General features: G+C 60.2%; 108 protein-coding genes, 1 tRNA gene, 1 other RNA gene, 1 pseudogene, 1 riboswitch and 1 other annotated feature (2 of these 113 running past the window's edge). Of the genes and pseudogenes, 49 read left to right on the top strand and 62 right to left on the bottom strand.

What is annotated here, in order from left to right; translation table 11 throughout:
• Nucleotides 1-14, bottom strand: a riboswitch (cobalamin riboswitch); it reaches 110 nt to the left of the window's first position.
• 54 nt (nucleotides 15-68) lie between these two features.
• Nucleotides 69-626 carry a histidine phosphatase family protein gene (locus HGP14_RS19910; RefSeq protein ID WP_168831606.1) on the top strand — a complete coding sequence of 186 codons (558 nt, stop codon included), beginning with the start codon at nucleotides 69-71 and terminating at the stop codon, nucleotides 624-626.
• A gap of 308 nt (nucleotides 627-934) precedes the next feature.
• On the opposite strand, the gene HGP14_RS19905 is transcribed toward HGP14_RS19910, so the two are convergent.
• Entirely contained in the window at nucleotides 935-1,261 is a 327-nt protein-coding gene (locus HGP14_RS19905) for a hypothetical protein (protein ID WP_168831605.1), read from the bottom strand.
• Nucleotides 1,262-1,691: 430 nt separating this feature from the next.
• The gene (locus HGP14_RS19900; RefSeq protein WP_168831604.1) at nucleotides 1,692-3,227 is read right to left on the bottom strand and encodes an oligosaccharide flippase family protein; all 1,536 of its coding nucleotides are present in this window, start codon (nucleotides 3,225-3,227) and stop codon (nucleotides 1,692-1,694) included.
• Nucleotides 3,228-3,529: 302 nt separating this feature from the next.
• Nucleotides 3,530-3,583 (bottom strand) — a sequence feature (sul1 is cis-regulatory element that is thought to sense ions involved in sulfur or methionine metabolism; They are found in Alphaproteobacteria).
• Between the two features lie 469 nt (nucleotides 3,584-4,052).
• On the opposite strand from HGP14_RS19900, the gene HGP14_RS19895 reads away from it, so the two are divergent.
• A complete protein-coding gene (locus HGP14_RS19895) occupies nucleotides 4,053-5,078 on the top strand; it encodes an acyltransferase (RefSeq protein WP_168831603.1) in 1,026 nt (341 codons plus the stop codon).
• 4 nt (nucleotides 5,079-5,082) lie between these two features.
• A pseudogene (locus tag HGP14_RS19890) lies at nucleotides 5,083-5,166 on the top strand (2OG-Fe(II) oxygenase); the annotation flags it as partial.
• 58 nt (nucleotides 5,167-5,224) lie between these two features.
• On the opposite strand, the gene HGP14_RS19885 reads toward HGP14_RS19890, so the two are convergent.
• On the bottom strand, nucleotides 5,225-6,886 hold the full coding sequence (locus HGP14_RS19885; protein WP_168831602.1) for an alpha-amylase family protein: 1,662 nt from the start codon (nucleotides 6,884-6,886) through the stop codon (nucleotides 5,225-5,227).
• 711 nt (nucleotides 6,887-7,597) lie between these two features.
• On the opposite strand from HGP14_RS19885, the gene HGP14_RS19875 reads away from it, so the two are divergent.
• The gene (locus tag HGP14_RS19875; protein WP_168831601.1) at nucleotides 7,598-8,086 is read left to right on the top strand and encodes a GAF domain-containing protein; all 489 of its coding nucleotides are present in this window, start codon (nucleotides 7,598-7,600) and stop codon (nucleotides 8,084-8,086) included.
• A gap of 69 nt (nucleotides 8,087-8,155) precedes the next feature.
• Here the strand turns inward: HGP14_RS19875 and HGP14_RS19870 are convergent, their stop codons facing one another.
• Together HGP14_RS19870 and HGP14_RS19865 are read right to left on the bottom strand one after the other, a co-directional pair.
• Nucleotides 8,156-8,821 carry a hypothetical protein gene (locus HGP14_RS19870; RefSeq protein WP_168831600.1) on the bottom strand — a complete coding sequence of 222 codons (666 nt, stop codon included), beginning with the start codon at nucleotides 8,819-8,821 and terminating at the stop codon, nucleotides 8,156-8,158.
• A gap of 247 nt (nucleotides 8,822-9,068) precedes the next feature.
• Nucleotides 9,069-9,458 (bottom strand): hypothetical protein, encoded by a 390-nt coding sequence (locus HGP14_RS19865; RefSeq protein WP_168831599.1) that lies wholly within the window; start codon nucleotides 9,456-9,458, stop codon nucleotides 9,069-9,071.
• A 215-nt stretch (nucleotides 9,459-9,673) separates the two neighbouring features.
• On the opposite strand from HGP14_RS19865, the gene HGP14_RS19860 reads away from it, so the two are divergent.
• The gene (locus tag HGP14_RS19860; protein WP_168831598.1) at nucleotides 9,674-10,483 is read left to right on the top strand and encodes a DNA adenine methylase; all 810 of its coding nucleotides are present in this window, start codon (nucleotides 9,674-9,676) and stop codon (nucleotides 10,481-10,483) included.
• A gap of 884 nt (nucleotides 10,484-11,367) precedes the next feature.
• Here the strand turns inward: HGP14_RS19860 and HGP14_RS19855 are convergent.
• Nucleotides 11,368-11,667 carry a hypothetical protein gene (locus HGP14_RS19855; protein WP_168831597.1) on the bottom strand — a complete coding sequence of 100 codons (300 nt, stop codon included), beginning with the start codon at nucleotides 11,665-11,667 and terminating at the stop codon, nucleotides 11,368-11,370.
• 312 nt (nucleotides 11,668-11,979) lie between these two features.
• Between HGP14_RS19855 and HGP14_RS19850 the strand changes: the two genes are divergently transcribed.
• Entirely contained in the window at nucleotides 11,980-12,834 is an 855-nt protein-coding gene (locus HGP14_RS19850) for a Hint domain-containing protein (RefSeq protein WP_168831596.1), read from the top strand.
• 170 nt (nucleotides 12,835-13,004) lie between these two features.
• On the opposite strand, the gene HGP14_RS19845 is transcribed toward HGP14_RS19850, so the two are convergent.
• Nucleotides 13,005-13,081 (bottom strand) — tRNA-Met (locus tag HGP14_RS19845).
• Nucleotides 13,082-13,213: 132 nt separating this feature from the next.
• The gene (mnmA, locus tag HGP14_RS19840) at nucleotides 13,214-14,413 is read right to left on the bottom strand and encodes a tRNA 2-thiouridine(34) synthase MnmA (protein WP_168831595.1); all 1,200 of its coding nucleotides are present in this window, start codon (nucleotides 14,411-14,413) and stop codon (nucleotides 13,214-13,216) included.
• A 530-nt stretch (nucleotides 14,414-14,943) separates the two neighbouring features.
• Here mnmA and HGP14_RS19835 point away from each other — a divergent pair.
• Together HGP14_RS19835 and HGP14_RS19830 are read left to right on the top strand one after the other, a co-directional pair.
• Nucleotides 14,944-16,275 carry an erythromycin esterase family protein gene (locus HGP14_RS19835; RefSeq protein WP_168831594.1) on the top strand — a complete coding sequence of 444 codons (1,332 nt, stop codon included), beginning with the start codon at nucleotides 14,944-14,946 and terminating at the stop codon, nucleotides 16,273-16,275.
• Between the two features lie 2 nt (nucleotides 16,276-16,277).
• Nucleotides 16,278-16,946 (top strand): phosphoribosyltransferase, encoded by a 669-nt coding sequence (locus tag HGP14_RS19830; protein ID WP_168831593.1) that lies wholly within the window; start codon nucleotides 16,278-16,280, stop codon nucleotides 16,944-16,946.
• A gap of 6 nt (nucleotides 16,947-16,952) precedes the next feature.
• On the opposite strand, the gene HGP14_RS19825 is transcribed toward HGP14_RS19830, so the two are convergent.
• Entirely contained in the window at nucleotides 16,953-17,375 is a 423-nt protein-coding gene (locus HGP14_RS19825; protein WP_168831592.1) for a pyridoxamine 5'-phosphate oxidase family protein, read from the bottom strand.
• A gap of 51 nt (nucleotides 17,376-17,426) precedes the next feature.
• Nucleotides 17,427-17,849 (bottom strand): MerR family transcriptional regulator, encoded by a 423-nt coding sequence (locus HGP14_RS19820; protein WP_168831591.1) that lies wholly within the window; start codon nucleotides 17,847-17,849, stop codon nucleotides 17,427-17,429.
• Nucleotides 17,850-17,920: 71 nt separating this feature from the next.
• Here HGP14_RS19820 and HGP14_RS19815 point away from each other — a divergent pair, with 71 nt between their 5' ends.
• From HGP14_RS19815 to HGP14_RS19805, 3 genes are all read left to right on the top strand, one after another.
• Nucleotides 17,921-20,143 carry a heavy metal translocating P-type ATPase gene (locus tag HGP14_RS19815; RefSeq protein ID WP_168831590.1) on the top strand — a complete coding sequence of 741 codons (2,223 nt, stop codon included), beginning with the start codon at nucleotides 17,921-17,923 and terminating at the stop codon, nucleotides 20,141-20,143.
• Between the two features lie 90 nt (nucleotides 20,144-20,233).
• A complete protein-coding gene (locus tag HGP14_RS19810; RefSeq protein WP_168831589.1) occupies nucleotides 20,234-20,746 on the top strand; it encodes a YidB family protein in 513 nt (170 codons plus the stop codon).
• A gap of 233 nt (nucleotides 20,747-20,979) precedes the next feature.
• Nucleotides 20,980-21,684: a hypothetical protein gene (locus tag HGP14_RS19805; protein WP_168831588.1), complete on the top strand. Its 705-nt coding sequence runs from the start codon at nucleotides 20,980-20,982 to the stop codon at nucleotides 21,682-21,684.
• 85 nt (nucleotides 21,685-21,769) lie between these two features.
• Here HGP14_RS19805 and serA read toward each other — a convergent pair whose 3' ends face one another.
• The 9 genes from serA to HGP14_RS19760 all read right to left on the bottom strand — a co-directional run bounded on the left by serA (nucleotide 21,770) and on the right by HGP14_RS19760 (nucleotide 31,543).
• Nucleotides 21,770-23,365 (bottom strand): phosphoglycerate dehydrogenase, encoded by a 1,596-nt coding sequence (gene serA, locus HGP14_RS19800; RefSeq protein ID WP_168831587.1) that lies wholly within the window; start codon nucleotides 23,363-23,365, stop codon nucleotides 21,770-21,772.
• An 83-nt stretch (nucleotides 23,366-23,448) separates the two neighbouring features.
• Nucleotides 23,449-24,627 carry a phosphoserine transaminase gene (locus HGP14_RS19795; RefSeq protein ID WP_168831586.1) on the bottom strand — a complete coding sequence of 393 codons (1,179 nt, stop codon included), beginning with the start codon at nucleotides 24,625-24,627 and terminating at the stop codon, nucleotides 23,449-23,451.
• 189 nt (nucleotides 24,628-24,816) lie between these two features.
• Nucleotides 24,817-25,653 (bottom strand): outer membrane protein, encoded by an 837-nt coding sequence (locus HGP14_RS19790; RefSeq protein WP_168831585.1) that lies wholly within the window; start codon nucleotides 25,651-25,653, stop codon nucleotides 24,817-24,819.
• A 1,245-nt stretch (nucleotides 25,654-26,898) separates the two neighbouring features.
• The gene (locus HGP14_RS19785; protein ID WP_168831584.1) at nucleotides 26,899-27,231 is read right to left on the bottom strand and encodes a cytochrome C oxidase subunit IV family protein; all 333 of its coding nucleotides are present in this window, start codon (nucleotides 27,229-27,231) and stop codon (nucleotides 26,899-26,901) included.
• An 8-nt stretch (nucleotides 27,232-27,239) separates the two neighbouring features.
• Entirely contained in the window at nucleotides 27,240-27,962 is a 723-nt protein-coding gene (locus HGP14_RS19780; RefSeq protein WP_168831583.1) for a heme-copper oxidase subunit III family protein, read from the bottom strand.
• A gap of 10 nt (nucleotides 27,963-27,972) precedes the next feature.
• On the bottom strand, nucleotides 27,973-28,680 hold the full coding sequence (locus HGP14_RS19775; protein ID WP_168831582.1) for a cytochrome c oxidase subunit 3: 708 nt from the start codon (nucleotides 28,678-28,680) through the stop codon (nucleotides 27,973-27,975).
• Nucleotides 28,677-30,455, bottom strand: coding sequence for a cytochrome c oxidase subunit I (gene ctaD / locus HGP14_RS19770; protein WP_168831581.1), 1,779 nt, complete (start codon nucleotides 30,453-30,455; stop codon nucleotides 28,677-28,679). Before ctaD ends, HGP14_RS19775 begins: the two co-directional genes overlap by 4 nt.
• A gap of 31 nt (nucleotides 30,456-30,486) precedes the next feature.
• Nucleotides 30,487-31,311 (bottom strand): cytochrome c oxidase subunit II, encoded by an 825-nt coding sequence (gene coxB / locus HGP14_RS19765; RefSeq protein ID WP_168831580.1) that lies wholly within the window; start codon nucleotides 31,309-31,311, stop codon nucleotides 30,487-30,489.
• Between the two features lie 76 nt (nucleotides 31,312-31,387).
• Nucleotides 31,388-31,543, bottom strand: a complete 156-nt coding sequence (locus HGP14_RS19760) for a hypothetical protein (protein WP_168831579.1) — start codon at nucleotides 31,541-31,543, stop codon at nucleotides 31,388-31,390.
• 170 nt (nucleotides 31,544-31,713) lie between these two features.
• On the opposite strand from HGP14_RS19760, the gene HGP14_RS19755 reads away from it, so the two are divergent.
• Nucleotides 31,714-32,322, top strand: coding sequence for a class I SAM-dependent methyltransferase (locus tag HGP14_RS19755; protein WP_168831578.1), 609 nt, complete (start codon nucleotides 31,714-31,716; stop codon nucleotides 32,320-32,322).
• Nucleotides 32,323-32,370: 48 nt separating this feature from the next.
• On the opposite strand, the gene glmM is transcribed toward HGP14_RS19755, so the two are convergent.
• The 11 genes from glmM to ybgC form a co-directional block, all read right to left on the bottom strand.
• A complete protein-coding gene (glmM, locus tag HGP14_RS19750; protein WP_168831577.1) occupies nucleotides 32,371-33,723 on the bottom strand; it encodes a phosphoglucosamine mutase in 1,353 nt (450 codons plus the stop codon).
• Between the two features lie 241 nt (nucleotides 33,724-33,964).
• On the bottom strand, nucleotides 33,965-35,896 hold the full coding sequence (gene ftsH, locus HGP14_RS19745; RefSeq protein WP_168831576.1) for an ATP-dependent zinc metalloprotease FtsH: 1,932 nt from the start codon (nucleotides 35,894-35,896) through the stop codon (nucleotides 33,965-33,967).
• 98 nt (nucleotides 35,897-35,994) lie between these two features.
• Nucleotides 35,995-37,398, bottom strand: a complete 1,404-nt coding sequence (gene tilS, locus HGP14_RS19740; protein WP_168831575.1) for a tRNA lysidine(34) synthetase TilS — start codon at nucleotides 37,396-37,398, stop codon at nucleotides 35,995-35,997.
• Nucleotides 37,399-37,409: 11 nt separating this feature from the next.
• Entirely contained in the window at nucleotides 37,410-38,429 is a 1,020-nt protein-coding gene (gene ybgF, locus HGP14_RS19735) for a tol-pal system protein YbgF (RefSeq protein WP_168831574.1), read from the bottom strand.
• Nucleotides 38,430-38,591: 162 nt separating this feature from the next.
• Nucleotides 38,592-39,122, bottom strand: a complete 531-nt coding sequence (pal, locus tag HGP14_RS19730) for a peptidoglycan-associated lipoprotein Pal (protein ID WP_168831573.1) — start codon at nucleotides 39,120-39,122, stop codon at nucleotides 38,592-38,594.
• Nucleotides 39,123-39,279: 157 nt separating this feature from the next.
• Nucleotides 39,280-40,590 (bottom strand): Tol-Pal system beta propeller repeat protein TolB, encoded by a 1,311-nt coding sequence (gene tolB, locus HGP14_RS19725; protein ID WP_168831572.1) that lies wholly within the window; start codon nucleotides 40,588-40,590, stop codon nucleotides 39,280-39,282.
• Nucleotides 40,591-40,611: 21 nt separating this feature from the next.
• The gene (locus HGP14_RS19720) at nucleotides 40,612-41,745 is read right to left on the bottom strand and encodes a hypothetical protein (protein ID WP_168831571.1); all 1,134 of its coding nucleotides are present in this window, start codon (nucleotides 41,743-41,745) and stop codon (nucleotides 40,612-40,614) included.
• 8 nt (nucleotides 41,746-41,753) lie between these two features.
• Nucleotides 41,754-42,206: a protein TolR gene (gene tolR / locus HGP14_RS19715; protein ID WP_168831570.1), complete on the bottom strand. Its 453-nt coding sequence runs from the start codon at nucleotides 42,204-42,206 to the stop codon at nucleotides 41,754-41,756.
• A 17-nt stretch (nucleotides 42,207-42,223) separates the two neighbouring features.
• Nucleotides 42,224-42,943, bottom strand: coding sequence for a protein TolQ (gene tolQ, locus HGP14_RS19710; RefSeq protein WP_168831569.1), 720 nt, complete (start codon nucleotides 42,941-42,943; stop codon nucleotides 42,224-42,226).
• Nucleotides 42,944-43,352: 409 nt separating this feature from the next.
• Nucleotides 43,353-44,006, bottom strand: coding sequence for a flavin reductase family protein (locus tag HGP14_RS19705; protein ID WP_168831568.1), 654 nt, complete (start codon nucleotides 44,004-44,006; stop codon nucleotides 43,353-43,355).
• An 88-nt stretch (nucleotides 44,007-44,094) separates the two neighbouring features.
• Entirely contained in the window at nucleotides 44,095-44,556 is a 462-nt protein-coding gene (gene ybgC, locus HGP14_RS19700; RefSeq protein WP_168831567.1) for a tol-pal system-associated acyl-CoA thioesterase, read from the bottom strand.
• Between the two features lie 115 nt (nucleotides 44,557-44,671).
• Between ybgC and HGP14_RS19695 the strand changes: the two genes are divergently transcribed.
• From HGP14_RS19695 to HGP14_RS19670, 6 genes are all read left to right on the top strand, one after another.
• A complete protein-coding gene (locus HGP14_RS19695; protein WP_168831566.1) occupies nucleotides 44,672-45,892 on the top strand; it encodes an NAD-dependent epimerase/dehydratase family protein in 1,221 nt (406 codons plus the stop codon).
• 5 nt (nucleotides 45,893-45,897) lie between these two features.
• Nucleotides 45,898-46,716 carry a glycosyltransferase gene (locus HGP14_RS19690; protein ID WP_168831647.1) on the top strand — a complete coding sequence of 273 codons (819 nt, stop codon included), beginning with the start codon at nucleotides 45,898-45,900 and terminating at the stop codon, nucleotides 46,714-46,716.
• Entirely contained in the window at nucleotides 46,713-47,606 is an 894-nt protein-coding gene (locus tag HGP14_RS19685; RefSeq protein WP_168831565.1) for an NAD(P)-dependent oxidoreductase, read from the top strand. The genes HGP14_RS19690 and HGP14_RS19685 overlap by 4 nt, the downstream gene beginning before the upstream one ends.
• A 108-nt stretch (nucleotides 47,607-47,714) precedes the next feature.
• Nucleotides 47,715-48,311 carry a 5-formyltetrahydrofolate cyclo-ligase gene (locus HGP14_RS19680; RefSeq protein WP_168831564.1) on the top strand — a complete coding sequence of 199 codons (597 nt, stop codon included), beginning with the start codon at nucleotides 47,715-47,717 and terminating at the stop codon, nucleotides 48,309-48,311.
• A gap of 3 nt (nucleotides 48,312-48,314) precedes the next feature.
• Nucleotides 48,315-49,139, top strand: a complete 825-nt coding sequence (locus HGP14_RS19675) for a TIGR00282 family metallophosphoesterase (RefSeq protein ID WP_168831563.1) — start codon at nucleotides 48,315-48,317, stop codon at nucleotides 49,137-49,139.
• A gap of 269 nt (nucleotides 49,140-49,408) precedes the next feature.
• Nucleotides 49,409-50,248, top strand: coding sequence for an MBL fold metallo-hydrolase (locus HGP14_RS19670; protein ID WP_168831562.1), 840 nt, complete (start codon nucleotides 49,409-49,411; stop codon nucleotides 50,246-50,248).
• Nucleotides 50,249-50,415: 167 nt separating this feature from the next.
• On the opposite strand, the gene HGP14_RS19665 is transcribed toward HGP14_RS19670, so the two are convergent.
• Nucleotides 50,416-50,919, bottom strand: a complete 504-nt coding sequence (locus HGP14_RS19665) for a pyridoxamine 5'-phosphate oxidase family protein (RefSeq protein ID WP_168831561.1) — start codon at nucleotides 50,917-50,919, stop codon at nucleotides 50,416-50,418.
• A 176-nt stretch (nucleotides 50,920-51,095) separates the two neighbouring features.
• Between HGP14_RS19665 and HGP14_RS19660 the strand changes: the two genes are divergently transcribed.
• From HGP14_RS19660 to HGP14_RS19650, 3 genes are all read left to right on the top strand, one after another.
• The gene (locus HGP14_RS19660; RefSeq protein ID WP_168831560.1) at nucleotides 51,096-51,842 is read left to right on the top strand and encodes a YebC/PmpR family DNA-binding transcriptional regulator; all 747 of its coding nucleotides are present in this window, start codon (nucleotides 51,096-51,098) and stop codon (nucleotides 51,840-51,842) included.
• A gap of 310 nt (nucleotides 51,843-52,152) precedes the next feature.
• Complete coding sequence (locus HGP14_RS19655) at nucleotides 52,153-52,644, top strand: invasion associated locus B family protein (protein ID WP_168831559.1); 492 nt, start codon at nucleotides 52,153-52,155, stop codon at nucleotides 52,642-52,644.
• A 46-nt stretch (nucleotides 52,645-52,690) separates the two neighbouring features.
• Nucleotides 52,691-53,218, top strand: coding sequence for an SH3 domain-containing protein (locus tag HGP14_RS19650; RefSeq protein WP_246704511.1), 528 nt, complete (start codon nucleotides 52,691-52,693; stop codon nucleotides 53,216-53,218).
• A 45-nt stretch (nucleotides 53,219-53,263) separates the two neighbouring features.
• Here the strand turns inward: HGP14_RS19650 and HGP14_RS19645 are convergent, their stop codons facing one another.
• From HGP14_RS19645 to HGP14_RS19625, 5 genes are all read right to left on the bottom strand, one after another.
• On the bottom strand, nucleotides 53,264-54,643 hold the full coding sequence (locus HGP14_RS19645) for a virulence factor family protein (protein ID WP_168831558.1): 1,380 nt from the start codon (nucleotides 54,641-54,643) through the stop codon (nucleotides 53,264-53,266).
• A complete protein-coding gene (mprF, locus tag HGP14_RS19640) occupies nucleotides 54,640-57,243 on the bottom strand; it encodes a bifunctional lysylphosphatidylglycerol flippase/synthetase MprF (protein WP_168831557.1) in 2,604 nt (867 codons plus the stop codon). Before mprF ends, HGP14_RS19645 begins: the two co-directional genes overlap by 4 nt.
• A gap of 283 nt (nucleotides 57,244-57,526) precedes the next feature.
• Nucleotides 57,527-59,629: a mechanosensitive ion channel family protein gene (locus HGP14_RS19635; protein ID WP_168831556.1), complete on the bottom strand. Its 2,103-nt coding sequence runs from the start codon at nucleotides 59,627-59,629 to the stop codon at nucleotides 57,527-57,529.
• A 106-nt stretch (nucleotides 59,630-59,735) separates the two neighbouring features.
• Nucleotides 59,736-60,755 carry a phosphogluconate dehydrogenase (NAD(+)-dependent, decarboxylating) gene (gnd, locus tag HGP14_RS19630; RefSeq protein ID WP_168831555.1) on the bottom strand — a complete coding sequence of 340 codons (1,020 nt, stop codon included), beginning with the start codon at nucleotides 60,753-60,755 and terminating at the stop codon, nucleotides 59,736-59,738.
• 130 nt (nucleotides 60,756-60,885) lie between these two features.
• Entirely contained in the window at nucleotides 60,886-61,380 is a 495-nt protein-coding gene (locus tag HGP14_RS19625) for an SRPBCC domain-containing protein (RefSeq protein ID WP_168831554.1), read from the bottom strand.
• A 56-nt stretch (nucleotides 61,381-61,436) separates the two neighbouring features.
• On the opposite strand from HGP14_RS19625, the gene HGP14_RS19620 reads away from it, so the two are divergent.
• Nucleotides 61,437-61,763: a helix-turn-helix transcriptional regulator gene (locus tag HGP14_RS19620; protein ID WP_168831553.1), complete on the top strand. Its 327-nt coding sequence runs from the start codon at nucleotides 61,437-61,439 to the stop codon at nucleotides 61,761-61,763.
• Between the two features lie 41 nt (nucleotides 61,764-61,804).
• Here the strand turns inward: HGP14_RS19620 and HGP14_RS19615 are convergent, their stop codons facing one another.
• Nucleotides 61,805-63,001, bottom strand: coding sequence for an MFS transporter (locus tag HGP14_RS19615; RefSeq protein WP_168831552.1), 1,197 nt, complete (start codon nucleotides 62,999-63,001; stop codon nucleotides 61,805-61,807).
• Between the two features lie 275 nt (nucleotides 63,002-63,276).
• Here HGP14_RS19615 and HGP14_RS19610 point away from each other — a divergent pair, with 275 nt between their 5' ends.
• Nucleotides 63,277-63,678: a hypothetical protein gene (locus HGP14_RS19610; protein WP_168831645.1), complete on the top strand. Its 402-nt coding sequence runs from the start codon at nucleotides 63,277-63,279 to the stop codon at nucleotides 63,676-63,678.
• Nucleotides 63,679-63,749: 71 nt separating this feature from the next.
• Here HGP14_RS19610 and HGP14_RS19605 read toward each other — a convergent pair whose 3' ends face one another.
• Nucleotides 63,750-64,679 (bottom strand): LysR substrate-binding domain-containing protein, encoded by a 930-nt coding sequence (locus HGP14_RS19605; protein ID WP_168831551.1) that lies wholly within the window; start codon nucleotides 64,677-64,679, stop codon nucleotides 63,750-63,752.
• A gap of 11 nt (nucleotides 64,680-64,690) precedes the next feature.
• Here HGP14_RS19605 and HGP14_RS19600 point away from each other — a divergent pair, with 11 nt between their 5' ends.
• Nucleotides 64,691-64,933: a hypothetical protein gene (locus HGP14_RS19600; protein ID WP_168831550.1), complete on the top strand. Its 243-nt coding sequence runs from the start codon at nucleotides 64,691-64,693 to the stop codon at nucleotides 64,931-64,933.
• 1 nt (nucleotide 64,934) lies between these two features.
• Here HGP14_RS19600 and ssrS read toward each other — a convergent pair.
• The 3 genes from ssrS to HGP14_RS19585 form a co-directional block, all read right to left on the bottom strand.
• A non-coding RNA gene (gene ssrS, locus HGP14_RS19595) (6S RNA) lies at nucleotides 64,935-65,093 on the bottom strand.
• Between the two features lie 62 nt (nucleotides 65,094-65,155).
• Nucleotides 65,156-65,533 carry a cell division protein ZapA gene (locus HGP14_RS19590; RefSeq protein ID WP_168831549.1) on the bottom strand — a complete coding sequence of 126 codons (378 nt, stop codon included), beginning with the start codon at nucleotides 65,531-65,533 and terminating at the stop codon, nucleotides 65,156-65,158.
• Between the two features lie 15 nt (nucleotides 65,534-65,548).
• Nucleotides 65,549-65,824: a DUF4164 domain-containing protein gene (locus HGP14_RS19585; protein ID WP_086995076.1), complete on the bottom strand. Its 276-nt coding sequence runs from the start codon at nucleotides 65,822-65,824 to the stop codon at nucleotides 65,549-65,551.
• Between the two features lie 340 nt (nucleotides 65,825-66,164).
• On the opposite strand from HGP14_RS19585, the gene tkt reads away from it, so the two are divergent.
• The 7 genes from tkt (at nucleotide 66,165) to HGP14_RS19550 (ending at nucleotide 75,567) form a co-directional block, all read left to right on the top strand.
• A complete protein-coding gene (gene tkt / locus HGP14_RS19580) occupies nucleotides 66,165-68,138 on the top strand; it encodes a transketolase (protein WP_168831548.1) in 1,974 nt (657 codons plus the stop codon).
• 60 nt (nucleotides 68,139-68,198) lie between these two features.
• A complete protein-coding gene (gene gap, locus HGP14_RS19575; protein ID WP_168831547.1) occupies nucleotides 68,199-69,209 on the top strand; it encodes a type I glyceraldehyde-3-phosphate dehydrogenase in 1,011 nt (336 codons plus the stop codon).
• 139 nt (nucleotides 69,210-69,348) lie between these two features.
• Nucleotides 69,349-69,846, top strand: coding sequence for a GNAT family N-acetyltransferase (locus tag HGP14_RS19570; RefSeq protein ID WP_168831546.1), 498 nt, complete (start codon nucleotides 69,349-69,351; stop codon nucleotides 69,844-69,846).
• 289 nt (nucleotides 69,847-70,135) lie between these two features.
• Nucleotides 70,136-72,007 (top strand): potassium/proton antiporter, encoded by a 1,872-nt coding sequence (locus HGP14_RS19565; protein WP_168831545.1) that lies wholly within the window; start codon nucleotides 70,136-70,138, stop codon nucleotides 72,005-72,007.
• Nucleotides 72,008-72,078: 71 nt separating this feature from the next.
• A complete protein-coding gene (locus tag HGP14_RS19560) occupies nucleotides 72,079-73,278 on the top strand; it encodes a phosphoglycerate kinase (protein WP_168831544.1) in 1,200 nt (399 codons plus the stop codon).
• A 216-nt stretch (nucleotides 73,279-73,494) separates the two neighbouring features.
• Complete coding sequence (locus tag HGP14_RS19555; protein ID WP_168831543.1) at nucleotides 73,495-74,520, top strand: class I fructose-bisphosphate aldolase; 1,026 nt, start codon at nucleotides 73,495-73,497, stop codon at nucleotides 74,518-74,520.
• A gap of 129 nt (nucleotides 74,521-74,649) precedes the next feature.
• Nucleotides 74,650-75,567, top strand: coding sequence for a PhzF family phenazine biosynthesis protein (locus tag HGP14_RS19550; protein WP_168831542.1), 918 nt, complete (start codon nucleotides 74,650-74,652; stop codon nucleotides 75,565-75,567).
• On the opposite strand, the gene HGP14_RS19545 is transcribed toward HGP14_RS19550, so the two are convergent.
• Nucleotides 75,564-75,728 (bottom strand): hypothetical protein, encoded by a 165-nt coding sequence (locus HGP14_RS19545; RefSeq protein WP_168831541.1) that lies wholly within the window; start codon nucleotides 75,726-75,728, stop codon nucleotides 75,564-75,566. The two genes, HGP14_RS19550 and HGP14_RS19545, sit on opposite strands and share 4 nt — an antisense overlap.
• A 171-nt stretch (nucleotides 75,729-75,899) precedes the next feature.
• Between HGP14_RS19545 and HGP14_RS19540 the strand changes: the two genes are divergently transcribed.
• The 3 genes from HGP14_RS19540 to HGP14_RS19530 all read left to right on the top strand — a co-directional run bounded on the left by HGP14_RS19540 (nucleotide 75,900) and on the right by HGP14_RS19530 (nucleotide 78,285).
• A complete protein-coding gene (locus HGP14_RS19540) occupies nucleotides 75,900-77,180 on the top strand; it encodes an MFS transporter (protein ID WP_168831540.1) in 1,281 nt (426 codons plus the stop codon).
• A gap of 22 nt (nucleotides 77,181-77,202) precedes the next feature.
• Nucleotides 77,203-77,394 (top strand): DUF1192 domain-containing protein, encoded by a 192-nt coding sequence (locus HGP14_RS19535; RefSeq protein ID WP_168831539.1) that lies wholly within the window; start codon nucleotides 77,203-77,205, stop codon nucleotides 77,392-77,394.
• A gap of 375 nt (nucleotides 77,395-77,769) precedes the next feature.
• Complete coding sequence (locus HGP14_RS19530) at nucleotides 77,770-78,285, top strand: DUF1465 family protein (protein WP_168831538.1); 516 nt, start codon at nucleotides 77,770-77,772, stop codon at nucleotides 78,283-78,285.
• Nucleotides 78,286-78,431: 146 nt separating this feature from the next.
• Here the strand turns inward: HGP14_RS19530 and rpmE are convergent, their stop codons facing one another.
• Nucleotides 78,432-78,653 carry a 50S ribosomal protein L31 gene (rpmE, locus tag HGP14_RS19525; protein WP_168831537.1) on the bottom strand — a complete coding sequence of 74 codons (222 nt, stop codon included), beginning with the start codon at nucleotides 78,651-78,653 and terminating at the stop codon, nucleotides 78,432-78,434.
• Nucleotides 78,654-78,844: 191 nt separating this feature from the next.
• Here rpmE and HGP14_RS19520 point away from each other — a divergent pair, with 191 nt between their 5' ends.
• Nucleotides 78,845-80,647 carry an ABC transporter transmembrane domain-containing protein gene (locus tag HGP14_RS19520; protein ID WP_168831536.1) on the top strand — a complete coding sequence of 601 codons (1,803 nt, stop codon included), beginning with the start codon at nucleotides 78,845-78,847 and terminating at the stop codon, nucleotides 80,645-80,647.
• Nucleotides 80,648-80,651: 4 nt separating this feature from the next.
• On the opposite strand, the gene HGP14_RS19515 is transcribed toward HGP14_RS19520, so the two are convergent.
• Complete coding sequence (locus tag HGP14_RS19515) at nucleotides 80,652-81,869, bottom strand: adenylate/guanylate cyclase domain-containing protein (RefSeq protein WP_168831535.1); 1,218 nt, start codon at nucleotides 81,867-81,869, stop codon at nucleotides 80,652-80,654.
• A gap of 214 nt (nucleotides 81,870-82,083) precedes the next feature.
• Here HGP14_RS19515 and HGP14_RS19510 point away from each other — a divergent pair, with 214 nt between their 5' ends.
• Together HGP14_RS19510 and HGP14_RS19505 are read left to right on the top strand one after the other, a co-directional pair.
• On the top strand, nucleotides 82,084-83,073 hold the full coding sequence (locus HGP14_RS19510; RefSeq protein WP_168831534.1) for a Bug family tripartite tricarboxylate transporter substrate binding protein: 990 nt from the start codon (nucleotides 82,084-82,086) through the stop codon (nucleotides 83,071-83,073).
• 64 nt (nucleotides 83,074-83,137) lie between these two features.
• Entirely contained in the window at nucleotides 83,138-83,326 is a 189-nt protein-coding gene (locus HGP14_RS19505) for a YegP family protein (protein WP_168831533.1), read from the top strand.
• Nucleotides 83,327-83,371: 45 nt separating this feature from the next.
• Here HGP14_RS19505 and HGP14_RS19500 read toward each other — a convergent pair whose 3' ends face one another.
• The 13 genes from HGP14_RS19500 to HGP14_RS19440 form a co-directional block, all read right to left on the bottom strand.
• Nucleotides 83,372-84,403 (bottom strand): peptidoglycan -binding protein, encoded by a 1,032-nt coding sequence (locus HGP14_RS19500; protein ID WP_168831532.1) that lies wholly within the window; start codon nucleotides 84,401-84,403, stop codon nucleotides 83,372-83,374.
• Nucleotides 84,404-84,406: 3 nt separating this feature from the next.
• Nucleotides 84,407-85,498 (bottom strand): flagellar motor protein MotA, encoded by a 1,092-nt coding sequence (locus tag HGP14_RS19495; protein ID WP_168831531.1) that lies wholly within the window; start codon nucleotides 85,496-85,498, stop codon nucleotides 84,407-84,409.
• A gap of 112 nt (nucleotides 85,499-85,610) precedes the next feature.
• Complete coding sequence (locus HGP14_RS19490) at nucleotides 85,611-86,411, bottom strand: inositol monophosphatase family protein (protein ID WP_168831530.1); 801 nt, start codon at nucleotides 86,409-86,411, stop codon at nucleotides 85,611-85,613.
• Between the two features lie 209 nt (nucleotides 86,412-86,620).
• A complete protein-coding gene (locus HGP14_RS19485) occupies nucleotides 86,621-87,718 on the bottom strand; it encodes a chemotaxis response regulator protein-glutamate methylesterase (RefSeq protein ID WP_168831529.1) in 1,098 nt (365 codons plus the stop codon).
• A gap of 12 nt (nucleotides 87,719-87,730) precedes the next feature.
• Nucleotides 87,731-88,576, bottom strand: coding sequence for a CheR family methyltransferase (locus HGP14_RS19480; RefSeq protein ID WP_168831528.1), 846 nt, complete (start codon nucleotides 88,574-88,576; stop codon nucleotides 87,731-87,733).
• A gap of 22 nt (nucleotides 88,577-88,598) precedes the next feature.
• Nucleotides 88,599-89,075 carry a chemotaxis protein CheW gene (locus tag HGP14_RS19475; protein ID WP_168831527.1) on the bottom strand — a complete coding sequence of 159 codons (477 nt, stop codon included), beginning with the start codon at nucleotides 89,073-89,075 and terminating at the stop codon, nucleotides 88,599-88,601.
• 2 nt (nucleotides 89,076-89,077) lie between these two features.
• Entirely contained in the window at nucleotides 89,078-91,003 is a 1,926-nt protein-coding gene (locus HGP14_RS19470; protein ID WP_168831526.1) for a methyl-accepting chemotaxis protein, read from the bottom strand.
• Between the two features lie 365 nt (nucleotides 91,004-91,368).
• A complete protein-coding gene (locus HGP14_RS19465) occupies nucleotides 91,369-93,192 on the bottom strand; it encodes a methyl-accepting chemotaxis protein (protein ID WP_168831525.1) in 1,824 nt (607 codons plus the stop codon).
• A gap of 203 nt (nucleotides 93,193-93,395) precedes the next feature.
• Entirely contained in the window at nucleotides 93,396-95,099 is a 1,704-nt protein-coding gene (locus HGP14_RS19460) for a methyl-accepting chemotaxis protein (protein WP_168831524.1), read from the bottom strand.
• Nucleotides 95,100-95,129: 30 nt separating this feature from the next.
• Nucleotides 95,130-95,633, bottom strand: a complete 504-nt coding sequence (locus HGP14_RS19455) for a chemotaxis protein CheW (protein WP_168831523.1) — start codon at nucleotides 95,631-95,633, stop codon at nucleotides 95,130-95,132.
• Nucleotides 95,630-97,684 carry a chemotaxis protein CheA gene (locus tag HGP14_RS19450; RefSeq protein ID WP_168831522.1) on the bottom strand — a complete coding sequence of 685 codons (2,055 nt, stop codon included), beginning with the start codon at nucleotides 97,682-97,684 and terminating at the stop codon, nucleotides 95,630-95,632. Before HGP14_RS19450 ends, HGP14_RS19455 begins: the two co-directional genes overlap by 4 nt.
• Nucleotides 97,681-98,049, bottom strand: a complete 369-nt coding sequence (locus HGP14_RS19445) for a response regulator (protein ID WP_168831521.1) — start codon at nucleotides 98,047-98,049, stop codon at nucleotides 97,681-97,683. Before HGP14_RS19445 ends, HGP14_RS19450 begins: the two co-directional genes overlap by 4 nt.
• Nucleotides 98,046-98,375 (bottom strand): STAS domain-containing protein, encoded by a 330-nt coding sequence (locus tag HGP14_RS19440; RefSeq protein ID WP_168831520.1) that lies wholly within the window; start codon nucleotides 98,373-98,375, stop codon nucleotides 98,046-98,048. Before HGP14_RS19440 ends, HGP14_RS19445 begins: the two co-directional genes overlap by 4 nt.
• A gap of 343 nt (nucleotides 98,376-98,718) precedes the next feature.
• On the opposite strand from HGP14_RS19440, the gene HGP14_RS19435 reads away from it, so the two are divergent.
• Nucleotides 98,719-100,467: a chemotaxis protein gene (locus HGP14_RS19435; RefSeq protein ID WP_168831519.1), complete on the top strand. Its 1,749-nt coding sequence runs from the start codon at nucleotides 98,719-98,721 to the stop codon at nucleotides 100,465-100,467.
• A gap of 3 nt (nucleotides 100,468-100,470) precedes the next feature.
• On the opposite strand, the gene HGP14_RS19430 is transcribed toward HGP14_RS19435, so the two are convergent.
• Both HGP14_RS19430 and HGP14_RS19425 read right to left on the bottom strand, forming a co-directional pair.
• Entirely contained in the window at nucleotides 100,471-101,550 is a 1,080-nt protein-coding gene (locus HGP14_RS19430; protein WP_168831518.1) for a tetratricopeptide repeat protein, read from the bottom strand.
• A 9-nt stretch (nucleotides 101,551-101,559) separates the two neighbouring features.
• Nucleotides 101,560-102,213: a thiamine phosphate synthase gene (locus tag HGP14_RS19425; RefSeq protein ID WP_168831517.1), complete on the bottom strand. Its 654-nt coding sequence runs from the start codon at nucleotides 102,211-102,213 to the stop codon at nucleotides 101,560-101,562.
• 107 nt (nucleotides 102,214-102,320) lie between these two features.
• On the opposite strand from HGP14_RS19425, the gene HGP14_RS19420 reads away from it, so the two are divergent.
• Both HGP14_RS19420 and HGP14_RS19415 read left to right on the top strand, forming a co-directional pair.
• A complete protein-coding gene (locus HGP14_RS19420; RefSeq protein ID WP_168831644.1) occupies nucleotides 102,321-103,085 on the top strand; it encodes a sulfite exporter TauE/SafE family protein in 765 nt (254 codons plus the stop codon).
• A gap of 67 nt (nucleotides 103,086-103,152) precedes the next feature.
• Entirely contained in the window at nucleotides 103,153-103,413 is a 261-nt protein-coding gene (locus HGP14_RS19415; RefSeq protein ID WP_168831516.1) for a helix-turn-helix transcriptional regulator, read from the top strand.
• A gap of 173 nt (nucleotides 103,414-103,586) precedes the next feature.
• Here HGP14_RS19415 and HGP14_RS19410 read toward each other — a convergent pair whose 3' ends face one another.
• Nucleotides 103,587-103,760: a YdcH family protein gene (locus tag HGP14_RS19410; RefSeq protein ID WP_168831515.1), complete on the bottom strand. Its 174-nt coding sequence runs from the start codon at nucleotides 103,758-103,760 to the stop codon at nucleotides 103,587-103,589.
• A 228-nt stretch (nucleotides 103,761-103,988) separates the two neighbouring features.
• On the opposite strand from HGP14_RS19410, the gene HGP14_RS19405 reads away from it, so the two are divergent.
• From HGP14_RS19405 to ggt, 7 genes are all read left to right on the top strand, one after another.
• Nucleotides 103,989-104,192, top strand: coding sequence for a YdcH family protein (locus HGP14_RS19405; RefSeq protein ID WP_168831514.1), 204 nt, complete (start codon nucleotides 103,989-103,991; stop codon nucleotides 104,190-104,192).
• Nucleotides 104,193-104,211: 19 nt separating this feature from the next.
• Nucleotides 104,212-104,706 (top strand): 5-(carboxyamino)imidazole ribonucleotide mutase, encoded by a 495-nt coding sequence (gene purE, locus HGP14_RS19400; RefSeq protein WP_168831643.1) that lies wholly within the window; start codon nucleotides 104,212-104,214, stop codon nucleotides 104,704-104,706.
• Entirely contained in the window at nucleotides 104,703-105,767 is a 1,065-nt protein-coding gene (locus HGP14_RS19395) for a 5-(carboxyamino)imidazole ribonucleotide synthase (RefSeq protein WP_168831513.1), read from the top strand. The genes purE and HGP14_RS19395 overlap by 4 nt, the downstream gene beginning before the upstream one ends.
• Nucleotides 105,768-105,921: 154 nt before the next feature.
• Nucleotides 105,922-106,047 (top strand): type B 50S ribosomal protein L36, encoded by a 126-nt coding sequence (gene ykgO, locus HGP14_RS19390; RefSeq protein ID WP_003582204.1) that lies wholly within the window; start codon nucleotides 105,922-105,924, stop codon nucleotides 106,045-106,047.
• A 109-nt stretch (nucleotides 106,048-106,156) separates the two neighbouring features.
• Entirely contained in the window at nucleotides 106,157-106,771 is a 615-nt protein-coding gene (locus tag HGP14_RS19385; protein WP_168831512.1) for a hypothetical protein, read from the top strand.
• A gap of 64 nt (nucleotides 106,772-106,835) precedes the next feature.
• Nucleotides 106,836-107,846 carry an alpha/beta fold hydrolase gene (locus HGP14_RS19380; RefSeq protein WP_168831511.1) on the top strand — a complete coding sequence of 337 codons (1,011 nt, stop codon included), beginning with the start codon at nucleotides 106,836-106,838 and terminating at the stop codon, nucleotides 107,844-107,846.
• 66 nt (nucleotides 107,847-107,912) lie between these two features.
• The gene (gene ggt / locus HGP14_RS19375) at nucleotides 107,913-109,658 is read left to right on the top strand and encodes a gamma-glutamyltransferase (protein ID WP_168831510.1); all 1,746 of its coding nucleotides are present in this window, start codon (nucleotides 107,913-107,915) and stop codon (nucleotides 109,656-109,658) included.
• Between the two features lie 11 nt (nucleotides 109,659-109,669).
• Here the strand turns inward: ggt and HGP14_RS19370 are convergent, their stop codons facing one another.
• Nucleotides 109,670-110,377 (bottom strand): hypothetical protein, encoded by a 708-nt coding sequence (locus HGP14_RS19370; RefSeq protein WP_168831509.1) that lies wholly within the window; start codon nucleotides 110,375-110,377, stop codon nucleotides 109,670-109,672.
• A 157-nt stretch (nucleotides 110,378-110,534) separates the two neighbouring features.
• Here HGP14_RS19370 and HGP14_RS19365 point away from each other — a divergent pair, with 157 nt between their 5' ends.
• Together HGP14_RS19365 and HGP14_RS19360 are read left to right on the top strand one after the other, a co-directional pair.
• Nucleotides 110,535-111,599: a helix-turn-helix domain-containing protein gene (locus HGP14_RS19365; protein ID WP_168831508.1), complete on the top strand. Its 1,065-nt coding sequence runs from the start codon at nucleotides 110,535-110,537 to the stop codon at nucleotides 111,597-111,599.
• Nucleotides 111,600-111,669: 70 nt separating this feature from the next.
• Nucleotides 111,670-112,644, top strand: coding sequence for a threonine/serine dehydratase (locus tag HGP14_RS19360; protein ID WP_168831507.1), 975 nt, complete (start codon nucleotides 111,670-111,672; stop codon nucleotides 112,642-112,644).
• A 9-nt stretch (nucleotides 112,645-112,653) separates the two neighbouring features.
• Here the strand turns inward: HGP14_RS19360 and HGP14_RS19355 are convergent, their stop codons facing one another.
• On the bottom strand, nucleotides 112,654-112,906 hold the final stretch of the coding sequence (locus HGP14_RS19355; protein ID WP_168831642.1) for a LysR substrate-binding domain-containing protein. It continues 665 nt past the right edge of the window; only the last 253 of its 918 coding nucleotides appear in the window; its start codon lies beyond the right edge, outside the window — the gene reads right to left on this strand; its stop codon occupies nucleotides 112,654-112,656.

The following is a 112,906-nucleotide window of genomic DNA, read 5'->3' as shown; positions in this document are numbered from 1 at the left end:
TATCTGCGCGTGGAAAACTGTCAACGAAACTTCATCCGCCTCCCCATCGGAATTCCGGAGAACCAGGAATGCACACCCGCCTCACCTGGATCTGCCACGGGCTGACGAGCGCCAACCGCTCTGGCCGTTTTCCCCTCGACGAACCGCTTGAGGAAAAAGCCATCGCAGAGACGCGCGCAATGGCAGAGCGGCTGCAACGCGCCGATCGCGTCCTGGCCAGCCCGGCACTCCGCGCACGCCAGACAGCCGAAGCGCTCTCGCTCTCTGCTCTTCCCGATCCGCTGCTTGCCGATTGCAATTACGGCCGGTGGAGCGGGATGACCATCGCCGATCTGCAAATGCAGGAACCCGAAAACCTGCTTGCCTGGATGAGCAATCCTGAATCAGCGCCCCACGGCGGCGAAGATCTCAAACAGCTCGCAGCGCGAGCCGCCGCGTGGATGGAACCGCAATCAGCGCTCGGCGGCCACGTCGTCGCGATAAGTCACGCGACGCTGATACGCACCGCGATCCTCAATGTGCTGCAGGCACCACTATCCTCTTTCTGGCTGACGGATGTCGAGCCGCTGTCCGTCGTGCGCATGACCCACAACGGCAGCCGCTGGGCGCTACGGTTTGGCGACTGAAGCTGCGAATTCCCTAATTATTACAGTGATAATTTAGATCAGCCTTACGCAAGCAAGTTGTGCCATACCTATTGAACCCGGCGGACCGGGCTCTAACTCCCAATCCCGAGGAGACCGGCTATGACTTATGATTGGAGTGGGGAGCGTACACGGCGCCTCCGTATCTTGCGGATCGCGAGCGCCGTTGTTCTCGTTTGCCTTGCCGTCGGCATTCCCCTGCTGATGACATATCGCTAAAAAGGCGAGCAGCCGGCGGCTGCTCGCCTTTTCTTTCACTGCCGCCCAATCCGGGCGGCGATTTGCGCCTTCTAGTGCTTTGAAATAGAAGGGTTCGTTACCGAGACCGGATCGCTGGCCGGAAACGTTTCCTCAAGCCCTTCATCCAATTCCTCCTCGAGCACCGATCGATCAGAAGGCGAGCGAGCGCTCGTTGCCCCACCCTCGGGAGTATCGGAGGATGAGATCCGGCTCATCAGCTCCTTTGCCTTGTCTATCGCATTTTGCCGGTTGAGCGAGCGCTGATCATCGTTCGGCAGCTGTACCGAGACGATTTCGCCTCCGTCGCAAACGAACTCGACCGTGAAGCCGGCCTTCCCGCCACCAGCAGGTATGACCTGTGTTCCAACGATGCGCATAGTGCCTTCCTTTCGTTAAGGTTCAGGACCGAAACGGACATGCTTGCCGCTTGGTTCCAGCATGTCGCTCGCTACGATTGCTGGTCCTCGTTCCATGAGATTGCGACTAAAGCCCGGGCGTGTCCATGCCCGGTGGCGCCTCTCTCTTCAAATGTGCGCTTGTTTCCACCTGCGGGCTTGCGCCGAGCCCGCGCCTAAGCCGATACCTGTACCAAAGCGACAGCAGCGGCTTTGCCGGCACCACCGTCGACCTGAGAATAACCCAGGGTCGCCATGAGGTCATTGCCGTTACCCGTGTTCACGTTGAATAGCCGCTGGTCCTGACTTCGTCATTGCTGTTTCCGGCATCGACGGTCATGTACGAATTTTCATAGACACAGTCTTTATCTGCGCCGGAACTCACAACGCTGTTCTCAACGCAACTTGCCCCTCACGCCCTGAAAATTCTTCTGATTGCGTAGGTTTCCGCGCCTTCTGGCCGGCCCGCGAGCCCCCAAAGGGCTGCCGTCAGCCCGCCGTAACACGCGATCATCAAGGCGCATGCGGCGGAGGCTCGCCATAGGTGGGCGAAAATATCCTGTCCCTCAAACTGAAACGGCGAGGCATATCTGAAAAGCGCAAAGGTGAGCGCGAGGCTGGTTAGCGGCCGTATGAACGCGGCCACCTGGGCGATCACGCTTGCGCCCGTCATCTCGCGAACGCTCCAAAGCACGATCGCCAGAACGGCAAGAGCCGCGGCGGTCTGAGCCACGAGAGCTCCGTTCACTCCATAGAGGGCGATGCAGACGAGTGTCAGCGGGATCCTGACCGCCATCTCTGCCGCCATCCGGATTGTGAGGAAATGCATCTGGTTAAGCCTGAGCGCGAGCGGCACCAGGGGCAGAAGCGGTATGGCGATAATGTTGATGATCGCCAGCCAGGTCAGGATCGGCGCTGCGGACAGCCATTGAGGACCGAAGACGATAGCGATCAACGGCTCCGCAAGAGCACCCATGATCATGAAGGCCAGCCCTAGGAAAAGCACGTAGCCTCCGACCACCTGGCAGTAGATGATGCCAAGCTCCTTCTTATCCTCAAAGCGTGCAAAGGTCGCGACCAACGGCTTCACCAACGGCTGGACGACTGCCTGATGGGGAATTGCGCTGATGTCCGTCGCGACAGTGAACTGGCCGAAGGGAGCGACGGGGATAAAGCGGGGGAGCATAAGGCGCTCGAGCTGCCAGTTCAGCGCCGAGATGAATTGCGTAAGCGTATTCCATCCGAAGATGCTCGAGAAGAAACGCCACTCAACAAGGGTAAGCCTTGGCGCGACGGGGACGAAGGTGAACGACAGGATGAGACCGGCAAGCGGCGTCGCGATGATCGCGGCAACGATGGCCCAGTGGCTGTGAAAGACGATGGCGACGGTGACCGCGGCGAGAAAGGCGCAACTCTTCGATGCGACGTCGATGGCGCAATCGCGTCTTAAATCGAAATGCTGCGCGAAGACGATCATCCTTGGGTTCGCCATCCCCCGCATTGCGGGTGCCAAGCTGAGGATTCCGATGACAGCGGCGAGCTCGGGGTACCCGTAGAACTGCGACAAGGGCCAGGCCAGGATTCCAAGTATCAGGCCGATGACGAGACCACGGATCACGCCAAGCGTGAACGCAGTATCGAACATATCGTCGGTGGGGTTCTGGGTCCGCAGAAGCGCCGCGGCGATTGGAAGGTCGAGAATGGCCTCGATGATGAGGACGGCCGTCATGGCCATCGCGATCAGACCCATGTCCGCGGGCGTCAGGTAGCGGGCCAGAATGACCAGTGTTCCGAGATCGATCAGCTTGGCGCCGAGCTTGCCGGCGATGGCCCATGCCCCCGCAGACGTTGCACGGCTCGACAGCGGCTTCCTTGACCCGCCGACTGGTTTACCGACCTCCTCCAACCGGTCCGCATCGGCGTGCCCGCTATAATGATTGACGCTCATAAACACGATTACCAAGCATGATGTGTATTTCCTGACATCATCGGCCGCCCTCCCGGCGCGCCAACGGACGCTTTTCGCCGAAAAATTTCGGCACCAAAACGCAATAGCAATACACGCAAAACGCGCATACGCTTCTGCACTTAAAAGTCAAACCATAAGCAATACTGCAACCATTCAGCGTGCATAATCGATGCAAATCGCTTGGCGACAGTAAGGGAAGATAAACTTACGGGGTGAAGAACATAGTCGCACTCCAACCTGGGCTATCCACCGAAATGATACGCGCGGTGTGCTTGCTTAGAGGTTGCCCAGCGGATCGGCGGCTGGGATAGCCACCCACGAGTGTGGGATCCATGTTCACGGTAATTAATGGCATACTTCTCCATTACTCGCAATACATAATAAGTATTCTTTCGAATTTTCTTAGAAACGCTTGGCTTTAAGACGTTTCTTGTCTTCGCCATTGGCTTCTTGTCAGAGTGGCGCTGAGGGCAGCTTCGAGATCGACCTAATATTTGACTTCCAAGTTCTAATTTTTTTCTTCGGGCTTGCATGCTGTTTTTTGGGTTGAAATTTTCGAAGATCCGTGAAAGCCTTTCCTGCAGTTCCTGGTTGCGTATGAGGATGGAGTGATGGATTCGCATGCCAAAATTGCTTGTCTACCAGCCTGCAACGCTCGCCTCGAATTTGGCGCGCCGAGATGACCTGCATTGAGCGCGGGGACGGGGGCAAACGGGCAATCTTCCTTGCCTTCATGAGACGACCGGAAGTTACCGCGTCGTCGCCGGAGACCACCATTGATCCCGAGCAGCGTAGGGGAAAACGATGTCATCGGACCACGATAACACGATCGCATTGACGGGCCTTCAGGCCCTAGCTCCCATCATGATCTTCACCTCGCATTGGACGGAGGGGCTATTCAAAGACCCGTTCACGCAGGGCCAGTTGAGCATCGATTTCTTTTTCGCCATCGAAGGTTATTTCTGCGGACGGCTGATGGCGGAGGGAGGACGGACCGCCACCTTCCAGAGCCTGATCTGGGGCCGGCTTTCCAGGATATATCCTCTCTACCTTCTCGGAATTCTGATGAGCCTTTCCGTCGCGGCAATCCTTGCGGAGGTGGGATCGGTCGAATGGCCATGGCCGGTCGTTCAGCAGGCGGTCACGTTCAACCCGTTCTTCCTGCCGACCTTCGTAGATCCGGCCTACGTATTTCCACTCAACCCGCCGACCTGGGCGATCGCGCTTGAGGTCTATGCTTTCGCTATGCTGTGTCTCCTGCGGAAGTGGCTAAACCTTCATCTGCTCATTCCGCTGGTCTTGTCCGCGGGTCTGCTATGCCTCGCAGTTGCGTTCCTCGCCCGAAATCCGAACATGGGCTACCAACCACAGTCCTACTGGGGCGGGTATCCGAGATGCCTGTTCGGCTTCTTCTACGGCGCCTTGGCTTACCACCTTGTCCAGCGCTGGGGACATAAGCTGCCGCGTCTCAATCCGCTCCTGATGTGGTGCGCCTTCCTCGCCATGATGCTGCTGCCGTCGAAGTATGTCAGCCTTCCTCTGCTGGTCGTCGCGATGCCGATTGTCGTCCTGCTCTCGGCGACGGCGACCAACCCGTTGTGGCTCCGCGGCGTCGCGAGGCAGGCCGGGCGTCTTGCGTACGGCTTCTACATGCTGAGTTATCCGGTCCTGATCGCGCTCCGCCATGGGGTTGAAGCGATCGGTCGGCCGCAGTCCGCGCTCGGCTTTCTCTTCTTTTACATCGTCGTCCTCGGGTCGATTGCCGTTGTCTCTCATGTGGCTGTCGCCGCGCTGCGCTCCAAAGGCGAGGCCACGAAGGCCGCAGCATGACGACCGCGTGAACCTGCGCCACGGCCTAAGCCGTGTCCGCTCCGGCATGCGCCAGACCGTCGGGATCATCTTTCACGGCGCGAGATGATGACACGGCGAACGCCGCTCGATCCGATCGCCATCGGGAGGGCATCCCCATTGTCTTCTCAAAGCTCGGTGCGACGAAGCAGGTAATCGAGGCCTCCGACGCGGAACCATTTGTGGGCAAAGCCCTCGAGATAGAGGCAATGTTTGCCGCCCTCGCCCGCCTTGCTGTCGCTCCCATCCGCAATGTCGACCAGAAGGTCTCCGGTATCCTTGACGCCGGGATCGATCTCCACCTCCACAGGCTTCGAGTTGAGATTGTGAACAACGAGGACCGAATTGTCGCGCCAGTCGTAGCGAATTGCCAGGACACCCTTCTGGTCAACCTCGACGCACGTGTACGCGCCCCAGCCAATTTCAGGAGCTTCTTTGCGCATCCTGATCAGCCGCTCCATCCAGTTCAACATGGACTCCGGGCTCTTTCGCTGATCCGCCACGTTGATGTGCTCGTAGCCATAGGGTCCACCGGATATCACTGGCAGCACCGGCTTGCCGCTCTTCGTGAATCCTGCCTGGGGCTCGGTCGACCACTGCATCGGCGTGCGTGCGCAGTTGCGCTCCGGCAGCGATAAATCGTCGCCCATGCCGATCTCGTCGCCATAGCGTAGCACGGGGGTCCCGGGCAGCGAAAACATCAGGCTGTATGCCATGCGTATTCGGTCTTCGTCGCCGTCCATCATCGGCGCCAAACGCCTTCTGATCCCGCGATCATAGAGCTGCATATCTTTCTCGGGTCCAAACGCCGCAAACACTGCGTCGCGCTGCTTTTCGCTCAAGCGGCCGAGATCGAGCTCGTCGTGGTTTCTGAGGAAGAGACCCCATTGGGCGGTTTCGGGCCGCGTGCGCGTGGCCTCCAGAGCTTTCACGAGCGGCTGGCAATCAGCGTTCGCGAGTGCGTAGAACAGCGTCTGATTGACCTGGAAATTGAACATCATGTGCATCCGGTCGCCATCTTGCCCGAAATACTCCAAATCGGTCTTCGGTAGTACGTTTGCCTCGGCGAGGATGATGCAGTCGCCCTGTCGCCATTGCAGGAATTCGCGGAACGTCCGCAGCATATTGAATTGCTCTTGCGGCCGGGTGACGTCCGCGCCCTTCGTGCCGATCACGAACGGCACGGCATCCATCCGGAAGCCGGAGACGCCGAGCTGTATCCAAAATCCCATGATCTTCAGGATTTCCGCCTGGACATGCGGATTTGCCGTGTTGAGGTCGGGCTGGAACTCGTAGAAGCGATGAAAGTAATATTCCTTGGCTTTGTCGTCATAAGTCCAGGTCGTCTTCTGGACGCCGGGAAACACCATTCCCTCGTCAGCGTTCTTCGGCTTTTCTTTCGACCACACATACCAATCGCGATAGCGGGAGTTCTCGTCGCGCCGCGCCTCCTGAAACCAGGCGTGCTGATCCGAAGTGTGGTTGACCACAAGGTCGATCAGAACCCTGATGCCGCGTTGCTTGGCTCCATGCGTGAATTCAACGAAGTCACCAAGCGTGCCATAGCGGGGATCGACATTATAGTAGTCGGAGACATCGTAACCGTCATCCTTGCCCGGCGAAGTCTGGAACGGCATCAGCCAGATCGCCGTAACGCCCAGGCCCGCGAGATAGTCCAGGCGCCGCGCAAGCCCTTGAAAGTCGCCTACCCCGTCTCCGTTGGCGTCCATGAATGTCTCGACGGACAAGCAATAGACAATGGCGTTCTTGTACCAAAGGTCGTTGATCATAAGCGCCTCCAGTGTGTCGATCGAGGCGCAACAGCACGAGCTGGAGAATTGTTCCGAGAGAAATGGAACGCATGGGCGTCGCCCGGCTGGCCGAGTTTTGCGACGAGACATGCGCCTGCTATTCGACCGCCTCCAGCGCCGCCTTCAGCTCGTCCATGCCATGCGGTTTCGGCAGCGGCGCCGTCCCGGACGAGTCCTCCAGCTCCAGGCCCCGATCCGTGCCGGTGGAACACCTTTGCCGTGACGTCCTTCGACATGCCCGAGCCGGTGTCGGTCACAGCCAGCATGAGATACTGTCGCGCACCGACCCCCTCGCGCTGGCGAGAATGGCGTTGTCGACCTCGATCGTAAGCCTGCCGCTGCTGCCAGCCTAGTCCGGACGTGACGATCAGCATCTACCCCAAGGGATGCGTATGCCAATTGGTTCGGGCACCCGGTCAAGGGTCACGGCAGCGCCGCCAACCCGAGCCGCGTTGTCGCCAGCGAACTGCGCATCGAGGCGCACAGTTCCGGTAAACCGACGGCAGCCTACCTCGGCATTCGCCGTGCTAGTCGATGCGCTACGATACCGAAGTCGAAACTCTTAACACAACGACCACCGCAAAATGCCGGCAGGCGGTGGAGCGTCCGCATATCGCCCGCGCTTGGGCCATTGGCAAAGAAGAAGAGAGAGCCTACATCGGGCTAGGATATGAAGATAGGAGCGTGGCAATGTTCCAGACAGCGTTGATCGAGACCGCCGACAAGCCGGAGTTCTACCGTGTGCTGGCGCAGCAACTGCAGGCGTTCCTGGAAGGAGAAACCGACACGGTCGCCAATGCCGCCAATGCGTCGGCCCTGATGTTTCAGATGATGCCGGACCTCAATTGGGCGGGCTTCTATTTCCTGAAGGACGACGAACTGGTGCTCGGACCGTTCCAGGGCAAGCCGGCCTGCGTTCGCATTCCTGTCGGTCGCGGCGTTTGCGGGACCGCCGTCAACGAGCGGGCTTCCATCCTGGTGGAGGACGTTCACGCATTTCCAGGCCATATCGCCTGCGATGCGGCATCGCGCTCGGAACTGGTGGTGCCAATTCGACATGCGGACGAGATCATAGGCGTCATCGATCTCGATAGCCCGATTCCATCACGCTTCGATCAAGACGATCAGGCGGGGATCGAGCGGCTGGCCGAAGTCTTTGCCGCATCTTTCCGGCAATAGCTCCTACGCGCCGGCGCTGCGACGCGACCTCATCATGGCCTCGGAGCCAGTCCGCAACGCTTCTAGAGACTACATCAGTCCTTGACGACGCGCGTGTAGGACGTCGAGGACGGCGGCGGTCCAGTTACTGTAGGCCGCCTCCAGCTCTATTTTTGCTCTCTCGAGAGCCTCCTCTCCATACAGGGCGACGAAGCTTTCTTCGTAATAGCCATTCGTCGCCAGTTTCTCGTGGATTTCCCTTGGAAGGGCATGAGGGGATAGCCGGCTGATCTCCTGGAAGTTGTCCTTGCCAACCAGTTCCATAAGGTGAAGGCTCTGTTTCTTCCCTACAACTGCACTCACCACCGCCATCTCGCGGTCGACGTTCGGATAGTCGCCAGTCATGATATGGCATTCGACAGACAGTTCGTCAGGAATACCCTGCTGCCTGCCCTTGTCTGCCTCGGGACGGATCACAAAACTTATGATCTTGCCACTATCCGAGGCGGGGGCATGCCTGAGTGACAGCGTCTGCGGCTGGCTCGTGGCGTTCTCGCAGAGAAGCGCGTTCAGGCGAGCCAGCACGGCTTCCGTCGAACCGACGAGGGCCTGACCTCCAAGCATCGTCAGCCGGAGTTGCCCGTCCTTCGCCCGCGGTACGCTGAAGACGAAGTTCGGACCGTTAAGGTTCCTCTGCACGACTTTGAAGGCGATTTGGGCATCGATGAGATCGTGGAAGAGACTCGAAGGTATCATGGCATTTATCCTTTGATAGCTCTTTCGACTCCAAACGATAAAAGAGGGGCTGCGCGTGGGACGATGCGAACCGCCGAAAGGAAGGGAATCGCGATTCGAATCGCTGTTCACCAGCGTCGCTTCAATCGTCCACGATGTCAATTTTACCTAACGGAAGGCCAGCCAGCCTCTTGGCTGATAGGTTAGCGTTCCCTACCCAGTGTCCTCTCGGCCGGCTTTCTCGATAGGCGCCGGCCGCACTGATGCTTCACCGCTTCATTTCTGGGCACACAAAAGGGGCCTTGCCGGCAGTATACCGGTGTTCGATCAAATCCCTGCCTGCCTTTACCCGCAGCGTAAGCTGCGATTGCGAAACTGCCTGAACCTTCGCCGTGATCCGGGCGCCGTCCTCGTCCCACGAGATCTCGTCCTTCGAAGTACGGGTCCATTTCCGCAGCGCGTATGTTTCCCAGCACGAATCGATCAAAAGCGTGCCGTCGGCGAGGAAGACCAGCATGACGCCGGGAAGACCAGTCTGCGGTTTCGTTTCGACCCACGCCCGACCGACAAGCGGATCGGATGGCGATTGTGCCGCAAGGGCGGGCCAAGCCGCCGCGATGATCGCCATCACCAAGGCGAGTATTCTGAATTTCATCATGAAGGAAGGCTCCCGAGCCGTTGGAATCGCGCGCAAGGCAAATCGTCAGTTGCGGCGACATTGTGACCTCCTCTTTCTCAGCCTATGGAAAGGTGACGATCTGTCCCCGTTCGTCGGCGAAGGCTGACCGCGTGTCTGCTCGGCAGATTTGCACAACCGTCACGCCCGTACCCTGCAGGGCCGGGAATGCGTGACTGAGTCGTGAGATATTTGAAATGGTGAATAGCGATGAGTGGCGGGATGTCCCCAACACGCAACCTCCAGCCGCCTGGATCGGCGGCAAGCGGACGCTCGCGCCGCGACTGGTGAAGATGATCGCTGACGTACCGCATTCCATCTATGCCGAGCCGTTTGTCGGCATGGGCGGGGTGTTTTTCCGGCGCACCAGAGTGCCGCGTGGCGAGGTGATCAACGACCGCAATGGCGAGGTGGTCAACCTCTTCCGGATCCTGCAGCGGCACTATCCGCAGTTCATGGATACCCTGAAATTCCAGATCACAAGCCGCCGAGAATTCGAGCGTCTCAAAAGCTGCGATCCCGCCACTCTCACAGATCTCGAACGCGCTGCGCGTTTCATCTATCTGCAGAAGCTGGCCTTCGGCGGCAAGGTCACCAGGCAGAATTTCGGCGTGGATACGACGGGCAGCGCGCGGTTTAATCTCACGCGGCTGGCTCCCCTGCTCGAAGACGTCCATGAACGTCTTGCCGGCGTCGTCATCGAGAACCTTGACTGGCTGGCCTTCATCGACCGCTACCATCGGCCGGGTACGCTGTTCTATCTCGATCCGCCCTATTTCGGCAGTGAGGGCGATTATGGGAAGACGCTATTCGGCAGGGACCAGTTCGAAGTCATGGCCGAGCGCCTCAGCCGGATCAAAGGCAGCTTCATTCTGTCGATCAATGACGTTCCGCAGATCCGCGAGACCTTTAGCCGCTTTCAGTTCGCGGAGGCTGCTCTCACATATTCCGTTGCCGGGGGCGTCGAAGCGTCGGCCAAAGAGCCGATCATTGGGTCGGTCAGCTGAAAGCGGTACGACCAGGGATCGTCCAAAAGGTTCAAAGGAGGCGTGCTCTGTCGCATGCCACGGCAGCGGACAGTTTGGACCTGAGCGTTGCCGTGGCCGGGCGCTGTGGGTTGGCGCAGCAGCATCTAAATGAAGCTCCAGCCAAGCGTGCTCGTCAATGATTAATTAGGATTTAGGTAAGCCGTTATCTAGCGATCGAAGGGCCCGCCCTACGGAAAAGCGAGCCCTTGCCGCACCTCATGGATCCCCTAGGCATTCAGCGCGGGTTTGCCACGCGGCACCCGGATAGGAGTGTCATCCGGTTGAACAGGAAGAACTGCCACGCGGCCGAATTTGTGCTAACAAGGCTGGTTCGGTAATGTTCCAAAAAAACCCACCGAAGCGGGCAGGTTAGGGACATGGAGAACTCGCGGCGATGAGACCATCATCACAGGCTGAGGTAAGGAAGCCTACCGCGCGGTCTACCTCATCCACGATCAGCGTTAGTGATCGTTCCCGTTCGATACCGTACGGAGAAAACGAGACCGTGCGAACTGTGGAGATTGGTTGCGGGGGTGTAAGGCGTCCATAATCTCCATAGCGGTCGTCTCATCAAGGTGCTTGAGCGTCATGGCTTCAGCAATAACAGCGATCCTGCCAGTCCTCACGTCGACGATCGACCACGTCCCGTCTTCGTCGCGCCTTGCTTGATATTGCGTGTACATTGGCAAGGTCCCCATCGCTCATGTATCAAAAGAAGCCCCGCCGAACGGGGGCAATCTGATCCAGAGGATCGCGCGGTCTTCCAAAAAGGGCGCGGAAGGGTCAAAGCATTGAGTTGCTTCCACGCGATCCCAAACACACAACGATCAGATGCCGCTAATGTTCCCGTCCAAGGGCGTTACTCAATTCGGCCTAAGCTGCTCTTTGATGATGCTGCGTGCCAGCTCGGTCACGCCACCGTCGTCGGCTGGACCGGTGTCCAGCAGGGAGACCGCGAGCTGATAAATCATTTGGTGATCCTGGGTGGACAAGATGCCTTTCTGCTCAAGATACAGCATCAGAGCTGCAAAGAGTGCTGACGTGGAAAGGGAAACGGCCGATGAGCAGACGAGAGCAGGATCTAGGCTCACATCAGCATCGATATTTTGTGGTGAAAGCTGGCTTCGAGGCGTTGTCTGGAAGCGCCGTCTGAACTTTAACATGACACGTTCCTCCTGAAACGGACGCGCAGTGTCTGGCTTAGATATTAGAAACAGCTAAATCGTAGGCGAGTTCCGGTATACTACCGTACGATGGCCCCCTATTCGAAGAAGCTGAACAGCACAGCTATGGCGCATTAACATCCACGCCTATTCTGAACCCTCCTCAAAAGGCTCAGCAGCCTACTCCTTTGGTCGGATGATTATCGCAATGGCTGTGCTGAACAGCCAATGTGATACCTTTGTCAGATAGCGATTTAGCTAGAAGATAGCGGCAGAGATACTTCCACAAAATTAGCCCAAAAGGAGAAAGCTATGTCGACAAAACGACCATCACAGCTCGATCACGCGCGTCGCCATTTCCTCGGTCTCGCCGCTGCCACAGGTGCCAGAGTTGCGGCAATGGGTATCGCCGCATCGACGATATTACCTTCGTTCAGCGCTCAAGCTCATCAGGGCGGCAACGAGCAGGGTGAAAATCAGGGCGGCAACGAGCAGGGCGGCAATAGCCGTCACCCGTGCTTTCTCCGCGGCACCTCTATCTTGACACCGACAGGGGAGGTCCGCGTCGAGGATATTCAGATCGGCGATCTTGTCGGAACCGCACATGGGCGGGCCATGCCAGTTAAATGGATTGGTCGTACGCTCTATAAGCGAAGTGGTCGGTCCTGGAATTCCGACGTCGTCCCGATCCGCATTTCACGGCATGCGCTGGATGACCGGACCCCTCATAGGGATCTATATCTCTCCCCCGGCCATGCCCTGTTTATCGATGGTGACCTCATCCTCGCGAAATTCCTCGTCAATGGGATCTCCATTGTGCCGGCCCCGCCTGCGGACGGGGAGGCGATCGAATACTTCCACGTGATGCTCGAAAGCCATGAAGTGATCCTCGCCGAAGGAGCGCCCGCCGAGAGTTACCTTCCCGGCGGCGGCAATCACGAACACTTCACGAACTTCGCTGAATTCGCCCGCCTCTATCCCGACAGTCTTGCGATGAAGCCGTTTGCACCGGTCGTGGGTTTCGAGTCCGGCCGCGATCACCTGAAGGCTCTTCTACGCCTCGGGATGCATCCCTTCGAGCCAGTATCGGACCCGTACGAGCCAGTACATCGCGCCTACGAGAGAATTGCAGCACGCGCCGAGCAGCAAGTAGTCGCGGCAGGATGATGTGTTTTAAAAGCTGAAATGATGCAGCTCTGCCCCGCAAACGGCCCTTGAATGGATTTTGAAAATTCCGGAATTGCGTGTCAAAATTCCGGAATTTCGCGTCCGGCTACACCCGCGGCGGGCTACACCGTGCTCGTCGGAAGTAGAGCCGAAATACCGGGAGGGACGTATGGTAGCGGAGGAGGGATTTGAACCCCCGACACAAGGATTATGATTCCTCTGCTCTGACCTACTGAGCTACTCCGCCACTGGTCAACGATGCCGGTCGCGAAGCGTCGGCTCGTGGGATGTGCGGCTTATAAGGTGCGGTCCTGTCTGGTGTCAAGCAGGTGATTTCAAGAAAACCGCGACCTGGCCACTTGTCCTTTTCGTGCCCGGTTCAGGCGGCAACCGGGCTGGCAAGCAAGGCTTTCAACGAAGCTTCCGCCGCAGGCTCGCGCTCGGAACGCTCGACGAAACCGCCGCCGAAGACGCGGGCATCGTCGCCCGGTGCCGAATAGAGTGCGCAGGCCTGGCCGGGCGCGACGCCGGCCTCGCCGATCGTCAGGTCGACATAGATGCCGCCCGCATTAGCATGGAGAACGGCAGGTGCGGGCGCGCGCGTGGAGCGAACCTTCGCGTAGCAGGCAAAACCTTCGCCGGCCGCCGCCTGTTCGAGCGGCTCGTCGCCCAGCCAGTTGACGTCGCGGAGGTAGACGCGATGTGTCTCCAGCGCTTCCTTCGGGCCGACAATGACCCGGCGGGAGCGCGCATCGAGAAAAACGACATAGAGCGGCTCGCCGGTGGCAACGCCGATGCCACGACGTTGGCCGATCGTATAGTGCAGAATGCCCTCATGGCTGCCGAGCACGCGGCCGTCGAGATGCACGATCTCGCCCGCAAGAGCGGAATTCGGCTTAAGCTTGTTGATGACGTCCGAATACTTGCCCTGTGGCACGAAACAGATGTCCTGGCTGTCCGCCTTCTTGGCGACGACGAGGCCCATTTCCTCGGCAAGCCTGCGGGTCTCCGCCTTCGGCAGTCCGCCGAGCGGGAAACGCAGGTAATCAATCTGCTCCTGGGTGGTCGCAAAGAGGAAGTAGCTCTGATCGCGATCGGCATCGGCGGGGCGATAAAGCGCGCGACGGCCAAGGTTGCCCGGCGCCGGGTTCGGCCGCGAGCGGATGTAGTGGCCGGTCGCCAAAGCGTCTGCGCCGAGTTCCTTGGCGGTCGCCAGAAGATCGGCGAACTTGACGGTTTGATTGCAGGAGACGCAGGGGATCGGCGTCTCCCCGGCGACATAGCTCTCCATGAAAGGATTGATGACCGTGTCGCGGAAGCGCTTCTCGTAATCGAGTACGTAGTGGGGAATACCGAGCGTCTCGCAGACGCGGCGAGCATCGTCGATGTCCTGCCCGGCACAGCAGGAACCGGCGCGGTGAACGGCAGCGCCATGATCGTAGAGCTGTAGCGTGATGCCGAGCACATCGTAGCCCTCGCGCTTCAAAAGGCCCGCAACGACAGAACTGTCGACGCCGCCCGACATGGCGACGACAACGCGCGTATCTTCCGGCTTCTTGTCAAAATCCAGTGTATTCACGGGTGCTGCCAATTCAGTGCTTGTTTCGCTCCGCCGTTTGCCCTGCAAATGCGGCGAATTTTCCTGCGCTTCCGGCGGGCTCGTCTGCCGGGCTTCGTGGCCGTGGATATAGAAAGGATCACGGTGTCGCGCAAGAGGCGGGGACTTGGCTCTGTTAACGCGGCGGTTCACTGCTCGAGACTGGGGTCAGAGAAGAGCGCGCCGTAGATTGGCCCCTGCAAGCGTCTTCAGCGCGACAACAATCCGGATCGCCGAAAGCGCTGCGATCAGGACGACATCGAATAGGCCAAGCAGTGAGAATTGTGTCCGCCGACCGATCAGCAATGTCGCCGTGGCGTACCTGGACGTGTCGGTGGAGCTGCCTGCCAATTAAACTGTAATAGGCGCCTGCGCCTTGCCGCCCTGTTGCCTAGGAACAATCGCAGCCGGAATTTGTTTCTAGTACAAGGAAACGAACGATGGGCGGCACCGCTCGTCCTCCTCGCCGACGAGCCAACGATCAGCCAGTTACATTCCAAAAGGAGGCTCAAATGACTCTCCTGGAGCTTAAGCCCAACCAGGCGGACAGCGTCGCACATGCGATCCGCCATGCATGCGAGCCGCTGCCCGACCCAGCCTACATGATCGAGTTCGGCGCCTTCTTCGATCCTTATATCGGCGGTGCGAAGGTCGTGCTGCTTGGCGAGGCATCGCACGGCACGGCTGAGTTCTACCAGGCGCGCACCGCAATCACGCGCAACCTCATCGAAAATCACGGCTTCAACATTGTTGCCGTCGAGGCCGACTGGCCCGACGCCGCCCGCACTGACAGATATGCTCGCCATCGCAATGCGCGAGCATCTGATGCCGAAGCGTTTGTACGCTTTCCCGAATGGATGTGGCGGAACCGCGAGTTCGAGCAGTTCGTCTCGTGGCTCCGCAGTCACAACGAAACCCTGACGCCGGATCGGCGCATTGAGTTCCGCGGCCTGGATATCTACTCCCTGCACGGCTCTATCAAGGCTGTGCTCGACTATCTCCAGCGCATCGATCCGGATGCGGCAGCCGACGCACGCCGCCGTTACGCATGCCTGACGCCTTGGCAGGAGCGGCCGGCAGGCTATGCCCGCGCCATCCGTTCCGGCGTGCAGGAGGAATGCGAACCGGCTGTCGTTGCCCAGTTGCAGGAACTGCTCGCCCGCGAACTCGACTATGCCGCCGAGGATGCCGAGGGCTTCCTGGATGCCGCCCAAAACGCGCGCATCGTCGCGACCGCCGAGCACTATTACCGGGCGATGTACCGCCACGGCAATGATGCCTGGAACCTGCGTGACAAACACATGTTCGAAACGCTTCAGAAGCTGGTGGAACACCGGCCGGAGGCAAAGACAGTGATATGGGCCCATAATTCGCACATCGGCAACGCCGCTGCCACTGCCATGGGCTGGGACGGCCAGTTCAACATCGGGGAACTTGCGCGCATCGCCTATGGCGACGAAGCACTGCTTGTCGGTTTCGGTACGGACCGGGGTACGGTGGCGGCGGCCGACGACTGGGATCAACCGGTGCAGATCAAAGCCGTCACGCCGTCGCGTCCGGATTCCTATGAGCGTGTTTTCAGACAGACGGCCATAGCGAGATCGCTCACCGATCTGCGGGGCGGCCGGGACCGAACGGTGCGCGAGACACTGTCGGATCGGCGCCTTGAGCGGGCTATCGGCGTGGTCTACCGGCCGGACACCGAATTCTACAGTCACTATTTCGAAGCCGTGCTTCCCGAACAGTTCGACTGCTACATATGGTTTGAAGAAACGAAAGCCGTAACTCCGCTTTCGGCCGCTCGCCCGCAGGGCGTGCCCGAAACCTACCCCTTTGGGCTTTGACGATGCTGCACCCCTCACGCTTTCGCAATCGTGCCGACGCGGGCAGGAGGCTTGTGGAAGCCATCGGCCCCAGGAACGATGACCCGGTCGTCCTTGGTCTGCCCCGCGGCGGCGTACCGGTCGCCTTTGAGCTTGCCCGCGGTTTGCATGCGCCGCTCGATATCTTGCTGGTACGCAAAATCGGCGCACCGGGTTATCCGGAATTCGCCATCGGTGCCGTGGTCGATGGAAAAAATCCGCAGCGCGTGATCAACGAAGACACGCTTTCCTATTGCGGAGCTTCGCTGGACTATTTCGAACGGGAGGCGGCGAGACAGTTAGAGGAAATCGAAAGACGTCGAAAGACGTATCTCGGCAATCGCACGCCGATCGATCTTGCAGGCCGGAGCGTCATTCTCGTTGACGACGGTATTGCCACCGGCGCATCGGTGAAAGCCGGATTGAAAGGGCTGCGGCAGGCCGGTGCAGGTCATGTCACGCTTGCGATCCCTGTAGCGCCGCGAACGGTGATCGAGGAACTGAAGAAGGAAGTCGACGAAATCGTCTGCCTGTCCGCACCGGAAGATTTGCGGGCGGTCAGCCTTCACTACGAGGATTTCGACCAGACCAGCGACGAGGAGGTCACCGAGTTGCTCGCGAGAGCAGGACAAGGCGACCTCTCCAAAAGCTGAGGCGATTCACCGTTTCAGCTTCACTTCGCCGTCCTCCTCGCCATTCCAGTAATGAAGGCGATCGGCATGCACCTTGATCATCGCGACGCCTTTTGTGTCGATGCCGTCCGTGAACCAGTTGTCGAGGTCATCCGTCCAGTGCTTTTTGAAAGCCTTCTTGTCGCGGATTACTTCGGCCATGCCTTCTACGGCGAGGGAGAAAGCTTTCTTTCCCTGGAACGTCAGAGACACCTTGGGATCGCTCTCGATATCAGCGACCATGCGCGAAGCTTCCCATGTGAAATAGTAGGAGTCGCCGTCGTAATCGACGTCGCGATTATTGCTCATCGGCCGCCCGGCGATGGCACCGCCGTCAGTATGGGTGCACAACATCGCCATATCGATATCGCGCATCTTCTTGGAAATATCGGAAAGACTCATCTGTGGCATCGCTCTCTCCTCCTTGACTGGAAAGGAGAAACGATCAGCGGCGCTTTAAGTTCAGTGGTGCGCGTGCGTACACTGGCCGTGATCGGCAAGGACTTCGATGACCCGGCACTGATCGACCCGGCCGTGGCCGCAGCCTTCAACCATCATTTCCAGCTCGGCCTTCAAAGCCATGAGACTGCGAATACGCTGCTCGACCTCGATGAGCCGCGCCTTGGCGATCGCATCGGCCGAAGCGCAAGGTTGATCAGGCTCGTCCTGCAGCGTCAGCAGGGTTCGAATGGCATCGACTTCGAAACCGAGCTCGCGCGCATGACGAATGAAGGCAAGCCGGCGGACATCAGCGGGTTCATAGGAACGCTGGTTACCCTCGCTGCGGCTCGGAGCGGCAAGCAGGCCGATGCTCTCGTAATAGCGGATTGTCGGAACTTTAACGCCGCTCTGGCGCGCCGCATCGCCGATCGTGATCTTTTTCATGATTTTCTTCTTGCACCTCTAGTCGCTAGAGCATGTAGGTAGAGAGCTGCTGAAGAACAAGGAAATCCGAAATGGCGGAAGCGGCACAGGCAAAATACAGAGTCGGCGGCATGGACTGCGCATCCTGTGCGGCCAAGATCGATACGGCCGTTCGCCGCATTGCCGGGGTCGAGGACGTTTCGGTCTCCGTGACCAGCGGCACGATGACCATCAGGCATGACGGGACCAGTGATCTGAAGGCGATCGAGAAGAAAGTGACCGGTCTCGGTTACTCGGTTGTGCCAATGCACGGGAAGACGCCGAACCATGACCATACTTTGCACGCCCATGGCCACGATCATGCCGGTCATCATCATGACCATTCCGATCATGAGCACGCGCACCCTGAAAGGGAAGCCGCAGAGCTGCATGGCCATGACCATGGATCGCTGAGCGGCTCTTGGTGGCAAAGCAAGAAAGGCCGCCTGACGATCCTGTCCGGAATGGCCCTCGTTGCCGCCTACGTTGTTGGCCATCTCATGCCGGGAATCGCCCCCTACGCCTTCATTGCCGCGACGCTGATCGGTCTTGCGCCCATCGCGCGCCGGGCAGTCATGGCGGCACTGGCCGGAACGCCCTTTTCCATCGAGATGCTGATGACGATCGCAGCGACGGGCGCCATCATCATTCATGCCGCAGAGGAGGCTGCTGCCGTCGTCTTCCTGTTCCTGGTCGGTGAACTGCTTGAAGGCATCGCTGCCGGAAAGGCGCGGGCGAGCATCCAATCGCTGACGGCGCTCGTGCCGAAGAGTGCCCTGCTGGACGAAGCTGGCGAGACGCGAGAAGTGCCGGCGGAAAGCCTCGCCGTAGGCTCCATCATCCTCGTGCGCCCGGGCGACCGCATTTCCGCCGACGGCGTCATCGTCTCGGGTGAAAGCGCCATCGACGAGGCGCCTGTAACGGGGGAAAGCGTTCCGGTACGCAAGGCCGCCGATGACGCGGTCTTTGCCGGAACCGTGAACGGCGATGCCGCGCTCCGCATTCGCGTCACCGCCGCGGCCGCCGACAATACGATTGCCCGCGTCGTCAAACTCGTCGAGGAAGCACAGGAATCGAAGGCGCCGACCGAGCGCTTCATCGATCGTTTCTCGCGCTACTACACGCCGGGTGTCGTCGTGGTCGCGGCACTCGTCGCGATCCTGCCGCCGCTGCTTGCAGGCGGCGCGTGGGACGAATGGGTCTACAAGGGGCTCGCGATCCTGCTTATCGGCTGCCCCTGCGCGCTGGTGATCTCGACGCCCGCTGCAATTGCAGCTTCGCTGTCGGCAGGCGCACGGCGCGGATTGCTGATGAAGGGCGGTGCGGTATTGGAAACGCTCGGCAAGGTGACGGCCGTCGCGCTCGACAAGACGGGCACACTGACGGAAGGTAAGCCAAGGGTTACAGACATCGTGCCCTTCGAGCGGACGGAGGCACAGGTGCTTTCGCGTGCCGCCGTCCTGGAAAGAAGCTCCAGCCACCCGCTTGCGCTGGCAATCCTGGAGCGCGCGAAGAACGACAAGGTGCCCGTCCCACCGGCGTTCGAGGTGGAAGCCGTTCCCGGCAAAGGCATGACCGGTCGCGTGGGAGGCGAAGAACTCGCCCTTCTCTCTCCGGCGGCAGCCCGCCTGACGGGTGCGCTAACGGCCGAACAGGACGAGCAGATTGCTGCACTGAACGAGCAGGGCAAAACCGTTTCGGTCCTCCTCATCAACGGGAAAGTCGCCGGGTTGATCGCCATGCGCGACGAGCCACGCGAGGATGCAAGAACTGGGCTAAGGGCCTTGACCGATGCCGGCGTCCGGACCTTGATGCTAACCGGCGACAATGAACGTACGGCGAGAGCAATCGGCGAGCAGCTCGGTATCGACGTACGCGCCGAACTCATGCCTGAAGACAAGCAGCGCATCGTCGGCGAATTGAAGCGCGAAGGCTTTCTCGTGGCCAAGGTCGGCGACGGTATCAACGACGCCCCTGCCCTCGCGGCAGCCGATGTCGGCATCGCCATGGGCGGCGGGACGGATGTGGCGCTTGAGACTGCCGACGCGGCGGTGCTGCACGGCCGCGTCGGCGACGTAGCGGCGATGATCGCCCTTTCCAGGCGAACGATGCGAAACATCTTCGAAAACATCACCATCGCGCTCGGCCTCAAGGTGGTCTTCCTTGTCACGACCATCGTCGGCATTACCGGGTTGTGGCCTGCGATCCTCGCTGACACGGGAGCGACGGTGCTGGTGACGATCAATGCGCTACGCCTGTTGCAGCCCGTACGTTGAATTTTACGACGCAGGAACTAACTCACCTTCCGTGCATTCCCGCATTCCGGGGCATTGGTCGAATGCGGCCCAACTCAACGGGAGGACATCATGGATCGGAGAAATCTCACCGCATTGCTCGGCATACTCGCCGTGGCTGGCTACCAGAATCGCGATAAGATCGCCTCGGCATTGAGGGAGCTTACGCAGGGCGGCGCACAGCCGCAAACACCCGGTGCGCAGCCCGGAATACCATCCCAGTCATCGGACGGCGGTCTGGGCGGACTTCTGGGCGGACTTGCCGGCGGCGGTCTCGGTAACCTTATCAAAGGCGGCTCTGCCGGCGGCGTTTTGAGCGGCGGCCTTGGCGGTCTGCTCGATCAGTTCAGCAAGAATGGCTATGGCGATACGGCGGATTCCTGGGTATCGCCCGGCGAGAACAAGCCGATCGACGACCGCCAGCTCTCGCAGGCGATTGGCCCGGATGTTCTGGAGGAGATCTCCTCCAAGACGGGGCTCAGCGCGGACGAAATCCTGAGCCGCCTTTCAAAAGATCTTCCAAAGGCCGTCGATGACCTGACGCCGGAGGGTCACATTCCAAACAGCAGTCAATTTATGATCTGATTGTCAGGCAAAGATGCTGGCAAAAAGCCGGGCGCAGTCCCCTGTGCCCGGCTCCCGACCTGTTCAGCACGCAAGCCACACACAACGCTGCGCGACTATTGAATTCTCTACAAAAGGATATCCGTCTCGATCACCACATCGAGACGGACATTTCGATGCTGCGGACAGTTTCCCGTTCCGATTGCTTCTGCGGCTTGGCAGGCAAATCGATTTCCTAATTCAAAGAGGTTTCAATGGTTTCATTAGTTGATTCGACAAGACTTCTCTCATCGCAACTGGCGCTGCAGGTGCTGCACGGCGGGGAACCCTCTTCCGACGGGCTGGCCGGCTCCGACGATTCTTCCTTCGCCAACGGCGATTTCTCGAGCCTTCCCTCTCAGTCGCGCTCGGCGTTGACTGCTCTACTGAACGGCTTGCCCGCGAACCAGACCAGCGATACCGACGCTTCGGATTCGACGCTCGCAAGCACCGACATCACCACGTCATCCTTCATGGCGCTGCTGAAGCAGAACCTCACCGCCGCCGCCGAGGCCAAGGGTGGGAACAGCCAGGAAGCGGCGATGTTCGAAGCATTCGACAACGGCACGCTGCAGGTCACCGACCCGACAAAGGGCGTGACGATCAAGGCGTGGGACGTGGCCGACGAGGACCAAGACCTCGAAGGCAAGCCCGGCCGGACGACCGAGACGAGCGACTGGAACGACTTCCTGAGGAGCCATCTGGAGCGCGACAACCACGGCGCGCTCGTCAAAACCGACGACGGCAGCTTCGTCGAAAAGAACACCGGCAACCACGTCTATTTCGGGCAGGTCGGCAGCCAGTATTACTATCTGACCTGGCCGGCGGCGGCTGATCCAAAGCCGGCCGCCAACGCGCCGGCTTCGGATGCTCCGCCTGCGGACGCTCCGGAAACGAGCAAACCCGATACGGGCGCGTGATCTCCGCAGCATCGATCCATCAAAAATAAAAAAGCCGGGCGCAGTCCCCTGCGCCCGGCTTTCTCGTTCTTCCTTGGGAGGAAATCTACTCGACCGCAAAGACCAAGGGCTTCGCCTGGCGGATAGCCTGGTGGGCCGTCAGCTTGGTGAGGACGTCATCGCCGATCGGTCCGTCGACATAGAGGAGTGCGATCGCATCTCCGCCCTGCCTGTCGCGGCCGAGCTGGAAGTTGGCGATGTTGACGCCCGCCGCACCCAACGTCGTTCCGATGAAGCCGATCATGCCGGGAACGTCGGTGTTGGTGATGTAGACCATGTGCGAACCGACATCGGCGTCGAGGTTGATGCCCTTGATCTGGATGAAGCGCGGCTTGCCGTCGGAAAACACTGTGCCCGCGATGGAGCGAGTCTGGTTCGCCGTCGTCACCGTCAGCTTGATATAGCCGTCAAAGACGCCGGTCTTGTCGCGCTTGACCTCGGAAAGGATGATGCCCTTTTCCTTGATCATGATCGGCGCCGAAACCATGTTCACGTCCGCAACCTGCGGGCGGATAAGACCGGCCAGCACCGCGCTTGTCAGAGCCCTGGTGTTCATCCCGGCCGTCGAACCGTCATAAAGGATCTCGATCTCCTTGATGGCGCTTTCTGTCACCTGTCCTACGAAGGCGCCGAGCACGTCGGCAAGCTTGATAAAGGGCTTGAGGATCGGCGCTTCCTCGGCCGTGATCGACGGCATGTTGATCGCGTTGGAAACGGCACCCTTGATCAGGTAATCCGACATCTGCTCGGCAACCTGCAGCGCAACGTTTTCCTGAGCTTCCGTGGTCGATGCGCCGAGATGCGGTGTGCAAACGACGTTCGGCAAGCCGAAAAGTGGGCTTTCCTTGGCCGGCTCAACTTCGAAGACATCGAAGGCTGCACCGGCGACATGGCCGGACTTGATCGCTTCCGCAAGAGCCGCTTCGTCGACAAGGCCGCCACGGGCACAGTTGATGATGCGCACGCCGGGCTTGGTCTTCGCCAGTGCTTCCTTGTTGAGGATGCCGCGCGTCTTGTCTGTCATCGGCACATGCAGCGTGATGAAGTCAGCCTTGGCGAGCAGCTCATCGAGCTCGACCTTGGTGACGCCCATTTCCTCGGCGCGCTCCTTGGAGAGGAAGGGGTCATAGGCGAGAACGTGCATCTTGAGGCCGATGGCGCGGGCGCAGACGATCGAGCCGATATTGCCCGCGCCGATGACGCCCAGCGTCTTGCCGGTGATCTCGACACCCATGAACTTCGACTTTTCCCACTTGCCGGCCTGGGTCGAGGTGTCGGCTGCCGGAAGCTGGCGGGCAACGGCGAACATCAGCGCGATAGCGTGCTCGGCTGTGGTGATCGAGTTGCCGAAGGGCGTGTTCATGACGATGATACCGCGGCGCGAAGCGGCCGGAATCTCAACGTTGTCGACGCCGATGCCGGCGCGTCCGATGACCTTGAGATTGGTCGCGGCGGCGATCAGTTTTTCCGTCACCTTGGTAGCGGAGCGGATGGCGAGGCCGTCATAATTGCCGATGATTTCGGCGAGCTTGTCCTTGTCCTTGCCGAGTTGCGGCTGGAAATCGACTTCGACGCCGCGATCACGGAAGATCTGGACGGCGGTTTCCGACAGTTCGTCGGATACGAGAACGCGAGGTGCCATTTGGGGGGCTTCCTTCAAAAGTGTTCAGCGATGGATGAAAATCGGGAATGCTGGGCTCCGCTCAGCGAGCGGAGCCGATCACATCAGGCAGCAGCCTGGGAAAGCGCCGCCTTCTGCGTTTCGAAGGCCCAGGACAGCCAGGGCATCAGCTTCTGCATGTCGGCGGTCTCGATCGTGGCGCCCGCCCAGATGCGCAGACCCGACGGCGCGTCGCGATAATGGCCGATGTCGTAGGCGACACCTTCCTTCTCGAGCAGCGAGACGAGGCCCTTGGCGAAGTTCGCCTGCTCGTCGTCGGAAAGCGCCGTAATGTCCTTGTCGACGATCTTCAGGCAGATCGACGTGTTGGATGCCGTTTCCGGCTTGACGGCGAGATTGGCGATCCAGTCGTTGGCTGCGATGAAGTCGGCAATTACCTTGGCGTTCGCATCGGCGCGCGCCATCAGAGCCTTGAGGCCGCCGAGCTGCTTGGCCCAAAGGAGCGCATCGATATAGTCCTCGACGCAGAGCATCGAAGGCGTATTGATCGTCTCGCCGGTGAAGATGCCTTCGATCAACTTGCCGCCGGATGTCATGCGGAAGATCTTCGGCAGCGGCCAGGCCGGCACGTAGGTGACGAGGCGCTCGACGGCGCGCGGCGACAGGATGATGATGCCATGTGCGCCTTCGCCGCCCAGAACCTTCTGCCAGGAGAAAGTGACGACGTCGAGCTTGGCAAAATCGAGGTTCTGCGCGAAAGCGGCAGAAGTCGCATCGCAGATCGTCAGACCCTTGCGATTATCAGGAATGAAATCGCCGTTCGCAACGCGAACGCCGGAAGTGGTGCCGTTCCAGGTGAAGACCACGTCGCGGTCGAAATCCACGGTGGAAAGGTCGGGAAGCTCACCGTAGCCGGCTTCTAGCTTGCGCACGTCCTTGAGCTTCAGCTGCTTGACCACGTCGGTGACCCAGCCTGCGCCGAAGCTTTCCCAAGCGAGCATGTCGACGCCGCGCTCACCGAGCAGCGACCAGAGCGCCATCTCAACGGCGCCGGTATCCGATGCCGGAACGATGCCGATGCGGTAGTCCGCCGGCACTTCCAGAATTTCGCGGGTAAGATCGATGGCCTGCTTCAGTTTCGTCTTGCCGATCTTCGCGCGATGCGAACGCCCGAGAGGCGCGTCGGAAAGAGCATCAAGCGTCCAACCAGGGCGCTTCGAGCAGGGGCCAGAAGAAAAATGGGTATTTTGCGGACGTACGTCCGGCTTTGCGGTCTTCGCCATGTGCTATCCTTCCAGATAGATAGCTCCTCGTTGGGGAGGAGTGTCCCGCCGCCGTGGATATAGAGGGTCGCGACCGTAGTCAACTGGGGAAGTGTCGCAGCTGGAGGATTTTTTGCCGCAGGCACGATGAAACGAAAACGAAAAAGCCGCCCCGAAGGGCGGCTTTCAAATGGTTCGCGGAGATCGCTCTTACTTGTAGACCGGCTGCTGCAGCGGGATTTCCGGCGGCGGCTCGTAGGAGGCCTGCTGGCAACCGCCGAAAAGATAGCGAGCGCCGATGCGGGCTTCGTGCACATTGAAGCCCTTGTCACGACCGGGACCGCCATTTTCCGCAAAACCGAACATGTCGCCGCCGTTCACATGCAGGAAACGATAACCGACATCGGCCTTGACGTTGCAGGTGACATCGATCGAGGCGCCGGCCATGAGTCCGTAGCTGAACCGCCAGCCGCTGCGGCCATGATGGGTGACTTCGTCATCGCATCCCGAACCGTCGTCGGCGCAAGACGTGTTGTGGAGATCCTTCCACTTGACGTAGGTGCCGCCGATACCTGCGCCGACGTAGGGCGTGAAATAGCCATAGGTACCTAGATCGACATAGGCATTGGCCATCAGCGACCAAGCCGTGAGCGAGGATACGTCGCTCGAGGTGCAAGCAACAGGTGCAAAGCCGCACGTGCCTGTGGTCGAGCCATGGAAATCAGCCTCACCCAGATAGTCAAGCGTCAAATCCGTCCGGAAGTAGTTGTTTACCTGGTAACCAACACCACCGCCCGCCGTGAAGGCATCGCGCAGATCGGCGCTGGTGAAGTCGACCTCATTGCCGTTGCTACCCTGGAAGTAGCGCGCCCCACGCAGATCGGTCCAGCCATATCCGACGTCGCCACGAAGATACCACCCCGTGGCTTCGGTGACGGTGACTTCCGGCGGGATTTCCGGAACCGGCTCGACAGGAGCGAGATCGGCCGCGAACGCATTTGATGTGACAAGCAATGCGGCAAGGATGCCGGACAAGCTTCTTTTCATGATCCACTCCAAGATCCGGTTGCATCGGCAGAGTGGGCACCCCGCCAATGTGATACGCTTTTCATGGATAATGAATGGGAAATGTTAAAAGCCGCTTAACTGTAAACATTAACTATGAATTTTAGAAAGCGCGAAGATTTTCCGGCTTTTAGACTAGCGGAAATTCGTTGCGGCTGAAGAATTCACATCGGCTGAAGTTCAACTGCCCTGACTTTGGTCGGTCTCTAAGGAATAACTGCCGACTTCAGACTGATACTGGCAGCAGCGATCCTTGTCATCCCAGGGATGCAGGCGCTATTATATTAGATAGACAGAATATTAGGACATTCATTCAGTAAATTAGCACATCGGAGGATTGCGCAAATGTCGTGGGGCGACAGAATACCGTGTCCTGCTTGCAACCCCAAGGGCGCTCCTGTTCCGCCAGCGCAGCTACGTGTCTGTCAGCGGTGTAATGGCTCGGGATGGCTCGAAAAGTGGCCTGAGAAGCCTTACCCCTCTCAGGACGGCAAAGTGTGACAATTCAAGAGCTTGTCCCCTGGGCCCAGGTCGCCTCAACTCTCATCGCGGGAATTGGCATAGCCGTTTCCGTGGCGCTTGGCATTGCAACCCTAAATAATAGCCGAAAGGATAGGCTTTCCAAAATTGAGCCCAATCTCCTCTTCAATATTGGCGGCCAGCAAGTAAAGGCGATCATACACAACTTGACTGCAATCCCCGGGTTGTCCCAACAGGATCCGGACGTCGTCAACTTCTTGAAGTCGATCGAAGCTGGGCAAAAGGCTATCTATCTAGACGGTCGCTATGGCCAGCTGTTCAACCATGGCGCCGGACCGGCCCTGTCGGTATCGATATGGTTCAGGCCTGAGCGGATAACTGTGGACGACAAAGAGCGCCCGCTTGATCCAAGCGAGCTAAGCTCCCCGCCTTATACGAGAGAATGGAACATCGTTACCCCGACGCCCGCCAATCTACCCCCTGGTGCGGAGGCGTCTTTCGGAATCCTCCCCGTGTGCGTGTTCGCATCCGCTGCTGAAGCGCGGGCTATCGCGGGCATGATTTACATCGAGTGCCAAGACCAAACGGGACGGCCTTTCTATTGGTCACAGCCCGCTATGTTCTTTGTTGATCGGTCAGCGCCTAGCTTGACAGTCTCTTTTGGGCGGCGCCCCTCGTAAGCGCCGCTCGGCGAGAAAGCCCTCCACCGACTTTTCTTCGATGCATATCGCCCGCCAAGCGGAAACCCTAAAGGCCCGCACTGGAAAACGTTAGCCGCGTAAAGATCGTGTAGTGCGATTCCGAGACCATCATCGCGACGAAAACGAGCACGAGGACGGGCGGGACGAGAATTGCATAGACGAGTGCCAGCCGCTCCCAGGCCATGTGCATGAAGACGGCAACGATCAAACCGGCCTTCAGCATCATGAACAATATGATCAGGAACCACCGCGGATAACCCTGGATGCCGAAATAATCGACAAGGTAGGAAAAGGTGCTGAGAACGAAGAGCAGCCCCCAGACCAGGAGATAGAGCTTGACGGGGTGCTGCTGTCCAGAATGCGTTTGCGCCTGTGCCATGGCAATCCTCACCACAGATAGAAGAATGCGAAGATGAATACCCAGACGAGATCGACGAAGTGCCAATAGAGACCCATGATCTCAACGCTTTCGTAGTTTCCCTTGCGGCTGGTGAAAAAGCCACGCCGCTCCGTGTCGAAATCACCCCGCCAGACCTTGCGGGCAATGATGAGGAGGAAAATCACGCCTATTGTGACATGGGTGCCGTGAAATCCGGTGATCATGAAGAAGGAGGAGCCGAATTGCGCCGCGCCCCACGGATTCCCCCAGGGCCGCACACCCTCCGTAATCAGCTTCGTCCATTCGAACGCTTGCATGCCGACGAAAGTCGCGCCGAGGGCAGCCGTGAGCAGCATGAGGGCCGCGGTGCGGCCGCGCTCGCGGCGATACCCGAAATTGACGGCCATCGCCATGGTGCCGCTACTGCTGATGAGGACGAAGGTCATGATCGCAATCAGGATCAGCGGAACGTCCTGCCCTCCGATGTGAAGCGCGAAAACTTCGCTCGGATTGGGCCACGGAACCGGCGTCGACATGCGCGCGGTCATGTAAGCAAGCAGAAAGCAGCCGAAGACGAAGGTATCGCTGAGGAGGAAGATCCACATCATGGCCTTCCCCCAGGATACACGCTTGAACGCCCGCTGGTCCGAGGAGATATCCGCCACAACCCCACGCAACCCCTCGGGTTGTTCGAGCGTTTCTCCGGTTTCTACTTGCGTGAACTGAGCCATCTTTCATTCCTCACGAAATCAACTGGCGGCAAAGGTCGACGAAGTCATTCGCCCAGCCTTCAAAGAGTGCGAAGAGAACCAGCCAGACGAAGAGCATGAAGTGCCAGTAGATGGCGCACAGATCGAGGCTGAGGAGCAATCTTCGACGAGGGAAGCGACCGTCGAAGGCATGCGCCGTCGTGCGGCCGAGCACCGCCAGGCCGCCCAGGATGTGGAGCCCATGCAGGCCGGTGAGCATGTAGAAGAAACTGTTCGCCGGATTGTCGGCAAGCACGTAGCCTGCCGCCACAAGCTCCCGCCATGCCATGACTTGCCCGGTAATGAAGAGCACCGCCGTCGACAATCCCAGGAGAAGCGCAATCAGCATGACGTCGCTTCGTCCGCGCCGTGCCTCGAACTTGGCCCATTCGACTGACGCACTGCTGAGCGCGAGCGCAGCGGTGTTCACCCACAGCAGCCGGGGAACTGGCGTTGCCCACCAGTCGGCGGCCGTCATGCGCATGAAGTAGGCGCTGATGAGCAGCGCGAAGAGGGCTCCCACGACGCCAAGGAAAACCCCGAGGCCGACCCTGGCGGGCTCGATCGGCAACCGGCTTGCACCGCGCGCGTCGGGCAAGAGGCCCACTTCCAGCCACGGCTTGGATGCCAGCCGGTGATGTGCCGACCACCACAGCACAATGACGGCGATGATCGCCAGGAAGATGACGATGACGGTCATGAGGCTGCTCCGTGCGCCATCCTGCCGGTGCCCGGATCGTTCTGCGCAAGGAAATCCCGGCCGCTGCCCGGCACGCTGTAGTCATAGGCCCAGCGATAGACCACCGGCAGTTCCTTGCCCCAGTTGCCATGGACTGGAGGGGTTTGCGGTGTCTGCCACTCGAGCGTCGTCGCATGCCATGGATTGCCGCCGGCCTCCCGGCCCCTGAAAAGGCTCCAGACCAGGTTGAACAGGAAGACGATCTGCGCCGCCCCGACGATCAGCGCCATGACGGTGATGAAGATATTCAGCGTATGGGCGGATGGTGGAACGAAAGCCGTTTCGCCGAGCTCGTAATAGCGGCGAGGCACTCCGATCAGCCCGAGATAGTGCATCGGGAAGAAGATCGCATAGGTGCCGACGAACGTGGTCCAGAAATGAATCTGTCCGAGTGTCTCGTCCAGCATCCGTCCGGTCACCTTCGGATACCAATGATAGATCGCACCGAAGATGACGAGGATCGGCGCCACGCCCATGACCATGTGGAAATGCGCGACAACGAACATCGTGTCCGACAGCGGCACATCCACAACGACATTGCCGAGAAACAGCCCGGTCAGGCCGCCGTTGACGAAAGTCACGATGAAGGCGAGCGCAAAAAGCATCGGCAGCGTCAGGTGAATATCGCCCCGCCAGAGCGTCAGCACCCAGTTGTAGACTTTGATCGCGGTCGGCACTGCGATGATCAGCGTCGTCGTGGCGAAGAAGAAGCCGAAATTCGGGTTCATGCCGCTGACATACATGTGGTGCGCCCAGACGATGAAGCTCAGTCCACCGATGATCAGGATCGCCCACACCATCATGCGGTAGCCAAAGATGTTCTTTCGCGCATGCGTGCTGATGAGATCGGAAACAATCCCGAAGGCAGGAAGCGCCACGATATAGACCTCGGGGTGACCGAAGAACCAGAAGAGATGCTGGAACAGGATGGGGCTGCCGCCGGCATGCGGGAGCTGCTCGCCCATCTCCACGATGGCCGGCATGAAGAAGCTCGTTCCGAGCACCCGGTCGAACAGCATCATGACGGAAGCGACGAAAAGTGCTGGAAAGGCAAGGAGCGCCATCACCGTCGCGGTGAAAATCCCCCAGACCGTCAGCGGCATGCGCATCAGCGTCATGCCACGCGTGCGGCCCTGCAGCACGGTCACGACATAATTCAGGCCGCCCATCGTGAAGCCGATGATGAACAGGATCAGCGACGACAGCATCAGGATGATGCCCCAGTCCTGCCCGCCGGGCGTTCCGGAGAGAATGGCTTGCGGCGGATAGAGCGTCCAGCCGGCGCCGGTCGGTCCGCCCGGTGCGAAGAAGCTCGCGACCAGCACCAGCACGGCCAGCAGATAGACCCAGTAGCTCAGCATGTTGGCATAGGGGAACACCATGTCCCTAGCCCCGAGCATCAGAGGAATGAGGTAGTTGCCGAAGCCGCCGAGAAACAACGCAGTCAGGAGATAGATCACCATGATCATGCCATGCATGGTGATGAACTGGTAATAGTGCTCCGGATCGATGAATGCGAAGTAACCGGGAAAGGCGAGCTGGATGCGCATCAGCCAGGACAGCACGAGCGCGACAAATCCGATCGACATGGCCGTCACGGAATATTGGACCGCGATAACCTTGGCATCCTGGCTGAAGACATATTTCGTCCACCAGCTCCTCGGATGATAGAGTTCCACATCCTCGACTTCCGCAGGCGGGATGATCTCCCCGGCGCCCGATCGAATATCGACCATGATATCTATATCCTCCCTGTTCCTCCGGTAGCTATTGCCGCTGTTCGGCCGGCTGCGTCTCTCCCGATGCGAGCATCTGCGTGAAGGTCGGCTGCTGCTGCAGCCAAGCCTGATAGGCCGTCTCCTCATCGACCATGACCGTGCCGCGCATCTGCGGATGCCCGACACCACAGAGCTCGGCACAAAGAATCTCGAACGTCCCGGTCCGTGTCGGCGTGAACCAGAAGTAGGTCACCATACCGGGAATCATATCCATCTTGGCCCGGAACTCCGGCACGTAGAAGTCATGCAGGACGTCGGTCGAGCGAAGCAGGACCTTGACCGGTTTGCCGATGGGCAGATGCAGTTCACCTCCCTCGACGATCACGTCATCGAGACCCGAAGCGTCGCTCTTGGTCAGGCCAAGGGGATTGTCCGGGCTGATATCACGGGTATCGAACTTGCCCAGCTTTCCGTCTGCTCCGGGCAGGCGGAAACTCCACTGCCACTGCTGGCCGACCACCTCTATCTGCTGCGCATCGGCCGGCACGGTGATGAATTGCTTCCACACGAAGAGACCGGGAGCAAGCATTGCGGCAACGCCGACGGACGTTACCACCGCAAGCCATATTTCCAGCCGCCGGTTTTCCGGCTCGTACATCGCCCGGTTTCCCGGCCTGTGCCGGAACCGGAAGACGCAATAGGCCATGAACGACACCACCGCGACGAAGACGATGCCGGTGATGATGAAGGTGATGGTAAGCGTGCTGTCGATGTAGCTCCAGTTGGACGCGATCGGCGTCGACCACCACGGGCTAAGCAGATGGAACACGACGGATCCTACGACAATCAGAACCAGAACCAGCACGATAGCCATTGCCTGCTCCTTGAACCGCGATCCCGCCACCAATGAGCGAAATCCGCAATCCACCGCTGTATTTTTCAGCATTATCTCATGAACACGTCACGCCGACAATGACAACGGCGAAGCGATCCTGTGGGCGATCCCCTGCAGCATCCACCACATCCGTTCTGACCTTTTGGGAAAATTGCTTCAGATCGGAGAAACGATTGTTGATCTCGCTGTCGTCCTTCAGCCCCGCAAACATCATTTGCGATCAAGAAAAAGTTATGTTTCCCTTCCGATAAGTCAATTCATCCTATCAGGTGGTACGACTTTAGGGATTGGAGCGCCGCAACCCCTCCTTACGCCTTCGCTCGGACCGGTTCGTGATGTATTTGATCGGCGAACGTTCTCTTGAAGGGCTGGCCTGAATAAATGAGTGACCCGAATCCTGCCGAAAAAATCTCCGCGCTTTATGAGCGGCATGCTGCCGTGTGGGATGCGAGCCGTGGGAAAAACCTGTTCGAGCGCAGCTGGCTGGATCGATTTGCCAGCCTCCTGCCGCGGGGCGGCACGATCCTCGATATGGGCTGCGGCTCCGGCGAGCCTCTCGCAAGGCATTTCATCGAAAGCGGCTATGCCCTTACGGGAGTCGATAGTTCGCCCTCGCTGATCGCCCTGTGCAAGGAACGCTTTCCCACCCACACGTGGCACGTCGCCGACATGCGCGCCCTGTCGCTCGGAACGAGCTTCGACGGGCTGATTGCCTGGGACAGCTTCTTCCACCTGAGACCAGAGGATCAGCGGCGGATATTTGCCGTCTTCGCGGCGCATGCGGTAGATGGCGCGGCGCTGATGTTTACGAGCGGGTCTGCCTATGGCGAGGCGATGGGAACGTTCTGCGGTGAGCCGCTCTATCACAGCAGCCTTGACGGCGCGGAGTATCGCAGCCTGCTGTCGGAACACGGTTTCTCGGTTGTTGATCACATGGTCGAAGACCCGGCCTGCGGCGGCCACACCGTCTGGCTCGCTAGGCGGACATGAAAAAGCCGGCGACTGAGCGCCGGCTCTCACTCAACAATCGCAAACGATTCAAGCCGCGGTTCTGACGCCCGAGATCGTGCCGATCAGTTCGTTGACGATACGCTCGATCTGCGCCCTGTCGTCGCCTTCCGCCATCACGCGGATCAGCGGCTCGGTGCCCGAAGGGCGGATAACGAGGCGACCGTTCTTGGCAAGCTCGGCTTCCGCGTCAGCGATCGCCTGTTGGACGTGCAGGTCTTCCAGCGGCTTGCCGCCGGAAATGCGGACATTGCGGAGAAGCTGCGGCACCGGCTCGAAACGCCGGCAGACTTCGCTGACGGTCTTGCCGGTTCGCTTGACGGCAGCGAGGATCTGCAACGCGGCAACCAACCCGTCCCCGGTCGTGCCGTAGTCCGAAAGCACGATATGGCCAGATTGCTCGCCGCCAACGTTGAAATTGTTCTGGCGCATATGCTCGACGACATAGCGGTCGCCGACTTTGGTGCGGGCAAGGCCCATTCCCTTGCCTCTGAGGAAGCGCTCCAGGCCAAGGTTCGACATGACAGTGGCGACGATGCCGTTACCGCGAAGCTGCTGGCTTTCCGCCCAGGTTTCGGCGATCACCGCCATCAGCTGGTCGCCATCGACCAGCGCACCGTTTTCGTCCACGATGATAACCCGGTCGGCATCACCATCCAGAGCGATACCGATGTCCGCCCGCACCTCATCGACCTTCTTTTGCAGAGTGACGGGGCTGGTGGAACCGCAATTCAAATTGATGTTAACGCCATTCGGCTCGTTGCCGATGGTGACGACGTCGGCACCGAGTTCCCAGAGCACCGCCGGTGCGACCTTATAGGCGGCGCCATTGGCGCAGTCGATCGCAACCCTCAGCCCCTGCAGCGTCACATCACGCGGCAGCGTGCGCTTTGCATGCTCGATGTAACGGTCGTGCACGCCATCGACTCGCTTGGCGCGGCCGATGTAGTCAGACTTTGCGAGTTGGGTATAAAGGTCTTTCTCCAACAGTTCTTCGATCTGCGATTCGATATCGTCGGAGAGCTTGTATCCGTCGGGACCGAAGAGCTTGATGCCGTTGTCCTCGTAGGGGTTATGCGAAGCGGAGATCATTACGCCCACATCGGCGCGCAGCGAGCGGGTGAGCATGGCAACGGCGGGCGTTGGGATCGGGCCAAGCAGGAAGACGTCGAGGCCAGCGGCCGTGAATCCGGCAACCATGGCGTTTTCCAGCATGTAGCCGGAAAGGCGCGTATCCTTGCCGATCACGACCCGGTGGCGATGATTGCCGTTGCGGAAGATCGTGCCGACGGCAATGCCGACGCGCATCGCCAGATCCGGCGTCATCGGGAACACGTTCGATTGCCCGCGAATACCGTCGGTGCCGAAGTAACGTCTTTTCATATGTACCTCTATATTGTTTTTCAGCGAGCCATATAAGGCCGCGGAACCTCCCGCAAAATCAGCCGAGGACTATCAGTCCCAATACAAAGCGAAATTGCGGCTTCCCATGATAGCGGCATGCCATAAATCGTAGGCGCCATCACGTAAATTACAAAGAAAATTGATTATATCCCGTTACCAATAGAAAAAGGCCGGACCTCCTGCTGGAGAATCCGACCTTTGTCCATTCAAGTTACTTGCGTCAGTGCGGCTGGGGCTCGAGGCCACCTTCCGCCTCGTCGCCCTTGGACGCGGGGCGTGCACCGGCCTTCGGCACGGCCGAACCGCGGCTCGGAGGCGCATCGTCGCCGAGGTCGCGAGCGGGCTTTTCGCCACGCAGCAGCGCCTTGATTTCTTCGCCGGTCAGCGTCTCGTATTCGAGCAAGCCTTCGGCAAGCGCTACGAAATCGTCATGCTTTTCGGTGAGGATATCGCGGGCCTGCGTGTATGCCTCGTCAATCAGCCGACGGACTTCGTTATCGATCTTCTGGGCCGTTGCTTCGGAAACATTCTTCGTCTGCGAGACGGAATGTCCAAGGAAGACTTCCTGCTGGTTCTCGCCGTAGGACACCTGGCCGAGCTGATCGGAGAAGCCCCACTGCGTGACCATGGCGCGGGCAAGCTTGGTGGCCTGCTCGATATCCGAAGATGCGCCGGAGGTGATGTTCTCCTTGCCGAACGTCAATTCTTCGGCGACGCGGCCGCCCATCATAATGCAGAGGCGCGAGACCATCCACTTATAGCTCATCGAATAGCGGTCGCCCTCGGGGAGCTGCATGACCATGCCGAGAGCGCGGCCACGCGGAATGATCGTCGCCTTGTGCAGCGGATCGGCAACGGCAACGTTGAGCGCCGTGATGGCGTGACCGGCTTCGTGATACGCCGTGAGCTTCTTTTCCGCCTCGGTCATTGCCGAAGAGCGACGCTCGGCGCCCATCATGATCTTGTCCTTGGCGTCTTCGAACTCCTGCATGGTGACGACGCGCTTGTTGCGACGTGCGGCCATGAGGGCGGCTTCGTTGACGAGGTTCATGAGGTCTGCGCCGGAGAAACCGGGCGTGCCGCGGGCAAGAACCTTGAGATCGACATTCGGCGCCAGCGGAACGTTGCGGGCATGAACCTTGAGGATCCGCTCACGGCCGACGATATCCGGGTTCGGAACGACGACCTGACGGTCGAAGCGGCCCGGACGCAGCAGCGCCGGGTCGAGAACGTCGGGACGGTTGGTCGCGGCAATCAGGATGATGCCTTCGTTGGCCTCGAAGCCGTCCATCTCGACCAGCAACTGGTTGAGCGTCTGCTCACGTTCGTCGTTGCCACCGCCGAGACCGGCACCGCGGTGACGACCGACGGCATCGATTTCGTCGATGAAGATGATGCAGGGCGCATTCTTCTTGGCCTGCTCGAACATGTCGCGGACACGGCTTGCGCCGACACCGACGAACATTTCGACGAAGTCGGAACCGGAAATCGTGAAGAACGGAACGTTGGCTTCGCCGGCAACGGAGCGGGCGAGCAGCGTCTTACCCGTGCCCGGAGGGCCGACGAGCAGCACGCCGCGCGGAATCTTGCCGCCGAGACGCTGGAATTTCTGCGGATCGCGCAGGAATTCGACGATTTCTTCAAGGTCCTGCTTGGCTTCATCGACACCGGCGACGTCATCGAAGGTCACGCGGCCATGCGCTTCGGTCAGAAGCTTGGCCTTGGACTTGCCGAAGCCCATCGCGCCGCGCGAGCCGCCCTGCATCTGCCGCATGAAAAACAGCCAGACGCCCAGAATGAGCAGCATCGGCAGCAGCGTACCGAGATAGCTCAGGAAGCCGGACGAACCATCGGTTTCCGGACGGGCCGAAACGACCACGTTCTTCGACTGCAGGCGATCGAGAAGGCTGTCATCGACAACAGGAGAATAGGTCTGGAAGGTGGTGCCGTTTTCAACATAGCTTCCGGAGACACGGTTGCCGGTGACGACAACCTCCTTGACGCGGCCCGCATCGACCTCACGCATAAACTGCGAGTAAGGGATATCACGCGAGCTGGTTTGCGCCGGCGTCGTCTGGAACATGCTGAAAAGGGCAATCAGCAAAAGCGCTATGATTGCCCACAAGGCGAAATTTCGTAAGTTAGGGTTCATCGAACTCCCCAGCACTGGAACAGCAGCCTCATGGCAACCGTCTTATTTGGCCTCTAACATAGGGTTGCGCTGTGCCATTGCCAAGGCGATCCACTCTGTCAGTTGGTTTTTCCGTCAATAAGACCTAAAGGCGGGCTTGGATAGGGGCGCGTTCCAAAAGCCGCCGCGAGGCTTCCAGCAAAGATGAAGTCGAATCGTGTCAAAAAGCGGTCGAACGGTGCAAAATAAGGCGTCGCGCTCACATCCAGATGAAAATCAGCCGGCAGGTTTTCAGCGACCCGAACATATGGTTGCGCTGCCAGTGCTCGCTTGAGGGCAGCCTTGGGTAGGTGCGCGGCCTTCGCGCCCTCAAGCTCGCGCTCGCCCGAGAACTCCAGTGCACTAGATACAGGCAAAGGAAAAAGGCAGCCGTTGGCGCGATGACCTGCATCCAGCGCCGAATGCGTATCAATCTCCAGGCTGAACGGCGAGTTATTCTTGATGACGACCCGCCCGTCCCATATCCCACGCGCTCCCTGCGCAAGCACCAGTGGCAACATGCCGCGGTCCTCGCGGGTCAAGTAAAGGCCGTCTCGCCGGAGATCGAATACCACCCGGCCGACTGTCATCCGGCCGGGAACGCCGGCAGTCACGAAGCCGACGACGCGCGCTATCTGCGTGCGTCCGGGAGGAAACGGCTGCCCCCCGAAGACCGCGGCCAGGCGGCCGAGGGCGTAACTTATTACCGGCCCGGATGCCGAAAGACCGTCTCGGGCAACATGCCCCAAACCTTCGACAGGAAGTTTAAAATACTGGCCGGCCCAGGCCATCGCCTGGCTCGCAAGTGCCAAACGGGCATCTGCAGCCGCCGGCTCGTCTTGAACAGTCCCCTCGCCCGCCAATGCCGCGCGCGTCCGCACGCGCTCGTATTTCATATTTTCATTGCTCGGATCATCAAGCCACGTGGCACCGCGCGCCGTAAGATATGCCCGGATATCGGTACGCAGACAGGATAGAAGCGGCCGGACAATCCAGATCCGGCGATCAAACAGAACCGCATCGGCAATCCCGGTGGTGAGGCTGTCGCTTCGCGTGCTGCGCATCGCCAGGGTTTCCCGCTGGTCGTCCAGCGTATGCGCGGTCACGACCAGATCAGCCCTCAGTTCCGCCGCTGCATCGGCCAGCAGCGCGTAGCGCGCTTCGCGTGCGGCAGCCATGATGCCGGTCTTCGGTTTGGCACCGCGCCAGACGCGGGTCGCGTGCGGAATGTGGAGCGACGTGCAGAGGGCTGCAACTTGGCGCGCCTCATCTGCAGAACCTGCGCGCAGATCGTGATCGATTGTCGCGGCGCATAGGGAAATTTTCGGGTCGGGTTCGGCCTTCAATGCCTCGGAAAGGGCCAGAAGCAGGCCGGTCGAATCGCTGCCGCCAGAGATCGCGACGAGGATGCGCGTGGGGCTGGCAAGCGAATGGAGTAAGCGGCGAGCCGCTGCCTCGGGTGAAAGAACGGCTTCCGGAGACAAACCGGAAACCCTTAGCAGGCGAGGCGCTTCTGTTCGCTCGCAACCTTGCTTATGACGGCCCGCGAGGCTTTCGGATAGCGCTTGCTGACTTCTTTAAGCGTCGCGCAGGCGGTATCGACATTGTCGAGAGCTGCCAGCGACATGCCGAGCTTCAGCAACATTTCGGGCGCCTTCTCGGAGGAGCCGTATTTCTGGTGAGCGTTCAAAAAGGTCTTCGCGGCTTCGTTGTACTTGCCTTGGGAATAAAGCGCCTCACCGAGCCAGAAATTGGCATCAGCAGCCCGAGCGCTGCCCGGATACTGCGCGATATACTGGGTGAATTGCTGTTCAGCGACAGCATAATCGCCGGAGAGGACATGACCATAGGCCGCCTTGTACTGATCGGCCTCGCTGCCGAGAGAGGCAGTCTGTTGCTGCGAGGTAGGGGTGTTCACATCCGGCAGCGGAGCGGAGCCGACTTCCGCATTCTGGTTCACACTGCCGCCGATCGGGTTACCGCTCTGATCGAACTGGATCGAGCCCAGCTGCGGCGGCGGACGGCCGAGATCGCCGTTCGACGGAACGCCGTTGGAGGGAGCCGTTTCGGCTCCCTGCGGTGTCTCGATGATTGTCGCGACGTCATCGCTCTGGCGCTGTGGCCGTGCGTCGGCCTGGCCCGAAGCCGGAGCCTGTATATCAGCCTCGCTCTTCTTCGTGCTGCCCTTCGATCCGGCGGAGCCGCCGCTCTTTTCCAGGTCCTGGAACCGGAATTCGTTGTCCTCCTGCGTCTTGCGCAGCGATTCCTGCATCTGCAGGATCTGGTAGCTCATTTCCTCGATACGGCCGTTGAGCTGACGCAGTTGCTCTTCCAGCTGTTGCACGCGCATCTCGGTGCCGCTGCTCTGCACGTCGACGACAGGCGGCGTCTGCGCCTGGCTCTGCGCGGGCCTGCCGCCAAAGTTCAAGCCTAGAAACGAAGCGGAATAAGCCGCTCGCTCGGTTCCGGTTACGGCCGCGAGGCAGAGCAAGCCTGCCACGACAAGTTTCTTCATAGGTATCGTCCTGTCCCAGTGATTCTTCGCGCTCCAAGGCACGAACAGGAGATTTTGCTAATTGCTCTCAAAAAGCAACGGAGTCTGGCCAAAGTGTGTTCAAAAAGAAAAGGCGGCCCGCAAGCGGACCGCCTTTCCAAAAAGTAATGTAAAATCGGGTTATTACATGCCGGCGCCGCCGAGAACCGTAACTGCGCGGCGGTTCTGCGACCAGCAGGAAATATCATCGCAAACGGCGACCGGGCGTTCCTTGCCGTAGGAGATCGTCTTCATGCGCTGAGCCGGAACGCCGCGCGAAGCGAGGTAGTCCTTCGTTGCAGCGGCGCGGCGTGCACCCAGAGCCAGGTTGTATTCACGCGTGCCGCGCTCGTCGGCATGGCCTTCTACCGTGATCGCATAGTTCGGATAGCGGGCGAGCCACTGTGCCTGACGGTCGAGCGTCTGAGCAGCATCCGCACGGATCGAGGTGGAGTCAGTGTCGAAGAAGATGCGGTCGCCGACGTTGACGGTGAAGTCCTGAGCCGAACCCGGCGTTGCTGCACCGGCACCGAGGCCGAGATCGCCGGCGCTATTGGCCATGTTCTTCTTGTTGGCGCAGCCAGCAAGCGCCAAACCGGCGACGAGTGCGATCATGACTGGGTTGCGGGCGAAATTCTGCATGCGGCTCATTGCCGGGGTTTGAATTCGGCTCATGGCCGGTCTCCTTGCGATTTCATTAGGGTTGCCGGACTGTAACTGTTCTGGGTTAACCGGCACTCAAAAAGTATGGTTAACGAACTACTGATTTGTCCCCGTAATCGCCAAATTCCAACACTTTGCGGCGACAAGAAGGCGAAATCTGGCCCATCCACTACTCAAGCAGCGGCGACCAGGCGGGGTCGGATGCATATGACGGCGTCTTGATAAGCTGTTCGTTGTAGCCCGTCAGGTCTATCGAATAGAGTTGCGGGCCACCCGCACCGGCTGCCTGACGGAAGAACATCAAGACACGGCCGTTCGGTGCCCAGGTGGGGCCTTCGTTGTGGAAGCCCGTGGTCAGAATACGCTCTCCCGAACCGTCCGGCTTCATCACGCCGATCGAGAACTTGCCGCCCGACTGCTTGGTGAAGGCGATCAGGTCGCCGCGTGGCGACCAGACCGGCGTCGAGTAATTGCCGTCGCCGAAGGAGATGCGCGTCTGGCCGGAGCCGTCGGCATTCATGACGTAGATCTGCGGATGTCCGCCACGGTCGCTTTCGAAAGCGATCCTGCCGCCGTCCGGAGAGAAGGAGGGCGACGTGTCGATCGCCGCAGTGGAGGTCAGGCGCGTGGTGGTGCGGGAACGCAGATCCATCGTATAGATATTGGCGTTCCCCTCCTGCTGAAGACTCATGATGACCTTCTGGCCATCCGGCGAGAAGCGCGGCGAGAAGGTCATGCCCGGGAAGTTGCCGACGACCTCGCGCTGTCCGGTCTCAAGCTGCAGCAGATAGACGCGCGGCTGCTGGTTAGCGAAGGACATGTAGGTCACTTCCTGCCGGTTCGGCGAGAAGCGCGGCGTGAGCACGAGGTCGCTACCGTCGGTCAGCATGCGGACGTTGTAGCCGTCCTGGTCCATAATGGCGAGCTGACGTTTACGCTGCTGCTTCGGGCCGGATTCGGAAACGAAGACGACGCGCGTATCGAAGTAACCCTCTTCGCCGGTAATCTGCTTGTAGATCGCGTCGGCGATGATATGGGCGACGCGGCGCCAGTTTTCCGGTTGCGTATAGAACTGCTGGCCGGTCATCTGCTGGCCGGCGAAGGAATCCCAGAGGCGGAACTCGGCACGAAGGCGGCCGTCCGCTTCCTGCGTGACGCGGCCGGTGACGAGGGCCTGGGCATTGATCACCTTCCAGTCCTCGAAGCGCGGCGCCTGGTCCGGATTGGAGATCTTCTCGATGAAGGCATTCTTGTTGATCGGCGCAAACAGGCCGGAACGCTGCAGGTCGGCTGCGATCACCTGCGAAACCTGCGCACCCATGTCGCCCTGCAGGAAGTCGGTGATGGCGATCGGCAGCGGCTCAACGTTGCCCTTGTTGATGTTGATCTCGACAAGCGCGTGAGCCGGCGTTGCAATAGCAGCCGTCGCAGCCATGCCGAGCGCCACCATGAAGGCGCGGAAGAGGGAACACTTGGTCATGAGGAGCAAGCCTTTCAGCATTTAAAGAGCCATCTGACTGGGGTCGAAGTTCACGATGACTTCGCTCCACGCGTCATATTTGTCTTTTGGAAGGTTGGTGAACGGCGCAGACCGTTTGACGGCACGATAGGCACCGCCGGCAAGCGCCCGGCGCGTGGCGTCGTTGCCGCCGGTCGCTTCGACCTCGGGGTCTCCGATGATCTCGCCATTTTCGTCCAGCTTCATGTGGACGGTGATGCGGACCTGGTCCATGTCCGCAAGGCCGGGTATGATCTGCCAGTTGCCGGCAATTGCGTTACGCAGGGCGTCCATTTCGCTCATGCTGAGCTTGGAGCCGGTGTTGTTGGACTTCTTTGCACCCAACGAGGCCACTTCGGTCGAACGCTTGGCGCCGCCATTCGAAGGGTCCTGCTTGTTCAGCAGCGCCGCTATGTCGTCGGCGTTGAAGTCGCTCTCCTTCGAGGAAGACGCCTTGGCCTTTTCCTGTGCCTTGTCGGCTTTCTTCTTGTCCGGCTGCTTCTCGGCAGTCTTAGGCTGTTCCTGCGGTTTTTCCGGCGGCTTTTCGGCGGGCTTCTGCTCCGGCGGCTTCACCTGCGGCTTGGCGACCGGTGTTGGAACATTGTCCGGCAGCGCTTCGGCATCCGGCTTCGGGGGCTCGGGCTTTGCCTGCTCCTCCGGCGGCTTTTCCTCGGGCTTGGGCGGCGTCACTTCTTCCGGCTTGGTCTCAGGGATAGACGCGACTTCCTTCGGCTGGTCGACGACCGTGTCTTCCTTCATGATCTCCTTCACCTCGTTGGGGACGGGATCATTCTGGGGGAGCGGCTTTTCGGTGGCTTTCGGCGCCGCCGTGCTTTCGTTGTTGTTCGGCTTGGCGTTCGGGATCGGCGGCGTCTTCAGATCGACCTTGTTGTCGCCGAGGTTTTCGGCATCGGGAACGTCCGCGGGCCTCGACGTCGGTTTCGGCGCGGGCTTGTCATTGGGCTTCGCCGTCTTGTCGCCCTGCTGCATCTGGGTGATGGATTCGACGGGAACCAGATCAACCGGCATCGCTTCGAAGTCGTCGACCTTGAAGGATTCCGGCGTGCCAATCGTCACCAGCGCCCAGGTGAGCACGAGTCCATGCAGAACAGCAGATGTGACGACACTGGCCTTCATCTTGCTTTCTACTGGTCCTTCTTCTGCTGCGTCACGAGGCCGATGTTCTTGAAGCCCGCACCCTGGATGCGTGCCATCACGTCGGCGATCACGCCGTAAGGAGCAGTGGCATCGCCGCGCACAAAAATGCGTTCGTTATAGCCGGTGGTCGCGATCGCCTCGAGCTTGGCGGCGATCTCGTCGGTCGGGATCGGTGTTTCCTGGAGGAATACCGCACCGTCGTTCTTGACTGAAATGGTGATGGGCTGGGTTTCGGAATTCAACGCCTTGGCCTGCGTTTCCGGCAGGTCGATCGGCACGCCAACAGTCATCATCGGCGCAGCCACCATGAAGATGATGAGCAGCACGAGCATAACGTCGACGAGCGGCGTCACGTTGATTTCGGAAATAACCCCTTTGCTCCGGCCACCGCGACGGCGGCGGCCACCGCTTCCGTTGTTGCCTCCAACAGCCATACCCATCGTCGTGTACTCCGTGGTTACTGTGCGGCCTGACGCGGCTGCAGCTTCTCGTCGATCTGGCGCGAAAGGATGGCGGAGAACTCATCCGCAAAGCCTTCCATGCGGCCGGAGAGCTTGCCGGCGTCTGCGGAGAACTTGTTGTAGGCGATAACTGCCGGAATAGCCGCGACAAGGCCGATTGCGGTTGCAAGCAGCGCTTCCGCGATACCGGGAGCAACGACCGCGAGGTTCGTCGACTTCGAACCGGCGATCGCCTGGAACGAGGTCATGATACCGACCACGGTACCGAACAGGCCGATGAAGGGACCCGCCGAGCCGATCGTCGCAAGCGAGCCGAGACGAGCCGAGAGGAATTCGGATTCACGAGCGAGCGTCACGTCCATCGCACGGTCGATTCGCATCTGCAGGCCGATCGGCGAACGCGCGCCGCGTTCAAAGGATTTCTTCCACTCGCGCATGGCGGCAACAAAGATCGAGGCAAGGCCGGTGTTGTTGCGTTCCGAAAGCGTGCGGTAGAGTTCTTCAAGCGATTGTCCGGACCAGAAGACCTGTTCGAATTTGTCGAACTGGCGGCGTGCGCGCCCGTAGGCCAGATACTTGTCGATGATGATCGCCCAGGTCCAGACTGAGGCTGCGATGAGCCCGAGCATGACCAGCTTGACGACGATGCCAGCCTGCATGAACAGCGACCAGAGGCTGACGTCGGCCGTTGCTGCTGCCAATCCTACTTGTTCCATAGATCCAAAATCCCCGAATCCAAACGCCCGGTGCTTGACCGGGCGGCACAGAAAGTGATCTCGCAAGAATTGTCTGGCGACCGCCGCCCAAAGCCCTGGTCAAGCTTAAAGCTCTTGTCCGCCTTCCTTGCCGTCAAATTTGGTCAAAGGAAGGCGTGCACCGCACAATCTCTGACTTCTGCAGTAAGACACCATTATGGTTAACAGATAGTTAGTGCCGGACTACGACAGCAAGCGTGTGCGCTGAAGATTAGTGCAGGACGAACGTGACCGGAGCCTTTGGAAAGGCGGGCCGAACTCCACTTGCGATGCGGAATTCCTTCACATGAAATTCAAGTTTTTACAAGCCTGCGCTCTTGCGATTGCTCGCGACCGAGCCGAAGTCCCGCCGATCGCTTCGTCTTCCGCTTCATATGCTTTCAGCTCTGAAGTTCTTTCCCAGATCATCACCCAGGCCGAAATAGTGCCGGAAGACATAGAAAAGTGGCGTCCATCGGGCCGTATTGATGTGATTGGTGCCAGGCACGACGATTTCTGAATGGGCGTGGACGCGCAGGACCTGCACTTCGATGATTAGATAGCCGGCAGCGTGGACGGGATCGGCCACACTCCCCTCATCGTGAACGGCCACGACCTTGGCCTCGCACTGCATCTGACACTCTGAGATACGGGGAGGACGCACCAATTCCGATGCCATCGACCCGAAACCACCGAGGGCAAACTTGTCGGCGGCGTATTCGTAACCCATCCGTGCCTTGTAGTCTGGCACGGGATTGCGGCCTGTTGCCCGCGCGATCCGTTCCACCCGGTGCCAGTGTCTGGCGGCCGGAAAATTGAGTGTACATTCGCCTTCTCGTCGAAGATTTTCAGCCCCTTGCCCTGAGGCGGCAAGACCCAGGACGACTCGGTCTCCAAGCGCCCATGCCGAGGACATGGGGGTGATATTGGCGGTGCCATCGGGATTGAGCGTGCTGATAAGCACGACCGGCGTTCCAAAATACAGGACGGACGGCGTTATCGTCAGATGATCTTCGCCAGGGGCGGAGGCAATTAAAGCAGGCATGAGCGGCTCCTTCAGGAATTTCCAAAGCCGCAAACTAGCGCCTGCAGAGCGAGAATGCTTCGATCGTCATCGAACTGTAGCGGATCGACTACCGAATGAGTGCGTTCGCGCTGATCATGAATTTCGTGGCCAGCGCCTCCGGAAGCCGCCGCGGCCTTCCCTTGGCGTTGATGACCGCAATGATCACCTTCGCCGCTATCAGCGGCGTTTCGCCGCAGCGGATTTCCTGCTGGAGCACCATTTTCGCACCGCCGGCCTTTTCCGTCCGCGTGACGATCGTCAGGATATCGTCCATTCGGGCCGGGCTCCTGAAGTCGATTTCCATGCGATGAACGACGAAGACGAGACCCTCCTCGTCGGCGCTGATCAACACCCGCTGCTCGACGCCGAGGCAGCGGAGATAGTCGGTACGGCCGCGCTCCAGGAAATGCAGATATCGTGCATGATAGACGAGACCGGAGAAATCGGTGTCTTCGTAATACACGCGCTGGTTCAGGCTGTGTCCCGTTTCCGTCAGCTCGCCAGAAATCGAAAAACCGTTATCCGCCATAATTTTCTCCAAACTCGCATGCCTGTTGGCGACAGGCCGCAACGCACTAGTTTTGAATAATCGTCATAGTTCTTAGATATTTCCGATAGTAGATGAAGACGCAGGAGGCAATGCGATGAAGATTGCGGTGATGGGCGGAGATGGGTTCATTGGCTGGCCAACATCGCTGCATCTCTCAGACGCGGGACACGACGTCCACATTCTCGACAACCTATCGAGGCGCTGGATCGACACCGAACTCGGCGTGCAATCGCTGACGCCGATGGACTCCATTCAGGAGCGCACGCGCATCTGGCATGGCGAAACGGGGCGGCGCATCCATTTCAATCTGATTGACCTCGCCAAGGACTACGAGCTTCTTAAGAATTGGCTTGCCGAGAACCGGCCGGAAGCGATCATTCATTTCGCCGAGCAACGTGCCGCGCCCTATTCGATGAAAAGCGACCGGCACAAGAACTACACCGTCAACAACAATGTCAGCGCAACGCATAACCTGCTGAATGCGCTCGTTGAGTTGCAGCTGGACGCCCACCTCGTCCACCTCGGCACGATGGGGGTCTATGGCTATTCGACAGTCGGCGCCGCTATCCCCGAAGGCTATCTGACGGTCGGCGTCGATACGGCGGCAGGCGATACCGTAAACCAGGAAATTCTCTACCCGTCCAATCCCGGCTCGATCTACCACATGACCAAGTGCCTGGATCAGCTGCTCTTTCAGTTCTACGCAAAGAACGACGCGCTCCGCATCACCGATTTGCACCAGGGCATCGTCTGGGGCACGCATACGGAGCAGACGCGCCGTCATCCGCAGCTCATCAACCGCTTCGACTACGATGGCGACTATGGCACGGTTCTCAATCGCTTTCTCATCCAGGCGGCGATCGGCTATCCAATCACGGTGCATGGGACGGGCGGCCAGACGCGCGCCTTCATCCACATCCAGGATTCGCTCCGCTGCATCGAGCTTGCACTGAAGAATCCGCCAGCGCGGGGCTCGCGGGTCGAGATCTTCAACCAGATGACCGAGACGCACCGCGTGCGCGATCTTGCCGAGATGATCGCCAGGATGACCGGCTCAAAGATTGCCTGGCTCCCGAATCCACGCAAGGAAGCGCCGGAAAACGACCTGATCGTCAAGAACGACAAATTTCGCGATCTGGGGCTCGAACCGATCACGCTTGAAGCTGGCCTGCTCGCCGAGATCGTCGATGTCGCCAAGAAATTCGCCTACCGCGTCGATCGCTCGCGCGTTCCCGCCGTTTCCGCCTGGACGAGGGACATCGCCGCGACGCTCAACCACGATCCGGAAGGCAAGCGGCTGAAATCGGTGTCGTGACACTCATGACCGTGCACCGCTACGCTTATGTCACCCTCGTCACGAATGCCGATTACGCCATGGGCGCAACGGCACTTGTGCGCTCGCTGCGGCTGACGGGAACTGCAGCCGACATCGTCGTGCTGCACACGGGCGGAGCGGATGAAAAAGCCCTCGCCCCGCTTGCCGAGTTCGGCTGCCGCCTGATCGAAGTCGAGCACCTGCCGCTCTCTGACGCCTTCAACGAGCGGCATGCGCGCGGCCAACTGCATTCCGCCGCCCCCTTCACGAAAGGCCGCAAGCCGGATTTCCATTCGCCGCTCGACAATTTCTGCAAGCTGCACCTGTGGCAGCTCACCGAATACGACCGCGTCGTCTTCATCGATGCCGATGCCATCGTTCTGAAGAACATCGACAAACTCTTCGGCTATCCGGAATTCTCCGCGGCGCCGAATGTCTATGAAACGCTTGCCGATTTTCACCGGATGAATTCCGGCGTCTTCGTTGCCAGGCCCTCGGAAGAGACCTTCGTCCGGATGCTCGCCATGCTGGACCAGCCGGATGCATTCTGGCGGCGCACGGATCAGACTTTCCTTCAAAGCTTCTTCCCGGATTGGCACGGCCTGCCGGTCTATTTCAACATGCTGCAGTATGTATGGTTCACCATGCCCGCGCTTTGGGACTGGAAGAGCATTTCGGTCCTGCACTACCAGTATGAGAAGCCGTGGGAGACGAACCATCCGAGAGCGGAAAAGCTCAAGCCGCTGATCGATCTCTGGCACGCCGTCTATGCCGGCAATGACCTGCCGGATCTTGAGGTCATGGCGAACCCGGAGGCGGCATGAAGGTTTTGGTATCCGGCGGAACAGGTCTGGTCGGACGCTATGTCGTCGAGGAGCTGCTTGCCGCCGGATATTCGGTCATCATCGGCGGGCGGCGCGCGCCATTGCCTCGGCTGTTTTCCCGGCCCGTCGAATTCGCACCGCTTTCGCTCGATCCCGACGAGGAGCATAGCGGGGCTTTCGACGATGCCTATTTCTTCGTACATGCCGCCTTCAGTCACCTGCCCGGAAAATACCGCGGCGGCGAAGGCGACGATCCAGAGACTTTCCGCCGCCTGAACCTCGATGGCACGGTGAAGCTCTTCGACACCGCCAAGCGCGCCGGCACCCGCCGTTGCATCTTCATCTCCAGCCGCGCCGTCTATCAGGAGGCGCCGCCCGGCACGGTGCTGACGGAAGAGATGCTGCCCGAGCCGGACACGCTTTACGGTGAGGTGAAACTCGACGGCGAGCACGCGCTCGCCGATCTGTGCGGCCCCGGCTTTGCAACGGCGAGCCTGCGCGCCACCGGCGTTTACGGCGATCTCCTGCCGAACAAATGGACCAGCCTTATCGATGACTATCTGAGCGGCAGACCGGTGCCCGTTCGAGCCGGCACGGAAGTTCATGGGCGCGACCTCGGCCGTGCCGTGCGGTTGATGCTGGAGGCGGAGACCGCCCGCATCTCCGGCGAGGTGTTCAATGTTTCGGATATCGTTGCCGATACGCGGGACATCCTGTCGGTCGTACAGCAGGAAACGGGCTCTCCCAACCCTTTGCCCGCCGCAGCCGACAAGGCTGCCGTCAACCGGATGAGCACCGATAAGCTGGAAGCGCTCGGCTGGCTGCCGGGCGGCGAAGCGCTGTTCAAACGGACGATCCGGCAACTCGCGAGCGCAATACAGCGCCAGTGACGTGCACTATCCTTTTGCCATCTGCAGGGGTCCTGGTCTCACTGTAACAGCAAAGCTTACGCCGCTTTCATGCATTGCAAAGACCGGCCAGCCGTTTATGGTCCGTCTATGCAGCCGACGATACCAAAGGAACTGAAAGCTCAGATGCGCGCCGAACGACTTGCGCTGCGCGACGTGATCCCGCCGGAAGTGCGGATCGAAAAAAGCCTCGCAATGGCCGAGCATGCCGGCGAGGCGGTGGCATTTGACCCTGGCACGACCGTTTCCGGCTTCATGCCGATCCGCTCGGAAGCCGATATCCGGCCGCTGATGGGACGGTTCCAGGCACGTGGCGCCCGCCTTTGCGTTCCCGCCATCCTCGACAAGCAGACGATCGTCTTCCGTGAACTTGTTCGCGGCGCGCCCCTCATTGCAACAGGTTTCGGCACCTCCGGACCACCAGCGGATGCCGCCGTCCTTGACCCTGAAATCATGCTCGTGCCGCTTTCGGCCTTCGATGATCGCGGCCATCGCATCGGCTACGGCGCGGGCTATTATGACCGCGCGATTGACCGTTTGCGGCAAAAAGGCATGCATCCGAAGCTGATCGGCATTGCATTCGACTGCCAGGAAGTGGCACATGTGCCCGACGAGCCGCATGACATAAGCCTGGATGCCATCCTGACAGAAAGCGGCCTTCGCTTTTTTGCTTCTTGGATCGGATAAGGAATGCGTCTGCTTTTTCTGGGTGACATGGTCGGCAAGACGGGACGCACGGCGGTATGGGATCGCCTCCCCGGCCTGGTGTCCGACTTGAAACTCGACTTCGTGATCGTCAACGGCGAGAACGCCGCCGGCGGTTTCGGCATTACGGAAGACATTTTCCTCGAGACGGTCAATGCCGGTGCCGATGTCGTCACCACCGGCAACCATGTGTGGGATCAGAAGGATGCGGTCGCGTTCGCGGGACGCCACGACCAGTTCCTGCGCCCCGCCAACTATCCGCAGGGAACGCCCGGCCGTGGTTCCGGCCTCTTCTATGCCCGCAACGGGGCTCGCGTGCTCGTGGCAAACATCATGGGCCGCGTTTTCATGCACCCGGAACTCGACGACCCCTTCAAGTCTGCCGAGACGATCCTCGACGCCTGCCCGCTGAAGGAGCAGGCCGACGCAATCATCTTCGATTTCCATGCCGAAGCGACCAGCGAAAAGCAATGCTTCGGCCACTTCGTCGATGGTCGCGCCAGCTTCGTCGTCGGCACGCATACCCACGTGCCGACCGCCGACCACCAGATCCTGAATGGCGGCACCGCCTATATGTCTGACGCGGGCATGTGCGGCGACTACGACTCCTCACTCGGCATGGACAAGGAAGAGCCGCTCAACCGCTTCATCTCGAAGATGCCCAAGGGCCGCATGGAGGCGGCCACCGGCCCCGCAACCATCTGCGGCGTCGGCGTCGAGATTTCTGATGCCACAGGCCTTGCGGAAAAGATCGCGCCGCTGCGATTGGGGCCGCGGCTGGCGGAGACGATTCCGGATTTCTGGCGGTAAACTCTCTGCTCCCTCATCCCTGTGCTTGTCACAGGGATCCAGCGCGCCCAAGTCCTTGGGCGCGGAAAACTCTCAAATACGTCATTCACCGCGCAGACGCGCGGTGGCTAGATTCCTGTGACGAGCACAGGAATGAGGGAAGAATAGCGACGGCCTCAAGGAACATTTATCCGCCCTTCGCCAACACGCAATTGTGAGCACCTTCCTCTGGACCCATGCGACGGCTTGTCGCATCCTCCCGGCAACGTGAAAGCGCCGGAGGGGGTGGCATGAAGCCGCAATCACTTATCCTCGCTATCGCATGCCTTCTGCCGCTCGCCCTGCCCGGCACAGCCGCCGCGCAAGAGGATCAGAAACCCGTCAGTCAATGCCAGGCGATCGCACAGGCGCTTCCCAAGGCGACCTTTGCGAGTTTTTCCGGCAACACGCCGATCACACCGGCGGTTTCGGAAGGCGAGGATGTCCAGCTGACCTACCTCGGGCATTCCACCTTCGAAATCGAAACACCGGGCGGCATTGTCATCGCAACGGATTTCAACGGTTGGTACCGGCCGGACGTGACGCCTGATGTGGTGACGATGAACCGGGCGCACTCATCGCATTACACGTTGACGCCCGATCCGGCGATCAAACACGTTCTGCACGGCTGGAGCGATGTGCCGGGAGAAAAGGCCGAAATTCACCTGATGGTTGGAGACGCCTATATCCGCAACGTCACGACGGATATTCGCGGCGGCTACGGCGCGGCCCAGCAGGATGGGAATTCAATCTTCATTTTCGAGATCGCCGGTCTCTGCATCGGCCATCTCGGGCACCTGCACTACGAACTGACGGAGGCGCACTATACCGAGATCGGCCGCCTGGACATCGTCATGGTACCGGTCGATGGCGGCCTGACCATGGGTGCCGATAGCATGAGCCGGGTCATCAAGCGCCTGCGGTCGTCACTGATACTGCCGATGCATCGCCGCGGCCCGCCGGTCGCGCGCTTTCTGTCGATGTTCGGCAAGGATTTCGACGTCAGTCTAGCGACGGATGACACACTCACCGTTTCCATGCGTTCGTTGCCCAAGAAGCCGCTTATCTATGTGATGAAAGGCGTGCAATAGGCGTGTCTGGTTGCGGCCCCCTCACCCTGGCCCTCTCCCGGAGGGGAGAGGGGACTATGCAATGAAACCCCTCGCCACAAAATCCCTCTCCGCTGGGGGAGAAAGGTGGCGGCAGCCGGATGAGGGGCCATGCGTCAGAACCTATAACGTCCTGCTAGCGCCAAGCATCAGGCAAATTGCAGATGCCGCTTGATGCCCACTTCCGGCATCTTCTCATCGTCGAGATTGGCCTTGGCGATCTCCCAGCCGAATTTCAGTTTGCTTCCAGTGGAGACCCAGATCTCGGCATCGTCGACATGCATGGCAAGCATCGTCAATTTCGGATCCTTCTTGCCATCCTCGTACCAGGCGGCAACCACGGAATTCCAATATTCATCGATCTTTGAGGGGTCCGGACGCAGCTCGATCTTGCCTGCGAGGCAGGCATGATAATCGTGATCCTTGCCGACGACACAGAAATGCGCACGCGTTCCCGGTTTGACGGCGCGGACAATGTCGGCATCCGACTTGGTGTAGAACCAGATGGTGTTGGTCTTCGGGTCGGCGTACGGGGCCATCGGCTGCATGTGCATGTCGATTCCGTCGATACCAAGCATGCCGGCAGATATGTCGTTCACCTGATCCCAAAGCTGCTTTGCCGGCTGTTCGCGGGCTTCGCTGAAGCTTGCCATGGCCTTCCCTTCCATTCTAAATCCCAACGTTTCAAAAACGTCAGGTCTTTCGCTTTGTTCCGCTGCTTTTTCAGCCCGCCGAGCGGGCCGGAACAAACTGCTTTTCCCTTGAATGCCGCCCGTTTCGCTCTTATAAGGCCGTCCATTCCGAACAATGAGACGTGAACAGGGGTGCCATGGCTGGCCATTCACAGTTTAAAAACATCATGCATCGCAAGGGCCGCCAGGATGCCGTGCGGTCGAAAATGTTCTCCAAGCTCGCGCGCGAAATCACCGTCGCGGCTAAGGCTGGTCTGCCAGACCCTACCATGAACGCCCGCCTGCGCCTGGCCATCCAGAACGCCAAGGCGCAGTCGATGCCGAAGGACAATATCGACCGCGCCATCAAGAAGGCCGCTGGTGCCGACGGCGAGAACTATGATGAAGTTCGCTACGAAGGTTATGGTCCGGGCGGCACGGCGATCATCGTCGAAGCACTGACCGACAACCGCAATCGCACGGCGTCCAACGTCCGCTCGATCTTCACGAAGGCCGGCGGCGCGCTTGGTGAAACCGGATCGGTTTCCTTCTCCTTCGATCACGTCGGCGAAATCACATACAAGCTGTCCGCCGGCGATGCCGACACCGTCATGGAAGCCGCGATCGAAGCCGGCGCCGACGACGTGGAGACCGACGAGGAAGGCCACACCATCACCTGCGCCTTTGAAGCCCTCGGCGAAGTAGCCAAGGCGCTGGAAGGCGCGCTCGGCGAAGCCGAAACCGTGAAGGCCGTCTGGCGCGCGCAGAACAACGTGCCGGTGGACGAAGAAAAGGCACAGTCGCTGATGAAGCTCATCGACAGCCTGGAAGACGACGACGACGTGCAGAACGTCTATTCGAACTTCGAGGTGTCCGAGGAAGTTCTCGCCAAGCTTTCAGCCTGAGCGCTGCCTGCAAACAATAACAAGAGACCCGGCTCCGCAAGGCGCCGGGTCTTTTACGTTTCGTGCCTCATCGGCCCCGGCTCTTCTCCGAAGCCGCACCTTGCACCGAGTATCTGGACCAGCCGGCGCTGCTATCGAAGCGTCGCAGCAATAGCTCCCTGGGTCATTTCCGATCATCGCCGGTCACAGCTTGGTGAACCGGCGCCGTTTTTTAACAGGTCGGTAACCTTGCCGCCCTTTGTATGCCCCTGCTCATTCCAGCCGGTCTGTTCCAGGCCAGCGTCTCTCAAACATCGGCGGGGAAAATGCCATGAAAAGACTTGCTCTCGTTCTCTCTTTCACATTGCTCGGCGCGTTGTCAGCACAGGCTCAGCCGAGGATGATCGAGCGTTTCAACGACTGGGGCGTTTATTCGTATGAGTCTGGCGATGGTACGGCCTGCTATCTGCTGACGGTTCCGAAGACGAAGGCACCCGCCAACGTCGACCATGGCGACAATTTCTTCCTGATCGCGCCGGGGAACGACCGGATAAAATACGAACTGCAGGCGAAAATGGGCTACGATCTCAAGCCGGGATCACGGCTGAAGGTGCAGATCGGCGATCAAACTTTCTGGATGGTCGTCAAGGATAGAACTGCCTGGGTGCAGAAAGAAGACCGCGAACCGGAAATGATCAGCGCAATGCGCGACGGCAGCGAGATGACTCTCGAAGCAACCTCGCGCCGAGGAACGGAAACGACTTACACCTACTCGCTCGATGGCGTTACCGCCGCGTTGAAGCGCGTCGGCAGGTGCAATTGAGTTGCCCCGCCCTGTTCTTAGGCGGGCGGGCCCGGCGTGCTTCGTCTTGCTGTGCTTTGCGGCGCTCGCTTTCCTGCACCGGCCAACCACCGCCAATCCTTTGCAGGCGCCCACTGCCGCTGCAGGTATGGCGAAAGGACGCGAAACGGGGTTGCCCATACCCCGTTTCGTGTCGCTCAAGGCGAACGGCGGTCGTATGCGCATCGGCCCATCGTTGGAGTATGCCGCGAAATGGGTCTACACCAAGCGAGGTGTCCCGTTCGAAATTACCGCTGAATATGACAACTGGCGCGAGGTCCGCGACTGTGATGGCGTGTCGGGGTGGATGCACCGCGCGCTCCTCTCGTCGCAACGGACGGCCGTCGTGGGGCCGTGGCTGAAAGCTCCGGTCGCCCTGCACGCAACGCCGGGCGACAGTTCGCAAATAACGGCGAGGCTTTCCGCCAGAGTTGGGTTGCAGATCAATAGCTGCGATGGCGATTGGTGCGCCGTGGCCGTGACCGGCCATGCGGCGCGCGGCTTCCTCCACCAATCATCAATTTGGGGCGTCTACCTCCATGAAATCATAAAATGACGAGATCTTCGACCCGAGATTCTGGCGGCACATCATCTCCGCGACCTAATCGGCCAGGCGTGTCCTCAGAGCGTCGACGATCTTCTTCGTGAGCAGATCGTAGTCCTCATCGAAATGATGATCGCCCGGCAGCTCGATGACATCTGCCCCCGTATCCTTCAGCGCGGGGCAGGCTACTTCGTCTTCGTCTTCCTTGCCGTAGATGCACTGTACAAGCTTCGGGTCGATGCTCTTCAGATCGTTGACCGGATCGCCACCCGAGCCCTCGGTCTTCTGGCCCAGCCAACCCATGACCGAAATCACGTAATCCACCTGATGCGACAGCGACAGCAGCGAAAGCTGAGAGATCGCGGCCTTGTCGGCTGCTTTCAGCCTGTTGTAGGTCGCCGGCACCACATCGGCACCAAAGGAGTAGCCGATCAGGAGGACGTGCTTCACCTTCCATTGCTTGCGGTAGAATTCGATGATCTTCGTCAGGTCGTCGGCCGTCTCCTGGGGCTTGCGTTCCGACCAGAAATAATGAAGCGCATCGATGCCGACGACCGGAATGCCCTGCTTCTGCAGCGCAGCGCCGACTTCCTTGTCGATGTCGCGCCAGCCTCCGTCTCCGGAGTAAATGACCGCCATCGTGTCCATGGCAGGTTTGGCATCGAGCACCGCAAGGGGAAGACCTAGCGGATTTCCGGCGCTTCCCGACGCAGCGATAAGGTCGTCCAGCGTATCGGAGAGCGCCGTCTGTGCATCGTCATCCGCATCGCGGATGTCGATGGCCGGATGCGCCTTCTTGAGCTCTTCGACATGCTCCCGTCCGTCCTTGGGCGCATCGGCCGTGAAGGCAGCGATGATCGGGTCCGGCAGGCTTCCGTCGGCTAGGCCATAGATCATGCGGTCGCCGACCGTCTTCTTGCTGGCGGGCGTGCAGAGCTGCTGTGTCAGCGGAATCCCCGCGACGGGATCAACGGCCAGCGTTTGCCCGATCGTCGCATCCGGCGTCTGCGCGGCAATCGCCAGCGCCAATGCGCCGCCCTCGCCGATGCCCGCGATGATCGGCAGATGATAGGCACTGTTGCCCGCGGCGCGCTGGATCTGCTGGCTTAGAGACTCGATGTCGGAAACAAGATAGATGCATCCGTCGTTCTCGCTGACATCATAGTTTCGAAGCGCCTCCATGTAGGACGGAAAGTCGACGCCGACGACCACAGCGCCCTCTTGCACCAGTGTGTCAGCCTCGGCCTTTTCCTTGTCTCCCCAGCCGGCGCCATCCGAAATCAGCATCACGACGCCCTTTACCTCGCCGTCCGGCAGGAAGACATGAGGCGAAGGAATAAGCCCGGTTTCGAAGCTCTGGTTGGTTTCCTCGGCGGCCACGGCCGGAGCCGCCAGCGCGAAAGCGCACGCGGCTGCGAGGAGATACTTTCTGATCATTTCCTGACGACTCCCTTTAATCCGCCACCAATCAGAAAGGTCGCGTCCATCAACGCGATCATCGGATTGCCCCCTCCGGATACCGCCAGATAGCGCGGCTGCCAGTGCGGATGAAATTTTGCTTTGAACGCCCGAAGGCCTTTGAAATTGTAGAATCGCTCGCCGTGCTCGAAGACGGTGCTGCCGATGCGGTCCCAGACGGGTGCCGTCTCGCGCTTGGACATGCCGGAAAGCGGGGCCATGCCGAGATTGAAATGCGAGTACCCCTCGCCGCGCAGATATTCCATGATCTGCACGAAAAGAAAGTCCATCGAGCCTTTCGGCGCATCCGGCGAAAAGCGCATCAGGTCGATCGTGCCTTCCGACTTCGTCTCGGTGATAAGGATATTGGCGAAGGCAACGATTTTGCCATCCTTCTTCAACACGCCAACCGGCTGGGCGCACACATAGTCAGGCTCGAACGCGCCGAGCGAGAAGCCTTTCTCCTTGGCGTGGTGATGTTCGAGCCAGGCGTTCGAGACCACCGAGAGTTGATCGATGACATCAGGCACCGTCTCAGGCTGAATGACGTCGAACTCCAACCCGTCGCGCTGCGCGCGCGCCGCCGTCTGCCGAAGATTGGCCCATTTGCCGCCCTTCATTTCGAAACGGGTCAGATCTGCTACTGCCAATTCGCCGAGCTTGAACGCGCGCAGCCCCGCATCGGCGCAGTGAGACAGGATTGCCGGAGAGATCTGATAGAATACGGCCCTGCAGCCGGCAGCGCCCGCGGCCTCGACGAAACGCCAGATAAGGTCCGGTGCCGCTTGCCTTTCGCCGACGGGATCGAAGAGTGCGATCCAGGAGCGGCCCTGCCGGCCATACATGATGAAGGCATCGCCTTGCTCGGAAAACATGATGCTCTTGTCGCTCATGCGGACGAGATTGGCGTCGGCCGAATTTTGCCTCCGGACGATGTCAACGGCGCGCAGCAGTGCCTCTTCCGTCGCCGGCTCCGGCTTGAAGGCCGCCGGGCGAAGGAGGCTGGAGATCGCTATCGCCGTCGAAATGATCGTCAGCCCGAGAACCGCACGCAGGCCGCGAGGCGCCTCGTCGGCGAATTCGAACTGCCACCAGAGCTCGTTGCTGTATTCGACATCGCGATAGACGAAGAGCAGGATGACGACCGCGCCGACGCAGATCACGCCGATCGCCGTCAGCCATGACGCCGTCAGCGTCTGGTTCAGCAACGAGGCATGGCGGGTAAAGAGCCGCCGGCTGACAAATAGGCTGAAGACGAGAAAGGCAAGGAACATCGCCTCGACGAGCGCGATAGCCTTCAGCAGGGAAAGCAGCAGCGCTGCAGCGGCCGAAACCACCGCCACCAGCCAGGCGCCATCCAGCCGCTGGCTGAGACCACGAGCAGCGACGACCAGTGCCAGGCCCATAAGGCTGGAAAGAAAATGGGCGCCTTCAACGATCGGCAGCGGCAAAACGTCGGCCAGGAAGGCCAGGTTCTCGTCAGGGGTCGGCGTGACGCTTGAAAAGATCAGCATTATGCCGAGCAGGAGGGTCAGCGCCGAGAGAAGCTGCGGCGTCAGCCGTCCTCCGACGCGCCTGATGCTGGAGGCAGCCGGATGATGGACGACGCGGCGAAGCTCCGTCATTGAGACGGCAAGCACTGCGATCAGAAGCGGCAGCACATTGTAGATCAGCCGGTAGAGAACCAGCGAACCGAGCACGGCATCGATATTCACCGCGCGCCCGAGCGAAGCGATAATTATGGTCTCGAAAACGCCGAAACCGCCCGGAACATGGCTTAGCACGCCGAGCCCGAGGGCAATTGCATAAACCGCGAGAAACACCGGCCAGCTAACCGCCGTCTGCGGCAGCAGCACGTACAGGACCGTAGCCGAAACACCGATATCGAAGGCCGTGACAAGGAACTGCCTTGACCACGTGCGCGAGTCGGGCAGGTGGATCGCGAACGGACCAACGTTGAATGCCCGCCCACCGCGTCCAAGAAACACGACAAGGCCGAGAGCGGCGATGATGGCGCCCGCGACCAGCCGCAGCAGCAGCGCACTCGTGCCGATAAGAGGAGCAATCTGGCCGGCGATGATCATCAGCGCGATCGCTGAAACACCGGCAAGGCCAAGCCCGAAAGACAGCGTCACGAAGGCAATGACCCGGCCGACATCCTCGGGCGTCAATCCAAGACGCGAATAGGCGCGGTAACGGATCGCACCAGCGCTAAGCGCCCCGAAGCCAGCCGTATTGCCGACGGCGTAAGCACTGAATGCCGTCAGCGCCACATGCGGAAAGGGCAGCCGCTTACCGATATACTCCAGGGCGTTGAGGTCGTAGAAGACGAGCGACAGAAAGCTCAGTCCGGTGAAGAGAAGCGAAAGCAGGATGGCGCTGACCGGTGTGTTGGCAAGCGCGTTCACGACGTCGTCATAGCGCACTTCGTTGGTGAGCTGGACGATCGCATACGCGACCATGCAAAAGACCAGCAGCGTGGCGATCGCCACCAAATGGTTTCGATAACGCCGCAAGAGCCCCCGCGCGCCCCGGCTTTCCTCGACTTCCATCTCTTCCAAGCTGCCGTGACTCGCCATCTCTGCCCTACCGCACCCTCCGGGTGCTTCGCTCCCGAAGACGTAAAACACGCGGCTGAAAGCCCTAGGAACTATGCCTGGAAACCCACGACCGCGGTTTGCGCCTCATTCCACTCGAATTGGGGCGAAATTAGCACCGCCATACTTACCTGGATCTTGCATCTTCGTAAGGTTTGGCGACCCGTTTCGAAAAGCAAATTGGGGTCGCCGGAATAGGTATCCCCCCGCCGTTTACGTGCGGGGCGGAATGTCTTGGCAAGGCTTCGGCGAACTTCTGCTCGCCTCAGGCCGCCGGCTCGCTGGCCGGATCCGGTTTTTGTGCGAAATGCCGTGCGGCTACCGCATTCATCTCAGCTTCGCGGCCCTCGCCCGCAACCTGTACGGTCGGCACAGCGAACTCGATGCCGTTTTCCTTGAAGGCAGTTCGGATCATGGCAAGCGCATTGCGCCGGATGACGAATTGCTCGCCAGGTTTGGTCATCATCGCCAGGCGAATGACGATGGCGAAATCGCCAAACTGCTCGACGCCCTTCATCTTCAAGGTTTCGATGATGTGCGGTCCGAATTCGGGATTGTCGAGTAGCTGCTGGCCGATCTGCTTGATCACCTTTTTCACCTTCACGAGATCGGTGTCATAGGTAAGGTTCAGGGTGATCTTGTCGATGGTCCAGTCGCGGTTGAGATTCTTGACCGCTCCGAGCTCGCCAAACGGCACTGTCGTCAGCGGGCCGCGATGATGGCGGAGTTTCACCGAGCGCAGGCTGAAGGCTTCGACCACCCCCTTGTGATTGCCGCTCTCGATGTACTCCCCGACCCGAAAGGCATCGTCCCACAGATAGAACATGCCGCTGATGACGTCCTTGACGATCGTCTGCGCGCCGAAGCCGACCGCAACGCCGACCACGCCGGCGCCGGCAATCAGCGGACCGATCTGGACGCCCATCCCCGAGAGCACCATCAGAACTGCGATGACGGCGATCACCACCGCAAGGATGTTGCGGAAAATCGGCAACAGCGTCCGCAGACGCGCACGCTTGGCCTTTTCCTCGTCGGTGGCGGCTTCATCGACGCGTGCTTCCTCGAGCTTGCCGTTGATGTAGGCGCGCGCCAGGTGCCAGAGCAGATCGGCAACGAGGAGAATGACAATACCGCCGAGCGCCCCACGGGTAAGGCGATCGACCATCGTATCCCCCGCCGCCATCCGGTCCGCTGCAAGCCCGAGCATACGCCCGAGCCAAAGGGCCGCCGCGGCTATGATGATGGCGCGAACGCCGCGATCCAGCAGCGCCGTGACGAACGGGCGGTGCGCCAGGAACCCTGCCTCGGCCTGATGGAGCGAGCGGATGGCAGATGTGGCGACAGCCAGCACGCGCGGCAGCAGCACGGCATAGATGCCGATCCAGAGCAAAAGGTTAAAGCCAGTGACCCACAGAATCCAGAGCAGAGCGAAATACAGCGTCAGCCCCCAGGAAACCGCCAGGCTGCGCGACCCATCCTCCGACGGACGCGACCAGACCGCTTCGGCGGCAATCAGGAATAGACCGATGCCGAGAGCGTAGCCGACGAGATAGCGCGCTCCGGTGGAAAAGCCGAGCGGAACCAGCAGCTGGATCGCAGCCCATCCGAAAGCGAAGTAGATGACGAAGATGGCGCAGTGGCGAAACCAGAACGAGGCTTGCACCCGCGAGACGTTGCTGCCGCTGTCGGCGCGCGGAAGCGTGACCAGCGCGACCAACAGATGTCCAAGCGCGATGGTGAAGCGGGCGACGATGAGGGCGATCGCAATGGCAATCGCCATCGACCGGGTGACCGGCGGCCAATCGAACGCGAATAACGGCACAAGCGTCGCAACGGCAAAGACAATTGCAGGCATCATACGATGAAGGAGGTTCGCTGCGGCGTGGTGAACAACCGTCGGGACCTCGCCATCGCCGCGGATCCGCGGTCGCGGCGCGACGAGACGGAACAGCATTTCAGCCGCCGCCCCCGCCAGCAAAAGAACAAGGACTTCCGTCGTCACCAACGCCCAACCGGCCGGCGCAATTTCCTGTTCCACGATCGCCGAAGCGGATGTCACCTCCTCAGGCAGATCCATGGCGGCGCCGGACACCATGTCCACGTGCCGACGCGCCTGATCAACAAGATCCGAGAGCACCGACATCTCTTCAGCTTCTCTTGAAACGGCTGGTGGCGCGGCATTCGTCTGCCTCGCCATCCATTCCTTCACCTGCGGCGTCTGCATGAGCCTGAGTAGCTGCTGCACCTCGACCGGCGGCTGGACTGGAGGTGCCGTCGTCTGCGCACCGGCGGCGCCGGCAGCGGCGATGGCGACAAGCAGTGGAATCAAAAAACGCAGCACCCCATACGCACCAATTCGCTTACCCATCGCCTTGCCCCCCGATGTTGGTACCTCGACCATACATCGTGCCGTATGAAAGAAAAACCCGCGCAGCGGGTGCTACGCGGGCTCCAGATCGGTTCTGCGGGATATCTTATCCTTTAGGCTTTTCCACGTGGCCACCGAAACCGGCACGCATGGCGGACAGCACCTTATTGGCGAACTCGTCATTGTCGCGCGAGGAGAACCGGCCATAAAGCGCGGCACTCAGCACCGGCGTCGGAACGCTTTCGTCGATCGCCGCCATAATCGTCCAACGTCCTTCGCCGGAATCCGAAACGCGGCCGGCATATTTCGACAGCGCTGGATCGGCATGCAGCGCATCGGAGGTCAGATCAAGCAGCCACGAGGTGATGACACTGCCCCGCCGCCACACTTCAGCAACATCCTGGAGGTTGAAGTCGTAGCGATAATGCTCCGGATGGGAGAGCGGTGCCGTTTCTGCATCCGCCTCATGGGTTGCTGCGCCGATATTCGCATGTTTCAGGATGTTCAGCCCCTCGGCGTAAGCAGCCATCAGACCATATTCGATGCCGTTGTGAACCATCTTGACGAAGTGACCGGCGCCATGCGGGCCGCAATGCAGATATCCCTGCTCCGCCGTGCTGCTCGGGTGAGGCTCGCGGTTTGCTGACGGGGGTATGCTGCCGGCGCCAGGCGCCAAGGACGCGAAGATCGGCGAGAGGCTCTGCACGATGCCCTTCTCGCCGCCGATCATCAGGCAATAGCCGCGCTCCAGGCCGAAGACGCCGCCGCTGGTGCCGACGTCGACATAGTGGATGCCCTTGGTGATCAGCTCGGCGCCACGGCGAATGTCGTCATGGTAATAGGAATTGCCGCCGTCGATGATGATGTCATCATCGTGCAACAGCGGAACGAGCTGCGCGATCACCTTGTCTGTAATCGCCGCCGGCAGCATCAGCCACACTGCGCGGGGGCGCGACAGCTTCGATATGAACTCCTCCAGCGAGGCGCTGCCGACTGCACCTTTTTCGACAAGATCGGCCACACTTTCCGGCTTCGCGTCGTAGACGACGCATTCATGGCCATCCCGCATCAAGCGTTGGACCATATAACTGCCCATACGGCCCAAACCCACCATGCCAAGCTGCATCTCGAATCTCCTAATCGATATGATCGGGGAAACTAGCACTCGCGATCCAGCAGGCAAGCAAAGTCTCTGTCACATTAAAGCGAAGGCGGCTCCCACCCGTCCGCCGCGCGGACGAGATGGAGCCGTTCGCTCATTTAAGCGCCTCGTAATCCGGGGCCTCGGCCGGCTCACCGCGCATCTCGCTCAGGAACATGCCGTCACGCAGGTTGATGCCATATTCGACAAAGGCCTTCATGCAGCAGAGCATATTGGTCCAGCCCTCGCAGTTGAGATAGGTGCCGCGCCGGCCGGCCTCATCCTCATGCCAGCCATTCTCGGAGATCGTCACCATCGTTCCGCCATCGTCCAGCGCTTCGAACTTCATCTCGACGATCGTCTTGTACCGGGCGTTGTTCGCATCGGCCCCTCCATCCCAGCGGAGGACGATCAGTTTTTCCGGAACGAGATCGACGACTTCAACCGGAGCATCCTTCCACCACGTCACCGTCGTGCCTTTGACAAGCGGCGCGCTCGCTCCGCCGATCGTCGTGAAATAGCTTGAGAGCTTTTTCGGATTGACCACCGCATCGAAGACTTCTGCAGCCGGGCGACCGATCCGGCCGCCGACGCGAATACCGAGGGACATGGCCCTTCCTCCTCTTTTCCATTGAGCCTGCGGGCATTATGTTATAAAAACATAACATGTCAAGCGAATCAGACGACGACCCCGTTTTCAAGGCTCTGGCGCACCGTCGCCGCCGCGAGATTCTGGATCTGTTGAAGGAAGGCCCGCGCACGACCGGCATGCTCTGCGAGACCTTCGCGGACATGGACCGCTGCACGGTGATGCAGCATCTCAAAGTATTGGAGGAAGCCGATCTCGTGATGGCGAAGAAGGAAGGCCGCGAACGCTGGAACCACCTCAACAGCCTGCCGATCAAGCACATCTACGACCGCTGGATCAGCGCCTATGCCGGGCATGCTCTATCCATCATCGACCGGCTGAAGAGTGACCTCGAAGGCCAATGAAAAACGGGCGCCCCAGGCGCCCATTTTTCATGCTGGAAAGATCAAGCCGCGGCCTTCCGCAGGGGTTCGGCCTCCGAAATCGGACGGCGGTCGAGCGCTGAGCTTCGCAAGGTCAGAAGCAGCGCGACCGCGACGAGGATCGCGCCGACCCAGGGGGTAGCGGCGAGCCCGAGCGAGGATTCCACGACGATACCGCCGATCCAGGCACCCATGGCGATTCCGAGGTTGAAGGCGGCGATATTGAGCGCCGAGGCGACATCGACGGCGGCCGGGCGGACCTGCCGCGCCAGCTGCACGACGTAGAGCTGCAGCCCAGGCACGTTGGCGAAGGACAGGAAGCCGAGCGCCGCAAGCGTCGGGATCGTCAGCCAGGGCGAAGCCGCCGTGAAGCTGAACAGCACCAGCACGATCGTCTGCGCGACGAAGAGCCAAGTCAGCGCCTTCACGGGATCGCGGTTGGCGATACGCCCGCCGACGACATTACCGACTGCAATGGCAAGACCGTAGAGGACAAGGATCAGGCTGACGGCGGAGGCGGAAAACCCGGCGACCTCCTGCAGGATCGATGCGAGAAAGGTGAAGGCAACGAAAGTGCCGCCATAGCCGAGAGCAGTCATTGCAAAGACAATCAGCAGCCGACCGCTGCCGAGAACGCCGACCTGCTGCTTGAGTGTCGCGGGTTCGGCCTTCGTGAGGTTCGACGGCAGCAGCAGGGCAATTGCAGCAAAGGCGATCACGCCGAGCACGGCCACGGCAGCAAACGTCGCCCGCCATCCGAAGGTCTGGCCGATGAAAGTGCCGAGCGGAACGCCGGTGACGATCGCGACGGTCAATCCCATGAACATCATGGCAATGGCAGAGGCGCGGCGGTTTTCCGGCACGAGGTCGGCGGCGATCGTCGAGCCGACGGAGAAGAATACGCCATGCGCGAAGGCTGAGAGCACGCGTGCGATGAGCAGCGGCGCATAAGCGGGGCTAAGTGACGCCATGGCATTGCCGGCAACGAAGAGCGCCATCAGCCCGAGCAGCAGCGGCTTGCGTTCGATCCGTCCGGTCAATGCCGTCAGGATCGGCGCGCCGAAGGTGACGCCAAGCGCATAGACGCTGACAATGAGACCGGCGAGCGGCAGAGTGATATGGAGGTCGCTGGCGACTGTCGGCAGCAGACCGACGATGACGAATTCCGTGGTTCCGATCGCATAGGCCGCGATCGTCAGAGCAAAAAGAGCAAGTGGCATGAATTGACCCGATCGATGACGCACCCGGGACTTGGGCGCCTGGTTCTTGTTCGGGTCCGAATGTGGGTGAGCGGCTTTCCTGAATTAATCCCTCGCAAAGCGCAACACTTGTGAATTGAATTCATCAAATTCCGTCATGAGCGGCCGAGCTCGACGCCGGAAGTTTGTAAGAATCGGAAATAGTTTGTTACTAAACCTTTATAAAAGCTGATGTTTTTCGACTTGCCGCGCACCGAGACATGCAGGATATTGCTTCCAACCTTGAGGAAGCCGTCATGATCAGAATGATTCAAGATCCCGCTGAACTGGCCGGTGAAGACATTACTGGCAAATATATCCTGCGGAAGCTGAACTATCACTGGTTCGCTTACGGCAAGGCGGCCATTGTAACGGCCTGCAAAGGAACAATCCTGTCCCTCGACCGCGAGGAAACGGTCTACTCGGAACGTTGGGGCCGCCGTGCCTATAGCGGTACGGGCAAGCGCTATCCTGGCGGCGTCTGTCCTATATCGGCGGTCGCGTGCGTCTGCGATACGCCGGACGATGTGAATGCGGTCATCCAGCTGGATGTCGAAGCGCAGGACGAATTTTATCAGCTGATCGCCAAGGCAGAAGCCCGGGTGCAGGCCCTCGCCTCTTCCTCCCAGAACAGGTTGTTTCTGGCAGCAGCCGAATAAGGCTAAAGCTGGACCACCGCGTCCACTAAGGCCGGCGACTATCGGCGCTTCCCGCGTGCTCCATCAACGAGCTACCGGCGGAATTGCTCCTGCCCGGTCTCGCCGACGAGCCATTTCCTGAAAAGCGCTACCGAAGATTTCTCCAAGGCGCCGGCCGGATAGAGCATGGCATAATTCAGTGCAGCCGGCTGCTGTTCGACAAAGCAACGTACGAGCTTGCCTGAATCGAGGTCTGCGCCCACGAGCGAGCTGCGGACAAGCGCAAAGCCCTCTCCCCTGCCGCAGGCTTCCAGCATCTCCTCGAAAGCATCGAAGACCTGCGCATCGCGAACCGCCGCCACGATGTCAAAACCGGCAAGCTCCCCGGCTTTGGGATCGCCGCCAATCTGTTCGTACCATCGCTGCCAGTCGAGCACCGTGTGCCGCATGCCGCGATAGAGAAGCAAGGGCGCTGCGCGAATGGCGCCTCGGCTCGGAAGCCTGCGAGACAGCTCGGGCGCGCAGACCACGAATTCATCGTCGAGCAACAGCGGTTCGGTGACGAGATCAGGCCCCCCGCGTCCAAGCCAGATTGCCAAATCGACGCTTGCGAAATCCGGCCGCTGATAAGCGACGGCCGTCCGGACCTCGATTTTGGGATAGCGGCGGCAGAATGATTCCAGCCGCGGCGCAAGCCATTGGCTCGAAAACTCCGGTGTCGTAGCTATGACAAGCGAAGGACTGGCGCTGGCCGCTCGTCCGTGATGCAGGACCGTTTCGAGCGCTGTCAACGCAGCGGAAATTTCCGGCTGAAGCTTGAGCCCGAGCGGCGAAAGCCGCGCTCCGTGCCGCCCGCGCTCGAAAAGTCGGCCACCCATCCAGCCTTCCAGCTGGGCGATCTGATGGCTGATGGCGGTCTGCGTCAGCCCAAGCCGCTCCGCCGCGCGGCCAAAGCCGCCCGTCTCCGCGATGGCGCAGAAGGCCTGCAGTGTCGAAAGCGGCGGCAACGGACGGTCTGACATGAAAATCTCTCATGAATATTGACAGCGAGTTTCATTATACGCCAGACCGGTTCGCACCTAAATTGGCGTCATGGAGAAAGACCATGACGCTTACGATGAAAATCCTGAATGTATTGGTGCGGTTTCAGAGCGTCCTTGCCGATGCCAGGCTACGCGAACCCGCGGCACGCCCACAGGCTGCGGCCGCGCTGAGCAGCCATATCAAAAAAGATATCGGGATAGACGAGGGGCGGACATCGTCCGCTGAAGGATGATGCGCGATCCACGCAACCGATGGAAGCGTTCGATCCTGGGCGCCTACGAAAGTAGGTGGGCGCCGTATGTCCAGACCCACGAGCCCGGACAGGGACAGCTCCCATAGGATCGGGTAAGGCCCCGAGGATTCATTGTTCCTGTCGAGAGGCGCAGACCGCGAAGACGAATATAGGGGTATTCGGGCGTCCGCACCAGTGGGTGCGGCAGCCATCCAGGCAATTTTAATTGAGCTCCGCCGGCGCGCGGCCGTTGAGTTTGTCGGTGATGCCGCGAATGCGGTTCGTCACCTCGCCGATTGCTTCAGCAAGGCTTTCTTCCGTCCGCGCGGTGGCAGCGAGAACCGTGTCGCGATGGCCGCGCAGCGTTGCGAGTTCGGCTTCCAGCCCGGCCAAACGGCGGCTCAGCTCGGAGATTTCGTCCATTACCATGATCCCCGCCATGACGGTGATCCGCAAATCTCCGATTTCGCCAAACTGCCCCTTAAGATGGCCGACATAGCGGTCGAAGCGGTCGGCGAGGTCGGTCAGGTGTTCTTCCTGCCCCTCCTCACAGGCCATTCGGTAGGCTTTTCCGTCAATCGTTACCGTTACCTGCGCCATAGCAGTGTCTTTCCATTAGCGGTCCAGGACCGCGCGGATCGTTTCCATCGCCGTTACCAACCTTCGCGAAACTTCGCGATTGACCTCTTCCAGCCGGTTGGCACGGAATTCGGCCTGGTCCAACTCCTGCGCGAGCTTGGAACGGTCGGCATGAACGCGCCGAACCTCGCCTTCGATATCGCCCTGCTCGCGCTGGCGCTCAATGCGCATGTCCACGGCGTTTTCCAGCCCGGAAATAGCTTGCTTCAGCTCGTTGAGCGCCGCTTCCATGGTTTTACCTGTGGGAGTCATGTCGCTGTCCGTTCCTTCGCGCGAGACCTCTCGAATCGGCATCCAATGCAGGTCCAGTGATTTCAAAAGGATATGCAGCTAGCTGACGGCACGTCAATAAAAGCCGTGTCACGGCATGGGCCCTATCTTGTGGATGACGGAATGTTCATACCACGCAGGCGAGGACTCGTCTTTTGTACAACCACTCGGTCAAAAGTCAAAAATCGCCGTAACGTGACCCCGACATGGCCCGCCGTTTATTGACTTGGCCGTTCCAACTGCTATGTCTCACCGCGCTTTCATCGATGGTCTTCAGAAGGCTCAAGGCCATCTCCTGACACCGGAACCCCGTGGAAAAGCCATGACCTCTCCCGAACAACATGATCGCATGGCCAATGCGATCCGTTTCCTCTCCATGGACGCCGTCGAAAAGGCAAATTCGGGCCACCCGGGCCTGCCCATGGGTATGGCGGATGTCGCCACCGTTCTCTTCACCAAGTATCTGCGCTTCGACCCAAAGAAGCCGCACTGGCCAAACCGCGACCGTTTCGTGCTGTCAGCCGGCCACGGCTCGATGCTGCTCTATTCGGTGCTTTACCTGACCGGCTACCCCGACATGACGATCGAGGAGATCAAGCGGTTCCGCCAGCTCGGCTCCAAGACCGCCGGCCACCCGGAATACGGCCACGCGACGGGCATCGAAACGACGACCGGGCCGCTCGGCCAGGGCATTGCCAACTCCGTCGGCATGGCTATTGCAGAGCGGAAGCTGCGCGAGGAATTCGGCGCCGATCTGCTCGATCATTATACCTATGTCATCTCCGGAGACGGCTGCCTCATGGAAGGCATCAGCCAGGAAGCGATAGCGCTTGCCGGCCATCTGAAGCTCAACAAGCTCATCGTCTTCTGGGATAACAACTCGATCACCATCGATGGTGCCGTCTCTCTGTCTGACTCCACCGACCAGGTTGCCCGCTTCAAGGCGGCTCACTGGAACACGATCGAACTGGACGGCCACGACCAGGCCGCCATCGGCGCGGCGATCGAAGCGGCGCAGAAGTCCGATCGCCCGACGCTGATCGCCTGCAAGACCATCATCGGCTTCGGCGCGCCGAACAAGCAGGGCACCCACAAGGTGCACGGCAACCCGCTCGGCGCCGACGAAATCGCTGCGACCCGCGAGGCGCTGAACTGGCACGCCGAAGCCTTCGTCGTCCCGGAGGACATTCTGGATACCTGGCGCAAGGCCGGCACGCGCTCTACTGAGGCCGTGAAGGCCTGGGAAGGCCGTCTCGCCGCCTCCGACAAGAAGGCCGAGTTCACCCGCCGCTTCGCCGGCGAACTGCCGCAAGGTTTCGATGCCGCCATCAGCGAATACAAGAAGAAGCTCGCCGAAACGAAGCCGACGGTGGCAACCCGCAAGGCTTCGGAAGATGCGCTCGAAGTCATCAACGGCTTCCTGCCTGAAACGCTCGGCGGCTCGGCCGACCTGACGCCGTCGAACAACACCAAGACCAGCCAGATGCATTCGATCACGCCGACGGACTTCGCCGGCCGCTACATGCATTATGGCATCCGCGAACACGGCATGGCGGCCGCGATGAACGGGATCTCGCTGCATGGCGGCCTGATCCCCTACGGCGGCGGCTTCCTCATCTTCTCGGACTATTGCCGCCCGCCGATCCGTCTGGCGGCGCTGATGGGCATTCGCGTCATTCACGTGCTGACGCACGACTCGATCGGCCTCGGAGAAGACGGGCCGACGCACCAGCCGGTCGAACAGCTTGCGGCATTGCGCGCTGTACCGAACCTGATGATCTTCCGTCCGGCCGACGCGACGGAAACCGCCGAATGCTGGCAGATCGCCATCAAGACGAAGAACCGTCCGTCGGGCCTGGCGCTCACCCGCCAGAACCTCTCGGCCGTCCGCACGGAATACAGCGAGAAGAACCTCTCGGCACAGGGCGCCTACACGCTCGCCGGAGCCGACGACGCCAAGGTTACGATTTTCGCAACGGGCTCTGAAGTCGAGATCGCCGTTGCCGCACGGGCAGCGCTGGAAGGTAAGGGCGTTTCCACCCGCGTCGTCTCGGTCCCATGCACCGAGCTCTTCTTCGAGCAGCCGGAAGCCTATCGCAAGGCGGTCATCGGCAACTCGCCGGTAAAGATCGCCGTCGAAGCCGCCGTCCGCGAAGGCTGGGACGCTTTCATCGGCCCTGAAGGCACCTTTATCGGCATGAAGAGCTTCGGCGCTTCTGGCCCGTACAAGGAGCTCTACAAGCATTTCGGCATCACGGCGGAAGCCGTCGTCGCCGCAGCAGAAGCCAAGCTCTAAGGGGAGCGCTCCGGCGCTCTCCACTCCACCGCAAGCCTTATATTCACGGAGTAAATGCTAATGACTGTAAAGGTTGCCATCAACGGCTTCGGCCGCATCGGCCGTAACGTTCTCCGCGCCATCGTCGAATCCGGCCGCACGGATATCGAAGTGGTCGCCATCAACGACCTCGGCCCTGTCGAGACCAACGCGCATCTGTTGCGCTACGACTCGATCCACGGCCGTTTCCCGGCAACGGTGAAGGTCGAAGGCGACACGATCATCGTCGGCAACAGCAAGCCGATCAAGGTGACAGCGATCAAGGACCCGGCGACGCTTCCGCACAGGGAACTCGGCGTCGACATCGCGATGGAATGCACCGGCATCTTCACCGCACGCGATAAGGCTGCCGCTCACCTGACGGCCGGCGCCAAGCGCGTCATCGTTTCGGCTCCTGCCGACGGCGCCGACCTGACCGTCGTCTTTGGCGTCAACCATGACCAGCTCACCAAGGAGCACACGGTCATCTCCAACGCCTCCTGCACGACGAACTGCCTCGTGCCGGTCGTGAAGGTTCTCGACGACGCCGTCGGCATCGACCACGGCTTCATGACCACCATCCACTCCTACACCGGCGACCAGCCGACGCTCGACACGATGCACAAGGATCTCTATCGCGCCCGCGCTGCGGCTCTGTCGATGATCCCAACCTCGACGGGCGCCGCCAAGGCCGTTGGCCTCGTTCTGCCGCATCTGAAGGGCAAGCTCGACGGTACGTCGATCCGCGTTCCGACCCCGAACGTCTCGGTCGTCGACTTCAAGTTCGTTGCCAAGAAGGCCACGACCGTCGGCGAAATCAACGAAGCGATCAAGGCTGCCGCAAACGGCAAGCTCAAGGGTATCCTCGGCTATACCGACGAGCCGCTCGTTTCCCGCGACTTCAACCATGACAGCCACTCCTCGATCTTCGCAACCGATCAGACGAAGGTCATGGAAGGCAACTTCGTGCGCGTCCTGTCCTGGTACGACAACGAGTGGGGCTTCTCCAGCCGCATGTCCGACACGGCCGTTGCTTTCGCAAAGCTCATCTAAGAGCGTCGCGATACAGATCGTCGAAAGCGGCTCGGGCAACCGGGCCGCTTTTATTTTGAGCGATTGACTGCGCTACGCGTTCCGTTTCGAATAGCACGAACTGCCCGCAGCTTACTCGGTAATAAGTGGATAGAAGACTATGGTGCATCTTGATATTCGACGTGCGAGCCCGGACGATGCAGAGGAACTCTGCGAGCTTCTCAATGAGATCATTGAAGCTGGCGGCACGACGGCCCTGGAAACCCCTCTTTCGATTGAGGAGCTGACCGACTGGTTCATTGCCGGCGAGTCCGCCTTGACCTGCCATGTCGCACAGGCGGGGGCGAGCATCGCCGGCTTCCAGTTCTTGAGCCTTTACGAAAATCTGCCTGAGGGATGGGCCGACATCGGAACCTTTTCCCGCATGAGCCCGAAGATACGCGGCGTCGGCACCGCGCTCTTCGCCGCAACCCTTTCCGCCGCCGAAGAACTCAGTATCGAGTTCATCAACGCAACCATCCGTGCCGACAATACCGGCGGACTGGCATACTATGAAAAGATGGGATTCCGCACCTATCGAACCCTCGAAAACATACCGCTCCGAGATGGTACGCTCGTGGATAGAATCCAGAAGCGATATCCGGTGAAGAAAATTTAAGCCGCCTCTAAGAGCCTCAAACAAAAAGTGCCTCGCTGGGTTCCCTGCCCTCCTCTCGCCTGATTTTCCTATAAATTCTTTATATAGATTCTTTCCCGTAGCATCCGCATCGGCCAGCCATCCGGCAAGCCGTTCAGCAGCATGGTACCGCAGGTGACCGAGGTTAAGCCGTTAGGCCTACCCTTCCGCCCTGTTTTGCCGTTTACTGGTGCAGCGGAACAAGCGTGGAGGGATGGAATCGCTGCAAGGCGGGGCGCGCTGGCAGTGCGGGCGTTGAAAGGGGATTGACGTGGAAGCATTCTATATCGTCGTGCTGGTATCAACGGCGCTCGTGCTTCTTGCGGCCTTTTCGAGCTTGCTCGCCTTTCGCTTCGGTGCTCCGCTCCTTCTGCTGTTTCTGGCGATTGGCCTTGCCGCGGGCGTCGACGGGCTCGGCATCGAATTCAACAACAACTATCTCGCCTACACCCTCGGCTCGATAGCGCTTGCCGTCATTCTTTTCGATTCCGGTTGCGGCACGTCGATCCAGGCCTTCAAACTTTCTGCCGTCCCGTCGCTGGCGCTTGCCTCCGTCGGCGTACTGTTGACCGCCAGCCTCTTTGCCGTAGCGGCAGTGTGGCTTCTTGGCTTCAGCTGGCTCGAAGGCTTGCTGCTCGGCTCGATCGTCGCCTCGACGGATGCGGCGGCCGTATTCTTCCTGCTGCGCATCGGCGGCATCAACATCCGCGACAAGGTGCGCTCGACACTGGAAGTCGAATCCGGCACCAACGATCCGATGGCAATCTTCCTTACCATTGCGCTGGTTGAACTGCTTGCCAGCGGCGAAGGCTATGCTGGCATTGATATCGGCATGCTCGCAATGTTCGTCGAGCAAATGGGCCTTGGCGTCATTCTCGGGCTGCTCGGCGGCATGATGATCGCGCAGGTGGTGGGCCGTCTGGACACCGACCGCGGCCTCACGCCGATCTTCGTGCTCGGCCTCGCCATGCTGGTCTTTTCCTTCACCGGCGCCGTCGGCGGGAGTGGCTTCCTGGCTGTCTATGTCGCGGGCATCTATGCCGGAAACCGCAAGCTGCCGGCGCTCGGCTCCGTCAAGCGCTTCCAGGACGGCCTGACCTGGCTGGCGCAGATCATCATGTTCCTCGTGCTTGGCCTGCTCGCCACGCCATCGCAGTTTCCGGCGATCGTCCTGCCTGCGGTTGCGCTTGCGCTCTTCCTGATTTTCGTCGCCCGCCCGCTTGCGGTCTGGCTTTCGCTGCTGCCCTTTGATTATACGCAGCAGGAGATCGGCTTCGTGGCCTGGGTCGGCCTCCGCGGTGCCGTCTCGATCCTGCTCGCCATCATGCCGATCCTTGGCGGGCTTCCGAACGGTCAAATCTACTTCAACACCGCCTTCATCATCGTGCTCGTCTCGCTATTGGTGCAGGGATGGACCATCAAGCCGGTGGCCAAGAAACTCGGCCTCATCGTTCCGCCACGCATGGGCGCGGTCGACAAGGTCGAGATTGATCTGCCGGGGGCGGCCAACCATGAACTGCTGTCCTATCGCGTCATAAAGGACAGCCCGGTCCTTCGCGGCGAGCGCATTCCGCGCTGGGCAACTCCTTCGCTCGTCATCCGCGACGGCAAGTCGATGCGCTATCAATATGCCGGCCGGCTGCGCGAAAACGATCTCGTCTATCTCTTCATCGCGCCTAGCTATTCGCGCCTGCTCGACCGGCTCTTCGCCAGCCGCGCTCCGGTGGACGCGGACGACGCGGATTTTTTCGGCGCCTTCGCGCTGTCACCGTCACGACCCGCTGCCGATCTCGACGCCGCCTACGGTCCGGGACTGCTGAACGAATCCGAGAAAGGCCTGACGATCGCGGAACTGATGAAGCAGCGTTTGGGCGGCAAGGCGGAGTATGCCGATCGCGTCCGTCTCGGGTCGATCATCCTGATCGTCCGCGACCTGGACGACCAGGATCACGTCACCTCCGTCGGCATGTCTCTCGAGGCTGTCGAGCCTGCCATCACGCTGCCGATCTTCATCAATTTGCGCGATATCATCCAACGCGTGCGAGACCGCCTCAAGGGCCGCAATGCCGCCGAAACGGCGGAAGCCGCACATGCATCGGGCGCGTCGGATCGTGATGAAACCGCGCGTCAAAACCATGGCTGAGCGCCTTGCGTCCTGAGGCATCCTTGCTATGGTCGGCCACCTTCCCAAGGCACTAACGAACGGATAGTCCAATGCCAGCTTTCAAGACCCTTGACGACCTCAACGACATCGCTGGAAAGCGTGTTCTCGTCCGCGTGGACCTCAACGTTCCGGTGAAAGACGGCAAGGTTACCGACACGACACGCATCGAACGCGTTGCACCGACGATCCTGGAATTGTCGCGGAAGGGCGCCAAGGTCATTCTGCTTGCGCATTTCGGCCGCCCCAAGGACGGCCCCTCGCCGGACCTCTCGCTCTCTCTGATCGCGCCGGACGTTTCGCGCGTGCTTGGCAAGCCGGTCGCGACCGCCTCCGACTGCATCGGCGAAGCCGCCGCTTCGGCTGTCGCCAAGATGAAGGATGGCGATATTCTGCTTCTTGAAAACACCCGCTTCCATAAGGGTGAGGAAAAGAACGATCCGGAGTTCACAAAAGCCCTTGCCGCCAGTGGCGATATCTATGTGAATGATGCCTTTTCCGCCGCACATCGCGCCCATTCTTCCACCGAAGGGCTTGCCCATCGGCTGCCTGCCTATGCCGGCCGCACGATGCAGCAGGAGCTCGAGGCGCTCGAAAAGGGCCTCGGCAATCCGCTTCGCCCGGTCGTCGCCATCGTCGGTGGCGCCAAGGTCTCCACCAAGATCGATCTGCTCATGAACCTGGTGAAGAAGGTTGACGCTTTGGTGATCGGCGGCGGCATGGCCAATACCTTTCTCGCTGCCCGCGGCACCAATGTCGGAAAGTCGCTCTGCGAACATGACCTCGCCGACACCGCAAAGCAGATCATGATCGAAGCTGCTTCCGCCGGCTGCGCCATCATCCTGCCGGAAGACGGCATCATCGCGCGCGAATTCAAGGCGGGCGCCGCCAACGAGACCGTCGATATCGGCGCCATTCCCGAAGACGCCATGGTCCTCGACGTTGGCCCGAAGTCTATCGAAGCCGTCAAGGCATGGATCGAGCGCGCGCAGACGCTTGTGTGGAACGGCCCGCTCGGCGCCTTCGAAATCGAACCCTTCGACAGGGCAACGGTGGCGGCGGCCAAATATGCGGGCGAACGCACCAAGGCCGGCAAACTCACCTCCGTCGCAGGCGGCGGCGATACGGTTTCGGCCCTGAACCATGCGGGTGTCGCCGATAACTTCAGCTATGTCTCGACCGCGGGGGGTGCCTTCCTCGAGTGGATGGAAGGCAAGGTCCTTCCGGGTGTTGCCGTTCTAAGCGGTAAATGATCAGCCGGCTGAGCTGGCAATCTAGCATGTCGTTAGACCGCGGGGCTCCCTCCGCGGTCTTCGTTTACGTGAAGAAAAAACTTATGAACTTTCAAACGATTGAAATGATTTCAATCGTTTCAATGACTTAGCGCTCCATTTTCCTTCCTATAAACTTCTGTTATCGCCGACCTATATTCATTGGTTGCCGATTTTTCTTGTAGTGGAGAACGTGAAATGAGCGAACGCTTGGAAGACATTGCAGCGAAGATGGTAGCGGATGGCCGGGGGCTGCTTGCCGCTGATGAATCGACCGGCACGATTGGAAAGCGCTTCGATACGATCGGTCTGAAATCGACTGAAACCAGCCGGCGCGACTACCGCGAGATGCTCTTCCGCTCCGAAGAGGCGATGAAGAATTGCATCTCGGGTGTGATTCTCTACGAGGAGACGCTCTTTCAGAAGGCGGCTGATGGCACCTCCTTCGTCGACATCATCAAGGCTGCGGGCAGCATTCCCGGCATCAAGGTCGATACCGGCGCCAAGCCGATGGCAAACTATCCGGGCGAAACGGTCACGGAAGGCCTGGACGGTCTCGCCGAGCGTCTGGCCAAATACTACGAGGCAGGCGCCCGCTTCGCCAAGTGGCGTGGTGTGATCGCCATCTCGTCCTCGCTCCCGACCTGGGGTTCAATGAAGGCGAACGCCCACGCGCTCGCCCGCTATGCCGCGCTCTGCCAGCAAGCCGGGATCGTGCCGATCGTCGAACCGGAATGCCTGATGGACGGCAAGCCGGGCGACCACAATATCGACCGCTGCGCCGAGGTCACCGAATGGACGCTGCGCACGGTCTTTGAAGAACTCGCCGATGCGCGCGTCAGCCTCGAGGGCATGATCCTGAAGCCGAACATGGTCATCGACGGCAAGAACGCCCGCAAGGCGTCTGTCGCGGAAGTGGCCGAACGCACCGTTCAGGTGCTGAAGCGCACCGTTCCGTCCGCAGTAGCCGGCATTGCCTTCCTCTCCGGCGGTCAGACCACCGAAGAAGCGACAGCTCACCTCTCGGCGATGAATGCCGCGTTCGAACTGCCCTGGAAGCTTACCTTCTCCTATGGCCGCGCCCTGCAGGACACGGCATTGAAGGCTTGGGGCGGAAAGCCCGAAAACGTCGCCGCCGGCCAGCGTGCCTTCAACCACCGCGCTGAGATGAACCGACTTGCCGCCAAGGGCACCTGGAAGCGGGAACTCGAACAGGCCGCTTGAGACGATGTGAAACCTGACGCGGGAGCCCGGCGCGCTGTGCCGGGCTTTTCCATTGTCACGGCGACAAGATTGCGCTTTGACGATCAAAAACCCTCGCTCATGATCGCGGCCTCAGACTGGGGAGCCGCGATGAGTATCCTTTCGTTTACGACCGTCGACGTTTTCACCGCCAACCGTTTCGAGGGCAATCCGCTCGCGGTCGTGATGGGTGCGGAGCAACTCGGTTCCGAGACGATGCAGAAGATCGCGGCGGAGTTCAAATATTCCGAAATAACCTTCGTCCTTCCGCCCAGGGATGCCGCCAACACGGCGAATGTCCGCATCTTCACGCCGACCATGGAGGTGCCTTTCGCCGGTCATCCGAACGTCGGAACGGCCCATGTCCTCGGCCAGCAGAGTGAAGTCTTCGGCAAGCCGGTCGGAGACACGCTGCGTTTCGAGGAGAAGGCCGGGCTGGTCGAGGTAACGCTCCGCCGCACCGAAGGCCGGGTCACCGCTGCAACGATCCGTGCGCCCAGACCGCTGCATGTGGGCCCCGATGTGTCCGAAGAAACGATCGCGCGGTGCATCGGCATTGATAGCGGCAAGATCGTCAAATCGAACCATCGCCCGGTTTTCGTCTCCGTCGGTCTCAGCTTCGCCGTCGCTGAACTCGATGGGTTGGAGACGCTTGGCGCAGCGAGGCCGAATCTTACGCATTTCCAGGCGGCCGCCGGTCCGACCGCCGAAGGCAACCACGATTTCTCGCTGTTCGTTTATGTCCGCGCGCCGGAGAAACCCTGGAATATCCGCGCCCGCATGTTCGCGCCGCTCGACAACGTTCCGGAAGATCCGGCGACCGGCGGCGCTTCCGCCGCGCTTGCTGCCTATCTCGTCTCGCTCGCACCCGAGCAAACCATCAACCAGCGTGTGACGATCGAGCAGGGTGTCGAAATGGGGCGCCGCAGCATCATCGAAGTCGACGTCGTCAAGAAGGACGGCATGGTAACCGACGTCTGGATTTCCGGCGAGTGCGTGCCAGTAATGCGCGGTGAGATCACTGTCTAGGCAATGAGGTCGCGTCCGAGAAGCGCAACCGCCCATATCGCGAAGGCAATCAACGCGATCTTCCAAAAGTCCATCCGCCGTCGCAAACCGGGAAACCCGAGCGGCTTGATGACCTGTACGACCATGGCAAGGATGAGCAAAAGCGCCAGCAGCTTCGTCATGGCATTATTTTCCAATATTATCAGAATGTCACAGGACGGACATTATTCCGCGCGAACACAGCATTTCTTCATGCCGTAACGGCATTCCGGGGCACAATCAACACTATTGGGACAGGGCGGGACAAAGTCTCGTCGCACGCATTTTTAGATCGAACTCGCCGAGAGTAGGAAATGAAAAGAAATCTGCTGTCCGTCGCTGCACTGCTTTTCGGAACGCTTTTCCTCTTCATGGGCAACGGCCTTCAGGGCATCCTGCTTCCCGTCCGCGGTAATCTCGAAGGCTATCATACAACCACGCTCGGCCTGCTCGGGACATCCTGGGCGACGGGCTTCGTAGTCGGCTGCCTCGTGGCCCCTAAAATGGTGCGGCGTGTCGGCCATGTACGCGCCTTCTCGGGCTTCATCTCGATCATCGCCATCATTGCACTCGTGAGCGGCATCATCATTGATCCAATCTGGTGGGTGGTGCTGCGCGCCGTCACGGGCTTCTCGACAGCCGGCACCTCGATGATCATCGAAAGCTGGCTGAATGAGCGCGCAACAAACGAGAGCCGGGGCGCGATCTTTTCGCTCTATATCGGCATCACGCTTTTGGGTGTGGTCGCCGGGCAGATGATGATCCCGCTCCAAGACGTACGCACACCGGTGCTCTTCATGGTCTGCGGCATCTTCTATTGCATCGCCATGCTGCCAACCACGCTCTCGACCGCCGCCTCCCCACAGCCGCTGAAGGCCGTGAAGCTTGACCTGCCTGCTCTTTACCGCAATTCGCCGGTTTCCTGCCTCGGCATCCTGCTGGTAGGCATCGCCAACGGCGCCTACGGCACGCTCGGCGCGGTCTTCGGCGCAGGTGCGGGACTGTCGGACACCAGCATCGCCGTGATGATGAGTTCCACCATTTTCGCCGGTGCGCTGATGCAGCTTCCAGCCGGCCGTCTTTCCGACCGCATTGACCGCCGCTACGTCTTGGCAGCCATGTCGGCGATCGCCGCGCTTGCCGGCCTTCTGATCGTCGTGCTGCATCCCTCGTCGCCAGCCTTTCTTATCGGCCTTGTGATCCTCTATGGCGCGGTCGCCAACACCCTCTATCCGGTTGCTGTCGCGCATGCGAACGACTTCGCTTCGTCCGAGGACTTTGTGAAGGTTTCGGGCGGACTCCTGCTGCTCTACGGCATCGGCACGGTGATCGGCCCGACGATCGGCGGGCCGGTGATGTCGATAGTCAGTCCGCATGCACTCTTCCTTGTCACCGCTCTCGCGCATGTTTTGATCACCGCTTACGCAATCATCCGTAGCCGTGTTCGCGCTCCAGTGCCCGTCGGCGAGCGAGAGGCCTACACGACAATCCCGACCGGCACCTCACCGATGCTGACGCCCGAAGGCATGTCGCTTGCCGAGCGCACATTGCCTACGCCTCCCGAAAGCGGCGATCCTGAGGTAAAGTACGGTTAAGAAACCGAACGGAGGATTGCCCATGAGCTTCATCGACGACGACCGGCCGCAAAAGAAAGTGGCTCACGAAATCGGAACCGATCTTTCCATGCTTTCCGTGGATGAATTGAAGGCGCGTGTGGAATTGCTGAAGGCGGAGATTGGCCGCATCGAAGCTGAGGCGGCGAGAAAGGCTTCGGATCGCGCGGCCGCCGAAAAGCTCTTCCGTTCCTAGAGCTGGCCGAGGCTGCAGGACAGGCGAAAAACTGTTGCGCAAGTCCTAATAGGAAACAGTCTTAACGCAATATTAAGCTTTATGAGATATTACTGTTCTCATCCAGATCTCGTCTGGATCTCAGACAGTTTTCCACGCGGTGAATTGGTCTGATTTTTCTCCCTGTTTTACCTTGAGAGCCGCTTTTGCGGCTCTTCTTTTTGCGCCGGCGCTCGTTCACCACGAAACTGTGGAAGTTAACCCTTTCTTAAGAAACGCCTTGCGCATTTAGGCTAAAGATACCATCTTCAAGACACAAAGACCGGTCTTTGAAACTTTCGTTTCAGACTGACGTTACCTGAACATATGTAGATGCGTGCAACAGGAACCATTTGAATGTCGGAAATTGGTTTGAATACGATCAGTTTTGCGGGCCGCGCCGCCGCATCCTCACAGTTTAAGACGTTGTATGCGGAAGGCATGTCGCTCGTCGAGGAAACGGCTGCCTACCTCGACGGCACCGGACGCGCTGCATCCAAGGTTCTGCCACGCATGGCTTCCGTCCTCTACGCTGCCGAGTCGATGCGCCTGACGACCCGCCTCATGCAGATGGCGTCGTGGCTGCTCCTGCAGCGGGCCGTCAACAACGGCGAGATGTCTCGGGATCAGGTGCTTGCTGAAAAGAGCAAAGTTCGCCTCGACGGCTTCAACGTAGACCGCAACGCGCCCGGCTGGAATGACCTGCCGGAAGCTTTCCGTGATCTTGTCGAACGTTCATTGCGCCTCCAGAACCGCGTCGCCCTTCTCGACCGGGAAATCTATCGCCCGTCGGAAGCTCCGATCGTTCCGGACAATCAAAACAGCGTTCAGGCGCAGCTGCATTTGTTGCAAACCGCTTTTGGCAACAACTGAGTTTTGTGGCGTTACATTTGAAAAGCCGGCCGTGGCGACGCGGCCGGCTTTTGCATTTTCGTCTTCCCGCTACTCTCTAGGACGACGGCAAACAAAAAGCCCGGCAAAAGCCGGGCTTTTTGTCAAATTCCGCAGCGCAGAAGCGATTAGAGGCCGAGGCCGCCGAAGCGCTTGTTGAACTTGGAAACGCGGCCGCCGCGGTCCATGAGCTGCTGGTTGCCGCCGGTCCAGGCCGGGTGGGACTTGGAATCGATTTCGAGGTTCATGACAGCGCCTTCCGAACCCCAGGTCGAGCGGGTTTCGTATTCGGTGCCATCGGTCATCACTACCTTGATGACGTGGTATTCGGGATGAATATCTGCCTTCATAACAATCTTCCTGCGATGCCAGGGTCCAATTTGACGCATGTCATTGCGGCAAGAGAACCGATTGAATAAATGAAGCCGCAGTCGCGAAGGCTACGGCTTCCCATTCGGATGCGCTGCCTATACATGAAGGCCATCCGGATAACAAGGGCCAACAAGCCGCCGACCCGCGGTATTGGGCGATTGGAGATGAATTGACAGACGCAGTCCAGGCCGCGGAAAAGAAGTCGCGTTCCCTCAAGCCCCTCGCAAGGCTCGCGCCTTATATGATGCGCTACCGCGGCATGGTCGCAGGCGCCCTAGTTGCACTCGTCGTTGCCGCCGTCACGTCGCTCGCCCTTCCACTTGCCGTACGCCGCATGATCGACCACGGCTTCACACAGGCCGACGGCAACTTCATCAACAGTTACTTCGCAATGTTGACGGTGATGGCCGTGGTGCTCGCGGCTGCAAGCGCCCTTCGCTATTACTTCGTCATCACGCTGGGCGAACGCATCGTCTCGGATCTCCGCCGTGATGTCTTCGCGCACGTGACCCGCCTGTCGCCGTCCTTTTTCGACATCAACCAGTCAGGTGAGATCGTTTCGCGCCTGACCGCCGATACGACACAGATCAAATCGGCCGTCGGTGCGACGGCCTCGGTGGCGCTGCGAAACCTCATCCTCTGTCTGGGCGCGATGGGCATGATGATCGTAACCTCGCCGAAACTTGCCAGCCTGGCGCTCGGCGCGATCCCGTTGATCGTCTTTCCGCTCGTCGCCTTCGGGCGTTCGGTGCGCAAGCGCTCTCGCGCCGCTCAGGATACCCTCGCCAAGGCTTCCGCCTTCGCCAACGAAGCGATCGCCGCCACCCGCACCGTGCAGGCCTTCAATGGCGAGGATGCTGCCGCGAGCCGCTATGGCGCTGCCGTCGAAGTGGCCTATAGCGCCGCACGCTCGGCAACCCGCTCCCGGGCACTCCTGACGGGCATTGCGATCACGCTGGTTTTCGGCAGTGTCGTCGCCGTTCTTTGGGTCGGCGCCCATAATGTTCTGACCGGAACGCTTTCGGCGGGCACGCTCGGCCAGTTTCTGCTCTATTCGGTCATCGCCGCGGGCTCTCTCGGTGCCCTGTCCGAAGTTTGGGGAGAACTCTCGCAGGCGGCGGGCGCCGCCGAGCGGCTGAATGAACTGCTGGACGAAGTCTCGCCGATCAGAGCACCGGAAAAACCCGAGACGCTGCCCGCACCCGCACTGGGACGCGTCGAATTCTCAAACGTCCATTTCGCTTATCCATCACGTCCCGGCAAATCAGCGTTGCGGGGGCTGAGCTTCAGCGTCACGCCGGGCGAAACTGTCGCCATCGTAGGCTCGTCGGGCGCGGGCAAGAGCACCGTCTTCTCGCTGCTGCTGCGTTTCTATGATCCACAACAGGGGAGCGTCGCGCTCGATGGTCTGGATGCACGCGAAGTAACACCGACCGATCTGCGCGAGCGCATGGCAATCGTTCCGCAGGACGTCACCATCTTCGCTGCCTCGATCCACGACAACATCGCCTTCAGCCGTCCCGGCGCGACGCGTGAAGAGGTGCGTGCTGCCGCCGTCGCGGCTCAGGCGGATGAGTTCATCGCGAAGTTGGACAAAGGCTATGACACTGAGGTCGGCGAGCGCGGCATTACCCTTTCCGGCGGCCAGCGCCAGCGTATCGCGATCGCTCGGGCGATCCTGAAGAATGCGCCTATCCTGCTGCTCGACGAAGCCACATCCGCTCTTGATGCGGAGAGCGAAACACTAGTGCAGAAAGCGCTCGACGGCCTAATGATGGGTCGGACGACGCTCGTCATCGCCCATCGCCTCGCGACCGTCTTGAAGGCAGATCGCATCCTGGTCATGGACGAGGGCCGCGTCGTCGAAGAGGGCACTCATCAGAGCCTGATCCGACACGGCGGGATCTATGCCAAACTGGCGAAGCTGCAGTTCGAGACGGGTGCGACAGAGCCTCTGGCGATAGCCAAGTAGATTCTCAGGGTTCCGGAAACGCGTAGACATCCACAGGCTCGCCCAGCCCGCGCAGCGGGAAGGAGCCGAGGCTTTCCAAACCGGCTTCGCACCCGGCCATTTCGACGAAGGCTTTCGACAGCAGCACGGGACGCTTGATCTCCTTCGTCAAACTTTCTAGCCGTGATGCGATGTTGACCGCCGGGCCGATCACCGTGAAATCGAGGCGCTTGTGCGAGCCGATATTGCCGTACATCACGTCTCCGACATGTACGCCGATGCCGTAGCGGAGCTGCACAAGCCTCCGCTCCTCGTTGAACTGATTGAGCTCGACCATCGCGGCCTGAGCTTCCTTGATCGCACTGAGAAGGTTGTGGCAGGCCTCCGGCGTGATCAGAGGAAAGATAGCGAGCAGCCCGTCGCCCATGAATTTCAGGATCTCACCGCCATGCCTTTCGATCGGCTCCGACATGGCATCGAAATAGGCGTTCAGCAGTTCGAGCACATCGTCGCGCGGCCAAAGATCGGAGATCTTCGTGAAATCGCGCATGTCGCAGATGAGGATCGCCGCGCCAACCGTTGCGCCGCTGCCGCGGGTCGTGGCGCCTGCCAGAATCTGCTCGCTTGCGTGTGGCCCGACGTAGGTTTCCAGTAGCGTGCGAGCAAGAATGTTTTTGACCCGGACTTCGGTGACGAGCGTAAGCGCCGGCATGAGGTCTCTGAGGAAGGTCAGGTGCTCATCGTCAAAGCCGCCCGGCCTGTCGCTTGAGAAGGTGACGACGTGCCGCTTGCCGAGCGTATGATCCATCGGCCAGGCAACGTAATCCGTCAGCCCTTCCCCTCGCAGCTCGTCATAAAGCGGATAGGAAGTGGTCTCGTCTTCCAGCTTCTGCCGGACTTCTGCCGCTCCGCTGAAGATATCGTTCATCGGGCTGTTCAGGAATTGCGACGTCAATTCGACGCCGTAGCCGAAAGTCGTGATCTCGGCTTTCTGCATTCCAAGGCGCCAGAGGACGCGTGCACCGCGCCATTGCGGATGGAGCGTCCGGAAATGCATCGTCGCGCGGGCGACAGGAACGCCTGCGGCCTGGAGCCTTATGCACATCTCCACCAGGATATTGTCGATGTATCGCTCGCCGCGGGTATCGTTGATCAGCCAGTCGAGGATTTTTCGCCGGCGCACCGGCCAACGGCCATCCTCCGCCTCCACGGGCGCTGGTAATGGATTGGATACGGCCTGCATTTGAAACTCCACAATCTCGTCCCGCCAAGCGGACACATCAACATCCCTGTATAGATGGTTAGCGAAGGACCGATTGGAATATCAACAGCCGGATCGTTTCGCTCAACACTAAAGTCGCATGTCGGCCCGGCCGCTTTCGGTTGCCTTTGTCCGCCCATGCCCTACCCTCCTCCTGCCGATTTGAACAGCTGCTGAATTCTGGGAGGAGAATTGAATGGTAATTTTTAACATCACCCGTCGCGCCGGGATGGCGCTCGGCCTTGGACTGCTTGCAGCTCTGGGGACCGGGACTGCAAAGGCCGACGGCTTTCCGGATCGCGCGGTTACACTGGTCGTTCCTTTTGCTGCCGGCGGCTCCACGGATGTCGTCGCTCGCATCATCGCCGAGAAGATGTCGGAAGACCTGGGCCAGCAGGTGGTCGTCCAGAATGTCGCCGGTGCGGGCGGGAACCTCGGTGCAGACAACGTCGCCCGCGCCGAACCGGACGGCTATACCATTCTGATGGGGACGGTTGCGACGCACGCGCTCAACCCACTCATCCTCAAATCCACGCCCTACAATCCGGAAAAGGATTTCGCCCCCGTTTCGTTGCTCGTCATCGTGCCTAACGTGCTCGTCGTCAATCCGGAACTGCCCGTCAAGAACGTGCAGGAACTGATTGCGCTGCTGAAGGCCGAGCCCGACAAGTGGAGCTATGCTTCCTCCGGCAACGGCACGCCACTGCATCTGTCGGGCGAACTGTTCAATTCGATGGCTGGCGTCACGATGCAGCATATCCCCTACAAGGGTGCTGGACCTGCCTTGACCGATCTTTTGGGCAACCAGGTGTCGATCATGTTCGATAACCTGCCCTCTTCCTCCGGTCACATCAAATCCGGGAAGTTGCGGGCCTTGGCAGTCACGACCGCGAAACGCGCTCCATCCTTCCCCGATATCCCCACTATCGCCGAGTCTGGCGTTCCCGGCTACGAGACCTATACATGGAACGCGCTCTTCGCACCGGCGAATACGCCTGCCGATGTTGTCGCGAAACTCAATGAGTCCGCCAACAAGGCCCTGAAGGATCCGGCGGTTGCCGAACGCATGAAGGAATTCAGCGCCACCATCGTCGGCTCAACGCCGGAGGAACTTGGCGCTCATGTGAAAGCCGAACTGGCCAAGTGGGGTCCGATCGTGAAGGGCGCAAATATCCAAATGGAATAAGTTCAACTTTTGCACTAGATTATCTCCCGTTAGCAGGCAACTTCCTGATATTGGGAGATAATCGATGTATAAGTTTGAAGTTTACAAAGACAAGGCCGGCGAATTCCGTTTCCGCTTCAAGGCGTCGAACGGCGAATCCATGTTCAGTTCCGAAGGCTACAAAGCCAAGGCGTCGGCCCTGAGCGCGATCGAATCCATCAAGAAGAATGCGCCGGGCGCGACGGTGGACGATCAGACCACGGCGACGGCCTGACCTCAGTTTGGCGGCGCCCGCAAGGCGCCGCCTTACACTGCCCGATCACTTCTCGGTCAGCTTGAGCTCGATGCGACGGTTGGTGGCGCGGGCCTCTGCGGTATCGCCGGGTGCAATTGGCTGGAATTCGCCGAAGCCTGCCGCGACGAGCCGATCGGCCGGTACGCCTTGCGAAATGAGATATTTGACGACGGAAATCGCGCGCGCCGAGGAAAGCTCCCAGTTGTCGCGATAGCGGCCAGATCCGGACAGCGCCACATTGTCGGTATGGCCGTCCACGCGGAGCACCCAATTGATTTCAGGCGGGATTTCCTTCGCCAGGTCGAGCAGCGCGGTGGCAAGTTTGCCCATCTCGGCGGTGCCTTCCGGATTGAGATCGGAACTGCCGGAGGGGAACAGGACTTCCGACTGGAAAACGAAACGGTCGCCGACGATGCGGATATTCTCACGATCGGAGAGGATTTCGCGCAAGCGTCCGAAGAAATCCGAGCGATAGCGATTGAGCTCCTGGACGCGCTGGGCCAGTGCGACGTTGAGGCGCCGGCCGAGATCGGCGATCTTCGCCTGCGAGCTCTGGTCCTTCTGTTCCGAGGCCTGCAGCGCCGCCTCGACGGCTGCGATTTGGCTCCTGAGTGCCGAAATCTGCTGGTTGAGAAGCTCGACTTGGCTCATGGCCCGGTCGCTCATCTGTTTCTGCTCGTCCAACTCCTTGGTCAGGCCGCCGATGCGCTGCTGCGCCGCGTCCTGCCCGCCGGAGCCGGCGTCGAGCAGCGCCTGCAGCCGCGAGCGTTCGCCTTCTGCGGTCGCAAGCGACGCCTGCAGATTGGCGACGGAATCCTCGAGATCCTGGTTGCTGCCTTTCTCGAGGGCTAGCAGTTGCGTCAGCTCGTTGATTTGACTGTTGAGGCGGTTCAGCACCTCGTCGCGGCCGGAAATCTCCCGGCTGAGAATGAACTGGCCGACGACGAACACCGTCAGCAGAAACATGATGGCAATCAGAAGCGTCGACAGAGCGTCGACGAAACCTGGCCAGTAGTTCATTTCTCCTTGGCGGCGGCGGTTTCGGGCGAGCGCCATGGTTTACTTGCCCTCGCTCTTCTCGGTATGGGCTCGATGGCTCCGTTCGGAAGAGCTATACCTTTCCTGTCCGCCGATACGCTCGGCGAGCCGGTCGAGCGTGCGGCGCATGGCTTTCGCCTCGTCCTGCTGCGCTTCGATCCAGTCGCGCAGCATCTGCTGCTCGTTGCGCATGTTCTTGACGAGGCCCTGGATGCCTTCGGCAAGACTTGCCATCGCCGCGACCGAGCGCTGGCTGCCGGCGCCCCCTTCATCGGCAACCTTCTTCAGATAGTCCGACAACGCGCGAACATCCTCGGAAGACGTAGCCCCGTCGATCGGCTGAACAGCCAGGTCGGAGCCGACGTCAGTCACCGACGAAAGCCAGTTTTCGAGCTCCATGTAGAAGCGGTTCTGTGCCCGGCCCGCCTGAAGGTCGAGGAAGCCGAGAATGAGTGATCCGGAAAGCCCGAGCAACGATGACGAGAAGGCCTGCCCCATGCCGGAAAGCGGCATCGAAAGGCCTTCCTTGAGCGTCGTCAGCACGTCGCCGGAACCGTTCGATCCTGCATCCAGCGACTGAATGACGCCACTGATCGAGCCGATCGTACCGATGAGACCCCAGAACGTGCCGAGCAGGCCGAGGAAGACCAGAAGGCCAATGAGATAACGTGACGTATCGCGGGATTCATCGAGGCGCGTGGCGATCGAGTCCAGGATGGAGCGCAGCGCGGTCGTCGAAAGCGTCGCCGTTGACTTACGATTACCGATCAGCGCGCGCATCGGCGCAAGCAGTCTCGGATTGCGGTTGACCTTGTCCGCGCTGCCAGCCGCGCGGAAGGAATTGAACCAGCGCACTTCCGGACGAAGAGACAGCACGTGGCTGAAGACGAGGATGATCCCGACGGCCAGAACACCGAGAATCAGGCCGTTGAGGCCCGGATTGTGCATGAAGGCTGACTGCGCCTGCCGGAAAAGAATGGCGGCGATAAAACCGACGATGACAAGAAAAAGCAGCATCGTCCAGAGAAACGGCATCGGACTGGAGAGCTTGTAGACATAGTTGCCGCTCGGTTTTTCGGTCGAGCCGAACTCCGCCGCATTCACATTTTCCATCGTTGCGCAGCCTCCGGATTGCTTGCAGCCGGAGACTAGAGCAACATTGTGCCGAATTGAAGTATGCGCGAAGAGAAAACCGTGTCTTTACAACAGCCAGTTTTCGCCGACGTCATTTCGTAGGTATCGGGCGCTTGATGGTTTCCATCAGAGCCTTGTGAATATACTCGTTGCCGGCAACCAGCGCGCCGGTATCAAGGATATCCGTCCCACCGTTCCAGTCAGTCGCATAGCCGCCCGCTTCGCGGATGAGCAGAATGCCGGCTGCGATATCCCACGGAGACAATCCCGCTTCCCAGAAACCGTCGAAGCGCCCGGCGGCAACGTAAGCAAGATCGAGCGCGGCCGAGCCTATGCGGCGAATGCCAGCCACCTCCCCCATGACATGACGAAGCTCGACAAGAAACTTGCCGTGATTGCCACGGCCGAGATGCGGCACGCCGCAGCCAATGACGGAATCCGAAAGCACGCGGCGGGCGCCGACGCGCAGACGACGATCGTTGAGAAACGCCCCGCCGCCCCGCTCAGCAGTGTAGAGCTCGTCAGTCGCCGGATTGAAGACGACGCCCGCGACGATTTCGCCGTTGCGCTCGAGCGCGATCGACACGGCAAACATCGGAATGCCGTGCAGAAAATTGGTCGTGCCATCGAGCGGGTCGACGATCCAGCGATGGGCGCCGTCAGTGCCCTTGATCTCTTCGCTCTCCTCGCCAAGGAAGCCATAGGTCGGCCGTGCCTTCAGCAGTTCGTCCTTGACGATCTTTTCGGCCTTCCGGTCGGCGTTGGACACGAAATCGCCCGGGCCCTTCACGGACACCTGCAGGTTCTGCACTTCCCCGAAATCACGCCCCAGCGACTTGCCTGCCTTGATGGCAGCCTGAACCATGACATTGAGAAGAGCAGAACGGGCCATCGGGGCATTTTCCTTGGAACTGGACGGGATGCGCTGTCAGGGCGGGAAAGTCCCTGATCGCCGGAAACGGCAGCGCTCATAAAAAGGTTGGCGGCCTCAAGACCACAAAATCGGGCAAATTTCAAGGGGAACCAGGCATGGCGAGATCGGCGGACCTTCCGGGCGGAATTGCCGTCGAGGCTCACCGGTCTCGGACTGCGCGACGAAGCTCAGAACTTCTGCTGGGTTAGCAGTACTTCGCGAGCGATCTGGTCGAGCGGCAGAATGCGATCCACGCCGCCTTTGGCGATTGCTTCCTTCGGCATGCCGAAGACAATCGAGCTCGCCTCATCCTGAGCGACCGTGTAAGCGCCGGCCTCATGCATCTCGAGCATGCCGCGCGCGCCGTCATCGCCCATACCCGTCATGATGATGCCCATCGCGTTCGAACCGGCAGCGCGCGCCGCGGAACGGAAGAGCACGTCGACCGACGGGCGATGCCGCGAGACCAGCGGACCGGTCTTGACGGAAACATGGTAGCGTGCGCCCTGCCGTTCCAAAAGCATGTGCCGGTCGCCGGGAGCGATCAGCACGTGGCCGCGAAGCACTGGATCGCCATCCGCCGCTTCCTTGATTTCCACCTCGCAGAGACCATTGAGACGCTTGGCGAACGCCGCCGTGAACTTTTCCGGCATGTGCTGGACAATGACCATTCCCGGCGCATTGGCAGGAAGCGCTTCCAGGAATTCGCGGAGAGCCTCTGTTCCGCCGGTCGATGCGCCGACGCAGACCACCATTTCCGTCGTCTTCGCCATCGCGCGGCCAGTCGGTGGTGGAAGCATCGCATCCGCCGTCAGTTTCTTTGCAGGCCCCTCTGCAGACGCCGAGCGGATCGTCCCTGCAGCACGACGCATCGCAGGCAGCCGCGCATACGAAGCACTCTTTACCACCTCGCGGATGCGGATTGCATCATCGGCCAGACTGTCCGCCGCGCCGATCTTCGACTTCAGGATGATATCGACCGCACCGGCCTCCAACGCTTGGATCAGCGTCTCGGAACCAGCCTCCGTCAACGACGAACACATGACAACCGGGATGGGATGCTGCGACATCAGCTTGCGCAAGAAGGTGATGCCATCCATGCGCGGCATTTCCACATCGAGCGTGATGACGTCCGGGACATCCTCCTGCAGCTTTCGCGCAGCCATGAAAGGATCGCTCGCAACGCCCATGACTTCGATGTCCGGGTCCTCTTGCAAAACGCGGGTCAGCGTCTGGCGCACGCTAGCGGAGTCGTCGATGATTAGAACGCGGACTTTCTTTCCCATCTCGCCTCTGCTTCAGGTCTTCTGGAAAACGGTATTGGACACCTGCTTCAACGGCAAGTCGAAGCCAGTGATCGATTCCGAATGTCCAATGAACATATAGCCGCCTTTTGCCAGGCAATCGCACAACCGGCTTAAGACGCCCTGCTGCGTCGGCTTGTCGAAATAGATGAGAACGTTGCGGCAAAAGATGATCTGCATGACATCTCCGACGGGATATTTCTCATCCATCAGGTTCATGCGCGCAAAGCCGACTTTGCCGCGCAGCTTCGGCGAAATCCGTACTTCCCCTCGTCCGGGCTGCTTGGCGGTCATCACGTATTTCCGCTGCAGATCGTGAGGAACGGGCTGGACGAGGTCCTGCGGATATATGCCCCTGCGGGCCGTCTGCAACACATCCGTGCTGAGATCGGTCGCGAGAATACTGTACTTCAGGTCGCTGCGCGCTTCGGTGAATTCGGCAAGCACCATTGCCATCGTATAGGGTTCAGCGCCTGTCGAGCAGGCGGAGCTCCAGGTGCGGATGGTGCGAATGCCGCTGTTTACCAGAGCCGGCAACGCCACCGCCTGCATAAAGTCGAAATGCCTCGCTTCGCGGAAGAAGTCCGTCTTGTTCGTCGTGACGACGTCGATCAGATAGATCGCCTCCTGTTCCAGTCCGCCATCATTGAAGAGGAAATCGCAATAGTCGTCGAACGTCGAATGGTTCGTCGCGCGAAGCCGCCGGCGCAACCGCCCCTCCAGCATCGTCAGCTTTGTCGGCGGCATCTTGATACCGCTGTAGTCGTAAATGAACCGGGCAAGCATATCGAAATTGCGCTTGCTGATCCGGTCGCCGGCTTGCACCGCTGCCATACTCATGAACTACTCCGAGGTGGCGGCGCTAGGCCGCCGATTGCAATACGGAAGCGTCCTCGCGCGACAGGAGCCGCGCGAGATCGACGATGACGACGAAGCCGTTTTCGCGGCGCACGACGCCCGCAATGTAATCAGACCGCCAGCGAACACCGATGTCCGGCGCCTGCTCGATCTGGTCACGCCGGAAAGGCGTGACCTCGAAGACACGATCGGCGACAAGACCGAGCGTCAGCGTGCGGTTTTCCATCGGAATGTCGAGCACGAGCACCCGCGTATGCGATGTAGGCACGGTCTTCGACAGGCCGAGCTTTAGCCTGAGGTCGATCGTCGGAACGCCCTGGCCGCGCACATCGCGAAGGCCGAGCAGGTAATCAGGACCGTTCGGAATCTTGAAGGCTTCCGCATAGTCGAGAATTTCCCGAACAACCTCCACCGGCACGGCGAAGGTTTCCTCGCCGAGGCTGAAGGTCACGAACTGAGCTTCCAGGGACGTTGTAGCCATCTTTATGCGCTTTCCTTGAAATCGGCGTCACCGTCATCGGGACCGCCCATGGATAGATCGAGAGCAAAACCCTTCACCCGCGCCTGCTGGGCGGAGACGCTGTTGGCTGCCGGAGCCTTACCAGCAGGCTTGCGAGGGGCTGCAATGGCCGGGCTGCGGACGGTCATCTTGGCAGCTGGCGTGCGGCTCCCGCGATTGCCCGAGGTCTCGATCTTGAAGAAGGCGATCGAGGCCTGCAGTTCTTCGGCCTGCGTGGCGAGCTCTTCGGAAGTTGCCGACATCTCTTCGGAGGCACCGGCGTTCTGCTGGGTCACCTTGTCGAGCTGCTGGATCGCTTCGTTGATCTGCGCGGCGCCGATATCCTGCTCGCGGCAAGCCGCGCTGATTTCGGAAACCAGTTCGGCGGTCTTGCGGATATCCGGCACCAGACGGCCGAGCATGTCGCCGGCGTCGGCAGCAGCCTTCACCGTATCACTCGACATGGACGAGATTTCCGCCGCCGCCGACTGGCTGCGTTCGGCAAGCTTGCGCACCTCGGAAGCCACCACCGCAAAGCCCTTGCCATGTTCGCCGGCACGCGCCGCTTCAACCGCAGCGTTCAAGGCGAGCAGGTCGGTCTGGCGGGCGATTTCCTGAACGATGCCGATCTTCTCGGCAATCGTACGCATGGCATCGACGGCACGGGCGACGGCTTCGCCGCTTGCCTCGGCGTCCTTGGAGGACTGGCGGGCGATCTTCTCGGTCTGGGCCGCATTGTCGGCGTTCTGCTTGATGTTGGCCGCCATCTGCTCCATCGAAGCCGATGCTTCCTCGGCGGAAGCTGCCTGTTCGGTCGCCCCTTGAGAGACCTGCTCGGAGCTTGCCGACAGTTGCTGGCTGCCAGACGACACATTCTCGGCGGCCGCAATCGCATCCGCGACGACGCCGCGCAGGCGTTCGACCATCTGTTCGAGAGCGATGCCAAGCACATCCTTGTCCGAGAGCGGCGTCGGAGAGACCGTCAGGTCGCCGTTCGAGATCTGGTCGGCGATGTTGGCTGTCGTACGCAGGTTAGTCACCATGCTTTGCATCGCAAAGCCGAGCACGTCCTTCTCCGAAAGCGGCTTCGGGTCGATCGAGAGATCGCCTGCCGCGATGCTGTTTGCCACATCCGCAGTGCGGCGGAGATTGGCAGTCATGCCGTTCATCGTATCGACGAGATCCTTGATCTCATCATTCGTACGAACTTCGATCGTCTGCTCCAGATCGCCGATGGCAACGGCATTGGCGGCGGCACGAATTTTCGACAGGCCGCGCATGATATCGATGCCAATCCACAGCGCCGTCGCGATAGATAGGGCCACGCCAACGGCTGCAATGACAATCAACATGTTGAATGTGCTGCCGAATGCCGCGTCAGCCGCCTCATCGCCTGCGCTGATCGCTTCGCGCGTCAGGCCCGCGAGCGATTCCGTCAGCCCGTCAAGCTTTTCGGCAGCAGCTCCGCCTTCGGTCTGGTCGACTTCAACGGCTTGGTCGCGCTGACCGGCAAGCGCAAGCTCCCTAATTTTGTCGTTCAGACGAGCGTAATCGCTCCAAAAATCGGCGATGGCCTGCCACTTTGGCTTGAGCTCGTCAGCCGCGCTGTCCTTCCCGAGCGCAAGCGCGTCTTCGAACGCTTTGCGCTGTTGCTTGATGCCCTCGACCGCCTGCTGCGTCCGCTCCGCAGTCGTGGCCAGCAGAAGATCGCTCTCGGCCAGATTTAACGAGTCGAATGCTCGGGCGAGATTGGAAGCGTAGCCGTCCTGGCGTACCGGGCCGGTGAGGAGATCGTTCTGCATCGATGCGACCATGCTCGCGCCCCGCATACCGAACGCAGCACAGGCAATGGTCACAGCAATCAGCAGCCCGAAGGCCATTGTCATTTTGGCTTTGATCGTAAAGCGCATTTGGAGAATCCTTTATTTCAGCTGGCGGTGGGAGCACCGCCCCGCTGGTTTCCGGCGCATCGGCTCGAAGAACATCTACCCCTCATGAGATCATCGTCGCTCGCTTGAGGTCCGCCGTCTGCCAGCTCGCCACAATCTCGCGATCGGCTCTCAAACCACAGCGCGCCGGACTGCGGATGTTGACCTACCTGCCGGTAGAAGGCTCCGATGCACCGCACCATGGCTGGAAGGGATCCCCCCTGGGATCCTGGCAGCCATTTCACAGCACGGGGATACCCGCCGATTGCGATACCAACGCATACACACGTTGGGCATTTCAAGCCGCGGACCAGGAGCCCGCGGCAGTCTCAGTTCCAGCGAAGCGCTCAGGCGCTTTCGCGGAAATCGGCATCGCCCACGTCCGGTCCACCCATCGACATATCCAGTGCGAAGCCCTTGGCGCGTGCCTGCTGCGCAGAAACGGACTGGCCACGGCCAGCGTGGTCTTGCGCGATCTTGCGAGCCGGAGTCTCCACGAGCTTGCCAGAGGTTTTAGCCGACGCCCTGTGAATACCGGCCTTCTTTGGTCCTGCCGTATCAACCTTGAAGAAGGCGATCGAGGCTTGCAGTTCTTCGGCCTGTGCTGCCAGTTCCTCGGAGGTTGCCGACATCTCGACGGAGGCACCGGCGTTCTGTTGGGTCACCTTGTCGAGCTGCTGGATGGCCTCGTTGATCTGTGAGGCGCCGATATCCTGTTCGCGGCAGGCCGCGCTGATTTCAGAGACCAGTTCGGCGGTCTTGCGGATATCCGGCACCAAGCGGCCAAGCATGTCGCCAGCTTCCTGGGCCGCCTTGACAGTATCGCCCGACATCGAGCTGATCTCGGCCGCCGCCGACTGGCTGCGCTCGGCAAGCTTACGCACCTCGGAAGCCACGACAGCAAAGCCTTTGCCATGTTCGCCGGCACGGGCTGCTTCGACCGCAGCATTCAGAGCGAGCAGGTCGGTCTGGCGGGCGATTTCCTGAACGATGCCGATCTTCTCGGCGATCGTGCGCATCGCGTCGACTGCACGCTTGACCGCGTCGCCGCTCGTCTCGGCGTCCTTGGCGGACTGGCGGGCAATCTTTTCGGTCTGCGCCGCGTTGTCGGCATTCTGCTTGATATTGGCGGCCATCTGCTCCATCGAAGCGGAGGCCTCTTCGGCCGAGGCTGCCTGCTCGCTCGCACCCTGGGAGACCTGCTCGGAGCTTGCCGACAGTTCCTGGCTACCGGCAGAAACGTTCTCTGCGGCCGAGATTGCATCGGCGACGACGCCGCGCAGGCGCTCGACCATTTGTTCAAGAGCGATGCCAAGAACGTCTTTGTCCGAAAGCGGCTTCGGAGACGCCGTCAGGTCGCCGTTGGCGATCTGGTTCGCGATCTCTGCGGTATTGCGCAGGTTATCCGTCATCTTCGTCATGGAGGCGACCAGATCGCGGATTTCATCGTTGCTCTTGTGCTCGATACTCTGATCCAGATCGCCGATGCTGACGGCGTCGGCCAGATTGACGGCACGCCTCAGGCCACGGGAGATATTGAGCGAAATCCAGGTGGCGCAACCGACCGAGAACACGATAAGCAAGACGGTAATGGCAACGAGATGGAGTCGCGAGTTGGCATACTGAGCGTCGGTCGCCTGATCGGTTTCGTTGACGTCACCGGAAATCGTGTCCCGCATGTCCTCCATGACCTTGAGAGCTTTGTCCATGAGCTCGCGGCCTTGCTTCATCGTCAATCCGGAGGCCTCGGAATTCGACTCGGCGGTGTTCTGCGTTGCCAGGTCGGCAATTCGTTTCTGGATAGGCACGTATTGCTCGTAGACCGCCCTGAATTGACCGGCCTGTGTCCGCACATCCGGATCAGCGGAAGCTTCGAGCTTTACGGTCAGATCTTCGATTCCGTTCTGATGGTCGAGCATCGCCTGAACGAACTCGGCGATCTCGGCAGGATTATTATTTAGGACCGCATTCTTTTCGGCCCGGACGCTGTTATTGAGCATGTCGCTGAGCGCGGAGACGTTTTTCAAATCGTTGATCGGCTCCGCGATCATCTTTGTGATCTCGGAATTCAGCGACGAAAGATTGTAGATCGCAAGACCCGCCATCAATCCGCTAAGCAAAATGACCGCGGCGAAGACCAAAGCCAGCTTTAATTTGATCGTTAGACGCATGAGTAGCCCCTTGGGTATTTTAGAAAGACCGGTGTCATCCCAACCGGTTTTCTGAGTGCGAGAGCGGTTCGCATTGTGGAATGAAGAGCCTTGCATCTACTCTTGCGTGAGCGAGTGGCAGAGCCAGCCACGCCTCCAACGTCAACATCCGTTGGGCATCGTCAATGCCGCGACTGGCAAAACCAGCCGCGGCATTTCATTGATCAGGCGCTTTCGCGGAAGTCGTCGTCACCGGCGTCCGGCCCACCCATCGACATGTCCAAGGCAAAGCCCTTGGCGCGTGCCTGCTGGGCGGAGACGGACTGGTTACGGCCGACGTGCGAGACATCCTGCGATGCCTTGCGAATGGGAGCATTGATGACCTTTGCAGGAGTCTTCGCCGGAGCCTTGTGAGCGGCGACCTTCTTGGTCCCGGCGGTATCGACCTTGAAGAAGGCGATCGAAGCCTGGAGTTCTTCAGCCTGTGCTGCCAGTTCTTCGGAGGTTGCCGACATCTCTTCGGAGGCGCCGGCATTCTGCTGGGTTACCTTGTCGAGCTGCTGGATGGCTTCGTTGATCTGCGAGGCGCCGATGTCCTGCTCGCGGCAGGCGGCGCTGATTTCAGAGACCAGTTCCGCGGTCTTGCGGATATCCGGAACCAGACGGCCGAGCATTTCGCCGGCGTCGCGGGCTGCCTTAACGGTGTCGCTCGACATTGAACTGATCTCGGCAGCAGCCGATTGGCTGCGCTCGGCAAGCTTGCGCACTTCCGACGCGACGACCGCAAAGCCCTTGCCGTGTTCGCCTGCACGGGCTGCCTCGACGGCAGCGTTCAGAGCGAGCAGGTCGGTCTGGCGGGCGATTTCCTGGACGATGCCGATCTTCTCGGCGATCGTGCGCATGGCATCGACCGCACGGTTGACGGCGTCGCCGGAAGCTTCCGCGTCCTTGGCCGACTGACGGGCGATCTTTTCCGTCTGCGCGGCATTGTCGGCGTTCTGCTTGATGTTGGCGGCCATCTGCTCCATCGAAGCCGATGCTTCCTCGGCAGAAGCTGCCTGTTCGGTCGCCCCTTGCGAGACCTGCTCGGAGCTTGCTGACAGTTCCTGGCTACCCGAGGAGACGTTGTCGGCTGCCGACAAGGCATCACCAACGACGCCGCGGAGGCGTTCGATCATGATGTTGACGTTTCCGAGAAGTTCACCGATTTCGTCGCGGTTGGTGATCTCGGCCATCTTGGTCAGGTCGCCTTCGGAAACCTCGCGGACGACCGTGTTGGCGCGGGAGAGCCCCTTGCTGATCGTGCTTGCGATCCAGAAGGCCGTTACAGCTGCCATGAGGAAGGCGGCGGCGACGACGCTGATCATGAAAAGGCGCGTCTGCTGGTACTCCGCTTCGGCATCGTCGTCGGCGACGTCGAGCTGGGACTTCTCGAGTTTCGTGATTGCCTCGACGGCGTCGTCGATATCGGTCGCCGCCTTGCGGGCAACCGTCGAGGAGATGTTGTTTGCGCCTGCCCGGTCGCCAGCGCGCATCAGCTGGCGGATCTCGTCGTCGGACTGGTAGAAGGCCACCGACAGCTGGCGGATATTGGCCCAGAGCGGCTTGCCGTCCTCGGTGGAGATCGCCTCGGCTTGCGAGAGCGCCTTTTCGAAATCGGCGCGGCCTGCGTCACCATTGGTGATCGCGGCCTCCATTGCTGCCTGATCGGCTGCCATCAATAGGTTCTTCTGCTGGCGGATGGCCTGCAGCTCGCCGATGTTGATCTGCTGTGCGAGTTCGAGGCGCAGAGCCGGACCGGTAAGCACGTTACTGATTGCGGTATTGAGCCCGGAAAGGCTGATAATGCCATATGCGGCCGTACCCATCATCATCACGATAATGAGCGAGAACGCCGCCACTAACTTTGTCTTGATCGTCAATCGCATAATTTTAAACACCTCTTTGCCTGTCCGGGATTAGTTTCCCGCGCCGGCGGCTTCGTGCTTCGAAGAGAAAATCGCCTGAAGATTGGGGAGGATGATGAATTCGCCGCCCCGCTTGACCAGGCAATTGATGTAGTCTGCGCGCCAGCGCATGCCGACGCTTGGCGGCGCTTCGCTTGCCGACTTTGCAAGCGTGGTGACTTCATTCACCTTGTCGGTCCTGAGACCGACAAGTGTCTGCTCTCCCTGCAGGTCGATCTGGATGACGATGATGCGGCTATCGATCGTCGCCTCGGTTGCCTCCATGCCGAAGGCGAGGCGAAGATCGGCAAGCGGAATGACCTTGCCGCGGAAGTTGATGACACTTGCGACGAATGGCTGCGCACCGGGCACCGCGGTTTCCGGAAGCAGATCCAGGATTTCCTGAACGATGACGGCTTCGAGCGCGAAAGTCTCGCCGTTCATGTCGAAGGTCAGAACTTCGACTTCGTCGGCATAGTTCCAGTGATGGCTGATCTTCTCTGCTGCTGCGCTCATCCTGCTACCCGCAATTGCGCCTCCTGTTGTTGACCGGCGGCCACGAGATGTCCGACGTCGAGAATGAGGGCGACGCTGCCGTCGCCGAGAATGGTGGCGCCGGAGAAGGTCGCCACGTCGTGATGCAGCTTCGACATCGACTTGATGACCGTCTGGTGATCGCCGATGATCTGGTCGACGACCAGGCCGACGCGTTCCGTGCCTGTCGAGATGACGACGACCTTCTGGTGCACGTCCGGTTTGGTGCCGGTGCGGAAGAGATCGCGCAGGCGAAGGAACGGCACGAGGCTGTCGCGCAGCGAGATGAAGCTGCGGCCGCGCGAGCGCAGATCCTCCTCGAGCGACAGTTCGAGGCATTCCTCGACCGCCGAGAGCGGGATCACATAGCGGCCCGAACCGACGCGAACGAGCAGACCATCGATGATGGCGAGCGTCAGCGGAATGCGGAGCGACACTTCGGAGCCCTCGCCGGGAACGCTGACAATATCGATCGTGCCGCGAAGCGCCTCGACGGTCTTCTTGACGACATCCATGCCGACGCCACGGCCGGAGAGATTGGTGATCGTCGCCGCCGTCGAGAAGCCCGGAGCGAAGATGAGCTGCAGCAGTTCGGAATCCGAAAGCTGCTGCCCGGGAGCGATGAGACCAGACGATTCCGCCTTGGCACGCACCCGGTCGCGGTTGATGCCGCGGCCGTCGTCCTTGATGGAGATGATAACCTCGCCGCCTGACTGGCGGGCCGAGAGCGTCACGGTGCCCGCCTCTGGTTTACCGGCAGCGAGGCGGTCGGCAGGCGTTTCCAGACCATGGTCGATCGAGTTGCGGACGAGATGGACCAGAGGATCGGCCAGCCGCTCGATGACGGTCTTGTCGACTTCGGTGCTTTCTCCTTCCGTCACCAGCTCGATGACCTTGCCGGTTTCGCGGGCGAGATCGTGAACGAGGCGGCGGAAGCGCGAGAAGAGAGTTGCGACCGGAACCATGCGCAGCACCATCATCGTGTCACGCAATTCGCCGGAAAGGCGCTCGATCTCTTCGGAAACGGAGCGAAGGGCTATGTCGGCGCTGGAGCTTGCGAGCTGGCTGAGGCGCGACTGGGCAATGACAAGCTCGCCGACGCGGTCCATGAGTTCGTCCAGCCGCTCGGCCGGAACGCGGACGTTCTCCTGCGCCTTGGCCTGGCGGCCATCCGCCAGAGCAGCCGCCTCCCGCTTCGCAGGCACGGCCTCGACCGGTTTGAAGGGGGGCACAGCCGCGGGCGGCGGGACCGGTTCGGCGGCGGCAACTACCGTGGCGGCAGGCGTCTCGACTTCGGACACGACCTCGGCAGGCGCAGCGACATCCACGACGTCGAGCTCCATGTCGTCCATGACGAAAATGAAAACATCGTCGATTGCCGAGCGATCGTGCTCGGTGCTCAGCATGACTTCCCACGAGATGTAGAGCTCAGTCGGAGAAAGCTCGGACAGCGGAGGGATCCCCGCCGTATTGGCGCGCACCGTGCATTCGCCGAAATCACGCAGTTCGTCCAGCAGGCCGAGCGGATTGGTGCCATTGGCCATAGCATTCGACGGAAGGCTGAAGCGGATGCGCCAGTTGTTCTTCTTCTTTGCTGCGGGCGGTACGGCTTTGGCAGCCGCCGGCTCGGGCGCGACTACGGTCGCCTTTGCGCCCGCGTGACTGCCGACCGCCGCCTGCAACTGCGCAAGGAGCTTCTGTCCGGTATCGCCGTGATCGGCATCCGGCTGGTCCACCAGCGCACGCATATGGTCCTGCGCGGCGAGGACGGCGGCGACCAGTTCGGCCGTTGCTGGCACCTCGCCCTTGCGGACGCGGTCGAACGCAGTTTCGCAATGGTGGGTAAAAGCGGCAAGCGCCTCGAAACCGAACATCGCGCCGGAGCCCTTGAGCGTATGAAGCCCGCGGAAGACGGCATCGACAAGATTCTTGTCGTCAAGCTGATGAGTGAGATCAAGAAGGCCTGCCTCGATTGCTTCGAGGCATTCGGCCGCTTCCATGCGGAAGACTGCAACCGGATCGAGCGCGCTCATCTTCCTAAAACCTTCTTGACGATCTTCACGAGGTTGTCGGGATCAAAGGGCTTCGTCAGCCAACCGGTGGCGCCAGCTGCTTTCGCGCGCGCTTTCAGATCGGCATCGGACTCGGTGGTGAGGAAGATGATCGGAACACCGGTATGCGCCGGAAGCTTGCGCAGTTCCTCAATCATCGTCAGGCCGTCCATGATCGGCATGTTGAGATCGGTCACGATGAGGTCGAATTGACCGCCTTTTGCCGCTGCAAGCCCTTCAGCGCCGTTGACCGCTTCCGTTACGGTGTAGCCGGCATTGGTGAGAGTGACCTTGGTCGTCAGGCGGATGCTGGCGGAATCGTCGACTGTCAGAATGTTGGCGATCATGCTGTAACCTCTTTATGCAACCAGAACTTTGCGTCTTCGCGATCGAATGCTTCGATGAGACCGGCGCGCTCGAGAACCTTCAGGACCGAGCCCGCAGCCGGAGCTGCCAGCGAAACTTTCTTGTTTTGTGCTTTGGCTTCACGGCGAGCGGATTCGACGAGCTGGACGAAGCTCAAATCCGCATCGAGCCCTTCCTCGACCTTAATGACGATGGAGCTATTGTTACTTAACGCAGCAACAATACTTGCGTTTATTTCTGCTATATTTCTTATATTTAATGTATTTGATACAGAAATATATTTATGAAATTCTTCTTGCGGCTCCAATTAAGCCTCCTGATCGGGAGAAATACTTTACGACCCTATAAGGACTCTCACGACAGGCTTAACCGCGGGTAAACAGGGGTTGTATGAAAGCGCAATTCAGGCGAGTCCCGACTCCCTGAATTTTCATCGGGGATAAGTTATAATGAGACTCGTTCAGCTTTGACGAAACTGAGCGTTTTCAATCCATTAGTTGGCCGCCACGAAGTTCGCCTGACAAGAACGTTTGTTTTCTTAACCTCCCGTTAATCACAACGTCCGCGAGTCCTGCGTGTTTACCGGTCGTTTCCATCCTGCCCGTAGAAATAGAACAGAACTTGCCTCTATTCTAAGTAAAGGGACAGACGTGACACACGCGAGGGGGACGGCACGGGCGGCGCTATTGACTTCGGCTTCGAGCGTTGGAGAGACGCTCGAGACCGCCCGCAGTCAGGTCGAGGAACGGTTCCTGGAAGGCGGCACCGTGCTGCTTTCCGTGATGGATGTCTTGAACCGTCTGCTGAATTCGCTCGACGCGATTACGAAGTCGCTCGACAGCAATGAGTCGAGTGATGCAGGCGCCGACCTGAACGCGACGGTCTCCAATCTCACCGCCCTGCCGGCGGCAGAAGACGCCCGCCAGCAAGCGCTCGCTTCGCTTGCTGAAACGGGCACCGGCCTGCGTAAACACGTAGCCGATATGCAGGAGACGATGCGCTATCTGCGCACCTTCGCCGTCACTGTGAAGATCACCGGCGCCGGTCTTGCCGAATTCGACGGCTTCGCACAGGAAATCCTCGAGCGCATCTACTCCGGAACCGACGAAGTCAATCGTTTCGCGGCCCACCTGGACATCCTCGAAAAGGAGGTGAAAACAGCGCTTGCATTTGGTGCCGCCGTCTCCAAGGGGTATGCCGAGACGGTGCCAGCCGTCGCCAAGGCGCTGCATGACGATGCGCAGAGGATCGCGGCACATCGCCAGAATCTCGGCATGATAGCCCGCGACGTTGGGGCTATCGCGCGCGGCGTGCAGAGCAAGGTCGCTTCGACGCTTTCCGCACTGCAGATCGGCGATATCACCCGGCAGCGCATCGAGCATGTGCAGAGCACATTCACTCTTCTCGAAGAGTTCCTCGAAATCGGCGAGGGCAAGGCACTCAATCCGGATCAGCGTAAGCGGCTCGAAAACGTCATCAGCCATTTGACGGCGGCCCAGATGGACGACATGTGCCGGGACTTCCATCGGGAATCCGGCAGCGTCATCAAGACGATTGCGAGCTTCGGCCACGATACGCAGGAGATTCTGAAGCTCCGCGATCAGATGAGCGGGCAGAGCGGCGATGCCGGCGGCAACGTCATGCGGGCGCTGGAATCGAGCGTTTCGGCCGCACATGAAATCGTCATGCAGGTCGATACCGCAAGCCGCCAGGCAGATCAGGTCAGCCATTCGACACTTGGAACGGCTGCGAAGCTGCTCGAAGCAATCGGCAATATCCGCGCGGTCAAGACCGATATCAACTACATGGCGCTGAACACGAACTTGCGCTGCAGCCGCCTCGGTGAGGCAGGCAAATCAATCAACGTCGTCACCGCCGAGCTGCGCATCTTTGCCGGCAAGCTCGACGACTCGGCGGACGCGATCGTCAACGGCCTGCCGGCGCTTGAAGCGGCTGCCGGCAAGATCGCGCCAGCCTCAGACGCAAGCTCGGGTGGCCTTGGCGAAAGCCTCACGTCCGCCGTCGGCACCATTCGGTCCGCCGCCAATCTCATGGAAGAGGAACTGAAGGTCCTCGCCGAACATGGCCGCGAAGTGGCAAACAAGATCAACCTCATGATCGGCAAACTCGATTTCCAGCACGATCTCGGTGAGGTGCTGGCCCGTTGCGCAAGTGTGCTTGAGGAGACGGCTGGTGCGGAGATAGCAGATATTTCCGACCTCGCGGAGCTCGTTGAACCCCTCGATCGCAAGATCTTCAAGCTCTACACGATGGTTCAGGAACGCAACGTTCACCGTGGCATCATTCCGGCAACGGAAGAGGCGGCACCGACTGCCGCCGCGCCTGAAACCGCCAAGCCAGCGGATGATGAGGATCTCTTCGCCGATGCGCTGTTCTAAAAACTAAGGCAAGCGCCGGAACTTATTCGCCCGGTCGATCGCCTGCTTTTGCTGGGTGTCCTCGATGCCAAGGAAGAAGTCCTCGAGCTCGGAATCGGGCAGCCCGGCCCGGCGGGACAGCACATACCATTTCGCCGCCTCGACGGGGTCCGGCGCTGTGCCGAGCGCATTGATGTAGAGATGCGCGAGCTTGTTCTGCGCCGCGACGTTGCCGCGATTGGCGGCGAGCTTCAGCCACAGGAATCCGTTCACGAAGTCGCGCGGGCCATTCGCGCCGTTTACGAGCCAGATGCCGAGATCGAGCTGGGCCGTATCAAAACCGGCCCGCGCCGCACGGGCCAGCCATTCGCGCGCCAGCTTCTTTTTGTCTGGCGGCAGATCGGGGAGCGCGGAGTAGATCTGCGCCACGGCATACTGGGCATCGGCTATGCCCTGCTCCGCGGATTTCTCGTAATAGGGAAGCGCGAGTTTAAGTCCGTCCGGTCCCGGATGGTCGACCGTCAAGAGTTGGCCCCAGTTGAATTGCGCCGAAGCATTGCCGCTGTCGGCCGCGCGGCGCATGTAGTCATCGGCCTTGGTTTTGTCGCGTGGCACGAGTTCGCCTGCCATCAGGATCAGCGAGTATTTGAACATCGCCGCCGCATCCCCGCCTTCGGCCGCCTTGCCGTACCAGAACGCCGCGCTCTTAAGATCGCGGCGCACGCCAAGCCCGTTAAACTGCAGTTCGGCAATCAGCGTCTGCGCTGCCGGATCGCCAAGCTGCGCACGAGGCAGGGCCAATTGCATTGCCGTCAGATAATAACCCCGCTGATAGGCACCATAAGCCGCGTCGACCGGGCCCTTGTATTGCTTTTCAGGCGGCAGGTCGGGAAGCTTTGCGCCCATGCGGTCCAACACGCCGAGGCCACTCGACGGCTGCGTTCCTTCGGGAGGTCGGTTCGTCTTCAGCGGTTCGGCTTCCGAACCGACGGGACGTGTCACGATGTTGTCGACCGTCTGCGCCCGCGCGCCATGCGGCAAAGCAACCGCCATTACGGCAGCGGACAGGAAGAAGCGGCGCAAGCGGACGGTGACGTTCGGCATGGCCGCGTATCAATCCTCAAACCGTGGCGCTTTTTCGTCAAGAAGCGCATTGACCTGGGCGACGATGGACGGAGCCTGCCCCGGCTCTGCGAACACCGCCATGCGCAGCGCTACGAACTCCGCACCCGACTCGGCGACAACAAGTGCCGAGTCCGGATCAGTGCCGCCCATGACGATGCACGGAATTTCGATCATCGAGGCCCACCATTCGCCGAGCGCCACATTCTTCGGATGGGCTTCCGGTTTGATGTCGCCGTCGAGTTTGCCGAAGAAGATATAGTCCGGCCGTTCCTCGCCGATCTCCAAAGCTGTGTGGCGGGCGGTCGCATTGCCGCCACCGACGATCAGCTTGCCGCCGGATTTCTCGATCGCCTCGGCAATTTCGGCGGCTGAACCCGTCAGATGCAAGCCATCGGCTTTCGAGCGACCAACGACACGGCTGTCGCCGGCAATCAAGGCAGCCGCGCCGGCATTTTGGATGACGGGTACCAGTTTTTCGGCGTGCTTTTGAAACGTACCGGCATCAAGCCCGTATTGCGGCACGATTACCGAGGCAACATCGCCGCCCTTCAGGGCATCAGCGAGGATCTTTGCCTGCTCGTCGGCATCCGCGATGTCCGGAACGATCAAGACAAGGCGGCAGCGGTTTTCCGGTTCGGTCATGAACTCTTTCCGTTCTCAGCAGATTTCGCCCGCAGGCGCCAAATCCACACTCGTTTTGTGTGAGTAATTCCGTTAGACGGGACTGGCAAGGGGAGGACTTGAAAAGCATGCTGCCGGAGCTGTCATTCTTTTATGCCGCGATACCTGCTGTGCTGCTTGTTGGCCTCGCCAAGGGCGGAATGGGTGATGCGCTGGCACTGATCGGCGTTCCCATCCTGGCGCTGGTCGTCGCTCCTGTGGAAGCAGCCGCGATCCTGCTGCCCATCCTGGTCGCCATGGACATGATCTCACTCGTTATCTGGCGCAAGCACGGCGACTGGACGACGATGAAGATCATGCTGCCAGGCGCCCTCTTCGGCATCGCGCTTGGCTGGGCGACGTCCGCCCTGGTGCCCGGCAATGTGCTGCGCGTGGTCATCGGCACAGTCACCGTGCTCTTCTGCGCCCGCTACTTCTGGAACAACTTTGGTCCCGGGGCAGGAAAGATCATCCCGCCGCACGGTCAGCGGCCTTTGCTTGCAAGCTTTTGGGGTACCCTTTCCGGCTATGGCAGTTTCGTCGCCCATGCAGGCGGTGCTCCATTTCAAATCTATGCTTTGCCCCTGAAACTGCCACCACGCGAATTTACCGGTACCAGCGTTCGCTTCTTCGCTATCTTGAATGCCGTAAAGCTCGTACCCTATTTTGCGCTGGGCCAGCTCGATACCGAAAACCTCCTGACGTCGGCGATCCTGCTGCCTTTCGCTCCGCTGGCCACCATGGCAGGCGCATGGTGCGTGCGCCGCATGAAGCCGACGATCTTCTACCCATTCATGTATGGCATGGCGTTCATCGCCGCACTTCTGATCATCTGGGAAGGCTTGGCTCTCTAGGCCGTCCGGATCGTTGCAGCGCACAATTTTCTTGCCGGAAAGGCGGCTTTGACGTAGCTTTTCGCCCATGTCGAACGCCGATCCTTTCGCCGCGATATCAGACCCGAACCGGCGGTTCCTGCTGGAGCAGCTCAGGCGTGCGCCGAGAACGGTTAATGAACTCGCCGAAAGCCTTCCGATCAGCAGGCCGGCAGTATCTCAGCACTTGAAGGCTCTTCTCGACAGCAATCTCGTGTCGGTGACCTCCGAAGGCACAAGAAGAATTTACGCGGTCAACAACCGCGGCTTCGACAAGCTGAATCTGTGGCTTGATCAATTTTGGGCGTAGAGTCTTTCGAGGCTCCAGCGACGATCTCCCAATGAAAATGCGCCAGCCCAACGCCGCACTGGATGGACTGACGCATTGTTTGTGGAAGAACCGCCGGTTCTTGCTAAACTTATCGAGGGGTTGGTTTTATCCGTTTTGACAGTGCAAGATGATCGACCGGCGAACTGCACTACTTAATGAACGGAAGATTTCAGACGTTGGATTTCGTCCTTGATGCGCAATTTTCTGCGCTTGCATTCCGCAATTTCCGCATCTTGTCTGGAGGGTGATGCCATTAGCGAATGTAACTCTTCCTCCAGAGCTACATGCTTTTTCTGGAGTGATTCAAGATGAGCTTCAACAGTCATTTGACCCTTCCTTCCTCTCGCCTTCCCCAGCCATCCATCGCTGGAGCTCAAGGCCTCAACGGCCGGACTGTGACATATTTTTGAATTATTGTCGAAGGCGAAAACATGGTCAGTCGGCGGCAAATTCATGATCAACACTAACTAGCCGTTATCGCTATTTGGTGATAGGAGCTTGCGGAAATTATCGGCGAGCCGGACAACGGCCGAAGACGGGATTGGGGAATGCAAATGGCCGATCAGGAACAGGCGGAAATCAGGCTCATGGCAGCGCGCCTGCGTCAGGAGCACGAGGATTACGACACCGCGATCAATGCCATGATTGCCACAGGGTGCGACGCGCTGCGCATCCAGCGTATGAAAAAGAAAAAACTGGTCATTAAAGACAAGTTGACCAAGCTCGAAGACCAGATCATTCCGGATATCATCGCCTGAGGGGATAAGGCCGTTGACGCTGACAGACAGACCGCCCGTCGCCATCATCATGGGCAGCCAGTCCGACTGGGAGACCATGAAGAACGCCGCCGATACGCTGGAGGCGCTGGAAATCCCGTACGAAGCGCGCATTATTTCGGCGCATCGAACGCCGGATCGGATGGTGGACTTCGCCAAGAACGCGCGCGACGAGGGCTTCAAGGTTATCATTGCCGGCGCAGGCGGTGCCGCCCATCTTCCGGGCATGACCGCCGCATTGACGCCGCTTCCGGTCTTCGGCGTTCCCGTGCAATCGAAAACGATGTCCGGCCAGGACAGTCTTCTTTCCATCGTCCAGATGCCGGGCGGCATTCCGGTTGGCACGCTCGCAATCGGCAAGGCCGGCGCCATCAACGCCGCGCTGCTTGCTGCGGCCGTGCTGGCACTCTCGGATGAGGATATTGCCGAGCGGCTCGATGATTACCGCGAGCGGCAGAGCGCCTCGATCGCCGAATATCCGATGGACAACCTATGACGGCAAGAACGATCGGGATTATCGGTGGCGGCCAGCTTGGCCGCATGCTTGCGATGGCCGCTGCGCGGTTAAACTTCCGCACGATCATTCTCGAACCGCAGACCGATTGCCCGGCCGCCCACGTCGCCAATCACCAGATCGTCGCAGCCTATGACGATCCCGCCGCATTGGCCGAGCTGGCGAAGGCCTGCGACGTCATCACCTACGAGTTCGAGAATGTGCCGGTCTCGGCAGTCGAGGCTCTGGCAAAGGACATCCCGGTTTATCCGCCACCGAAAGCGCTCGAGGCAGCGCAGGACCGGCTCGTCGAAAAACGCTTCATCAACGACTGCGGCATTCCGACCGCGCGTTTCCACGCCGTCGATAGTCAAAGCGAGCTTGAAGCGGCCCTTGAGGATTTCGGCGGCCAGGGCGTGCTCAAGACGCGCCGCCTCGGCTATGACGGCAAGGGCCAGAAGGTATTCCGCTCCGCTGCCGACAGCGCGGACGGCGCCTATGCCGCCCTCGGCAGCGTGCCACTCATTCTGGAAAGCTTTATCCCCTTCGAGCGCGAGATTTCGATTATCGCCGCCCGCGCCACGGACGGCACCGCCGTCGCCTTCGATCCGGCGGAAAACGTGCATCGCAACGGCATTTTGCACACATCGACCGTTCCCGCCTCGATCGCAGATGCAACAGCCGAAGCGGCTCGCAAGGCAGCGGAAGCGATTCTCTCGTCGCTCGGCTATGTCGGCGTCATCGGCATCGAATTCTTCGTTCTTTCGGACGGCAACCTGATCGCCAACGAGATGGCGCCGCGCGTCCACAACTCGGGCCACTGGACCGAGGCCGCCTGCGTCATCTCGCAGTTCGAGCAGCACATCCGCGCCATCGGCGGCCTGCCGCTCGGCAACGCGGACCGCCATTCCGATTGCGTGATGCAGAACCTGATCGGCGACGATATTCTCAGCGTTCCGGATTGGCTGAAACGCCGCGACGCATTCGTGCATCTCTACGGCAAGACCGAATCCCGCCCGGGCCGGAAGATGGGCCACGTGACTGTGCTAACGGCGAAAGCCTAGGTTTTGCCCGAGAAAACGCCTTCATGTAGTTGACACAGGCATGAGGCCGGGTTATCTGCACGACCAACCTAAAGAGCGCGCTCCGAGCGCGCTTTTTGATTGTCTAAAGTACGGGCGAATGTGAAATTCCCCCCAGAGATCGCGGATCAGAAAAATGAAGATCAAGAATTCGCTCAAGTCGCTCAAGGCTCGCCATCGTGACAACCGTCTGGTTCGCCGCAAGGGCCGCATCTACATCATCAACAAGCTGAACCCGCGCTACAAGGCTCGTCAGGGCTGATTTAGCACGAGCCGGATTGGGCCTGCTCATTTGTGGTGCGCGCTTTCCGGTAAGGTCGCTTCGGTGATCACATCAAATTTTCTTTGATCTTCGGCGCTGGCGGGCTACATTGTCCGCCATGCGCTTTTTTGCTTTGACCTGTGCGGTCCTGCCGCTTGCTCTCGCCTTCGTTGCACCTTCCTTTCCCGCTTTCGCAGCAGAGAAGGAAGTCATTGCCGAACAGCCGGATGCCAGCGCCTCCCCCAAACAACGCCTGGACAACCTCTTCGCGCAGCTGAAGCGTGAGCGTGACCCGGACAAGGCAAGCAGTATCGCGGAAGAAATCCGCCTGGAATGGAACGATTCCGGCAGCGCCACGGTGAACCTGCTGATGCAGTGGGCCGACAAGGCGATCGAGGATAAGCGCAATGCCGCCGCTTTCGATTTCCTCGATCAGGCAATTGCGCTGAAGCCGACCTATGCCGAGAGTTGGAACCGCCGCGCAACGCTGAATTTCGCCATGGGCCATTACCGCAAGTCGATGTCCGACATCGAGCATGTGCTCGAGCTTGAGCCGCGCCACTTTGGCGCACTCTCCGGAATGGCCGCGATTCTCAGCAATTCGGAGAACGATCAGCTCACGCTAAAAGCCTGGGAGCGCTTCCTCGAGATCTATCCGGCAAATCGCGCAGCGCAGCAGCAGGCAAATACGCTTGCCGAAAAACTCGCCGGAAGCCCGACCTGATCTTGACGCTCGACCGGCCTGCACAATCTTACCCATGCTAGTGCAATTTTTGCCGGCTGACGCGATGCTTGCCGAAATTTCAACCCTCCTGGCTCCTGTCGCCGCCGCCATCGGCTACACAACTTACAAAGCTCGAAAGTTCGAACAGACCTTTCCGAATATTGGCGAGCTCACCGATATCGGCGGCTACAAGATGAATGCCGTCCATATTCCGCGCCCCGGCACCGCCGATCTACCGCCGCTGGTCTTTATCCATGGTGCCTGCGGAAATCTGCTCGACCAGATCGGCGCCTTCCTGGTTCCGCTTGAAGGCCGCGCCGAAATGCTTTTCGTTGATCGTCCCGGGCATGGCTATTCGGAACGCGGTGGACAGGAAAACGCCTTTCCCTCAGGGCAGGCTGATGCGATCGCAAAGCTCATGGAAAGACGTGGGATCGAAAAGGCGATCATTGTCGGCCACTCCTTCGGCGGCGCAATCGCCGCAGCCTTCGGCGTCCGTCATCCGGAAAGGTCTGCCGGTCTCCTCTTCCTTGCTCCAGCCACGCATCCATGGCCCGGGGGCATCGATTGGTATTACCACGTCGCAACCTTGCCGGCGATCGGCTGGCTCTTCAATCACGCCATCGTCGTGCCGCTTGGGTTGTGGCGGCTGGAGCAGGCGACACTGAACGTCTTTCGGCCAAACCTGCGCCCTGCTGATTACATCGCGAAGACCGGCCCCTCTCTGGCGCTGCGTCCCAGAACCTTCCATGCCAACGCCGCCGATTTCACCAAACTGCTCCAGTATCTGAAAGCACAATCGCCCCACTATCGCCGCATCACCGCACCGACGGTCATCATCACCGGCGACCGCGATGGCATTGTCTGGGAGCATCTGCACTCTCAGGGGCTCGCCCGCGACATTGCCGGCTCCGAACTGGTGAAGATCAGGGGCGTCGGCCACAAGCCGGACTATCTCGCAACCGATGTCGCCATCGCCGCGCTCGAAAAGATTGCAGGCAAGCCACGCGACCTGCAGGCCGCTGCACGCATTGCCGAGCAACGGCTATCGGCGGGCGCGGCAATTGCCGCCTGAGCGGCCTTGCGGACAGCGAAAACAGGACCATATCCCTCTCACAGTTTATCTATTGGAGGGGACATCATGGATTACCTGCGCGTCAGGACGATTTCGCTTTTCACTGCTTTTACCTTTACCGTCTTGCCGCTCGCACCTGCATACGCGGCCTCGCCGGCACCCGTCGAAGCCGAGCACGGCATGGTCGTCACAGCGCAACATCTTGCGACTGATGTCGGCGTCGAAGTCTTGAAGGCTGGCGGCAATGCGGTGGATGCAGCTGTCGCAGTCGGTTACGCGCTGGCTGTCGTCTATCCCACAGCGGGTAATATCGGCGGTGGTGGCTTCATGACGATCCGCCTGAAGGACGGCAAGACAACCTTCCTCGATTTCCGCGAACGCGCGCCGCTTGGCGCCACCAAAACCATGTATCTGGATGCCAAGGGCGACGTCGTTCCCCGTGCCAGCCTGGACGGCTACCTTGCCGTCGGCGTACCCGGTTCCGTCATGGGCTTTGAAACCGCCCTCGAAAGATACGGGACGAAACCCCGCGCCGATTTGATGGCGCCGGCGATCCGCTTCGCCAGGGAGGGCTTTACACTGGAACAGGGCGACGCTGACACTTTCGCCTCAAGCGCCAAGCGGCTCGCGAAAGATGAAGCCACCGCAAAGATCTTCCTGAAGCCGGACGGCAAACCTTATTCCGCAGGTGAAAAACTCGTGCAGCCGGAGCTTGCCGCCGTGCTTGCCAACATTTCCGAAAAGGGCGCGGACGCCTTCTACAAGGCGGCCCCTGCCGAGGCGATCGTCAAGGCAAGCCAGGCGAAAGGCGGCATTCTCGCGAAAGAAGATTTCGACCATTATAGCGTGCGTGAACTGAAGCCGATCGAGTGCAACTACCGCGGATACGACATCGTTTCGTCGCCGCCGCCTTCCTCCGGCGGCGTCATCATCTGCGAGATCCTGAACGTGCTCGAAGGCTATCCACTCTCCTATCTGGGATACGGTTCGGCCGAGACGGTCCATGCCATGGTCGAGGCCATGCGCTATGCCTATGTCGACCGCAACGCAGCGCTCGGCGACCCGGATTTCGTCGACAATCCGGTTTCGAAGCTTCTGGACAAAGCCTATGCCAAGGAAATCCGCGAGAAGATCGATCGCTACGAGGCGGGCAAATCTGCGGATCTCAAGCCGCTGGGTGCCAAGGAAAGCGTCGAGACGACGCATTATTCCATCATCGACAACGACGGCAATGCGGTCGCCGTCACCTATACGCTGAACGGCTCCTTCGGCGCCGGTGTTGTCGCGCCGGGTACCGGCATCCTGCTGAACAACGAGATGGACGACTTCACCTCCAAGCCGGGCGTGCCGAACCTCTACGGCCTCGTTCAGGGCGAGGCCAACGCCATCGTGCCGAAGAAAACGCCGCTCTCCTCCATGAGCCCGACGATCATCTCCAAGGACGGCAAACCGTTCATGGTAATCGGCAGTCCCGGCGGCTCGCGCATCATCACCATCACGCTGGAAGCGATCCTGAACGTCATCGATTTCGGCATGGACATCAGCCAGGCTGTCAATGCGCCGCGCATCCACCATCAATGGCAGCCAGACAAGATCTATCTCGAACCCTATACCCTGTCCCCGGATACGATAAAGACGCTTGCCGCCATGGGCTACAGCTTCGACGATGGCAGCGGCCCGCCGCAATGGGGCCAGGCAGCCGGCATCCTTGTCGGCGGCAAGAGTCTTGCCGATATCGAGAAGGGCGGCGGCGCCCGCTACTACGGTGCGATGGACAGCCGCGCGACCGAGGGTTCGGCAAGCGGCTATTGAGCCGTCCGCCATCAGCGGATGCGGGCGCGTACATAGTCACCCCTGATGTTCACCAGGGGACGCGCGCCCGGGACGCTAGGGACGAGGCTGTCGATGTAGGATGCCTTGGCTGTCACGGTATAATCGACCGGCACGTCCTTGCCGAAGCCGAGATAGGCATCGAGCGACTGAGCGGCGATCTCGATCGTCTCGTTGCGTCTGACGGCATTGTAAGTCAGGTTCACCCGCACCGCCGCGCCGGAGATATCGACTCTGGAAGCATGGCCGTCGAGGGTGATGTCTGCGGCCTTTCCTGATGTACCAAGGCTTGCAAAATCGCCGCTCAGCTTTGCCGTGAAGGCATGCTGCTCGATACGCACGGCGCTGCCGGGCGGTATATTCGCAGAGAGTTCCGGCGCGCAATCGGCAATGTCGCTCCAAGCCGACATCGCCATATCGATCGTCAGCGTCGCTCCATCGATCCGCGCTTGGCTCTCGTCCTTGCAGGCGTTGAAGAACCAGCTCGAATACCAGGATGAGAACCAGCCGCGGCGGCGGCCGCTGGTTGTTGCACGATAGGGCTGGTCCGACCTTGTGGTGGTCTTGATTGAGCTTGCATCGCCCCTGATGACGATCGTACGGATGCTGGAAATATCGAACGCCTCGCCGATCGGCTTGACGTCGGCGAAACTGGATATCAACGTCATGAAAAACAGAGGAATGGACAGGAATATTGGCATCGGCTTTCTCCTTGATGGCGCCGTCGAAGCGACCGGCCTGACCAAGGTGATGTCCCGCCTTCCTTATTGAGACCTCAATCGTGATCCGGGTCGCCCGCAATTGCGATCGAGGCCATTCTCTTGCTGATATCGAACCGTCGCATCCGGATGCCGCCTCATGATCTTCGTCCCGCTTCCTTTCGTGGTCGCCATACTGCTCCTCATCATGCTGATCCGCATGCTGCGGCGGGAGGGCTGGAGCGAACCGGAGAAGCGCCCCTTCCTGCTTCTCATCGGCATCTATGCGCTGCAATCCGTGCTGATCGGAGTTCGCTGGGGCTACGACGTTCCCGCGATCATGCCGGCGCAAGCCATTCTGGCGGCGATAATCGCAGCGCTTGCCTGGGTTAGCTTCCGGAGTTTGACTCTGGAAGGACCGCCGTCATTCGCGCGGATGTGGCCGCATGCCCTTCCGGCGATGCTGGTCGCCAGCCTGCTGGTGTTCTGGCGTGAGCCGATGGGATTTGTTCTGATCCTCATCTTTCTTGGTTATGGAGCGGCGCTGCTCTGGCTCGCGCGCCATGGCCCTGATGAACTGATCGCCTCGCGGCTGGATGGCGCGCTGCTTTCCTACCGTTCGCTTCTCATCACTGCCGCAGCGCTGATTGCGTCTGGGTTCAGCGACATTGTGATCAGCCTGGATTTCGACCGCACCGGCGGCACTCATGCCGGCGCCGTCGTCGCGCTCGGCAATGTCATCGCGCTTCTCATTCTTGGAGGCGCTGCGTCCATTGCCAGCGGCGGCCAGCCGGCTGGCGAGCAGAGCCTTGAGACGCCCGCCGTTCCGCTGATGCCGACGGAAGAAGATGGCGCGGTCGCAGCCTCCCTCGATGCGCTGATGCAATCCCGCGAGATCTATCGCGATCCCGAACTCAATCTCAGCCGCATCGCGCGAAAGATGAGCCTGCCCGCCCGTCGCGTTTCTATCGCCGTCAACCGCATCCATGGCATGAGCGTGTCGCAATATGTCAACGAGTTCCGCATCCGCTCGGCATGCGATCTACTTATCAAGACGGATGAACCGGTCACGCGTGTGATGTTCGATTCCGGCTTCATCAGCAAGTCGAACTTCAATCGCGAGTTCCTGCGCGTGACTGCCACAAGCCCGACCGAGTTCCGGCGGCGTGGCCGCGGTTCGGAAGCCCCTGCTCCCGCAGAGGCGCCGGCATTTGTGTCACCGTGACAAAATCTGCGTTCACAAGTTGTCGCAGGCATCCTATGCATGTGCGAAGCATCAGCCGAAAGAGCTCATTATGGCCAGCATTGAAATGATCGTCGCCGCTCGCGCCCGTCTCCGGGGTCACGCACGGCGCACCCCGCTTCTCTCCTCTCCATTCCTTGACGAGATTGCCGGACGGCGTGTCTTCGTGAAGGCGGAATGTCTGCAGCATACAGGGTCGTTCAAGTTCCGCGGCGGCTGGTCAGCCGTCTCCGGTCTTGATCCTGCGGTTCGCGAGAAAGGCGTCATTGCCTTTTCATCCGGCAACCACGCACAGGGCGTCGCACTTGCCGCGAAGCTGCATGGCGTGCCCTCGGTCATCATCATGCCATCCGATGCGCCGGTTCTTAAGATCGACAACACCCGTGCACTGGGTGCCGAGGTGGTGCTCTACGACCGTGCAAAAGAGGATCGCGATGCGATCGGCGCCAGGCTTTCGGCCGAGCGCGGACTGACCCTGATCAGGCCTTTCGACGAACCGCTGGTAATCGCCGGTCAGGGCACGACCGGGCTTGAGATTGCCGAACAGGCGGAGGAGGAAGGCGTGAAGTCGGCCGAGGTCCTCGTTCCCTGCGGCGGCGGCGGGCTGAGTTCCGGCATCGCGCTGGCGCTCGAAGCAAGTGCGCCAGGCTTCACCGTGCGGCCCTGCGAACCGAAGGACTTCGACGATACCACGCGTTCGCTGGCCGTGGGCAGGATCGTGCGCAACGCGGCAATGACAGGTTCGATCTGCGATGCGATCGTAACGCCGGAACCCGGCAAGATCACGTTCCCGATCCTGCAGCGGCTTGCAGGCGCCGGCATCGTCGTCACCGACGAGGAGGCGCTGAGAGCCATGGCGCTCGCATTCAAGCGGCTGAAGATCGTCGTCGAACCCGGCGGCGCGGTCGCTCTCGCTGCCGCCCTCTTCCATGGCGACGCGCTCGAAAGCGACAGCGTCATCGCCGTGACATCCGGCGGCAACGTCGACTCGGACATCTTTACCGGTGCTCTCGAGAAATACGGCTGAGGACGCGGCCTAGGCATTTTCCGGTATCTGCCGCGGCATCAGATCGGAGATCGCCTCGCGCACTGCCTGCAGCATGATGGAGGCAAGCCGCGACGTCGCCGGGCCGGGCTCCGCTTCGGCGCGATGAAGCACGAGGCCGAGCATCGGCAGTTCCGGCAGACCCGCCATCGACGGCATCAACGGACGGACCTTCGAGGGCAGACCGATCGGCGTGCGGATTGTCACGCCGAGCCCCGCCGCCGTCGCAGCCCACAACCCGCCA

Origin of the sequence: Rhizobium sp. P32RR-XVIII, assembly GCF_012641395.1 — a bacterium.
Lineage (GTDB): Bacteria > Pseudomonadota > Alphaproteobacteria > Rhizobiales > Rhizobiaceae > Rhizobium.
This window is presented reverse-complemented; position numbering and strand designations above follow the sequence as displayed.

Coding starts and splice junctions, on each gene's coding strand:
- HGP14_RS19825 (WP_168831592.1), bottom strand. CDS start 17,375: ATGCCACAGATGAGTCTTTCCGATATTTCCAAGAAGATGCGCGATATC.
- HGP14_RS19865 (WP_168831599.1), bottom strand. CDS start 9,458: ATGATGAAATTCAGAATACTCGCCTTGGTGATGGCGATCATCGCGGCG.
- HGP14_RS19785 (WP_168831584.1), bottom strand. CDS start 27,231: ATGGCACAGGCGCAAACGCATTCTGGACAGCAGCACCCCGTCAAGCTC.
- HGP14_RS19685 (WP_168831565.1), top strand. CDS start 46,713: ATGAAGGTTTTGGTATCCGGCGGAACAGGTCTGGTCGGACGCTATGTC.
- HGP14_RS19590 (WP_168831549.1), bottom strand. CDS start 65,533: ATGGCGCAGGTAACGGTAACGATTGACGGAAAAGCCTACCGAATGGCC.
- HGP14_RS19505 (WP_168831533.1), top strand. CDS start 83,138: ATGTATAAGTTTGAAGTTTACAAAGACAAGGCCGGCGAATTCCGTTTC.
- HGP14_RS19535 (WP_168831539.1), top strand. CDS start 77,203: ATGAGCTTCATCGACGACGACCGGCCGCAAAAGAAAGTGGCTCACGAA.
- HGP14_RS19655 (WP_168831559.1), top strand. CDS start 52,153: ATGAAAAGACTTGCTCTCGTTCTCTCTTTCACATTGCTCGGCGCGTTG.
- serA (WP_168831587.1), bottom strand. CDS start 23,365: ATGGCACCTCGCGTTCTCGTATCCGACGAACTGTCGGAAACCGCCGTC.
- HGP14_RS19450 (WP_168831522.1), bottom strand. CDS start 97,684: ATGAGCGCGCTCGATCCGGTTGCAGTCTTCCGCATGGAAGCGGCCGAA.
- HGP14_RS19705 (WP_168831568.1), bottom strand. CDS start 44,006: ATGCCTGCTTTAATTGCCTCCGCCCCTGGCGAAGATCATCTGACGATA.
- HGP14_RS19755 (WP_168831578.1), top strand. CDS start 31,714: ATGAGTGACCCGAATCCTGCCGAAAAAATCTCCGCGCTTTATGAGCGG.
- HGP14_RS19515 (WP_168831535.1), bottom strand. CDS start 81,869: ATGCAGGCCGTATCCAATCCATTACCAGCGCCCGTGGAGGCGGAGGAT.
- gnd (WP_168831555.1), bottom strand. CDS start 60,755: ATGCAGCTTGGCATGGTGGGTTTGGGCCGTATGGGCAGTTATATGGTC.
- HGP14_RS19820 (WP_168831591.1), bottom strand. CDS start 17,849: ATGAAAAAGATCACGATCGGCGATGCGGCGCGCCAGAGCGGCGTTAAA.
- HGP14_RS19875 (WP_168831601.1), top strand. CDS start 7,598: ATGTTCCAGACAGCGTTGATCGAGACCGCCGACAAGCCGGAGTTCTAC.
- HGP14_RS19760 (WP_168831579.1), bottom strand. CDS start 31,543: ATGTTTGCGGGGCTGAAGGACGACAGCGAGATCAACAATCGTTTCTCC.
- HGP14_RS19625 (WP_168831554.1), bottom strand. CDS start 61,380: ATGTCCCTCGGTATTCGCGTCGGCGGCCGGATCGGTCGCCCGGCTGCA.
- HGP14_RS19635 (WP_168831556.1), bottom strand. CDS start 59,629: ATGGGTAAGCGAATTGGTGCGTATGGGGTGCTGCGTTTTTTGATTCCA.
- ybgF (WP_168831574.1), bottom strand. CDS start 38,429: ATGAAGAAACTTGTCGTGGCAGGCTTGCTCTGCCTCGCGGCCGTAACC.
- HGP14_RS19775 (WP_168831582.1), bottom strand. CDS start 28,680: ATGACCGTCATCGTCATCTTCCTGGCGATCATCGCCGTCATTGTGCTG.
- HGP14_RS19380 (WP_168831511.1), top strand. CDS start 106,836: ATGCTTGCCGAAATTTCAACCCTCCTGGCTCCTGTCGCCGCCGCCATC.
- HGP14_RS19460 (WP_168831524.1), bottom strand. CDS start 95,099: ATGCGATTGACGATCAAGACAAAGTTAGTGGCGGCGTTCTCGCTCATT.
- HGP14_RS19550 (WP_168831542.1), top strand. CDS start 74,650: ATGAGTATCCTTTCGTTTACGACCGTCGACGTTTTCACCGCCAACCGT.
- ybgC (WP_168831567.1), bottom strand. CDS start 44,556: ATGGCGGATAACGGTTTTTCGATTTCTGGCGAGCTGACGGAAACGGGA.
- HGP14_RS19415 (WP_168831516.1), top strand. CDS start 103,153: ATGTCGAACGCCGATCCTTTCGCCGCGATATCAGACCCGAACCGGCGG.
- HGP14_RS19810 (WP_168831589.1), top strand. CDS start 20,234: ATGGATCGGAGAAATCTCACCGCATTGCTCGGCATACTCGCCGTGGCT.
- ykgO (WP_003582204.1), top strand. CDS start 105,922: ATGAAGATCAAGAATTCGCTCAAGTCGCTCAAGGCTCGCCATCGTGAC.
- pal (WP_168831573.1), bottom strand. CDS start 39,122: ATGAGCCGAATTCAAACCCCGGCAATGAGCCGCATGCAGAATTTCGCC.
- HGP14_RS19495 (WP_168831531.1), bottom strand. CDS start 85,498: ATGGAAAATGTGAATGCGGCGGAGTTCGGCTCGACCGAAAAACCGAGC.
- ftsH (WP_168831576.1), bottom strand. CDS start 35,896: ATGAACCCTAACTTACGAAATTTCGCCTTGTGGGCAATCATAGCGCTT.
- HGP14_RS19815 (WP_168831590.1), top strand. CDS start 17,921: ATGGCGGAAGCGGCACAGGCAAAATACAGAGTCGGCGGCATGGACTGC.
- HGP14_RS19555 (WP_168831543.1), top strand. CDS start 73,495: ATGAGCGAACGCTTGGAAGACATTGCAGCGAAGATGGTAGCGGATGGC.
- HGP14_RS19795 (WP_168831586.1), bottom strand. CDS start 24,627: ATGGCGAAGACCGCAAAGCCGGACGTACGTCCGCAAAATACCCATTTT.
- HGP14_RS19790 (WP_168831585.1), bottom strand. CDS start 25,653: ATGAAAAGAAGCTTGTCCGGCATCCTTGCCGCATTGCTTGTCACATCA.
- HGP14_RS19370 (WP_168831509.1), bottom strand. CDS start 110,377: ATGCCAATATTCCTGTCCATTCCTCTGTTTTTCATGACGTTGATATCC.
- tolR (WP_168831570.1), bottom strand. CDS start 42,206: ATGGGTATGGCTGTTGGAGGCAACAACGGAAGCGGTGGCCGCCGCCGT.
- HGP14_RS19870 (WP_168831600.1), bottom strand. CDS start 8,821: ATGATACCTTCGAGTCTCTTCCACGATCTCATCGATGCCCAAATCGCC.
- HGP14_RS19560 (WP_168831544.1), top strand. CDS start 72,079: ATGCCAGCTTTCAAGACCCTTGACGACCTCAACGACATCGCTGGAAAG.
- HGP14_RS19570 (WP_168831546.1), top strand. CDS start 69,349: ATGGTGCATCTTGATATTCGACGTGCGAGCCCGGACGATGCAGAGGAA.
- HGP14_RS19850 (WP_168831596.1), top strand. CDS start 11,980: ATGTCGACAAAACGACCATCACAGCTCGATCACGCGCGTCGCCATTTC.
- HGP14_RS19690 (WP_168831647.1), top strand. CDS start 45,898: ATGACCGTGCACCGCTACGCTTATGTCACCCTCGTCACGAATGCCGAT.
- HGP14_RS19475 (WP_168831527.1), bottom strand. CDS start 89,075: ATGGCTACAACGTCCCTGGAAGCTCAGTTCGTGACCTTCAGCCTCGGC.
- mprF (WP_168831557.1), bottom strand. CDS start 57,243: ATGGCGAGTCACGGCAGCTTGGAAGAGATGGAAGTCGAGGAAAGCCGG.
- gap (WP_168831547.1), top strand. CDS start 68,199: ATGACTGTAAAGGTTGCCATCAACGGCTTCGGCCGCATCGGCCGTAAC.
- HGP14_RS19605 (WP_168831551.1), bottom strand. CDS start 64,679: ATGTCAGACCGTCCGTTGCCGCCGCTTTCGACACTGCAGGCCTTCTGC.
- HGP14_RS19620 (WP_168831553.1), top strand. CDS start 61,437: ATGTCAAGCGAATCAGACGACGACCCCGTTTTCAAGGCTCTGGCGCAC.
- HGP14_RS19540 (WP_168831540.1), top strand. CDS start 75,900: ATGAAAAGAAATCTGCTGTCCGTCGCTGCACTGCTTTTCGGAACGCTT.
- rpmE (WP_168831537.1), bottom strand. CDS start 78,653: ATGAAGGCAGATATTCATCCCGAATACCACGTCATCAAGGTAGTGATG.
- HGP14_RS19465 (WP_168831525.1), bottom strand. CDS start 93,192: ATGCGTCTAACGATCAAATTAAAGCTGGCTTTGGTCTTCGCCGCGGTC.
- HGP14_RS19660 (WP_168831560.1), top strand. CDS start 51,096: ATGGCTGGCCATTCACAGTTTAAAAACATCATGCATCGCAAGGGCCGC.
- HGP14_RS19405 (WP_168831514.1), top strand. CDS start 103,989: ATGGCCGATCAGGAACAGGCGGAAATCAGGCTCATGGCAGCGCGCCTG.
- HGP14_RS19445 (WP_168831521.1), bottom strand. CDS start 98,049: ATGATCGCCAACATTCTGACAGTCGACGATTCCGCCAGCATCCGCCTG.
- HGP14_RS19910 (WP_168831606.1), top strand. CDS start 69: ATGCACACCCGCCTCACCTGGATCTGCCACGGGCTGACGAGCGCCAAC.
- HGP14_RS19905 (WP_168831605.1), bottom strand. CDS start 1,261: ATGCGCATCGTTGGAACACAGGTCATACCTGCTGGTGGCGGGAAGGCC.
- HGP14_RS19395 (WP_168831513.1), top strand. CDS start 104,703: ATGACGGCAAGAACGATCGGGATTATCGGTGGCGGCCAGCTTGGCCGC.
- HGP14_RS19600 (WP_168831550.1), top strand. CDS start 64,691: ATGAATATTGACAGCGAGTTTCATTATACGCCAGACCGGTTCGCACCT.
- HGP14_RS19455 (WP_168831523.1), bottom strand. CDS start 95,633: ATGAGCGCAGCAGCAGAGAAGATCAGCCATCACTGGAACTATGCCGAC.
- HGP14_RS19805 (WP_168831588.1), top strand. CDS start 20,980: ATGGTTTCATTAGTTGATTCGACAAGACTTCTCTCATCGCAACTGGCG.
- HGP14_RS19545 (WP_168831541.1), bottom strand. CDS start 75,728: ATGACGAAGCTGCTGGCGCTTTTGCTCATCCTTGCCATGGTCGTACAG.
- HGP14_RS19670 (WP_168831562.1), top strand. CDS start 49,409: ATGAAGCCGCAATCACTTATCCTCGCTATCGCATGCCTTCTGCCGCTC.
- HGP14_RS19610 (WP_168831645.1), top strand. CDS start 63,277: ATGATCAGAATGATTCAAGATCCCGCTGAACTGGCCGGTGAAGACATT.
- HGP14_RS19430 (WP_168831518.1), bottom strand. CDS start 101,550: ATGCCGAACGTCACCGTCCGCTTGCGCCGCTTCTTCCTGTCCGCTGCC.
- HGP14_RS19720 (WP_168831571.1), bottom strand. CDS start 41,745: ATGAAGGCCAGTGTCGTCACATCTGCTGTTCTGCATGGACTCGTGCTC.
- HGP14_RS19675 (WP_168831563.1), top strand. CDS start 48,315: ATGCGTCTGCTTTTTCTGGGTGACATGGTCGGCAAGACGGGACGCACG.
- HGP14_RS19470 (WP_168831526.1), bottom strand. CDS start 91,003: ATGCGCTTTACGATCAAAGCCAAAATGACAATGGCCTTCGGGCTGCTG.
- HGP14_RS19665 (WP_168831561.1), bottom strand. CDS start 50,919: ATGGCAAGCTTCAGCGAAGCCCGCGAACAGCCGGCAAAGCAGCTTTGG.
- HGP14_RS19485 (WP_168831529.1), bottom strand. CDS start 87,718: ATGGGAAAGAAAGTCCGCGTTCTAATCATCGACGACTCCGCTAGCGTG.
- coxB (WP_168831580.1), bottom strand. CDS start 31,311: ATGGCTATCGTGCTGGTTCTGGTTCTGATTGTCGTAGGATCCGTCGTG.
- HGP14_RS19835 (WP_168831594.1), top strand. CDS start 14,944: ATGACTCTCCTGGAGCTTAAGCCCAACCAGGCGGACAGCGTCGCACAT.
- HGP14_RS19480 (WP_168831528.1), bottom strand. CDS start 88,576: ATGAGTATGGCAGCGGTGCAAGCCGGCGACCGGATCAGCAAGCGCAAT.
- HGP14_RS19695 (WP_168831566.1), top strand. CDS start 44,672: ATGAAGATTGCGGTGATGGGCGGAGATGGGTTCATTGGCTGGCCAACA.
- HGP14_RS19360 (WP_168831507.1), top strand. CDS start 111,670: ATGGCCAGCATTGAAATGATCGTCGCCGCTCGCGCCCGTCTCCGGGGT.
- HGP14_RS19830 (WP_168831593.1), top strand. CDS start 16,278: ATGCTGCACCCCTCACGCTTTCGCAATCGTGCCGACGCGGGCAGGAGG.
- HGP14_RS19895 (WP_168831603.1), top strand. CDS start 4,053: ATGTCATCGGACCACGATAACACGATCGCATTGACGGGCCTTCAGGCC.
- HGP14_RS19410 (WP_168831515.1), bottom strand. CDS start 103,760: ATGACTGTTGAAGCTCATCTTGAATCACTCCAGAAAAAGCATGTAGCT.
- HGP14_RS19860 (WP_168831598.1), top strand. CDS start 9,674: ATGGTGAATAGCGATGAGTGGCGGGATGTCCCCAACACGCAACCTCCA.
- HGP14_RS19855 (WP_168831597.1), bottom strand. CDS start 11,667: ATGTTAAAGTTCAGACGGCGCTTCCAGACAACGCCTCGAAGCCAGCTT.
- HGP14_RS19615 (WP_168831552.1), bottom strand. CDS start 63,001: ATGCCACTTGCTCTTTTTGCTCTGACGATCGCGGCCTATGCGATCGGA.
- HGP14_RS19645 (WP_168831558.1), bottom strand. CDS start 54,643: ATGATCAGAAAGTATCTCCTCGCAGCCGCGTGCGCTTTCGCGCTGGCG.
- tolB (WP_168831572.1), bottom strand. CDS start 40,590: ATGACCAAGTGTTCCCTCTTCCGCGCCTTCATGGTGGCGCTCGGCATG.
- HGP14_RS19490 (WP_168831530.1), bottom strand. CDS start 86,411: ATGGCCCGTTCTGCTCTTCTCAATGTCATGGTTCAGGCTGCCATCAAG.
- HGP14_RS19365 (WP_168831508.1), top strand. CDS start 110,535: ATGATCTTCGTCCCGCTTCCTTTCGTGGTCGCCATACTGCTCCTCATC.
- HGP14_RS19900 (WP_168831604.1), bottom strand. CDS start 3,227: ATGAGCGTCAATCATTATAGCGGGCACGCCGATGCGGACCGGTTGGAG.
- glmM (WP_168831577.1), bottom strand. CDS start 33,723: ATGAAAAGACGTTACTTCGGCACCGACGGTATTCGCGGGCAATCGAAC.
- HGP14_RS19885 (WP_168831602.1), bottom strand. CDS start 6,886: ATGATCAACGACCTTTGGTACAAGAACGCCATTGTCTATTGCTTGTCC.
- HGP14_RS19780 (WP_168831583.1), bottom strand. CDS start 27,962: ATGGCTCAGTTCACGCAAGTAGAAACCGGAGAAACGCTCGAACAACCC.
- ggt (WP_168831510.1), top strand. CDS start 107,913: ATGGATTACCTGCGCGTCAGGACGATTTCGCTTTTCACTGCTTTTACC.
- HGP14_RS19585 (WP_086995076.1), bottom strand. CDS start 65,824: ATGACTCCCACAGGTAAAACCATGGAAGCGGCGCTCAACGAGCTGAAG.
- tolQ (WP_168831569.1), bottom strand. CDS start 42,943: ATGGAACAAGTAGGATTGGCAGCAGCAACGGCCGACGTCAGCCTCTGG.
- HGP14_RS19510 (WP_168831534.1), top strand. CDS start 82,084: ATGGTAATTTTTAACATCACCCGTCGCGCCGGGATGGCGCTCGGCCTT.
- ctaD (WP_168831581.1), bottom strand. CDS start 30,455: ATGGTCGATATTCGATCGGGCGCCGGGGAGATCATCCCGCCTGCGGAA.
- HGP14_RS19530 (WP_168831538.1), top strand. CDS start 77,770: ATGTCGGAAATTGGTTTGAATACGATCAGTTTTGCGGGCCGCGCCGCC.
- HGP14_RS19680 (WP_168831564.1), top strand. CDS start 47,715: ATGCAGCCGACGATACCAAAGGAACTGAAAGCTCAGATGCGCGCCGAA.
- HGP14_RS19420 (WP_168831644.1), top strand. CDS start 102,321: ATGCTGCCGGAGCTGTCATTCTTTTATGCCGCGATACCTGCTGTGCTG.
- HGP14_RS19500 (WP_168831532.1), bottom strand. CDS start 84,403: ATGGCGCTCGCCCGAAACCGCCGCCGCCAAGGAGAAATGAACTACTGG.
- tkt (WP_168831548.1), top strand. CDS start 66,165: ATGACCTCTCCCGAACAACATGATCGCATGGCCAATGCGATCCGTTTC.
- HGP14_RS19425 (WP_168831517.1), bottom strand. CDS start 102,213: ATGACCGAACCGGAAAACCGCTGCCGCCTTGTCTTGATCGTTCCGGAC.